The sequence below is a fragment of the Nitrospirota bacterium genome (assembly GCA_040755395.1).
Classification (GTDB): Bacteria; Nitrospirota; Nitrospiria; order Nitrospirales; family Nitrospiraceae; genus DATLZU01.
This window is the reverse complement of record JBFMAX010000003.1, coordinates 1-111794: the sequence shown is the minus strand read 5'-3', so window position 1 is coordinate 111794 and position 111794 is coordinate 1. Positions and strand designations below refer to the sequence as shown.

At 62.5% G+C, this 111794-nt stretch carries 115 protein-coding genes and 6 pseudogenes (1 of these 121 running past the window's edge); 65 read left to right on the top strand and 56 right to left on the bottom strand.

All coding sequences use genetic code 11. From position 1 onward, the window contains the following. From AB1555_06775 to AB1555_06710, 14 genes are all read left to right on the top strand, one after another. A protein-coding gene (locus AB1555_06775; GenBank protein MEW6246398.1) for a glucose-6-phosphate dehydrogenase crosses the window boundary here: on the top strand, positions 1-1373 show its 3' portion. The gene continues 31 nt to the left of window position 1, outside the view; only the last 1373 of its 1404 coding nucleotides appear in the window; its start codon lies beyond the left edge, outside the window; the stop codon is at positions 1371-1373. 48 nt (positions 1374-1421) lie between these two features. Then, complete coding sequence (locus AB1555_06770) at positions 1422-3242, top strand: glycoside hydrolase family 15 protein (GenBank protein ID MEW6246397.1); 1821 nt, start codon at positions 1422-1424, stop codon at positions 3240-3242. A gap of 1 nt (position 3243) precedes the next feature. Next, on the top strand, positions 3244-3915 hold the full coding sequence (locus tag AB1555_06765; GenBank protein MEW6246396.1) for a cyclase family protein: 672 nt from the start codon (positions 3244-3246) through the stop codon (positions 3913-3915). 70 nt (positions 3916-3985) lie between these two features. Next, on the top strand, positions 3986-4327 hold the full coding sequence (locus AB1555_06760; protein MEW6246395.1) for a hypothetical protein: 342 nt from the start codon (positions 3986-3988) through the stop codon (positions 4325-4327). A 35-nt stretch (positions 4328-4362) separates the two neighbouring features. Beyond that, the gene (locus AB1555_06755) at positions 4363-4515 is read left to right on the top strand and encodes a hypothetical protein (protein ID MEW6246394.1); all 153 of its coding nucleotides are present in this window, start codon (positions 4363-4365) and stop codon (positions 4513-4515) included. A gap of 12 nt (positions 4516-4527) precedes the next feature. Next, positions 4528-7224, top strand: coding sequence for a glucosidase (locus AB1555_06750; GenBank protein ID MEW6246393.1), 2697 nt, complete (start codon positions 4528-4530; stop codon positions 7222-7224). 250 nt (positions 7225-7474) lie between these two features. Beyond that, a complete protein-coding gene (gene nhaA / locus AB1555_06745; protein MEW6246392.1) occupies positions 7475-8860 on the top strand; it encodes a Na+/H+ antiporter NhaA in 1386 nt (461 codons plus the stop codon). A 50-nt stretch (positions 8861-8910) separates the two neighbouring features. Then, on the top strand, positions 8911-11802 hold the full coding sequence (locus AB1555_06740) for a cbb3-type cytochrome c oxidase subunit I (GenBank protein ID MEW6246391.1): 2892 nt from the start codon (positions 8911-8913) through the stop codon (positions 11800-11802). Between the two features lie 3 nt (positions 11803-11805). Beyond that, entirely contained in the window at positions 11806-11958 is a 153-nt protein-coding gene (locus AB1555_06735; GenBank protein ID MEW6246390.1) for a cbb3-type cytochrome c oxidase N-terminal domain-containing protein, read from the top strand. A gap of 893 nt (positions 11959-12851) precedes the next feature. Further along, positions 12852-13157 (top strand): LapA family protein, encoded by a 306-nt coding sequence (locus AB1555_06730; protein ID MEW6246389.1) that lies wholly within the window; start codon positions 12852-12854, stop codon positions 13155-13157. A gap of 8 nt (positions 13158-13165) precedes the next feature. After that, positions 13166-13669: a hypothetical protein gene (locus AB1555_06725; GenBank protein MEW6246388.1), complete on the top strand. Its 504-nt coding sequence runs from the start codon at positions 13166-13168 to the stop codon at positions 13667-13669. Continuing rightward, a complete protein-coding gene (locus AB1555_06720; GenBank protein MEW6246387.1) occupies positions 13670-14200 on the top strand; it encodes a hypothetical protein in 531 nt (176 codons plus the stop codon). Next, a complete protein-coding gene (locus AB1555_06715; protein MEW6246386.1) occupies positions 14119-14697 on the top strand; it encodes a hypothetical protein in 579 nt (192 codons plus the stop codon). The genes AB1555_06720 and AB1555_06715 overlap by 82 nt, the downstream gene beginning before the upstream one ends. A 498-nt stretch (positions 14698-15195) precedes the next feature. Next, positions 15196-16323, top strand: coding sequence for a hypothetical protein (locus tag AB1555_06710; protein MEW6246385.1), 1128 nt, complete (start codon positions 15196-15198; stop codon positions 16321-16323). A gap of 126 nt (positions 16324-16449) precedes the next feature. Here the strand turns inward: AB1555_06710 and AB1555_06705 are convergent, their stop codons facing one another. The 4 genes from AB1555_06705 to AB1555_06690 all read right to left on the bottom strand — a co-directional run bounded on the left by AB1555_06705 (position 16450) and on the right by AB1555_06690 (position 20222). Further along, the gene (locus AB1555_06705) at positions 16450-17619 is read right to left on the bottom strand and encodes an alginate export family protein (protein ID MEW6246384.1); all 1170 of its coding nucleotides are present in this window, start codon (positions 17617-17619) and stop codon (positions 16450-16452) included. Positions 17620-17622: 3 nt separating this feature from the next. Further along, positions 17623-18201: a hypothetical protein gene (locus AB1555_06700; protein ID MEW6246383.1), complete on the bottom strand. Its 579-nt coding sequence runs from the start codon at positions 18199-18201 to the stop codon at positions 17623-17625. Positions 18202-18321: 120 nt separating this feature from the next. Further along, entirely contained in the window at positions 18322-19590 is a 1269-nt protein-coding gene (locus tag AB1555_06695; GenBank protein MEW6246382.1) for an amino acid permease, read from the bottom strand. Next, complete coding sequence (locus AB1555_06690; GenBank protein MEW6246381.1) at positions 19578-20222, bottom strand: amino acid permease; 645 nt, start codon at positions 20220-20222, stop codon at positions 19578-19580. Before AB1555_06690 ends, AB1555_06695 begins: the two co-directional genes overlap by 13 nt. Positions 20223-20522: 300 nt before the next feature. On the opposite strand from AB1555_06690, the gene AB1555_06685 reads away from it, so the two are divergent. Next, positions 20523-21443: a mechanosensitive ion channel domain-containing protein gene (locus AB1555_06685; protein MEW6246380.1), complete on the top strand. Its 921-nt coding sequence runs from the start codon at positions 20523-20525 to the stop codon at positions 21441-21443. 17 nt (positions 21444-21460) lie between these two features. Here the strand turns inward: AB1555_06685 and AB1555_06680 are convergent, their stop codons facing one another. The 3 genes from AB1555_06680 to AB1555_06670 all read right to left on the bottom strand — a co-directional run bounded on the left by AB1555_06680 (position 21461) and on the right by AB1555_06670 (position 25264). Beyond that, complete coding sequence (locus tag AB1555_06680) at positions 21461-22618, bottom strand: outer membrane beta-barrel protein (GenBank protein MEW6246379.1); 1158 nt, start codon at positions 22616-22618, stop codon at positions 21461-21463. After that, on the bottom strand, positions 22615-23511 hold the full coding sequence (locus AB1555_06675) for a mechanosensitive ion channel domain-containing protein (protein ID MEW6246378.1): 897 nt from the start codon (positions 23509-23511) through the stop codon (positions 22615-22617). Before AB1555_06675 ends, AB1555_06680 begins: the two co-directional genes overlap by 4 nt. A gap of 64 nt (positions 23512-23575) precedes the next feature. After that, positions 23576-25264 (bottom strand): mechanosensitive ion channel family protein, encoded by a 1689-nt coding sequence (locus tag AB1555_06670; GenBank protein ID MEW6246377.1) that lies wholly within the window; start codon positions 25262-25264, stop codon positions 23576-23578. 13 nt (positions 25265-25277) lie between these two features. On the opposite strand from AB1555_06670, the gene AB1555_06665 reads away from it, so the two are divergent. From AB1555_06665 to AB1555_06645, 5 genes are all read left to right on the top strand, one after another. After that, positions 25278-25418: a hypothetical protein gene (locus AB1555_06665; protein ID MEW6246376.1), complete on the top strand. Its 141-nt coding sequence runs from the start codon at positions 25278-25280 to the stop codon at positions 25416-25418. 102 nt (positions 25419-25520) lie between these two features. Further along, positions 25521-26786 (top strand): cation:proton antiporter, encoded by a 1266-nt coding sequence (locus tag AB1555_06660; protein ID MEW6246375.1) that lies wholly within the window; start codon positions 25521-25523, stop codon positions 26784-26786. Between the two features lie 120 nt (positions 26787-26906). Then, entirely contained in the window at positions 26907-27320 is a 414-nt protein-coding gene (locus AB1555_06655) for a hypothetical protein (protein ID MEW6246374.1), read from the top strand. Between the two features lie 28 nt (positions 27321-27348). Beyond that, complete coding sequence (locus tag AB1555_06650; protein ID MEW6246373.1) at positions 27349-27936, top strand: nicotinamidase; 588 nt, start codon at positions 27349-27351, stop codon at positions 27934-27936. After that, a complete protein-coding gene (locus AB1555_06645) occupies positions 27933-29267 on the top strand; it encodes a nicotinate phosphoribosyltransferase (protein ID MEW6246372.1) in 1335 nt (444 codons plus the stop codon). The genes AB1555_06650 and AB1555_06645 overlap by 4 nt, the downstream gene beginning before the upstream one ends. 96 nt (positions 29268-29363) lie before the next feature. On the opposite strand, the gene AB1555_06640 is transcribed toward AB1555_06645, so the two are convergent. From AB1555_06640 to AB1555_06620, 5 genes are all read right to left on the bottom strand, one after another. Further along, positions 29364-29927, bottom strand: coding sequence for a peptidylprolyl isomerase (locus tag AB1555_06640; GenBank protein ID MEW6246371.1), 564 nt, complete (start codon positions 29925-29927; stop codon positions 29364-29366). A gap of 269 nt (positions 29928-30196) precedes the next feature. Then, positions 30197-30358, bottom strand: a complete 162-nt coding sequence (locus AB1555_06635) for a hypothetical protein (protein MEW6246370.1) — start codon at positions 30356-30358, stop codon at positions 30197-30199. Positions 30359-30586: 228 nt separating this feature from the next. Continuing rightward, positions 30587-31411 (bottom strand): L,D-transpeptidase, encoded by an 825-nt coding sequence (locus AB1555_06630; GenBank protein MEW6246369.1) that lies wholly within the window; start codon positions 31409-31411, stop codon positions 30587-30589. Then, a complete protein-coding gene (locus tag AB1555_06625) occupies positions 31402-31893 on the bottom strand; it encodes a DUF882 domain-containing protein (protein ID MEW6246368.1) in 492 nt (163 codons plus the stop codon). The genes AB1555_06630 and AB1555_06625 overlap by 10 nt, the downstream gene beginning before the upstream one ends. Before the next feature lie 5 nt (positions 31894-31898). Continuing rightward, positions 31899-32336: an NUDIX hydrolase gene (locus tag AB1555_06620; GenBank protein ID MEW6246367.1), complete on the bottom strand. Its 438-nt coding sequence runs from the start codon at positions 32334-32336 to the stop codon at positions 31899-31901. Between the two features lie 215 nt (positions 32337-32551). Here AB1555_06620 and AB1555_06615 point away from each other — a divergent pair, with 215 nt between their 5' ends. Continuing rightward, on the top strand, positions 32552-33496 hold the full coding sequence (locus AB1555_06615; protein MEW6246366.1) for a glutathione S-transferase family protein: 945 nt from the start codon (positions 32552-32554) through the stop codon (positions 33494-33496). A 160-nt stretch (positions 33497-33656) separates the two neighbouring features. Here the strand turns inward: AB1555_06615 and dinB are convergent, their stop codons facing one another. Further along, the gene (dinB, locus tag AB1555_06610) at positions 33657-34850 is read right to left on the bottom strand and encodes a DNA polymerase IV (protein ID MEW6246365.1); all 1194 of its coding nucleotides are present in this window, start codon (positions 34848-34850) and stop codon (positions 33657-33659) included. Positions 34851-35061: 211 nt separating this feature from the next. Between dinB and AB1555_06605 the strand changes: the two genes are divergently transcribed. The 3 genes and pseudogenes from AB1555_06605 to AB1555_06595 all read left to right on the top strand — a co-directional run bounded on the left by AB1555_06605 (position 35062) and on the right by AB1555_06595 (position 36384). Then, entirely contained in the window at positions 35062-35247 is a 186-nt protein-coding gene (locus AB1555_06605; GenBank protein MEW6246364.1) for a hypothetical protein, read from the top strand. Positions 35248-35552: 305 nt separating this feature from the next. Beyond that, entirely contained in the window at positions 35553-36053 is a 501-nt protein-coding gene (locus AB1555_06600) for a hypothetical protein (GenBank protein ID MEW6246363.1), read from the top strand. Positions 36054-36171: 118 nt separating this feature from the next. Then, a pseudogene (locus AB1555_06595) lies at positions 36172-36384 on the top strand (type II toxin-antitoxin system HicB family antitoxin). Positions 36385-36929: 545 nt separating this feature from the next. Here AB1555_06595 and AB1555_06590 read toward each other — a convergent pair. From AB1555_06590 to AB1555_06560, 7 genes are all read right to left on the bottom strand, one after another. After that, positions 36930-37856, bottom strand: coding sequence for a radical SAM protein (locus tag AB1555_06590; GenBank protein ID MEW6246362.1), 927 nt, complete (start codon positions 37854-37856; stop codon positions 36930-36932). 256 nt (positions 37857-38112) lie between these two features. Continuing rightward, positions 38113-38424, bottom strand: a complete 312-nt coding sequence (locus AB1555_06585; GenBank protein ID MEW6246361.1) for a hypothetical protein — start codon at positions 38422-38424, stop codon at positions 38113-38115. A gap of 292 nt (positions 38425-38716) precedes the next feature. Next, positions 38717-39262: a hypothetical protein gene (locus AB1555_06580; protein MEW6246360.1), complete on the bottom strand. Its 546-nt coding sequence runs from the start codon at positions 39260-39262 to the stop codon at positions 38717-38719. 196 nt (positions 39263-39458) lie between these two features. Continuing rightward, the gene (locus AB1555_06575; protein MEW6246359.1) at positions 39459-39977 is read right to left on the bottom strand and encodes an Hsp20/alpha crystallin family protein; all 519 of its coding nucleotides are present in this window, start codon (positions 39975-39977) and stop codon (positions 39459-39461) included. 38 nt (positions 39978-40015) lie between these two features. After that, positions 40016-40174: a hypothetical protein gene (locus AB1555_06570; protein ID MEW6246358.1), complete on the bottom strand. Its 159-nt coding sequence runs from the start codon at positions 40172-40174 to the stop codon at positions 40016-40018. A gap of 10 nt (positions 40175-40184) precedes the next feature. Further along, on the bottom strand, positions 40185-40622 hold the full coding sequence (locus AB1555_06565) for a CBS domain-containing protein (GenBank protein MEW6246357.1): 438 nt from the start codon (positions 40620-40622) through the stop codon (positions 40185-40187). Further along, a complete protein-coding gene (locus AB1555_06560; protein ID MEW6246356.1) occupies positions 40619-41059 on the bottom strand; it encodes a CBS domain-containing protein in 441 nt (146 codons plus the stop codon). The genes AB1555_06565 and AB1555_06560 overlap by 4 nt, the downstream gene beginning before the upstream one ends. 440 nt (positions 41060-41499) lie before the next feature. On the opposite strand from AB1555_06560, the gene AB1555_06555 reads away from it, so the two are divergent. The 12 genes and pseudogenes from AB1555_06555 (at position 41500) to AB1555_06500 (ending at position 50563) form a co-directional block, all read left to right on the top strand. Continuing rightward, positions 41500-42189 carry a LuxR C-terminal-related transcriptional regulator gene (locus tag AB1555_06555; protein ID MEW6246355.1) on the top strand — a complete coding sequence of 230 codons (690 nt, stop codon included), beginning with the start codon at positions 41500-41502 and terminating at the stop codon, positions 42187-42189. A 157-nt stretch (positions 42190-42346) separates the two neighbouring features. Then, positions 42347-42790, top strand: coding sequence for a hypothetical protein (locus AB1555_06550; GenBank protein ID MEW6246354.1), 444 nt, complete (start codon positions 42347-42349; stop codon positions 42788-42790). A gap of 116 nt (positions 42791-42906) precedes the next feature. After that, the gene (locus AB1555_06545; GenBank protein ID MEW6246353.1) at positions 42907-43350 is read left to right on the top strand and encodes a hypothetical protein; all 444 of its coding nucleotides are present in this window, start codon (positions 42907-42909) and stop codon (positions 43348-43350) included. Positions 43351-43434: 84 nt separating this feature from the next. Beyond that, positions 43435-44367 (top strand): hypothetical protein, encoded by a 933-nt coding sequence (locus AB1555_06540; GenBank protein ID MEW6246352.1) that lies wholly within the window; start codon positions 43435-43437, stop codon positions 44365-44367. 166 nt (positions 44368-44533) lie between these two features. Next, the gene (locus AB1555_06535) at positions 44534-44905 is read left to right on the top strand and encodes a hypothetical protein (protein MEW6246351.1); all 372 of its coding nucleotides are present in this window, start codon (positions 44534-44536) and stop codon (positions 44903-44905) included. Between the two features lie 256 nt (positions 44906-45161). Further along, complete coding sequence (locus AB1555_06530) at positions 45162-45599, top strand: CBS domain-containing protein (protein MEW6246350.1); 438 nt, start codon at positions 45162-45164, stop codon at positions 45597-45599. Positions 45600-45923: 324 nt separating this feature from the next. Continuing rightward, positions 45924-46409: a YbaK/EbsC family protein gene (locus AB1555_06525; protein MEW6246349.1), complete on the top strand. Its 486-nt coding sequence runs from the start codon at positions 45924-45926 to the stop codon at positions 46407-46409. A 123-nt stretch (positions 46410-46532) separates the two neighbouring features. Further along, entirely contained in the window at positions 46533-47735 is a 1203-nt protein-coding gene (locus AB1555_06520; GenBank protein MEW6246348.1) for a citrate synthase, read from the top strand. A 214-nt stretch (positions 47736-47949) separates the two neighbouring features. Continuing rightward, on the top strand, positions 47950-48159 hold the full coding sequence (locus AB1555_06515; GenBank protein MEW6246347.1) for a hypothetical protein: 210 nt from the start codon (positions 47950-47952) through the stop codon (positions 48157-48159). A gap of 45 nt (positions 48160-48204) precedes the next feature. Next, on the top strand, positions 48205-49278 hold the full coding sequence (locus AB1555_06510) for an AIR synthase family protein (GenBank protein MEW6246346.1): 1074 nt from the start codon (positions 48205-48207) through the stop codon (positions 49276-49278). A gap of 129 nt (positions 49279-49407) precedes the next feature. Next, positions 49408-49542: pseudogene (locus AB1555_06505) on the top strand (acyl-CoA dehydrogenase family protein). A 43-nt stretch (positions 49543-49585) separates the two neighbouring features. Then, positions 49586-50563 carry an acyl-CoA dehydrogenase family protein gene (locus tag AB1555_06500; GenBank protein MEW6246345.1) on the top strand — a complete coding sequence of 326 codons (978 nt, stop codon included), beginning with the start codon at positions 49586-49588 and terminating at the stop codon, positions 50561-50563. Positions 50564-50640: 77 nt separating this feature from the next. Here the strand turns inward: AB1555_06500 and AB1555_06495 are convergent, their stop codons facing one another. The 7 genes from AB1555_06495 to dnaJ all read right to left on the bottom strand — a co-directional run bounded on the left by AB1555_06495 (position 50641) and on the right by dnaJ (position 56155). Then, complete coding sequence (locus AB1555_06495; GenBank protein ID MEW6246344.1) at positions 50641-51063, bottom strand: PIN domain-containing protein; 423 nt, start codon at positions 51061-51063, stop codon at positions 50641-50643. A 4-nt stretch (positions 51064-51067) separates the two neighbouring features. Then, positions 51068-51307: a CopG family transcriptional regulator gene (locus tag AB1555_06490; protein MEW6246343.1), complete on the bottom strand. Its 240-nt coding sequence runs from the start codon at positions 51305-51307 to the stop codon at positions 51068-51070. Between the two features lie 768 nt (positions 51308-52075). Further along, positions 52076-52582 (bottom strand): hypothetical protein, encoded by a 507-nt coding sequence (locus AB1555_06485; protein ID MEW6246342.1) that lies wholly within the window; start codon positions 52580-52582, stop codon positions 52076-52078. Further along, the gene (locus tag AB1555_06480; protein ID MEW6246341.1) at positions 52515-53615 is read right to left on the bottom strand and encodes an NAD(P)/FAD-dependent oxidoreductase; all 1101 of its coding nucleotides are present in this window, start codon (positions 53613-53615) and stop codon (positions 52515-52517) included. Before AB1555_06480 ends, AB1555_06485 begins: the two co-directional genes overlap by 68 nt. 157 nt (positions 53616-53772) lie before the next feature. Further along, complete coding sequence (locus AB1555_06475) at positions 53773-53976, bottom strand: hypothetical protein (GenBank protein MEW6246340.1); 204 nt, start codon at positions 53974-53976, stop codon at positions 53773-53775. 244 nt (positions 53977-54220) lie between these two features. Beyond that, positions 54221-54943, bottom strand: coding sequence for a BON domain-containing protein (locus tag AB1555_06470; GenBank protein ID MEW6246339.1), 723 nt, complete (start codon positions 54941-54943; stop codon positions 54221-54223). A 102-nt stretch (positions 54944-55045) separates the two neighbouring features. After that, positions 55046-56155 carry a molecular chaperone DnaJ gene (gene dnaJ, locus AB1555_06465; protein ID MEW6246338.1) on the bottom strand — a complete coding sequence of 370 codons (1110 nt, stop codon included), beginning with the start codon at positions 56153-56155 and terminating at the stop codon, positions 55046-55048. Between the two features lie 324 nt (positions 56156-56479). Here dnaJ and AB1555_06460 point away from each other — a divergent pair, with 324 nt between their 5' ends. After that, the gene (locus tag AB1555_06460) at positions 56480-57385 is read left to right on the top strand and encodes a universal stress protein (GenBank protein MEW6246337.1); all 906 of its coding nucleotides are present in this window, start codon (positions 56480-56482) and stop codon (positions 57383-57385) included. Next, the gene (locus tag AB1555_06455; GenBank protein MEW6246336.1) at positions 57378-60203 is read left to right on the top strand and encodes a cation-transporting P-type ATPase; all 2826 of its coding nucleotides are present in this window, start codon (positions 57378-57380) and stop codon (positions 60201-60203) included. The genes AB1555_06460 and AB1555_06455 overlap by 8 nt, the downstream gene beginning before the upstream one ends. Positions 60204-60238: 35 nt before the next feature. Here AB1555_06455 and amrS read toward each other — a convergent pair whose 3' ends face one another. Together amrS and AB1555_06445 are read right to left on the bottom strand one after the other, a co-directional pair. Continuing rightward, positions 60239-61330 carry an AmmeMemoRadiSam system radical SAM enzyme gene (amrS, locus tag AB1555_06450; protein ID MEW6246335.1) on the bottom strand — a complete coding sequence of 364 codons (1092 nt, stop codon included), beginning with the start codon at positions 61328-61330 and terminating at the stop codon, positions 60239-60241. A gap of 314 nt (positions 61331-61644) precedes the next feature. Next, positions 61645-62253 (bottom strand): DUF2459 domain-containing protein, encoded by a 609-nt coding sequence (locus AB1555_06445; GenBank protein MEW6246334.1) that lies wholly within the window; start codon positions 62251-62253, stop codon positions 61645-61647. A 56-nt stretch (positions 62254-62309) separates the two neighbouring features. Here AB1555_06445 and AB1555_06440 point away from each other — a divergent pair, with 56 nt between their 5' ends. After that, entirely contained in the window at positions 62310-62798 is a 489-nt protein-coding gene (locus tag AB1555_06440) for a Mut7-C RNAse domain-containing protein (protein MEW6246333.1), read from the top strand. Continuing rightward, positions 62795-63298 (top strand): GIY-YIG nuclease family protein, encoded by a 504-nt coding sequence (locus AB1555_06435; GenBank protein ID MEW6246332.1) that lies wholly within the window; start codon positions 62795-62797, stop codon positions 63296-63298. Before AB1555_06440 ends, AB1555_06435 begins: the two co-directional genes overlap by 4 nt. On the opposite strand, the gene AB1555_06430 is transcribed toward AB1555_06435, so the two are convergent. Together AB1555_06430 and AB1555_06425 are read right to left on the bottom strand one after the other, a co-directional pair. Continuing rightward, positions 63273-64670: a tryptophanase gene (locus AB1555_06430; GenBank protein MEW6246331.1), complete on the bottom strand. Its 1398-nt coding sequence runs from the start codon at positions 64668-64670 to the stop codon at positions 63273-63275. The genes AB1555_06435 and AB1555_06430 overlap by 26 nt on opposite strands. Positions 64671-64763: 93 nt before the next feature. Beyond that, positions 64764-66044: pseudogene (locus AB1555_06425) on the bottom strand (tryptophanase). 83 nt (positions 66045-66127) lie between these two features. Here AB1555_06425 and AB1555_06420 point away from each other — a divergent pair. Next, positions 66128-66805, top strand: a complete 678-nt coding sequence (locus AB1555_06420; protein MEW6246330.1) for a DUF1614 domain-containing protein — start codon at positions 66128-66130, stop codon at positions 66803-66805. A gap of 184 nt (positions 66806-66989) precedes the next feature. Here AB1555_06420 and rhaD read toward each other — a convergent pair whose 3' ends face one another. Next, complete coding sequence (gene rhaD / locus AB1555_06415; GenBank protein ID MEW6246329.1) at positions 66990-69050, bottom strand: bifunctional rhamnulose-1-phosphate aldolase/short-chain dehydrogenase; 2061 nt, start codon at positions 69048-69050, stop codon at positions 66990-66992. 525 nt (positions 69051-69575) lie between these two features. Here rhaD and AB1555_06410 point away from each other — a divergent pair. After that, positions 69576-69815, top strand: a complete 240-nt coding sequence (locus AB1555_06410) for a hypothetical protein (GenBank protein ID MEW6246328.1) — start codon at positions 69576-69578, stop codon at positions 69813-69815. A gap of 355 nt (positions 69816-70170) precedes the next feature. Here AB1555_06410 and AB1555_06405 read toward each other — a convergent pair whose 3' ends face one another. Beyond that, positions 70171-71160, bottom strand: coding sequence for a CapA family protein (locus tag AB1555_06405; GenBank protein ID MEW6246327.1), 990 nt, complete (start codon positions 71158-71160; stop codon positions 70171-70173). A 13-nt stretch (positions 71161-71173) separates the two neighbouring features. Beyond that, positions 71174-72040 (bottom strand): substrate-binding domain-containing protein, encoded by an 867-nt coding sequence (locus AB1555_06400; GenBank protein MEW6246326.1) that lies wholly within the window; start codon positions 72038-72040, stop codon positions 71174-71176. 450 nt (positions 72041-72490) lie between these two features. Here AB1555_06400 and AB1555_06395 point away from each other — a divergent pair, with 450 nt between their 5' ends. After that, positions 72491-73039, top strand: a complete 549-nt coding sequence (locus AB1555_06395; protein MEW6246325.1) for an ABC transporter substrate-binding protein — start codon at positions 72491-72493, stop codon at positions 73037-73039. Between the two features lie 192 nt (positions 73040-73231). Here AB1555_06395 and AB1555_06390 read toward each other — a convergent pair whose 3' ends face one another. From AB1555_06390 to AB1555_06370, 5 genes are read right to left on the bottom strand one after another with little or no spacing between them, the layout of a single operon-like run. Beyond that, on the bottom strand, positions 73232-73483 hold the full coding sequence (locus AB1555_06390; GenBank protein MEW6246324.1) for a hypothetical protein: 252 nt from the start codon (positions 73481-73483) through the stop codon (positions 73232-73234). A 22-nt stretch (positions 73484-73505) separates the two neighbouring features. Beyond that, positions 73506-74096: a THUMP domain-containing protein gene (locus tag AB1555_06385; protein ID MEW6246323.1), complete on the bottom strand. Its 591-nt coding sequence runs from the start codon at positions 74094-74096 to the stop codon at positions 73506-73508. A gap of 30 nt (positions 74097-74126) precedes the next feature. Then, positions 74127-74657 carry a DNA polymerase ligase N-terminal domain-containing protein gene (locus AB1555_06380; GenBank protein MEW6246322.1) on the bottom strand — a complete coding sequence of 177 codons (531 nt, stop codon included), beginning with the start codon at positions 74655-74657 and terminating at the stop codon, positions 74127-74129. A 9-nt stretch (positions 74658-74666) separates the two neighbouring features. Continuing rightward, positions 74667-75149, bottom strand: coding sequence for an adenosine-specific kinase (locus AB1555_06375; GenBank protein ID MEW6246321.1), 483 nt, complete (start codon positions 75147-75149; stop codon positions 74667-74669). A 19-nt stretch (positions 75150-75168) separates the two neighbouring features. Next, positions 75169-76077, bottom strand: a complete 909-nt coding sequence (locus tag AB1555_06370; protein ID MEW6246320.1) for a universal stress protein — start codon at positions 76075-76077, stop codon at positions 75169-75171. Positions 76078-76117: 40 nt separating this feature from the next. On the opposite strand from AB1555_06370, the gene AB1555_06365 reads away from it, so the two are divergent. Further along, positions 76118-76327 carry a hypothetical protein gene (locus tag AB1555_06365; GenBank protein MEW6246319.1) on the top strand — a complete coding sequence of 70 codons (210 nt, stop codon included), beginning with the start codon at positions 76118-76120 and terminating at the stop codon, positions 76325-76327. Positions 76328-77028: 701 nt separating this feature from the next. On the opposite strand, the gene AB1555_06360 is transcribed toward AB1555_06365, so the two are convergent. The 5 genes from AB1555_06360 to AB1555_06340 all read right to left on the bottom strand — a co-directional run bounded on the left by AB1555_06360 (position 77029) and on the right by AB1555_06340 (position 79331). Beyond that, positions 77029-77283 carry a universal stress protein gene (locus tag AB1555_06360; GenBank protein ID MEW6246318.1) on the bottom strand — a complete coding sequence of 85 codons (255 nt, stop codon included), beginning with the start codon at positions 77281-77283 and terminating at the stop codon, positions 77029-77031. 37 nt (positions 77284-77320) lie between these two features. Further along, on the bottom strand, positions 77321-78433 hold the full coding sequence (gene rtcA, locus AB1555_06355) for an RNA 3'-terminal phosphate cyclase (protein MEW6246317.1): 1113 nt from the start codon (positions 78431-78433) through the stop codon (positions 77321-77323). Continuing rightward, positions 78420-78563 carry a hypothetical protein gene (locus tag AB1555_06350; protein MEW6246316.1) on the bottom strand — a complete coding sequence of 48 codons (144 nt, stop codon included), beginning with the start codon at positions 78561-78563 and terminating at the stop codon, positions 78420-78422. Before AB1555_06350 ends, rtcA begins: the two co-directional genes overlap by 14 nt. 275 nt (positions 78564-78838) lie before the next feature. Continuing rightward, positions 78839-79060 (bottom strand): hypothetical protein, encoded by a 222-nt coding sequence (locus AB1555_06345; protein MEW6246315.1) that lies wholly within the window; start codon positions 79058-79060, stop codon positions 78839-78841. A 121-nt stretch (positions 79061-79181) separates the two neighbouring features. Then, on the bottom strand, positions 79182-79331 hold the full coding sequence (locus tag AB1555_06340; GenBank protein ID MEW6246314.1) for a hypothetical protein: 150 nt from the start codon (positions 79329-79331) through the stop codon (positions 79182-79184). 326 nt (positions 79332-79657) lie between these two features. On the opposite strand from AB1555_06340, the gene acsA reads away from it, so the two are divergent. The 21 genes and pseudogenes from acsA to AB1555_06235 all read left to right on the top strand — a co-directional run bounded on the left by acsA (position 79658) and on the right by AB1555_06235 (position 97840). After that, positions 79658-81418 (top strand): acetate--CoA ligase, encoded by a 1761-nt coding sequence (acsA, locus tag AB1555_06335; GenBank protein MEW6246313.1) that lies wholly within the window; start codon positions 79658-79660, stop codon positions 81416-81418. Between the two features lie 199 nt (positions 81419-81617). Next, the gene (pdhA, locus tag AB1555_06330; GenBank protein ID MEW6246312.1) at positions 81618-82571 is read left to right on the top strand and encodes a pyruvate dehydrogenase (acetyl-transferring) E1 component subunit alpha; all 954 of its coding nucleotides are present in this window, start codon (positions 81618-81620) and stop codon (positions 82569-82571) included. A gap of 131 nt (positions 82572-82702) precedes the next feature. Then, positions 82703-83680 carry an alpha-ketoacid dehydrogenase subunit beta gene (locus AB1555_06325; GenBank protein MEW6246311.1) on the top strand — a complete coding sequence of 326 codons (978 nt, stop codon included), beginning with the start codon at positions 82703-82705 and terminating at the stop codon, positions 83678-83680. A 121-nt stretch (positions 83681-83801) separates the two neighbouring features. After that, on the top strand, positions 83802-84953 hold the full coding sequence (locus AB1555_06320; protein MEW6246310.1) for a dihydrolipoamide acetyltransferase family protein: 1152 nt from the start codon (positions 83802-83804) through the stop codon (positions 84951-84953). Further along, positions 84950-85204: an acyl carrier protein gene (locus AB1555_06315; protein MEW6246309.1), complete on the top strand. Its 255-nt coding sequence runs from the start codon at positions 84950-84952 to the stop codon at positions 85202-85204. Before AB1555_06320 ends, AB1555_06315 begins: the two co-directional genes overlap by 4 nt. Position 85205: 1 nt before the next feature. After that, the gene (locus AB1555_06310; GenBank protein MEW6246308.1) at positions 85206-85883 is read left to right on the top strand and encodes a nucleotidyltransferase domain-containing protein; all 678 of its coding nucleotides are present in this window, start codon (positions 85206-85208) and stop codon (positions 85881-85883) included. Between the two features lie 205 nt (positions 85884-86088). Further along, on the top strand, positions 86089-86319 hold the full coding sequence (locus AB1555_06305; GenBank protein ID MEW6246307.1) for a hypothetical protein: 231 nt from the start codon (positions 86089-86091) through the stop codon (positions 86317-86319). Positions 86320-86373: 54 nt separating this feature from the next. Beyond that, on the top strand, positions 86374-86847 hold the full coding sequence (locus AB1555_06300; GenBank protein ID MEW6246306.1) for an Hsp20/alpha crystallin family protein: 474 nt from the start codon (positions 86374-86376) through the stop codon (positions 86845-86847). Between the two features lie 126 nt (positions 86848-86973). Continuing rightward, positions 86974-87171: a hypothetical protein gene (locus tag AB1555_06295; GenBank protein ID MEW6246305.1), complete on the top strand. Its 198-nt coding sequence runs from the start codon at positions 86974-86976 to the stop codon at positions 87169-87171. Further along, the gene (locus AB1555_06290; GenBank protein ID MEW6246304.1) at positions 87140-87829 is read left to right on the top strand and encodes a phosphoribosyltransferase; all 690 of its coding nucleotides are present in this window, start codon (positions 87140-87142) and stop codon (positions 87827-87829) included. The genes AB1555_06295 and AB1555_06290 overlap by 32 nt, the downstream gene beginning before the upstream one ends. Before the next feature lie 171 nt (positions 87830-88000). Further along, positions 88001-88501, top strand: coding sequence for a BCAM0308 family protein (locus AB1555_06285; GenBank protein ID MEW6246303.1), 501 nt, complete (start codon positions 88001-88003; stop codon positions 88499-88501). Positions 88502-88579: 78 nt separating this feature from the next. Continuing rightward, the gene (locus tag AB1555_06280; protein ID MEW6246302.1) at positions 88580-89047 is read left to right on the top strand and encodes a CBS domain-containing protein; all 468 of its coding nucleotides are present in this window, start codon (positions 88580-88582) and stop codon (positions 89045-89047) included. A 124-nt stretch (positions 89048-89171) separates the two neighbouring features. After that, the gene (locus AB1555_06275; GenBank protein MEW6246301.1) at positions 89172-90899 is read left to right on the top strand and encodes a DUF5752 family protein; all 1728 of its coding nucleotides are present in this window, start codon (positions 89172-89174) and stop codon (positions 90897-90899) included. Between the two features lie 22 nt (positions 90900-90921). Beyond that, positions 90922-91365, top strand: a complete 444-nt coding sequence (locus AB1555_06270) for a cupredoxin domain-containing protein (GenBank protein ID MEW6246300.1) — start codon at positions 90922-90924, stop codon at positions 91363-91365. Positions 91366-91498: 133 nt separating this feature from the next. Further along, positions 91499-91684: pseudogene (locus AB1555_06265) on the top strand (universal stress protein). Positions 91685-91708: 24 nt separating this feature from the next. Beyond that, entirely contained in the window at positions 91709-92074 is a 366-nt protein-coding gene (locus AB1555_06260; GenBank protein ID MEW6246299.1) for a cytochrome c, read from the top strand. Continuing rightward, positions 92061-92519, top strand: a complete 459-nt coding sequence (locus AB1555_06255) for a glutaredoxin (GenBank protein ID MEW6246298.1) — start codon at positions 92061-92063, stop codon at positions 92517-92519. Before AB1555_06260 ends, AB1555_06255 begins: the two co-directional genes overlap by 14 nt. After that, positions 92498-92638, top strand: a complete 141-nt coding sequence (locus tag AB1555_06250) for a hypothetical protein (protein MEW6246297.1) — start codon at positions 92498-92500, stop codon at positions 92636-92638. The genes AB1555_06255 and AB1555_06250 overlap by 22 nt, the downstream gene beginning before the upstream one ends. Before the next feature lie 74 nt (positions 92639-92712). After that, positions 92713-93927, top strand: a complete 1215-nt coding sequence (locus AB1555_06245) for a polymer-forming cytoskeletal protein (protein MEW6246296.1) — start codon at positions 92713-92715, stop codon at positions 93925-93927. A 24-nt stretch (positions 93928-93951) separates the two neighbouring features. After that, positions 93952-95073 carry a hypothetical protein gene (locus AB1555_06240; GenBank protein MEW6246295.1) on the top strand — a complete coding sequence of 374 codons (1122 nt, stop codon included), beginning with the start codon at positions 93952-93954 and terminating at the stop codon, positions 95071-95073. A 31-nt stretch (positions 95074-95104) separates the two neighbouring features. Beyond that, positions 95105-97840 carry a GNAT family N-acetyltransferase gene (locus tag AB1555_06235; GenBank protein MEW6246294.1) on the top strand — a complete coding sequence of 912 codons (2736 nt, stop codon included), beginning with the start codon at positions 95105-95107 and terminating at the stop codon, positions 97838-97840. Between the two features lie 742 nt (positions 97841-98582). Here the strand turns inward: AB1555_06235 and AB1555_06230 are convergent. The 12 genes and pseudogenes from AB1555_06230 to AB1555_06175 all read right to left on the bottom strand — a co-directional run. Next, positions 98583-99026 carry a hypothetical protein gene (locus tag AB1555_06230; protein ID MEW6246293.1) on the bottom strand — a complete coding sequence of 148 codons (444 nt, stop codon included), beginning with the start codon at positions 99024-99026 and terminating at the stop codon, positions 98583-98585. 329 nt (positions 99027-99355) lie between these two features. Continuing rightward, positions 99356-99595 (bottom strand): annotated as a pseudogene (locus AB1555_06225) (hypothetical protein). 436 nt (positions 99596-100031) lie between these two features. Continuing rightward, on the bottom strand, positions 100032-105725 hold the full coding sequence (locus AB1555_06220) for a calcium-binding protein (protein ID MEW6246292.1): 5694 nt from the start codon (positions 105723-105725) through the stop codon (positions 100032-100034). 516 nt (positions 105726-106241) lie between these two features. Beyond that, on the bottom strand, positions 106242-106886 hold the full coding sequence (locus AB1555_06215; GenBank protein MEW6246291.1) for a hypothetical protein: 645 nt from the start codon (positions 106884-106886) through the stop codon (positions 106242-106244). Between the two features lie 63 nt (positions 106887-106949). Further along, complete coding sequence (locus tag AB1555_06210) at positions 106950-107126, bottom strand: hypothetical protein (GenBank protein ID MEW6246290.1); 177 nt, start codon at positions 107124-107126, stop codon at positions 106950-106952. 25 nt (positions 107127-107151) lie between these two features. Next, positions 107152-107565 carry a transposase gene (locus AB1555_06205; protein MEW6246289.1) on the bottom strand — a complete coding sequence of 138 codons (414 nt, stop codon included), beginning with the start codon at positions 107563-107565 and terminating at the stop codon, positions 107152-107154. Continuing rightward, positions 107549-107710 carry a hypothetical protein gene (locus AB1555_06200; GenBank protein ID MEW6246288.1) on the bottom strand — a complete coding sequence of 54 codons (162 nt, stop codon included), beginning with the start codon at positions 107708-107710 and terminating at the stop codon, positions 107549-107551. Before AB1555_06200 ends, AB1555_06205 begins: the two co-directional genes overlap by 17 nt. Then, a complete protein-coding gene (locus AB1555_06195) occupies positions 107656-108672 on the bottom strand; it encodes a hypothetical protein (GenBank protein ID MEW6246287.1) in 1017 nt (338 codons plus the stop codon). Before AB1555_06195 ends, AB1555_06200 begins: the two co-directional genes overlap by 55 nt. A 34-nt stretch (positions 108673-108706) precedes the next feature. After that, positions 108707-109354 carry a hypothetical protein gene (locus tag AB1555_06190; protein MEW6246286.1) on the bottom strand — a complete coding sequence of 216 codons (648 nt, stop codon included), beginning with the start codon at positions 109352-109354 and terminating at the stop codon, positions 108707-108709. Between the two features lie 194 nt (positions 109355-109548). After that, positions 109549-110666 (bottom strand): annotated as a pseudogene (locus AB1555_06185) (IS3 family transposase). A 72-nt stretch (positions 110667-110738) separates the two neighbouring features. Beyond that, entirely contained in the window at positions 110739-111476 is a 738-nt protein-coding gene (locus tag AB1555_06180; GenBank protein ID MEW6246285.1) for a hypothetical protein, read from the bottom strand. A gap of 1 nt (position 111477) precedes the next feature. Beyond that, a partial coding sequence (locus AB1555_06175; protein ID MEW6246284.1) for a hypothetical protein occupies positions 111478-111794 on the bottom strand: 317 nt, incomplete at its 5' end.

Genomic DNA, 111794 nt, shown 5'->3' with positions numbered 1-111794 from the left:
CGGGCGATCTCACGTCCCGCTTCTTGGTCCCCGCGCTGGCGCGGCTGCAGCAGGGCGGCATGTTGCCCGACGGCGTTCACGTCCTCGGCCTGGCGCGGGACGACTGGGACACCGAGGCGTTTCGGCGCCGCATCGAGGAGAAGCTGGAATACACCTCTCCGCCGGTCTATCCCTCGTCGCGCAAGGACATCCTGTCCATCCTGGAATACCGGCGGGCGGACGTGACCGACCGCCGGCAGATCGCGAACGCGCTCGGGTCGGTGACGGAACCCTTCGTGGCCTATCTGGCTCTTCCCCCCGCGCTGTTTCGACCGACGGTCGAGGCGCTGGCGGCGCTCGGCCCGCCGAAGGGCGGCAAGATCGTCCTGGAGAAGCCGTTCGGGCAGAACCTCGAGAGCGCCCAAGCCTTGAACCGCTTGCTGCATGAGTCGTTTCCCGAGGAAGCCGTCTTCCGGCTCGACCATTTCCTGGGCAAACAGACGGTGCAGAACATTCTTGGGCTGCGGTTCGCCAATCGGATCTTCGAGCCCCTGTGGAACTCCCAGCACGTCGAACGGATCGACATCGTCTGGGACGAGACCCTCACGGCGGCGGGCCGGGCGTCGTTCTACGACGGCACCGGGGCCTTGCGCGACATGGTGCAGAACCATTTGCTGCAGTTGCTCGCGCTGATCGCCATGGAGCCGCTCCACACGCTCAACGAACGGATCCTGCGCGACCGCAAAGTGGATGTCCTGCAGGCGGTCCGCCGCCTCTCTCCCGACGAAGTCATCCGGCGGACGGTCCGCGGCCGGTACGGCCGCGGGGCGATCGGCGAGCGCGAAATTCTCGCGTATGTCCAGGAAGAAGGCGTCGATCCTCAGCGCGGGACCGAAACCTTCGCCCAGGTGACGTTGATGGTCGACAACTGGCGGTGGGCGGGAGTCCCCTTCACGCTCCGGACGGGAAAGGCCCTCACGCAAGACCGTCGCGAGATCGCCGTTCACTTCAGACCGGTGCCCCATCTGGCTTTCGGGCAAGAGGACGATCCCAGACCGAACGTGTTGCGCTTGGAGCTCGACCCGGACCGCATCACGCTCGGCGTCAACATCAACAGCCCCGGCGATCTCTTCGGGCTGGAACGCGCGGAATTGGACACCGTGTTGCCTTCTCCGAGCCTTCCGGCGTACGGGCGCCTGTTGCTCGATGTGCTCAAGGGCGATCCCCTGCTGTCGATCCGCGACGACGAGGCGGAAGAGTCCTGGCGCATCGTCGAGCCGATCCTCGACGTCTGGGCCGGAGGAGGCGTTCCGCTGCAGGACTATCCGGCCGGATCGGAGGGGCCCGACGTCACCGCCCGAAGGTTTGGCGATCGAGCCGCGGCGAGAAGATAAGCCCTTGCGCCACACCCACAACTGTACAGCCGAGGGAGGATCGTTCGCATGACGCGGTGGTCGCCGCTCGGTCCGATCGACGGGTATCTGCCGATCGAGGATCACGGCCTGATCGGCGACGGGGCGACCGCCGCGCTGGTCGGCCGCGACGGCGCCGTCTCCTGGCTGTGCGTGCCGCGCTTCGACTCCCCGCCTCTGTTTTGTCGCCTCCTCGACGCCGCCCGCGGCGGCGCCTTCACGGTGGCGCCGGAGGGGGTGCGCGAAGCGCGGCAGTCGTACGAACCGGACAGCGCGGTCCTCGTCACGGAGATGCGCACGGCCACGGGCATGCTCAGGGTCACCGACGCGTTTCCGCTGCGATCCGGCGCTGATCTCGCGGAAGACCAGCCGGCGACCAGGCGCGAACTTCTCCGGAGCGCGACCGTGCTCGAGGGACAGGTACGGCTCCGCGTCGAAATCGTCCCCCGCGGCGGCGCGGAGGCCGAACCGCGCGGCGACGGATTGGCGATCCGCTGCAAAGGCCGGTCCGATCTCGGTCTGCATCTCTCCTCGACGGTTCCGCTCAAGGGGCTGCGCACGGTGCACGCGCTGCAGGCCGGCCGGTCCGTCCACCTGCTGTTGCGCTGGACCGGCGCCCATCATCACCACGCCGTCGATTACGACGAGTTGCTCCGGAACACGCACGACACGTGGCGCCGCTGGATGCGGCATGTGGACTACCAGGGCCCCCAGGAGGCGCTCGTGCGCCGCTCGGCCATCACGCTCAAGCTGCTCGATCACTTCGAAAACGGCGCCATCGTCGCCGCGCCGACCTCGTCGTTGCCGGAAGCGATCGGCGGCCCGCGTAACTGGGATTATCGCTACGCCTGGATCCGGGACGCGGCGTTTTCGGTCTATGCGCTGCATCGTATCGGGCTGTCGCAGGAAGCGGCCGGCTTTCTCGGCTGGGTCCTGGACGCGGTGGACCGGGACGGGCGGCCGAAGGTGCTGTACGGCCTGGACGGCAAGGCCCCACCGCCCGAACGGGTGGATGCGGAGTTGGAAGGCTATCGCCGGTCGCGCCCGGTGCGCTGGGGCAACGCGGCGGCGGACCAACGCCAACACGACGTGTACGGCGAAATCATGGATTGCGCGTATCAGTGGGCGGCCCACCACGGCCGGATCGATCCGGCGCTGTGGGAACGGCTGCGGAAACTCGCCGACGCCGCCCGTCGCGAATGGCGGACGCCCGATCACGGCATCTGGGAAGTCCGGACGAACGGACGCCTGTTCACCTACTCCGCCGCGCTCTGCCAGGTGGCGCTGGACCGCGCCGTCCGGCTGGCGGAGCGCTTTCAGCTTCCCGGCGACGTGAAGGAATGGCGCGCCGCGACCGAGGGCATCGGCCGCGTCATTCTGGAGGAGGCGTGGGACAAGAACATCAAGTCCCTCACCGAACATCTGGGCGGAGGCGGACTGGATGCCAGCTTGCTGACGCTGCCGCTGCGCCGGGTCGTGCCGGCGGATCATCCGAAGATGGTCGCGACCACGGCCGCGATCGCCGAACGTCTGGGGGCCGGTCACGGACTGCTGTACCGCTACCTGCCCGAGGTCTCGCCCGACGGCCTGGCGGGCCATGAGGGCGCGTTTCTCCTCTGCAGTTTCTGGCTGGTGGACAATCTGGCCAAGCAAGGGCGGCTCGATGACGCGATGGACCTCTACGATTCGCTCTGCGCCAGGGCCAACGGGTTGGGGTTGCTGCCGGAAGAAATCGATCCGGCGACCGGAGCGTTTCTCGGCAACTATCCGCAGGCCTTCAGCCACATCGGGGTGATCGCCAGCGGAGTTAACTTGGCCCGGTTGCTGAAGAAAGCCGGAAGGACCGCGTGAAATGGCGTCGGCGTGGATCGACGTGTCGGTGGCGTTTCGGACGGGCATGGCGCATTGGCCCGATAATCCGCCGGTCCGGATCGCGCGCATCCTGGACATAAAACAGGGGGACGAGTGCACGCTCTCGATGATCTTAATGGGGGCCCATAGCGGCACGCACATGGACGCGCCGGTTCATTTCCTCCGCGGCGGGAAAGGATTGGACGAGATGCCGCTGTCGGCCGTGATCGGGCCGGCCCGCGTCATCGCCATCCGCGATCCCGAGTGCATCACCGTGGAGGAATTGTGCCCGCACCGGATTCGTCGCGGCGAGCGCATCCTGTTCAAGACACGCAATTCCGCCCGAGTCTGGAAGACGGACGCCTTCACCAAGGAGTTCGTGTATCTGTCCACGGAAGCCGGCGAGTTCCTCGCCGCGCGCCGGGTGCGGACCGTCGGCGTCGATTACTTGTCCGTCGGCGGCTACGAGAAGAACGGGCCCGAGGTGCACCGTGCGCTGTTGAAGGCCGGCGTCTGGATCATCGAGGGGTTGGACCTGTCGCGCGTCCGTCCGGGCGAGTACGACTTGATCTGTCTGCCGATCAAAATCGCCCAAAGCGACGGCGCGCCGGCCCGGGCGGTGCTGCGCCGGATCCCGGGGGAAAAGCAACACCCCCCTGACTTCCACCTCTAGCGCGCTAGAGGGAAAGAGTACGAAACTTCCCTCTCCCCGGAGGGAGAGGGTTAGGGTGAGGGGGTGCTTCATGCAAAGAGAGACCTTTCAGGAAGCGGCGAAACGCATGAATAACGGGGCGATGGTCGGGGGAAAGGAGGTAGCCATGAGCAGCGTGTATCGAGGTTTCACGGTTCTTTTGGCGTCTGCGGTGCTGTGCGTCGGAATTGGGTGCAAACAGGAAGGGCCGGCGGAGAAAGCCGGCAAGAAGGTCGATGAAGCGGTCGAGAAGGCCGGGCAGACGATGCAGGAAGGCAAGGAGAAGGTGGAGGCGGCGGCGGAGAAAGCGGCCGAAAAGGCACAAGAAGGAGCGGAGCAGGTCAAGGAGACGGCGCAGGAAGCCGTCGAGAAGGCCAAGGAGGCGACGAAATAAATCTCCCTCGTAAAATCCGCGGAAGGAGGACACTCATGGGCAGCCTTATGGATAAAGCCGGCAAGAAAGCCAAAGCCCTGAAGCGCAAGGCTACGAAGAAGGTCAAGAAGACCGCCCGGAAAGCCCGCAAGACGATCACCAAGCGGGCGCAAAAAGCGGTCGCGCGGGCCAGGAGCGCGATGAAGTAGAGCGGGGAGCACATGGCCAAACCGAAATCGCGCGGCGCCGAGTGGAAGCGTCTCGCCGAGGACGCGGAGCGAACACGCTACTGGACACGGTGGGGACCCTATCTCTCGGAACGGCAGTGGGGGACCGTGCGGGAGGACTACTCGGCCGACGGGACCTGTTGGGACTATTTTCCCCACGACCATGCACGCAGCCGCGCGTACCGCTGGGGCGAAGACGGCCTGCTCGGCGTCTGCGACCGGCGTTGCCGATTGTGCTTCGCGCTCGCCCTCTGGAACGGACGCGACCCGATTCTCAAAGAGCGGCTGTTCGGCTTGTCCGGCCCGGAAGGCAATCACGGAGAGGACGTGAAGGAATGCTATTTCTATCTCGACTCGACCCCGACGCATTCCTACATGAAGGCCCTCTACAAGTATCCTCACGCGGAATTTCCCTACACGCGTCTGGTCGAGGAGAACCGCCGCCGTGGAAAGGACGAACCCGAGTTCGAGCTGCCGGACACCGGCATCTTCGACGACAACCGCTACTGGGACGTGTTCGCGGAGTACGCCAAGGCCTCGCCCGACGATCTCCTGATCCGCCTCACGATCGCCAACCGAGGCCCGGAGCCGGCGACGCTCCATCTGCTGCCGACCCTCTGGTTCCGCAATATCTGGGCTTGGGGCCGCTTCGGAGAGGGGTACGGCCCCAAGCCGCAGATCGTCCGCGCGAACGACACGGCGGTCCTGACCGACCACCACGAGCTGGGACGGTTCCGTTTCATCGCCGAATCGGCCGCCGGCCGGCACGGCCCGGAGTTCCTGTTCACCGAGAACGAGACCAACACGGCCCGCTTGTTCGGAACGGCGAATTCTTCGCCGCACGTCAAGGACGCGTTTCACGAGTTTGTCGTTCACAGTCGAACCGGCGCAGTCAATCCGGCCGGCGTCGGGACCAAAGTCGCCGCCCTGTATCGTCTCGATGTGCCGGCGGGACAACAGCAGGTCGTGCGCTTACGGCTTTGCCGAGAGGAAGCCGCGACGGCGTCGCCGTTCGCGCGGGAGTTCGACCGCCTCTTTGACGAGCGGATCCGGGAAGCCGACGAGTTCTACGCCGCCGTGATCCCGCCGGCTCTGTCCGACGAGGAGCGCCGCGTGGCGCGCCAGGCCTACGCCGGCCTCCTGTGGACCAAGCAGTTTTACTTCTATGTCGTCAAAGACTGGCTGGACGGCGATCCGTCCCAGCCTCCCCCGCCCCCCTCGCGGCGCCTGGGCCGGAACAGCGACTGGATGCATCTCTACAACCGCGATGTCATTTCGATGCCGGACAAGTGGGAGTTCCCCTGGTACGCGGTCTGGGACCTGGCCTTCCACATGATCCCGTTCGCGCGGATCGATCCGGAGTTCGCCAAGGTCCAACTCATCTTGTTTTTGCGCGAGTGGTACATGCACCCGAACGGCGAGATGCCGGCCTATGAGTTCGCGTTCGCCGACGCGAACCCGCCCGTCCACGCCTGGGCCTGCTGGCGCGTGTACAAGATCACGGCGCAGCGGGGCAAGCGCGACCGCGTGTTTCTCACCCGGGCGTTCCAGAAGCTGCTCATCAATTTCACCTGGTGGGTCAACCGCAAGGACGTGCGCGGCCGACATCTTTTCTCGGGGGGATTTCTGGGGCTCGACAACATCGGCGTGTTCGACCGCTCCAAGCCGCTCCCCACCGGCGGCCACTTGGAGCAGGCGGACGGCACGGCCTGGATGGCCTTCTACTGTCTCACGATGCTGGCGATGGCCATTGAACTGGCCCAGGAGGACCTGGCGTATGAAGATGTGGCGTCCAAGTTCTTCGAGCACTTCGTGGCGATCGCAGACGCGTTGAACAACCTCGACGGAACCGGCTTGTGGGAGGAAGAAGACGGGTTTTATTACGACCATCTGCATGTGAACGGCGAACCCGTCGCCCTGAAGGTCCGCTCGATCGTCGGGCTGTTGCCGCTGATCGCGGTGGAAGTCCTGGAACGAAATGAACTCGACCGCCTCCCCGGCTTCACCAAACGGATGCGCTGGTTCATCGAGAACCGGCAGGACCTTCACCGCCAAATCTCTTACATGGAGTCGCTGAAAGACGCCTCCCACGATCGGTTGCTGCTGGCCATCCCCTCCCGGGCCCGCCTGGAGCGGGTGTTGAGCTATACACTGGATGAGCATGAGTTCTTGGCGCCCTTCGGCATCCGCTCGCTGTCGCGGGCGCATCTGGAACACCCGTATGTCTTTCAAGCCGAGGGAAACGAGTATCGGGTCGCTTACGTCCCCGGCGAATCCGACAACGACCTGTTCGGCGGGAATTCGAACTGGCGGGGGCCGGTCTGGTTTCCATTGAACTATCTCCTCATCGAAGCGCTCGAGCGTTACCACCATTTCTACGGCGACGGGTTGCTCGTCGACTATCCGACCGGGTCGGGACGGAAGAAGTCCCTTCGAGAGATCGCTCTCCTGCTCGCGGAACGTCTCGCGGCGACCTTTCATCCGGACGATCGGGGCCTGAGCCCATGGCAGGGAGAGGACCGGCGCTTCGCCGATGATCCGCATTGGCGCGCGTTGACGCTGTTCCACGAATACTTCGACGGAGACACGGGACGGGGCTGCGGCGCAAGTCATCAGACCGGCTGGACCGCCCTGGTGATCCGCTGCCTGGAAGACCTTGCTCGAAGCCGACGTCAGAAGGCGAGGGGCTAGGGGCGCGAGGCGAGGGGTAATGGGGTTACGGGGTAAAGGGATAGCGGGGCGCGGGGCACGGGATAGCGGGGTTCGGCACGTCGCGCTTTTCTCGCCTGTCGCGCATGCGAGCTGATAGCTCTCGTCCAACCGGAGGCGACCACGGATCCTTTGGTCTTGCTTGGCGGTGGTCATCGGTTTCATCGGCCTGACGGTGCTGTATCTCAAAAAGAAGAAAGGCCACCGAGGGCCCTGAACCTCTTGCGCAGTCATGTTTCAACGGAACGAAGACGGGACCAGAGAGCCGCTGATCGGGCCGGTCATCGAGCCGTTCCAGAGCTTCATCCACGCGGAGTCGGCGGCCGGCATCCTGCTGCTGATCTCGACGGTCATTGCGCTGGCATGGGCGAACTCGCCCTGGGCGGATGCCTACCCGGCGTTTCGTCGGCTGCCGGTCACGCTCGGAATCGGCGACTTCGCCCTCACGGAGCCGCTGATCCTGTGGATCAACGACGGGCTCATGGCGATGTTCTTCTTCGTCATCGGGCTGGAAATCAAGCGCGAGGTCCTGGTCGGGGAGCTCTCCTCTCTGCGCCAGGCCGCCCTACCCCTCGCCGCCGCGCTGGGGGGGTCGACTCTCCCGGCCCTGATCTACTTCGGCTTCAACGCCGGGACCGAGGGCGCGAGGGGCTGGGGCATCCCGATGGCCACGGACATCGCCTTCTCGCTGGGAATCCTGTCGCTGCTCGGGGCGCGCGTCCCGGTTGCGCTCAAGGTCTTTCTCGTCGCGCTCGCGATCCGGGACGACCTGGCGGCGGTGCTGATCATCGCCTTGTTTTACACGTCCACGATCTCCTGGGCGAGCCTGGCGGTGGGCGCGGCGTTTCTGGTCGGTCTCATCGGCGCGAACCTCCTGGGCATCCGCCATCCGCTGGTCTACGGAATTCTCGGCATCGGCGGGTTGTGGCTAGCGTTCTTCCTGTCCGGCATCCATCCGACAATCGCCGGCGTGCTCGCGGCGCTTACGATCCCGGCGAGGACGAAGCTGTCCGGTGAGGAGTTCGTCGTGCGGGTGCGCGCGCTGCTCGAGAAGTTCCAGAAGGCGACGGACCCGGGCCGTCCCCCGCTGGCGAACCCGGACCGGCAGGCCGTGGCGACACGCCTGCAGCAGGCGGCCCACGAAGTCGGCACCCCGCTGCAGCGTCTGGAGCACGCCCTGCACCCGTGGATCATCGCCGTCGTCCTGCCCGTCTTCGCCCTGGCCAACGCCGGCGTCACGATCGAGGGCGATCCGGCGGCGACCCTGTTGCCTCCGGTGGCGCTCGGCGTGATCGCCGGCCTGCTGATCGGCAAGCCGGTCGGGGTCACGCTGGCTTCTTGGTCGGCGGTGCGCATTGGGGTCGCCGCCCTGCCCGAGGAGATCACATGGCGTCACGTGATCGGCGTGGGATGTCTGGCCGGCATCGGTTTCACGATGTCGCTGTTCATCGACGGGCTCGCGTTCGGCAAGACGCCGCTGGACGCTCCCGCCAAAGTGGGCATCCTGACCGGGTCGGTCCTGGCGGGCGCCGCAGGCTGGTTGATCCTGCGGACTGCGGGTCCGCCGGAGCGGGAGTCGGCCGTACCTCTCCAACCCCTCCTTGGTAAGGAGTGGTGAAGGCGGTCTTTCCCGCGGGGATGTCGAAGCGTCGGAAAGAGGAGAACGTTATGCAGGACGAGTTGGTCAATCGGCCGTTGGTGAAGGCGTGGATCTGGTGGTCGCTCGTGTGGCTGACGGTGTTCCCGATCGTCGGGGTGCTGGTCTCGATCAAATTCCACAATCCGGAATTTCTGGACGGCCTTCCGTGGCTGACCTTCGGCCGTCTGCGGCCCGTCCACGTCAACGGCGTGATCTTCGGCTCATTTTCCACGGTGTTTTTGGGCCTGCTCTATTACGTCGTCCCGCGCCTCTGCGGCGTGCGGATGTACAAGGAGGCATGGGGCTGGTGGCTCCTGCACGCCTGGAACGCGTTTCTGATCTTCGGCTCACTGTCCCTGCTGATGGGCTACAACATGGGCCTGGAGGCCGGCGAGTTCCAGTGGCCGTTGAATATCCTGCGCTTCGCGGTGCTGGGTGTGATCACGTTCCAGGTGCTGGCCACGGTCTTCCACCGGGTGGAAACACGCTTCTATGTAGCCATGTGGTACACCACCGCCGCGCTGATCTGGACGGTCATGAATCTGATCCTCGGCAACGTGCTGCTCCCTTATACGGAGGACATCGCCGGCGTCAACAGCGCCGCCATGCACGGGCTGTATATCCATTATATCGTCGGGCTCTGGATCACCCCGGCCGGGCTCGCCCTCATCTATTACTTCCTGCCGCTGAGCGCCAAGAACGCGCTCTACAGCCACAAACTCTCGCTCTTGGGGTTCTGGTCGCTCGCGTTCTTCTATCCGTTCGTGGGCACGCACCACTATCTCTACAGTCCCATTCCGCATTGGACCCAGACGATCTCGATCGTGACCAGCATGCTGCTGATCATTCCGGTGTGGACGGTGATCGTGAACTTCTTCGGGACGATGCTGGGCCGCTGGGGCGCGGTGGCCGGGGGCGGAGGGAGCGACAATTACGCCGCCAAGTTTCTGATGCTGGGCGCGGTCTATTACCTGCTCGGGTGCTTCCAAGGGTCGGTCGAGGCGCTGCGCCGGCTGCAGGAATTGACCCATTTCAACGACTTCGTCATCGCCCATTCGCACCTGACCGTCTTCGGCACCTTCGTCGTCTGGGCGGTGGGCTCGGCCTACTACGTGTGGCCGCGGGTCACGGGCCGGAAGTTGTGGAGCGATCGGCTGGCGAGCTGGCACCTCTGGCTCACGATCGCCGGCTTTACCGTCATGGCCGTGGGGCTGACCGCGCAGGGCTTCGTCCAGGGTTCGATGTTGGAGTTCGGCGCCAACTTCGTGGACACGGTCAAGGAGATGAAGCCCTGGTGGGTGGCCCGGACGCTGGGCGGCGTCGCGATGGACGTGGCCCTGCTCTTGATGTTCATCAACTTCTACAAGACCGCTCAGGAAGGGACGCCGCTGGAGCGCGAGGTTTCCGACGCCGCGGGACCGGACGAAACACCGGTCCAGGTCGTCGCCAAAGGGAGTTGGATCGAAAGCCCCTCGACGGTGTTTCTCGCCGCCGGGTTCGGCTTCTTCTTCCTCGCGGTCGGCATCCAGGGCGTGACGCCCTGGCTCATGGCCGAAACACGCACGCCGCTCGTCGAGGACGTCGTCACCAAGCTGCCGATCCGGGTGGCCGACTACACGCCGCAGGAACTGCAAGGCCGACAAGTGTATATCCGCGAGGGCTGCTGGTATTGCCACTCCCAATATGTCCGCCCGGTCACCGGCGAGTCGTTCCGGTGGGGACCGGTCTCGCAGGCCGGGGAATACGCCCATGACCGCCCGCATCTCTTCAGCACCAGGCGGATCGGACCCGATCTGACCCGTGTGGGTCTCAAGTACGGCGACGATTGGCATATCGCCCACCACTGGTCGCCGCAGGAGGTGGTGCCGGACTCGATCATGCCCGCGTTCCCGTGGCTGTTCGAGCGTGCCAAGGACGGAGGCCCGCCGCGGCTCAACGAGGAGGGTCAGGCGCTGGTGGCGTATCTGCAGAAGCTGGGCACGGGCATCGGCGACTGGCGCGAAGGCTTCGCCTCGACGCAGAAGGTCGCGGGCCTGGCCCTCGATGCCAGCCCGCAGGCGCACGAGGATCTGCTCAAGTTCGGCCGTGAGGTCTATGTCCGCCGCTGCGTCGGCTGCCACGGGGTGCAAGGAGACGGCAACGGGCCGGCAGCGCGGTTCATGGATCCCCGTCCGCGCGATTTCACGAAGGGCGTGTTCAAGTTCCGCTCGACCCCGGGCAAGGATTCGCTCCCGACCGATGTGGATCTCTTCAGCACGATCACCCACGGGCTGTGGGGCACCGCGATGCCGTCCTGGCAGGAGATTTCCGATCACGAACGCCGCGCCGTGGTCCAGTACATCAAGACGTTCTCGGATCGTTGGTCGAAGGAGCCTGTCGAACGGCCGATCGCGATTCCGAGTGAACCGCCGATCACGACGGCGTCGTTGGAAAAAGGAAAAGGGCTGTTCCTGGCCAACTGCATGATCTGCCACGGTTCGGGCGGGCAGGGAGACGGTCCCATGGTGCCGGTGCTCAAGGACATCTGGGGACAGCCGCTGAAGCCGGCGAATTTCACCTTGCCGGCCGGCGCCGCAGGCGGCGTGAAACTGGGCCACGACAGCGAACATCTCTTCAAGACTGTCGCGACCGGCGTGGGCGGCACGCCCATGCCGGTGTTCAGCGAGCAATTGAAACCTGAAGAAATTTGGGACATCGTTCATTATGCGCAATCGCTGCGCGTCGCGGCGCACGAAGCCGAACTGGTCGCGGCCGGACTCAAGGACGCGGACAAGGAGCAGGCCAGGACCCGCATCTGGGCCGGACTCTCCGCCGCCGCACGGCGGGGCGAGTTGGAGAAAGAGGTGGTGCAGCACGGGCAACGACAGGAGCCTGGAAGCCTGACGGCTCAGGCTTCAGACACCCCGATCAGCGGGAGGTGAACCATGAGCGAGCGCGAGGCGGAGCGGGTCTACCACTACCGGCATGCGGGCATCCGCGAGCGGGACGGAGCCGTTCCCATATGGCTCAAGTTGGTGGTCCTGGGGCTCCTCATCTGGAGCGTCTATTACCTGATCCAGTATTGGAGCCCGGCTTGATCGCCATAGGAGGATGGCGAGCAGCCAGCAGCAGGTGCGGAACGCTGCCGGCTTGCCGCTATCAGCTGCTATCTATTAGCCTTAATCCAAAATAAGGCTCTTTCGGATTCTGTGTGGGTACATCGTTGTCACCAGGGGTTCGTGGCATCTGCTGTTTCTGACAGGGGGCCGGGTCGGCCTGCGCTGCTCAAACGCTCCGGCGCGACCGCACTAAGCGGGCCTCTCCTGGCCTGCGGAACTTGCTGGCTTCGGCGCTGCGCGCGAACCCAGCGGCGAACAGTCATCGGCCTGCGCTTCGCGCACCGTCGCCGCCCGCCAAGTCGCGGTGCCCACACCTCCGCGATTCGCGACGCCGCCCGACCCGGCCCCAGGTTGGACCCACACAATTTCCGGAGGAGCCCAACATAATTTCTGCTAACGAGGCGATCATCCTTGCATCATTCCTGCTTCCTCGCCCTCCAGAGGAGGGAGAGGAGAAAGGTGAGGGTGGGGCCGCGAGGATTTCCCCTCACCCTCCCCCTCTCCCCAGATGCGGCGAGGGCAATGCAGGGTCGGCGGACCGTGTTATTTTCGGATTAGTCTTTATGAGCGTTCGGCTCACCCCGCATCATGAAAATGCGGGTGGCGTCAACCTGGGCGCCCGTCCGCGCGCAGCGGGGTCCCCACACCGGGCGGGGTGCGAGCCTGCACCCGTTGCAAACGGAGAGGAGCAACGGGTACCCGGCTGGTTGGCGACAGGACCCGCATTTTCTACACAGGGTTAGCTGTTCGCTACTTGCTACCTGCCTTCTTGTCAACGCTGTTCGTTGCGCCGACGGATCGTGACCACGCCAGTGCGTATAAGCTGACTTGACACGGCGGCGGAAGGCGATCCTTCCTTAGGCGAGGTTCTGATGGTGACGCTGTTCTTTGCATTCCTCCTGGCTTTGCTGACCGCGGTCTTTGCCCTGCAGAACACGGCCCCCGTGACCGTGCGGTTCCTGATGTGGGAATACGAGAGTTCGCTCGTGATCGTCATCCTCTCGTCGGCGACGTTGGGCGCGGCGCTCGCGTTCCTCCTGTCGCTCGGTCCCCGTTGGCGACGAGCCCGCGAGACGTCGAGGTTGCTGGAGACCATCGAGACCCAGGGAGCGCGCATCCGCGAACTCCAAGATCAACTCAGCGGGACACCCCCGACGTCCTCCCCTCCCGACGGCTGACTGACCGCATGCACGACACCCTGACCGGGATACGTCGATCGGCCGGCGTCGGCCGTGTGCGCCGTCGCGGCGGCATCCGGCTCGAAATAGTGCCGCTCTCGCTTTTTGTGTTGCTGGCCGCCTGCGCGCTGCCGCAGGAAGTGTCCAAGACGCCGCGCAGCGCGGTGGAACAATTGCTCCTCACCCACGCCGTCGAGCGGGCGCTGGCCGACGTAAACGTGCCCCTGCCGGAAGGCGCGACGGTCGCCGTCGAGGTCAGCGGGCTTCAAACCGATCGCGCGCACGTGCACCTGCAGAAGGAAGGGGACTTCGGCGTGATCGATTCCCCCTCCTGGGACCTGCCCTTTGTGCGCGACGCGGTCGCCGCGCGGCTGTATCTGGACATCTACGAGACCGCCACCGGCCGTTTCGTCCGGTCCACGCACTGGACGACGGGTAACGCCTACTACGATCAGTACACGATCCTCTTTTTCTTCACCTTCCGGACCACCGACATCCTGCAGGCGCCGTAAATGCCGGTCGTGCTATCGCTCGGCGGTTCGGCGGTCTCCGCCACCGACGGATCGCTTCGACAAACGCCGAGGATCATCGGGGCCGTGGTCTTGCTCTGCCACTTGGCGGCTCAAGTCGGGCAACTTCGGGCCGAAGTTGTTGGGCCCGAACGCCCGCCGTTGCTCCCGTCGATTTCCTGGACCACGCTTTCGGCGGACGGCCGATTCGCAGCCAGCTTGCCGCCGGCGGACACGTGGTTCGGCGACCTGCCGCGACGATGGACTCTGTCGCTCGAAGAAGAGCGCGAGCCGGAAACCATGGAACGGGTCTCGGGCGAAGAAAAAGGCCCCCGTATTCCGGAGCCGATGGTGTTCGATCTGGTCCGGCCGCTCGGCGCCACGCGGGCGAGGCGGAATTCAATACGCTGGGTCTGGTCCCCCTCTCGCGCAAAACGCGCAGGGTGGACGACGTGCCCGATCCGCTGGGCCTGGTGCGCCGGAGCCCCGATACGCAAGGCTTCGAATGGGCGCCGGAGATCGAGTTCGTGCTGACGGACGGGATCGCGCTCGAACTGGAACTGCCGATGGAAAACGCCCGGGTCGAAGCTTACAAGGCCGCCGGGCAAGTCACCTTCGGCACGGCGTTCCGGAACCGGTACATCCACGGCGCCCAAACCATCCTGCAGTACGATCTCGATCCTCGCATCTGGACGACCACCTGGCTATACCTGGCCGGTTTCCGTTTGGATGACATGAGGAGTCTGTTCGGCATGGTCGGCCCCCGCTTCGAACTCGGCCGCGCAGCCGGTGGAACGACCACCGAGCTGCTCAGCAACATGACGCTCTTCGCGGACATGACCGACCGTCTCGTCGCCGGGGTCGAGACGAACTTCGGGCAGGTCGTGGGCGGCCACGCGGCCTTGCTCGTGATGCCGCAGGTGCATTACGAGGTCGGCAAGTACTGGATGATCCAGGCCGGAGTCGGCGCGCGTTTGACGCATGACTTCACGCTGCCGGAAGTCGGGTTCCGGATCATCCGCGAGTTTTGAATCACACAACGTCGTCGGCAGCCGATAGCGAACAGCCGGTAGCTTCACCCCCACCCGACCCTCCTCATCACCCGTTGTCGAGCACCCATTGCACTTGCGAAGAGGGCACCCATTACATCTTCAGAGCAATGGTTCCCCGGTCCCGGAGCAACGGGTACCCGGGGAGAGGAAAAAACGTGTGTTCCCTCTCCCCTGAGTGGGAGAGGGCGAGGGTGAGGGGAAATTTTCGGGGCAACAGGTCAAACAGGGTAGCCGCCTTGCGGCCATGACAACTATTTTCATCTTGCCATCCGTTTCCCCCTCGATCCCCGCACGTCGGTGAGGCCAGCGGTCCGTTCACAGTGCAGGTGGTACCCGCCGACATGCCGGTCAAGGTCTAATGCGCGCTACTGCTCGCCGCGCCGTCAATACGGTACAATCAGCCCCGCCCGCCGGTCCGTTCAGGCCGGGCGGGTCCGCACTCATCGGACGTTGTCCGCAAGAGAAATGGAGGTCGGCATGCCTACACGTACGTACGGAATCGTGATCGCTTTGTCATTGCTGGCGGGCTTTGTCGGCGGCACGCTTGGAACCCGATTCCTGCTGGGAGACCCCGTCGTCGCTCAGGAACCGGCCCCGCGTCAGCGGGTCGTGACCGCCGAACAGTTCATGCTGGTGGACAAGGAAGGAACTCCCCGCGCGCAGCTTGCCGTCTCGGACAAGGGAGCGCCGCGTCTGGATCTCGTGAACAGAGACGGGATGTCCGTCGCGAGCCTGGCCCTGACGGAGGAGGGGACGCCCGATCTCCGGCTCAACGCCAAAGACGGAAGCCCCCGCATCCGGCTGGCGCTCCTCAGCAAGGGCCAGCCCCGGCTGGACTTGACGATGGACAAGGAGGGCACGCCGGCGGCGGGCTTCGGGCTGAGCGATCAGGGGTGGCCGGACTTGCGCTTGACCGGTAAGGAGGGCAAAGGGGTCGCGACGTTGCTGTATGTGGACGGGAATCCCCGGCTGTTCCTGGAAGATCAAAAGGGGCAGACCAACGCCGTTCTGGCCACCGCTCCGGAGAAAGCGCACCTCATGTTGTACAAGGACGGCAAGGCCCGGACCAGTCTGGCCCTGGATGGGCTGGACCTGATCGACAAAGACAACCACCCGCGACTCCGGGTGGAGCTGGTCGAGGAAGGCGCGCCGCGCATCGCGCTCAAGGACAAAGACGGCCACCGGCTGATGACGATGGCCGTGCAGCCCCTGCCGAAAAAAGAGGAACCGATTTTGGCCTTGTACGACAGGAAGGACACGCTGCGCGCGGGCCTCAGCCTGGACGAGGCCGGCCGTCCCAGTCTGATCCTCCGGGATCGTCCCTTGCTCTCGCTGATCGACAAGAGCGGCGAGGACGGCCTCTTCCTCAGCCTGGAGGGCGAAGACCGTCCCAGCTTCCTCATCAGCAGCAAGAAAGGCAAACACAGCGCTTTCCTCGGCCTCCGGGAGAACAAGGAAATGGCGCTGGACCTGCTGGATGAGAAGCACAAGCACCGGGCCAGCCTGTTCTTGGACCCCGACGGAGCCCCTGTCTTGATGCTGCGTGACAAGGAGGAGAAAGTCGTGTGGACGGCGCCGCCGGCGACGGACAAGAAAGGCGAGTGAGACCGGCATGAGCGACCGCGGGATGGCGGGTTCTCTGCGACTGCACACGACAAGAGACGCTTCCGCGGCCGCCTTGCGACCCCTCCATTGAGGTCTTATCAAAGATCGGCACCCCACTCCGCCGGATCAGAACATGAATTCGGTCGCCACGTATCCGTAGTTCGAGTGTGACGCGCCTGGACTGCCCGGCGCCCGTTGCGGGAACGAGCCGAACGAGAAATGCGCGAATCCGGCCTGAAGAAAGGCATAGTTCGTCATCCCCCATCGGGCGCGCAGCTCCACGATATGTCCCAGGAAGGTTCCGGCTGCGCCGGTCGGATCCTGGAGCCCGGTGCCGGCCCAAGGCCCTCGTCCGTCGGCCAACCAGGCCGGCCGATGTTGCACGAACAGGTAGACTCGCTCGGCCGGCTTCACGAGGACGCGGTAGCCGGGATAGATCACATTGCTGCGCTGAATGGCTCCGAAAATGCCGGTCGGCATCAACTCGAACGAGCGCCGTCCGTAGAGGGTGTCGAACCCGTTGCTGGCGTAATCGAATTTGAACAAAAGTTGGGGCGTCCAAGGCAGGTCGAACGTGTAGCCGAATTCTCCGTGGTGAAAATGACCGAAGCCGGTGGTCGGCGTGATATTGCCGAACTGGTAGTCCGTCTCGACTTCGAACTCGAACCGGCCCACCCCGCCGAGCTTGAAGAACCGGGCGCCGAGCATAGTGAAATCTCTGGCTTCGCCCCGGCTGGCATGCCCGTGATAGGACAATTCGGTGCGGAACCGCTCCATGGGCGGAAGCTGCACGTACGCGCCCCACAGGGTGGTGGGATTTTCGGTGAAGACGGGATCGGCTTTTCTGAGGAACTGCTCGACCGGCCACACGACGAAGCTGTGCAGATGCCATCGGTCTCTCTCGCCCAGGCTCCAGTGCGCGCCGTCATAGGCGTTGGTCGCGTTGCGAAAGTTATTGCGGGCGACCCACCGTCCCCGCCCCAGGTCCATGTTGACCCGCCCGATATTCAGCTCCGTCGGAAGGCCCGTGCCCAGAAAGTTGTCCGAGACGAGATCGATGTGAAGCTGCTGAACATCGGTCTGGTTCACGTGATTATTGTTCACGAAGGACCCTGTGTCGGTGAGATACGCGCGGGAATCCTGCAGCTCCACGGTGAAGGGAACCGGGTCGAAGATGTCTTGAATCTCGAAGAGGATCCTCGTGCGCAAGGTCAGTTGCTGGTCGCTGCCGGCTTCGCCGGCGCGGAATCGTCCGTCCATGGTCTCATAGCGGGTGCGATGCTCCCCGCCCAGCACCAATCACGCCGGACCATTCAACGCGCGATAGAGCGTCCCCGTCCCCGGTTCCGTCTTCTGCAGAATTTCGTCGTAGATGCAGACCACTTCGTCGTACACACCGAGGAGTTGTTTGACCCGGGTTTTGGAGGCCGCCGGTTCCGACGGCTTCGCCGGCGGCAGTTGCGGCGACGCCGCTTCCAGCGGACCCTGCTGCAACTTTTCGAGTTTCCGCTGTTCTCTTTCCACCGGCTCCTTGGGTTGTTTCAGCTCCTGCACCTTCTGACGGGCCCGTTCCTTCGGCCCTTGCTCTTCCAGCTCTTTGGCCCGCTCTTTCTGCCGCTGCCGCTCCAATTGCTTTAGTCGCTCCAGAGCCTTTTCTTTCGGATTCGGTTGAGGGGCTTCGGATGGCTGTGGTTCCGGTTGCGGCCCCTGCTGCTCCAGCTTCCGCAATTTCTCCTCGATCGTCTCCGACTCGGATTCGCCGACGGTCTCCGCCGGTTCCTGCGACTGCGGAACCGGTTGGCCGAATGGCACGCCGGGGATCAACAGTGCGCTGACGCCTATCAGACCGATCTGTGTCACCTGCACCAGACGCTTCATGTCCCGCCGAGCGATTGAACTCCTTGCAATGGATCGTCGCGTCGCCGTGCGAGCAGCACGGTCTTGCTCCCGCCGCCGCATTCGGGCGGCGGGACAGCGGGCCGCCGGTGACGCACCACTCTACATGATCAGGCGGACGCCGCCGAGCTCGCTCAACTTGTGGGGAAACTCGTTGCCGGGCGTGCCGATGAACATGTAATTTTTGGGCACGCCCAGTCGCCGTGAGAGCCGTTCGATCAGCTTTGGACCAAATTCACCTTTGACCAGAACCAGGTCGATGCGGAGCTGCGGATAGATATGATCCAGCGTCTTCAGATGCTCGGCCAACTGCGGCGGGATCTCTTCCTCCCGCTCGTAGCAATGGACGACCTTCAGCCGCGTGGTCTGCTCGTTGTTCAAGACATACAGGGCGGCGGCGTTCAACTCCGTGATATCGCAGCCGCTGGCAAAGAAGATGGCCGCCTGGCTGTTGATCTCGCTGATCCGTCGCACCGTCCAGTCGGTGAGCCGACGATTGAACGCCAGAACCCGTTCGGCGATCGCTTTGGATGCGAGCAGCGCAACTTTCAGAATACGCACCCGCTCAAACATCAGTCCGACGGCGGCCACGGTGACGACGAAATACAGGCTGAACACTTGCAGATATGCCGAATTCAACAGCACGTTGCCCACCAGGCCGACAAGGACCGCGACCAGCGCCGCGGCGACCCCGCCCCATCCGGCCCGCACAGCCCGCGGGAGCTCGGCTCGCTTGGTCTTCAGCAGCATATTGCCGACGGCGAACAGAGCCATGACACCGAGGAAGGACAGCGTGTACACACCGGCCAACGTCTCGATCCGTCCGGACGTCAGCGTAATGATCGAACAGCAGAGGAAAAAGAAGAGGCCGATGATCCAGCGGTTCGTCCGGAACCGCTGATTCTCCAACAGCAGGAATTGTGGGAGGCAACGATCCAGGCTCATCCGGCGGACCAGTCCGGTCACCCCGACGTAACTTGTCACCACGGCGCCGCACAGCACGAGGACCGCGTCGGCGCTCACGCAATGCTGCAACCATGCACCGGCGGACAGCATGCCCATCTCGGCCAACAGGTCCTGTTTGTGGGCCGCCATCTGGTCCAGGGGAATCAACCCTAAGGCCAAGAAACTGATCAGCGGATTGAAGATCGCAACCGCCCACCACATGTTCCGCAGGGTTTTGAGAAATACGCCGTCCTTTTGTTCTTCGACGAAATTGGCCGAGCTTTCGAATACGCTGATCCCCAGCATCGCGACCGCGAAGCCGAAGAAAACGGCCGACCGCATCCCTCCGGGCGGAGGAGTCTGCCAGTTCATGACCAAGCCGGAGGGATCCTTCATCACGGCCAGTCCCGAGGTCACGACCAGCACGGTGAGGGCGTCATATGGGCGGTAAAAATCCCGAGCGCCACCACGGCCGACTCGTTGATGCCGACGACGTTGAGCAGGGCGAACAGCCCCAGCACGGCGACCGTCGCCCAGTACACGTCCAGCTCCTGCCACAGGTTCCCGGCGTAGTGCATGGCCTCGTTCGAGCTGATCACCGCCGTGGCGACGTACGAGAGCAAGGTCAGGCAGGCCGCCACCGAGGCCTTGGCCTTGGTGGTGGTGTTGAGCAACACGTTATAGGCGCCGCCGTTGAGCGGAAGCGCCGTGACCACTTCCCCATAGATCTTCCGGAACAAGTAGAGCACCCCCGCCACGCCCAGGAGGGACAGGGGCGCATAGGGGCCGGCGTAGAGACTACAGAGGGCGGCGACGTAGAGACAGCTCGAGGTGATGTCGTTGCCGCAGATGCCGGTCGCTTTCCATTCGCCCAGCTTGCGGGGAGTCGACGTATCGAGCCGGGTGATCGAGACCGGCCCGCTGCCGAGATCCCGGATGCGCTCCGCCGTGCCCCATCCGGGAAACTCCCAGGAGGTCGTTTCCTTACCGGCCAATTCTTGAGAAACGCCGTCCGCCACAAGCCGCTCAGAGCGGGCCGTCCATCGTCCGGCCGCCAAGACATCGGTCCAGGAGCGTCCAGCCGGAGGACCGTCACCCAGTGCCTCCTGAATCCTTATCGGCCGGAGAGCCCAATGAAATTTCTTCTAAGGGACAAACGGGGAGGCTGTCAACTGCCGGCCGGCGGCGATGATTCACGCGTGACGGCCGAGGCGCTTCCGGCCGGTCCGACGACGCGGTCGTTCTTGCCGGACAAGCGGCCTGATGGCAGAATGCGCCTCCGGTTGAAGAGCGGCCGCGCGAGCCGCGGCGGAAACGGAGACGATTCCGAAACGTCGAAACCTGAAGGAGGCCTGCGTATGGAAGAGATCGTACAGGTTTGGCTGCTGCACCCGATTACCGGCAAACTGGCCGGCGCCGTCACGCTCGTGCTGGCGATCCTGGTGGGCGTCCGATTGATCAAGAAGAGCCTCTCGCGCTACGTGGAGGACTCCGAGCTGCGCTATCGACTGCGGAAAACGGTGAACGTGGTCGGCGCGATCGTCGCGCTGATCGGCCTGACCAGCATCTTCAGCGTGCGTTTCAGCCAATTCACCGTCGCTTTCGGCGTCGCCGGAGCGGGTGTGGCCTTCGCCTTGCAGGAAGTGATCGCCAGCGTGGCCGGGTGGCTGGCCGTTTCCTTCGGTAAATTTTATCGGCCCGGCGATCGCATCCAGCTCGGCGGCATCAAAGGCGACGTGATCGACGTGGGGGTGCTGCGGACGACGCTGATGGAGTGCGGCCAATGGGTCAACGCCGATCTCTACAACGGCCGGATCGTGCGGGTCGCCAACAGCTTCGTCTTCAAAGAACCGGTCTTCAACTATTCGGGAGATTTTCCGTTCCTGTGGGATGAGATCATGGTGCCGATCAAATACGGCAGCGATTACCGGATGGCGCGCCGGATTCTGGAGCGAGTAGGAGAAGAAGTGGTCGGGGATTACGCCAGAGCGGCGGAAGAGGCCTGGCGGCAGGTCGCCTTCAAGTACATGATCGAGCACGCCACCGTCAAACCGACCGTGTCGTTGATAGCCAACCAGAACTGGCTGGAATACACGCTGAGGTATGTCGTGGACTATAAGCTGCGCCGCGCGACCAAGGACACGCTGTTCAGCCGCATTTTGGAAGAGATCGACCAGGTCGCCGACCGGGTCGGCATCGCCGCTGCAACGCTGAACATCGAAAAGCTGGCGCCGCTGGAGGTGAAGCTGACGGGCATGGCGGCCAAGCCGGCGTCCTGATCCGGTCCGAAACATCGTTACGAATCGAACGCCCAGATCAGCGCCGCGATGGCCAGGTGCTGACTGCCCGTCAACCCGATCACGCCCGGCGCGATTTCGCTTCCTTTGAAAAATCCTCCGCCGGGACCGGTGGACTCGTCGAACCGGTACTCGAGTCGCAGCAATGCGGTGTGGGCACCGAGCCGCAGCGTGTGATCCAGCGTCGCAGTCACGGCCTTGATGAATTGCTCGGAGCCCGTGATGCGCCCGTTGCGATCCCAATAGAACTCCGGTCGGACCGCCACGCTCCAGGGCCCGGCGATGTTCCACCGGACGAAAGCCGCGGCGGCGGTCCAAAAGGTCCGCGGGTGACCGGCCGATTCGGCCGCTTCTTCGGTCCCGATGTCGTACGACACGGCCAGCGTGACGCGATCGCGCCTCCATTCGACGATGCTGTCCGAGAAAAACCGCCAAAACCGCAGGTCCGTATTGGATTGGTCCGGCCCGTAGTAGAGATTTTCCGTCACGGTCAGGCTTTCCGCCAGCCGGTATGCCGCCTGAACACCGTAGCTCAGGTGGTCGTTGGGGTGCGAGAGATAGTTGTACCCGTTGATCGCGTAGAGCCCGAGCCGCAGCCGTTCACCGACGGGGTACCGCGCCCCCAATCCGAACATGAAGTAAGGCGCATTGTCGGCCATATAGGACCGGGTGTAGTTGAAATTGTTCTTGGCGTAGATCGACTGATAGCCGATAAAGCTGTTGAAGAGGCCGGCCGTCAGCGTGAGCCCGTTGCCGACCGGCGCGAGATAAGAGACATTGGCTCGAGACAGGTGGCGGAACGTGTCGGCGCCGCCGACGGGCTCGTCCCGCCCCGGCACCGGTCGAGGCACCAGCGCATCGGTGTCGTACCCGCCCTGCACGCCGAATTCGAGTCCCCATCGAGAGTGCGGCGTTGCGTCCTTTTGGACATACCCGAGCGCCATGTTGGGCGCCAGCTCGTTGACGCGCGGCGTCGTGGTCTTGCTGCGCCAGAGGTGATTTTCGGGAAAGTTGAAGTTTACCGCGTAACTCAGATCGACCAAGCCGCCGTAGTGCCAATCGCCCGCCTGCGCCGGAGGCTCGTCGGCGAGACACCAGGCCGGAGCGATCGCCAGCGTCAGCGCCGCGCCCGCCGCCAGGAGCACCACGACTCTCATGAGACGGACGACACCGCCGGCGTCGCCACCGTCAGGCCGCCGCTCTTGATGTGAATATCGCGCTGGGGATACGGGATCTCGATCCCGTGCTCGCGAAACTTCCGGCTGATGGCGTAATTCAGCTCGCTCCGGAGCACGCCGGGACGGTCCGTGTAGTCTCTCGTCCAGACCCGCAGGATGAAATTCAAGGAACTCTCTCCGAACTCCTGAAACAGCACGTCGGGCTTGCGGTCCTTGAGCACTCCGGAGTGCTCATCGGCGACCTCCAGCAGGAGTTTCCGCACGACTTCGGGGTCCTCGCGATAGGACACGCCGATTGGAACATTGAACCGCACGTCCCTGGTCGTATAGCTCCAATTCGTGACTTTCGAGGAGATGAACTCGGAGTTGGGAATGATGATCGCGATGTTGTCGTTGGTGATCACCGTCGTGGCGCGTGCCGAAATGTTCACGACGTTTCCCGTCACGTTACCCACCTCGATGCGGTCTCCGATTTTGATCGGACGCTCGAAGAGGAGGATCAGGCCGCTCACCAGGTTGTTCGTGATCGATTGCAGACCGAAGCCGACCCCGATACCCAGCGCGCCGGCCAGCACCGTCACCGTGCTGAGGTCGATCCCGACCGTCTGCAGAATGACGACGAACCCGATCGCGATCACGACGTAGCGGACGATCGAACCCGTCGCCTGCCGGACGCCGATGTCGATCCGGCTTTTCGCGAGCAGGGTCAGCACGATCCAGTCCTTGAGTTTCTTCGTCAACCACAGCAGCAGGATGACGAGGACGACCACGGAGACAAGCGTCCACAGGGTCACCGGCGTCGCGCCGGCCTTGAACAGCGGAACGTTCAGCCAATCCTTGATCGATTCGAATGCGCGTTGCAGAGCGTCCATCGCATCCCCTCCCCTCTCACTTTCACAAAAGGACGGCAGAAGCGCTCAGGAATGATCCTGCAGGCTACTTCGGATTTCGTTGCACGGAGCTTTCGTCCCGTTTGCCCAGGAACGTCTCGAGCGGCGCGATTCTGAACGCCGGCGCCTCATAGGTTTTCGGCAGGTACTCTTCCGGAATGGTCGTTTTGTTCCCGTCCCGGATCTGGGAATAATGGGGCGACATGATCTCGACGCCGGCTTCGTTGAACTTGTCCTGAATGTTCTGATGCAGCTCCGCGTAAATCTCGGCCATCTTGTTCGGCTGGTCGGTATAGGCGTTGATTTCATAGGTGACGTAGAAATCGTTCAGACTGGTCTGCAGCACGAACGGCTCCGGCTTCTGCAGAATATGGGTGGTCGCCTTGGCCGCGTCGATCAACAGCTTGTGGACCGTCCGCCACGGCGCGTCGTAGCCGATGGTGACGCTGGTGTGCAGGATCAGCCCGCGGTCCTTGGCCGAGGAGCTGAAATTGATAATGTGGCTGCCGAGCACCATCGCGTTCGGAATCGTGATGTCCACGTTTTTGATCGTCCGGACGCGCGTCACCAGCAGTTCGCGGGCGGTCACGTCGCCGATCGTATCGGCGATCTTGACCCGGTCGCCGATTTGAAAGGGGCGCATGTACGTGAGCACCAGCCCGGAAATGATATTGCTGATCGCGCCGGTCGAGCCCAAAGAAAAGAGGACGCCCAGGAAAATCGAAATCGCCCGGAAGGCTTCAGATCGGGAGCCGGGAATGTAAGGAAAGACCGCGATCGCGCCGAAGACGATGACCAGGAACCGTACGATCTTGTAGGTGGGCCACGCCCAATCCCGGTGAAACCCCGCGAAGGTAATGGCTCCGCGCTCGATTCCGCTGAAGATCAGATAAATCAGCTTGATGATGTAGCGGGTCACGACGACGATCACGATGATCGAAATGACGTCGGGCACGTAGGTCACGAACGCCTGGCCGATCGCGCGCAGCGTCGAGAACACCGCGCCGAAGAGTTGCGCCGAGACGCCTTTCGTCCAGGGGAACACCCCCAACACGGTCGAAATGTAGAAATACAAGAGCAGCAGCGTGGCAATGACGCGGACGGCCTTGGCCAAGCCGATGAGCAGTTCGGCGATTTGCCGAGCGGAAAAGAGTTCGACACGCTGCACCTTGATGGATCGGATATACGTGCCGCGCCAGGCGTCGATTGTGGCGTACACCTTGGGAAAGCCCTTCCGGAAGCCGATCAGAAGGGCTACAAGCACCAGCGTATCGAGCAGGGCAAACAGGCTGTCGATCAGGAGCGATTTCACGCTGGTCTCTTCTCTCTGTTTGCTGAGGGCGTTGCGGATCTTGAACGCGTACTCCTTGGCCAGAACCTGGGGCGTTTTGCCGAGCGGTTGAGCGTCGGCATCCGTCACCGCGACGAGGATCGTCTCGCCCAGCACGATGTCGGTCGACTGCTCCCGATCGACGGTGGTGATGCGCTGCACATCGGTACCGGGATCGTTCGCCAGCCGGGTCAGTCGCTGGGCAATGACCCGAGCGCGATCCTGAGGCGTGAACGGACCGAAGCTCGCGTAGATGGAAAACAGGTCCTCCTCTCCGAATCGCACGGGTGCTCCCGCCGGCTTCTCGGCGGGCGGCGCCGCGGGAGCCTGCGCCAAGGCGGGCGAAACAGTCAGGGCAACCAGCAGGGTCAGGATCGGAATCGCCTGTTTCGTCATCATTCGCATGGGATATCCTCCGATGTCGTTCGGAAGCCTGACTCCGCACCGGCCGGCGGCCCGTGCGGGGCCGCCGGCCAGGCGCATTGTCCCACACTCGTCGACGATTCTCCAGACCGGCGAGGCGGCGAGCGAGGCGCCGGCGCTGAGCATCACCACTTAAGCACGGATGCTGCTCGGACGGCCTTGCTCGATTGCTATCGTTCGGCGTTCCCTGCATAATGGACGCCGGCGGCGCACCGGCTCTTTGCGGAGTCTCCGGCCTATGGACGAAGTCGCGGTCAGCATTACCTCCGTCGGCATCCTGGTCTTTCTGGCCCATCTGTTCACGGGCATCTTCCGGCAGACCAAGTTGCCCGACGTTCTGTTGCTGATCATCATCGGCCTGGTCATCGGCCCCGGGCTCGGACTGGTGACTCCCGAGCATTTCGGCGCGGTGGGGCACGTCTTTACCACCGTCACCCTGATCGTGCTGCTGTTCGAGGAAGGATCGGGCATCCCGCTGCCGACGCTCCGGAAGGCAGTACTGGGCACCTCTTCCTTGAGCCTTATGAGCTTTCTCGTGACCATGGGCGCGATTGCGGGGGTGGCCCTGTACATGACGGATCTCACCCCGATCCTTGCCTTGATGTTCGGGGCGATCGTCGGCTCCACTTCTCCGGCGGTGGTTGTGCCGCTGGTCAAACAGCTCGACATGCAGGACAAGAGCCGAACGATCCTGTTTCTCGAATCGGCGGTCAGCGACGTGTTCAGCATCGTGGTGGCCCTCGCTTTCCTGGAACTGTACCGCCTGGGCGAGATCCGGATCGGGCTCATGGCCGGGCACATTCTGGCGTCGTTCCTCATGGCGAGTATCCTGGGCGTCGGGAGCGGCCTGCTCTGGTCGGTGCTGCTCAACAAGATCCGGACGCTGCAGAACGCGATCTTCACGACGCCGGCCTTCGTCTTCGTGATTTTCGGGGTCGCGGAGTTCTTCGGATTCAGCGGCTACATCGCGGCGTTGGCCTTCGGCATCACGCTCGGCAACATCCGGTCGTTTCAACTGTCCGCCTGGAAGCGGATTCTCCCGCAGGACACGATCACGCTGAACGAGACCGAAAAGATCTTCTTCTCCGAGGTGGCGTTTCTGCTGAAGACGTTTTTCTTCGTGTACGTCGGGCTGTCCGAGCGTCTGACGGACCCATGGGTGGTCTCGATCGGCTTCCTTCTGACCGTGGTGATCTTTCTGGTCCGCATTCCGGTGGTCCGCCTCTCCGTGGACAGGGAGACCCGCGTGTCGGACGCCTCGCTGATGGCCGCCATAGCTCCCAAGGGATTGGCGACGGTCGTGCTGGCGTCGATTCCGCTCCAGCAGGGTCTTCCCGGCGGGGAGCTGATCCAGGACCTCGCCTATGCGGTTGTGCTCTTCAGCATCGTCTTCACCGCGCTGCTCGTGTTCCTGCTGGAGCGCACCACGCTGGCGAAGGCGTACGGGCGGCTGTTCACCGGATTCGGCGCGAAAGCGGCGAGCCCCGACGCGTCGGCGGGCTGAGCGGTCCGGCGGCCCCCGGGCGACGTTGTCCGGCGCGCCTCTGGCCTCATCCCCTGAACGTGGTCTACAATTCCGGCACCGCTGGCTCATTTTTCGTGGTGTCCAACAAGGGAGGGTCCCATGGCTGATACAATCCGCACCGCGCAGTATTTCAAAGTCGAGGTCCCGGACAAGCCGGGCATCGGCGCCGGCGCGCTCACCATGTTGCGGGACGCCGGCGTCAACTTGTTGGCGTTCTCCGCATTTCCCCGGGGGCGACGATCCCAAATGGATTTCGTCCCGTCCGACCCCGAAGCGTTCAAAACGGCCGCCAAGCGCGCCAAGTGGAAGCTCAAAGCGCCCAAGACCTGTTTCCTGATCGAGGGAGACGATCGGCCCGGCGCGTTGGTCGACGCCCTGGCGCAACTGGCCGGCGCGAAGATCAACGTCACGGCGTTGGACGCGGTGGTGGCCGGTTCCGGCCGTTACGGGGCGATCTTTTGGGTCAAACCCCGGGATGTGAAGAAGGCATCCAAGTTGCTGGGAGCCTTGTAGGCCAGGCGCAGGTCTCGCGGCCACAGCTATGGGCACAGAGACGCTTCAACCGGGCGATGCTCTGATCGTCGTGGACGTCCAGAACGACTTTCTCCCCGGCGGGGCGTTGGGCGTGCCGGGCGGCGATCGGATCGTACCCATCCTGATGCGCTACATGGCCCGCTTTCAATCGCGTGGGTTGCCGATCTTCCTCTCCCGCGACTGGCATCCGTCGAATCACTGTTCCTTCCGCGAACGGGGGGGTCCGTGGCCCGTCCACTGCGTCGCCGGCTCGCCCGGTTCCTTGCCGCCGCCGGGCTTCCAGACGCCCCCGTCTGCCGTCGTCATTCACAAGGCGACCGAGCCGGACCAGGACGCCTACTCCGCGTTCCAGGGCACGCCGCTCGACGAGCGGCTTCGAGCCGCCGGCGTGCGACGCCTGTTCGTCGGCGGCCTGGCGACCGACTACTGCGTGCTCAACACGGTGAAGGACGCCAGGAAACTCGGCTATGACGTCTGTCTCCTGACGGACGGCATCAGAGCCGTCAACGTGCAACCGGACGACGGGCGCAAGGCGGAGGAGGAGATGGTCCGCCTGGGCGCCGTGCCGATCCGCCTGGAGAATCTCGCGGCATGAACCAGCCCCCGAGCGCGCTCCTCACCGATCTCTACCAACTCACCATGCTCCAGGCCTACGTGGAGCAGGGGATGGAGGAGACGGCGGTCTTCGAGTTCTTCGTCCGCAAGCTGCCGCCCGCCCGCAACTTTCTGATCGCGGCCGGCCTGGAGCAGGTGCTGGACTATCTGGAAACGTTCCGCTTCAGCCCGGCGGATCTGGAGTGGCTCGCGCGCTGCGGGCGCTTCGGCCGGTCGTTCGTCGACTACCTGGAACACCTGCGTTTTACCGGCGACGCGCACGCCATGCCGGAAGGCACGGTCTGTTTCCCGAACGAGCCGATCCTCCGCGTGACCGCCCCGCTCCCTCAGGCCCAGTTCGTCGAAACCCGGGTCATGAACCTCCTCAACTTCCAGACCATGATCGCATCCAAGGCGGCGAGGTCGGTGTTGGTCGCGGGCGGCAAGCCGCTGATCGATTTCGGGTTGCGGCGCGCTCATGGCGCGGAGGCGGGGCTGCTCGCGGCCCGGGCGAGCCACCTGGTCGGCTTTACCGGCACGGCGACGGTGCTCGCCGGCGTGAGATTCGGGATTCCGGTCTACGGCACGATGGCCCACGCGTTCGTGCAGGCGCACGAAGACGAAGCCCGCGCGTTCGAGCACTTCGCCTACGCCCAGCCCGACAACGTCGTGTTGCTGATCGACACCTACGACACGGAGGCGGCCGCCCGCAAGGTGGTGGCGCTCGCGCCCCGGCTGAAGGAGAAAGGCATTACCGTCAAGGGCGTGCGGCTGGATAGCGGGGATCTGGCGGATCACGCCCGGAAGGTCCGACGGATCCTTGACGACGGCGGGCTTCCGCACGTGCAGATTCTGGCGAGCGGCAATTTGGACGAGTACCGGCTGGAGGCCCTCATGGCGAGCGGCGCGCCTATCGACAGTTTCGCGGTCGGCACGGCCATGACGACGTCGGCCGACGCCCCGTCGCTCGACTGCGCGTACAAGCTGCAGGAATACGCCGGACGGGCCTGCCGAAAACGGTCGGAGGGAAAAGCCACGTGGCCGGGCCGGAAACAGGTATACCGGCACTATGAGGCGGACGGCCCATTCGCCGAGGACATCGTCACCCTGGCGGATGACGCGCAGACAGGCGACGCGCTCCTCCGGCCGGTCCTGCGGGCCGGCCGCCGTCTCGCCCCCCCTCCTTCCCTCACCGAAGCGCGCGCGCACGCCGCTTCCCAACTCGCCCGCCTACCCGATTTCTTGCGGCGACTGGACCCCGCTCCGCCCTACCCGGTCAAGATCGCCCAAGCGCTCCGCGATCTCGCCAAGTCCGTCGATGAGCGGGGTTAATGAACACCAGCGAGCAGCTAGGTGGTCCGGGCTCTTCGCTGCTAGCTACCAGCTATTCGCTGCCTCCCTGGCACAGTCGAAGGCCCATGGGGCTGATCAGTGAGGTCGCTTCGGATTGGACGGGACGGCGCCGTCCTTGATGTCCAACACCTTCACGTCGAAGGTGAGCGTCTTGCCGGCGAGCGGATGATTGAAATCCAGCACGACCGTCTCATCCTTGACTTCCGACACCCGTGGATAGAGCACCCGGCCGTCAGGCCCTCGGCCCTGGAGCTGCGCCCCGACCTTCAACGCGTCCGGTGGAATCAGTTTCTTGCTCACTTCCTGAAAGGCTTTGGGATCGACAACCCCGTAGCCGTCCGCCGGAGGAACGGTCACCGTCTTCTTGTCGCCCACCGCCATGCCCTCCAGCGCCTTCTCCAACCCGACGATCAGCTCGTGCGCGCCTTGGGTGTACTTCAAGGGATCGCCGCCCACGTTGCTCTCGACGACCGTCTTGTCGTCCAACCGGAGCGTGTATTCGAGGGACACCAGTTTACCTTCTGACACCGTCATCTTCGACGCTCCTTTCTGTGCCTGCGCCTGCGCGCAGGCGACGTTGACGGACAGGACCACGACGAACGCGAGCAAGCCCCCACCCGTAAGCCGGTACATGTTCATAGGCTAGACCTCCGTGGAAGAGGGTGAAACCTCTAAATAGGCTGGAAAAGGTCGCAGGATGGTCGGACCAGGCAGGCGATCGGTTCCAGACTATTCATGTGACGTTGCGAGCAGCCTACCACATTTTCCCGTGACACGACAATTGCGGGAAGAGCGGAGGGATAAAGGGCACACACGATGGGCGTGACAATTCCGCCATGCCCGGGCGAAGGCCGGCCACAGTCCTGGAGCGGGACGCTCGCGTCGGAGAGGGATCGGGCTGAGGACCGTCAGGTTTCGTAATAGATGACGACCGTGGACTTCCCGCACTTGCTGCAAGCGCCTTGTTTCGTCATCGGGGTCTTGCCGGCTCGTTCAGCGGTCTGAAGTTGCGCGTCTTCTTTCGAGGACTTGTTATAGCAGTCGCTGCAGTAGGTCGAGGTCATACCCATGGTTGCACCTCCGTGTGTGGGATGAACATGCACCGATGCCGTTAAGTGCCAAAGAAACCCGCAAGGTCAACACCTTGTTCCTGGCAGAACCGGTTCCACAATTTCAGTATAGCGTCATTCCTGGAACTTGCCAGGGAAAGTTGCGTAGGGAAGAAGGTACAAGGATTGAAGCCGATTTGAGGAGAAGGACCGCGTGGATTCGCGCGGCCCCCCAGCGGCGTCACGGTCTTAGCGCGGCGCGGCGCCCCGAATCAGGATCTTGGGGCCGTCTTCGACCAGAAGCACCTTGCCATCATCCCTCCGGTTCCCGAGCACCCATTCATACAGCCTCTTGGCGTCATCCAACTCCGGATCCTGCGGCACCCCGTAGTATTCCTTCTGCATCGCCTCATCATACAGGCCGACGCAGCCGTGCGAAGCGGGATAGCCGGGCACATCCCGCCCGTGAATCCAATAGGACACCCCTTCGCGAGTGACGAAGAAGTGAAGCGCGTAATTCATCGGATAAGGCGTGTCGGTACCCTCGATCGTGTACAGGCAGGACTTATGCTGGCGGTGAAGCGCCGTGATCCGGAATAAGCCAGTCGGCGTCTCGTTTCCTGCTTCACCCGTCGTCACCGGCATCGAAAAGCGGAGCGAACCATATTCGTAGGCGCCAAGAAATTGCTCGGCGAGATCAATCAGGATGAATTGCTCGTCGGTCTTCGCTGGTGGATATTCGGGCGGCAGAGGTGTGAAATTCGCGATCTCCTCAAGACGTCTCGGCACCTTAATCCGGACTCCGTGATAGGCATGACGCCGGTCAACGCGATTAAACCGCGCCACGTCCACCCAGCGCTTCCCGAATAACCGTTCGAGCGTCTCCCCTTTTCCGATCTGCCGACACTCCCAGGCAATGTCGGCATCGCTGGGATGGATGACGGCGCAGAGAGAAGACGGATGCTTGAGCTTGGCGTCGGGACTGGGCCGGGACTGGCCAAGGGTTGGCTCGCAGGAAGCGGCAACACAGAAAGCGAGAAGGATGAAGCCGGAAGTTCTGCGGCCTACCACCATCGGAACGGGCCGGAATCAAGATGAACAAACCTCTTGCGAGGATAGTAGCCGACCCCACCGCACTTGAGCTTCAGCGCCGTCTCACGGACCGTACGGAGGTTGACCCCGGGAATAAAGAAATCAATAGCCTGGCCCTGCACATGCAGGCTGTGGCGAGCCACCCGTCTACCCATACGGATCAACAGAGCCTGATACTCCGGCGAACGATACCCCGAAACCACGCGGATTTCCCGATCGCTGCCGACTTGCTTCTGCACTAGGTTCACGAATTCAATGACCCGCACATCCATGGCGGCCATTTCATTGGTGTGGTGGCATCGAAGGAGATAGTTCACATCGTCCAGGGCTTCGTAGTCGTAGCGGCCCTCCTCGTCGCGGTAGGTGACCGTCAAGCGTTCGTCGGTGTGGAGGTTATAGAACGTGAGCCGGCCCCCGGGCCATCGGCCCGCAAACAGGTCCGATGGGCTGTGAGGCGTCCGCAAAGCGGTCAACCCGATTGTTCGCTCTCGGGTGCCGACCCTTCCGCTAGGGCCTGCGCGAGCAGGCGCCGGTCGGATTCATATGTCAGGCGGGACCCGGCTTCGGCGATGGGCAGCCAGACCGCTTCTTCGACTTCACGATCCGGCTCCCCGACGCGTTCGATCGCGGTCATCTTGAACCACCGGACGGTCTTGTGGATGCGTCGCCCGTCCTGCTGAAACCAGTATTCGGACCGGGGCAGTTCCCGTTCGATCCGGCAACGCCAACCCGTCTCCTCCTCCACTTCGCGCAGCGCCGCCTCCGGGCTCCGCTCGCCCTCGTTGAGCCGGCCCTTGGGAAACGTCCACACCTCCCGGCCTTTGAGACTTCGCACGCGGATGAGGAGGACGGTGTCGTCCTTGACCACCACCCCGCCGGCGGAAAATTCAAAGCTTGGCTTGGTCACGGTTCGCTCGCCATCCTTGCACCAGACCCCCACGTCGTGCGCGACCGTTTTAGATCCTGATCCATGGCCCGGCTTCCGCCGATCTCTCCGCCACAGACTACCATGCCGGACCGCAGCCTCGCACCACATGAAGTTAGCGGTTGATTGCGGCTCCGACTCCAAGGTACTGTTCACGACCGGCCGGCGGAGACAGAACAGAAGCGGCAACCCGTGGCATGACGGTGAAAGCGCAATTTCCGGACGAGCAAACCGCCGAGGGCGAATTCAAACGGCAAGAGGACGCGTTTCGCGGTTGGGTGACGGCGGACGGCAGTTCCGGCTACCCGGCGGTTCGCGGGCGCTACCATCTCTATGTGTCGTGGGCCTGCCCCTGGGCGCACCGCACGATCATCGTGCGGAAGCTCAAGAAACTGGAAGACGTGATCGGGATGACCGCGGTGGACCCGATCCGCGACGACCGCGGATGGGCGTTTCGGGACGGGCCGGGCCATTCGACCGACCCGGTCAACGGGTTCCGCTTTCTGAGCGAGGCCTACCTGGCGACCGACCCGAATTATCGCGGACGGGTCACGGTGCCCGTGCTGTGGGATAACGAGACCAAGCGCATTGTCAGCAACTCCGACGACGACCTCATGCGCATGTTCAACAGCGAGTTCGACCGGTTCACCGACAGCACGATCGACTTGTATCCGAAAGGGTTACGGAAGGACATCGACGATCTCAACGCCTTCATCTATGAGAACGTGAACGACGGAGTCTATCGCGCGGGGTTCGCCACGTCGCAGCGAGTCTACGAGCGGGCCGTACGGCGCCTGTTCGACGCGCTCGATCAGCTCGAGGCGCGCTTGCGGGATCGGCGTTATCTCTTCGGATCGCGGTTCGTCGAGACGGACTGGCGCTTGTTCGTCACGCTCGTCCGGTTCGACGCGGTGTACCACGGACACTTCAAGTGCAACATCCGGCGGATCATGGATTACCCTAACCTATTGGGCTACCTGAAAGACCTGTACCACCACGACGGGATCGCCGAGACGGTGAACTTCGATCACATCAAGCGGCACTACTACGTCACCCACGACGACATCAACCCCACGCGCATCGTGCCCCTCGGTCCCGACCAGGACCTTCACGCCCCGCACGGGCGGGAGCGGCTCGGATAAGCAGAGCGCACCTCACAACAGTCACCATGAGCCTTCGGCTCACCCTGCTGGATGAAAATGCGGGTGGCGCCGACCTGGGTGCCCGGCCGCGCGCAGCGGGGTCCCTACACCGGGCGGGGTGCGAGCACGGACGGGCTGGTCGGTGACAGGACCCGCATTTTCAAACCAACCCTCCGACACTCTCCCCGCCGGACGACCGGTCCAATTTCTCCACCCGGACCCCGAGGAGCCGGATGAGCTTGCCTTTGGGATTCTCGCGCGCATCCAAGAACGGCAGGAGAAGCTTCAACGCCTCCAGCTCGAGGACCTTGGCGGAGCCGGTCGGCTCCCGCAGGGTGTGGGAGCGCGACACCGTCTCGAAATCGGCAAAGCGCACGGTGAGGACGACTGTCCGAAATCGCACGTCCCCTTCCTCCGCCAGACGGGCCGCCACACCTTGGCACATCGCCTTGAGCCGGTCGCCCAGGACCGTGGGGTCGAACGTGTCCCGCTCGAACGTTTCCTGCTCCCCAATCGACTTGGGCTCATAGAACTCCTCGATCGGCGAGTCATCCCGCCCTCGCGCCTTCTCATAGAGATCGATCCCACGCTTGCCGAACAGCTCGTGGAGGTCCTCCGGCGAGTAGCGCCTGAGATCCTTCACCAACCTGATACCCCGTTTGGCCAACCACTCTTCCGTCTTCGGACCGATGCCCGGAATCGCGCGCACAGGTAACGGAGCCAAAAACTTTTCGGCTTCATCCTCTCTCACGATGGTCAACCCGTCCGGCTTCCTGAGGCCTGACGCGATCTTGGCAACCAGCTTATTCGGCCCGATGCCAATCGAAGCGGTGAGCCCCTCCTCGACCCGAATGGCCTCTTTGATCCGGCGGCACAGGGCTTCGGCTTGTTCATACGAGCCCGTGAAACTCAGATCCAGATAGGCTTCATCGATGCTGGCCTGTTCGAGGTGTGTCACAAACCGCCGGAGGATTTCCATAATCCGATGGGACACCTGCGCATACTTCCGCATATCGACCCGCAGGAACACGACAGCCGGCTCTCCCCGCTTTCTGGCTGCTTCGGACAACCGCCAGGCGCGGGAGATCGGGAGCGCGGAATGGATCCCATACTCGCGGGCCTTATAGTTCGCGGTCGAGACCACGCCGCGTCCCTGGCCCTGCTTCGGATCGGCGCCGACAACCAATGGCACCCCGCGCAGGGCGGGATTGTCCCGCTCTTCAATCGCTGCGAAGAATGCGTCCATATCCAAGTGAGCCACGATTCTCGGCATGGTCAGCCCCCACTGTTGCCCCAGCGTACCATCCAAGGTCTTACCGCGGCCACCGAAGCCGGACAGCATGGCCGTCAGCATTCTGGGGCATTTTGCCATTTCACTGTCGGCTGCATGTGGCCTGTTTCCCCCCTCTCCGTCTCTTTGAAACCATGTTGGATCGCAACTCCTTGATGGTTCAGGAAGAGCGCTCCGCCATCAGAATTCGCTCTCACAGTGGCAAAGGAGTTGCTTATCGGATAGGATGGGTACAGACAGAACACTGCCGATAGGGTCACGAGGAACAGGGAACATGGCGCCGAATCAGAACCGCACACTCAGTTTTGACGAGAAGAAAGCCGCCGAAGCCGCCTTTCGAGGCCTGCCGATCGACTCGAGCTGGTCGGAGAGCGCCCAGGCGATCTACTACGGCATTGTCGCACACACCCAGGGCCGAAATATCGTAGACGAGGCGGAGCTCGAAGGCGTCCTGTCATAAGCCGATACCTGCGATCGACATCGTCTCAAACCCTCCATCACAGACCGCCGCCACGTCCGCTCTTTCCAACACAAAGCTTTCGGCCGTAACCCCGTCGCATTGTTGGCACAACCGGTCACACCTCTACCTCCCCTTGCCGCTCCTTGCGAAGGAGGGGTTAAGCTGACAGCTATTTGCTATTCGCTACTCGTTATTAGCTCCTCTCAATGCAATGGAGGGGCCTGTTCTAGCACCCGGACGCGTGGTACGTTATAGATGAGCCGGCAAGAAGGGAGGAACCTACGGAACGTCCCACGAGGACTCTTATGGAATCCTCTCAGAATGGGCGACGGCGCTGGGCTGTCTTGCTTGCGTGGGGAGTGGGGACAGGGGTTCTCCTCTCCGCATTCCCGGCAGGGGCGACCGACGCGGAAGTGCCCTGGGAATGCTCAGGGTACACGGGAGAGGCGCAGGCGCGCTGCGTCCGAACCTTGATCGAAATCCAGGGCGAGAAGATTGCGAAGCTGGAAGGCCAACTGAAGGCGCAACAAGACACGGTCGCCCAACTGAAAGAACAGGTTGACCGTCAAACGGCGGCCGCCAGCCAGGAACGCCAATCCGCGCCCCCTCCCGTGACCGTCGCACCGGTCATCCCATATGCCTACCCATATTGGTATGCATACTCCTATGGGTATCCCTCGGTAGGCTTCTCGCTGTACTTGGGCAGCCCGTGGATCTACGGCCCACCGTACTTCGGCCCCAGCTTCAACTTCTACCGGGGTCCACGGTTGTTCGGGCATCGCGGCTACTGGGACCACCGCTGGTAACTTTCCCCCGCGTGAGGCGTTCCTCGTGAAGCGTGAAGCGATTGACAAGTGTGGGGAGCACGGGGAGCGTCTGGCTGTATCTTCGAGCAAGCTGGATGGAAGAAGTGAGGGAAAGACTATCCGCTACAACGTCGTGATCGAAAAGGCACGATCAAACTATGCCGCGTACGTGTCCGATTTGCCCGGTTGCGTGGCGACAGGCGCCACCGTCGAGGAAACCGAGAAACTCATTCGCAAGGCCATTGACTTTCACCTGGAAGGATGACGAGCCGACGGTTTATCAATTCCCCCACCCAGCAGTCGGGTCGAAGACATCGACGTCTCTGCCTAGCGCCGCATCGTCAAAGTTCGTCTACGTCAGGAGGTCTTGCCCTATCCCCAACAATCGCATCAATGTTCCCGGCCCCGTTTGATTCCATCACTGGTGTGGCTGGCATGCGCGCCCGGCGGAGGATGTTGCAAAGTCAGGGACGGAACCGCAGAAATGTGCCGGGGCTCATTCCCGTATACGCTTCACAAGGGAGGCGGCTTCGCGCAACGCTTCCGCGAGCGTTGGACCGGAAGATGCACGGAGATCATCGCGAACGTGCTTGTGATGGCGTGAAAAGGGGTCGCGTGAAAAGGGGTCGATGGCGTGAAAAGGGGTCGGGAGTCTTTGTTCGTGCGTGCATCCTCGGATACAGGGACTGCAGCGGAAGAGCGTAATCGCTGGAACAAGAGAGCGTAGTTCTTTGGTTCCCCCGACAATGTCTCCTGTTCCACTGAGTCGGAACGTGAGGGCCAAGAAAGACTCCCGACCCCTTTTCTCCGGCACGACCCCTTTTCTCCGGCACGCCTCCCTTAATTCCGGAGCAGGCCGAGTTCACCATCCCGTCTTTATTCCTCGTGCAGCCGCCACAGGCCGGCTTCGCGCGCCAGGCGCATGGCTTCGTCCACTTCGCTGTACATGACCACGCGGTTCAACTGCGGATGGCGGGTCGCTTTGGCGGCCGGGTGGTACTGGTCCATGACGTTGACGTACGTGTCCCGGGAGATCTCCTCGGCCAGGAACCGCATCACTTCGGCCGTCCCGGCGAGATTGTTCGGCAGCACGAGATGGCGGACCAGGAGACCCCGCACCGCCAGTCCTTCGTCGTCCAACACTAGGTCGCCGACCTGCCGATGCATCTCCTTGATTGCGGCCTGCGCCGCCTGCGGGTAGTCAGGCACCTTGGACAATCGGCGGCCGACGTCGACGTCGGCATATTTCAGATCGGGCATGTAGATGTCCACGATACCGTCCAGCAGTCTGAGCATGTCCACGTCGTCGTAGGCGCTGGTGTTGTACACGACAGGGAGTCGCAGGCCGCGCTGGGCCGCGACGAGCAAGCCTTCCAGAATCTGCGGGACCTGATGCGAGGGGCTGACGAGGTTGATGTTGTGGCAGCCTTGCTCCTGCAAGTCGAGCATAAGGCCGGCCAACGCCTCCGGTTCCAGCTCTTCCCCGTTCGGTTGGTGGCTGATGTCGAAGTTCTGGCAATAGACGCAGCGGAGATTGCAGCTCGCGAAAAAGATCGTGCCCGAGCCGTACCAGCCGCGAATCGGAAATTCCTCGCCATGGTGCGGTCCTGCGCTCGCGACCAGCGCTTTGGCCCCGACCAGGCAGGTTCCCAATTCCCCCTCGAACCGGTTGACCTCGCAATGGCGCGGACACACCCGGCAGGACGCGAGCCGCGCCCTTGCCTGCTCGACGCGATCGTACAGTCCGCCGCTCCGCAACAGCGCTCGATAGCCGGCTTGCTGTCTGGTTCCTACATAGGGCATGGGAGCTTCACCCTCACCTTGCCTCTCCCACCAATCTTGCGGAGAGAGGACGGGGATGACGGAGGTCAATCGAAGATGAAGACAAGCTACTGTGCAACAGGAATGGTGTCAACTCGGTCTTGCCGGTGTCGGCGGGTGGGCTTTTCTCGTAACAACGAGCCTTATCTCTGCTGATAAGTCACAGGTGGCCTCTGGAGGTCGGGACGAGTGAGCACCCGGCAGCTATTCGCTGTTGGCTGTTTGCCATTCGCTCTTCTTACGGGAGCGTCTGCCAGCCGCCGTCGGCCCAGATGTACGTGGCTTTCTCGGGATCTTGAGCCGGACGCTGGGCCGGCACGAAACGGCATCCGGTCTGCCTATAGAGTTGCTCGGCCTTGTGGGCCATCAACAGGGCGAGAGACATATCGGGGTGAGCCGCTTGAACGATGACCGGCACCACAATCTCTCCGTTCAACCTGCGGAACACGCGCGGCTCATCAATTATCGGCGCCGTTCCGTTCTTTTCTTCTTTGATCAACTGAGCCAAGCGATCCAGCGCCGCTCGCTCAATGCCATCCAAGTCAATCATCGCAACGTTCCTCGTCGGTTCGGCGTTCATCGCCGGATCGGTTGAACGCACTTAACCGGCATTATTCCTGAACGCTTCTGCTGCAAACGCGGATACGTTGTTCCGACAGGCGTGCTCGCCACTCAGTCAGTCAACATACTGTTGCAAGTATGCTTCCCTCCTTCGCGGCTGCGCTTGGGGGTACCCATTGCTCTTCTTGCTGCAATGGGTCTAGCACAACGCGTCTGCCGGGTACCCGTTGCTCTTTCGGTGCAACGGGTGCAGCGCGACGAACCGTCATGAATAATGCGGGTTAAAACAGCGGATGTGGCGCGTGGCCGAAGCGCGGTGTCTCCGGCCCAGCGCCGGCGTTGCCGATGATCCGCCACACGCCGTCTTCCTTCACCAGGTAATGGGTTTCCTCAAACCAGCTGTCGACGGTGACCTTTTGGCCGGTCTCGTTCGACAGGCCCCAGAGGACCCCGGTACATTTGACCTCGGCCCGTATCTCGCCGTCCATATGCACGGTCTTGATTTCCGTGAAGAGATGCCGCGAATGGAGCTTATGATGGTATTCGAAGATCTCTTCCCAGATACGACGCGCATCCGACTTCCGCAGCCCATGATAGTTGTACCGTTTCGAGTACAGCGCCATCACGCCGTCGAGATCGCGCGCTTGAACCGCCGCCTCGGCCTTATCGAACACTGCCACTAGGTCCTTCACAACCTGCTCCTCCGCCTGAGCCTCGGACCCGAGCATGAGATCCACCTCGGCCGCCGCCTGTCCGGCGATCATCAGAGCCAGGCCACATGCCAGCCCGGCGCCCCGTCGCAGCATCCAAGGCCCGCTTCCGATCATGCTATTCCTCCTCCACTTCACGCGCTTCCTTCAGTGACTTGGTGATCGTCTTGAAACGATCCCACGGCATGGCAAGCCAGGTTTCCGCCGTCACATGCCCGAGGGATCGGACGAGTCATGCGACCGTGGTGGCCGCTTCGTTGTCCGTGGCCTCGAAAATGTCGAAAGCGTCCAGGGCCCGAGAACCGTAGACGGTTCAATCGATCTTTACGGTGATCGCCTTTCTCTTGGCCTCTTCCGTCTTGGGCAGGTGAATCTCCAGCACCCCTTCCTTGAGCGACGCCTTGATCTCCTCGGGTTTCACCTCGCACGGCAACGCCACGCTCCGGACGAAGGCTCCGTAAGACCGTTCCCGGCGGCGATAATCCTGTTCCTTGACTTCTTTCTCCTCTTTCTTTTCTCCCTTGATGGTCAAGGTTTCGCCCGAGAGTGTGACTTCAATGTCCTCCTTGACCATGCCCGGCACATCGGCCTTGACCACGACCTCATCCTTCCCCTCATAGACATCGATCGAGGGCGCTCGCAGCGGGACCAGCGATTCGGGCCACCAGCGCTCCGGCCTGAATAGACTCGGGAACGGGTGTCGCCAGAACTCTTCAGCCATGCGATCGAACCACCGGTCGATGTCTTCCCATCTGGGGACAAGCTCGGCCGGCCGCTTGGGAACCAGCGCCTTCGACTCCTTCTCTTTCTTCGCCATTTCTTTCTTTGCCATCGCGATCCCTCCTTCTCTCTCCTCGGGTGAACAGACGATCACCCGTTTCGACCTTGATCCTCGGCTTGTCTCGCTTCTTCCCGCAGCAGCGCTTTTGCTTCCGTGCGACTGTAGCCTCGTGCGCCTTTTTTGGTGCTGTGCGGCTTTGTCGGCTTGGCCTTGAGCCTGATCGGGAGTTTTATCCGACGTTTCTTCATGAGCTTCGAGTCAGGACCAGTACTGGCAGGCCTTCGCATAACCGAACAGCAGGTCCCGCCTGGCCACGAGCCCCACGAGTTTTTTGTCCCGTACCACCGGGAGCCGAGTGACATACCGATCCTGGAAAAGATTGGCGATCTGGACCAAATTCATGTCCTCGGTCACGGAGAGGACCTGCCGAGTCATAATGTCCGCCGCCGAGATTTTCCGCAAATCCCTCCCCTCGATCACCGCCTGGAGCACGTCATACTCGCTCACCAACCCGACCAGCGTCCGGTCTTCTTCTACAACGGGCAGGCTGCCGAAGTTCCACTTGGTCATGATGCGGACGATCGACAGGACATCCGTACGGGGCGTGCAGGTGAATAGCGCGTCCTGCATGAGTTGCGCCGCCGTTAGGGTTGCCGGATCGCACGCCCAATCGATGAATTCGCTCTTGCGCATCATGCCCCCTTTGCCGAAGCGCGCGTGGCGGACCCGTCGCTCAGATAGGCGCGCAGCACGTCCCGCCGGGCCACGATGCCGATCAGCTTGTCGTGGACATCGACGACCGGCACGCGGATCAGGCCGCTGGCGCGCAGCACGTGGACCAACGTCGCGATGTCCATCTCCGGACGAACCGAGTACGGATTGCGCGCCATCACGTCCTGCGCCGTCACCTCGCTCCACTTCTGCTTCCGGTCGAGCGAAACCAGCAGGTCGTGCTCGCTCACGATGCCGATCAACCGCTTTTGGTCATCCACGACCGGCACGGCGCCGAACCCTTCGATCATCATCGAGGCGATGACATCGGCTTTCGTCTGCGGGTGCGCCACTTGGACCTGCGTCTCCATGACTTGGGCAACCATGAGCCGGTGAAACCCCGAGGGTTTGTCGTCCTGCATCTCATTCCTCCATCGATGACCACGGCTCTAGGAACGGCTCCAGCCTGCTTGATCGCGAGCCGGTGCCCTCCCCTTCTTCACGACCGATCTGACTACAAGATACATGCCGTCGGGTGTCGCTCTGCTATCCCTTTGCCGATTTCCAAGAGTTCGGCTTTCTCGCAGGCGTTCGGGATCCCAGCGACAGGTTTGCTTTCCCAACATCCACTTATTCTTTGTCGCGTTCCGCCACAGAGTCCGTTCGATCGCCTGTCCCAGGACTCCCCATCCTCGCCAAACGCCAATAGCTGGTAGCCAACACCGAACAGCCGTCCGGGCTTGGTTCAGGCAATGAGGACCGAAGAAATTAAGGGAATTATGGGCCAGCGAGTCGCGAGACCCGTCATCTTCTTGAGGTGGCACTATCCTTGCTCACCCACAGCTAGTGGTGAGGGCTGCCCATGAAGCTGCTTACCGCCATGCTCGAACGGGCGGCCGATGCGGCGATGGTGGTCGATGAGCGTGGCACGATCATCTATTGGAATCGAGCCGCCGAGCGTCTGCTGGGGTTCCGCGCCCGGGACGTCGTCGGGCGCCCGTGCCATGAAGTCCTCTGCGGCACGGCACCGGGCGGTCATCCCCTCTGCTCGCCCACCTGCGCGATCGGCGCCCAACTGGCCCGGGGCGGCGCAGTCCGCCATTTCGATATGCGGACCCAGACCAAAGCCGGCCGCCGCGTGTGGATCAACGTCAGTTCGTTTCCGGTGCCGACTCGCAAAAGGTCACGCTTCCTGCGCGCACATCTGTTCCGCGACATCACCGCCCTTGCCAAGGTGCGCCGGCTCGTGAACGAGCTCCACATGGTCGTGTCTGCTCCGGTGGAACAGGCGCGCCATGAGCTCAACCCGGCCGCCGCCTCGCCGCGGTCCGAGTCCGCGGAGATTCCACAGACGCTGTCCTTGAGCGAACGCGAGAGAGAGGTGCTGCGGCATCTGGCGGCCGGCCACACCACTCGGCAGATCGCCGATGTGCTGTGTATCAGCACGGCGACCGTGCGGAACCACATCCAGCATATCCTCGCCAAGCTCGGCGCCCACACCCGTCTGGAGGCCCTCGCGATCGCCTACCATCCCGGATCACCGCCCGCCTGAGACTCGACGGCGAACCACTCACCGTTTACTGACTTCATGGTGCAACTGCTCCGGCCGGCAAAATGATGCACCCGGCTCATTGTTCGCCGGATGCCCGCGCGCTAACTTTTAAATAGAAATGGGGATCGTGGAAACCAGAGAAGCTGGAGCAAAATCCATGTTCCGACAACGCTCATACCTGCCGCTCCTCGCCGTGTCAGCCGTGGGCGCAGTTGTGTTCGTCGCGCTGCTCCTGCTGCCGAAATCGATCCATGTGACGCCTGAAGCCGACGCATGGGTCGTTCTTCTTAGGAGTTTTGTGCTGAACGAAAAGGCGCTGAAGCAGCCGGCCGACGCCTTTGAGCCGTACCTGGGCCAACTGGAGCTCGTGCGCAACCTCGTCCGATCAGGCGATCGACTTGGAGCTTACACGGCCATGAACCGATTCATGGACATGTTGGAAGCGCGGGAGGGCGGGATCAGCGACGAAGCGGCGGAGGCGATCTGGGATTATTGCTACCAGGTGACGCCGGCCAACTACCACGATGTGAGCCGGCATCAGCGGGCCGATTGGAAGCGGTTGGAGAAACTTCAATCTTACGGCGAACCTCCGATGTCGTAAGCCTACGGAGCGGCCGCCAGGGGCGACGGATCAAGAGAGGGTTCTTCCGGCTTCGTCCGGTTCCTGTGCACCGACAGAGGTTCTCAAGAAGACCGCAGGAAAGGAGGTGAATGACGATGACACACAGACTCAATCATAAGTGGTTCACTGTCGCCTTGGCATGCGCGTTGGCGTTTATACCGCTGATCGCGGAGGCCGCATCGGACACGTGGATCGACGAGATCACGGCGCTGGTGCGCGACCATCAGGAGCTGGCGAAATTCGAAGCCCGGGAGCGGGCGTATGACCCCTATCTCGGCCAACTCGCCCTGGTGCGGATGGCCTTCAACCGAGGCGACGAGAAAGGCACGTACGCGGCCATGAACACGCTCATGGACATGCTGGATAAGGATCCCAAAGGGATTGGGATTCCCACCTGGTCCGCGAAAGAGATCTTCGACTTCTGCGGGAAGGTGACGCCAAACAAGTTCCATGATTATGCGCGGCACAACCCGGAACTGTCGAAGGGCGGGTTTGACTATTGGAACGACAACGTCATCGACTTCGGCGGCGGCGGATGAGGCTGCCCGGCAGAAGCCGCAACGGCTCGCACCCTTGAACCGGACGAAGCCGCAGAAGGAAGAGAGAGAAAGTGAGGTGTGGCGATGAGATGTTGGGATCACATCGACATGGCCGTGATGGCGGGAGCGATCACGACCGTCGGCAGCGCCGTCGTCCTGATGGCCTACCTGGGACTTGATCGAGGTCCGCTGACGCAGCCCGCGCCTCCGGTCCAGGATCGATGGCTTGAAGAGACACTGAGTCAGGCGATCAACGAGGCCGTGGTCACCCCGGCACGGGTCACGGAAGAACGCGAACGGACCCAGGTGGCCCTTGGGGATGCGATCAAGAGGCTGACCCAGGTCAAGGTGGCCACTGAAACGTTCGTGCCGAACCTGGCCAAAGACGTGGCTCGGGGTGCTCTGGCCCGGCGGGAGTTCCTGGAGAGTGTGTTCAAGCTCCCGTCGGATTGGAAAAGCCAGGAGTTCTTCGCGATGAGGAGCGCAAGTGATGCGATGGCGCAGGAAGCGCTTGGGCGTCGGATTGTGAGCGGGGCGCGGACTCTGTTCGACGACATGGCGAAGGCGGAGGTGAACTACGGGCAGGCTGTGGTGGCTGCAGTGCTCGCGATGGATCGGGCGGCCAAGGAACCGGCTGCGTCTACCGCGACCTTGCTCGCGGCCTCGACCGTGATGAGCGAACTGGCCAAGCGGGTCCCGGCCGTACCTGAGCCCATCGTGACGCGGGAGCCGGGCTGGGGCTTCGGCTCAATCGGTGACGGCACGGTCCTGCCGATTCTGATGGCTGCTGCGGCGCTCTGTGTGTTGGCCGCGGCTGGCATGGGCCTGCGAGAGCGCGGCCCGTCCGTCCGAACGATCACGATGCTGTGCGACGAACACAAGCGGGACGTGACGGTGGAGATGCTGGTCAGCGACGACACGCCGTACGAGGTCGTCCGGTGCTCCGCCTTCAACGGAGGCCCCGTGACCTGCGACAAGCATTGCGTGCTGTGGCCGACCGCGCGGGCGGTGGCATGACGACCTTTCCCGCCAGGAACCGAGGCGGCCGGCAGTGATGTTCTCTCCCACCTGCAGCGCCGGCCGTCTCGGTGACCGAACTGACGGTTTTCGGGGGAACGCGAGGTGACGGATGAGACAAGATCTTTCGAGGCACGTTGCCGGGTCAGTTACCGCTCTTCTTCTCGTGGCGGTGGTGGTATGGGCTCTCGCCGTCGAGCGCGCGTTCGGCGGTTCTCCCGTAGGCGTCGAGCATGCGTGGATCGCGACGATGGCCCGCGCGGTTTTGATGGCGCAGGCCACCGAGGGCGAGAGCGGCGCGTCGAAGTATGCCCCGTACTTGAAGAAACTTCAGGCCGTCATGGGCGCATTGGAGCGAGGTGACGATCGAGCTGCCTATGCCGCCATGAATCGGTTCATGGATATGCTGGAGGCCCGTGAGCACGGCATCGCCCCTGACCTGGCCGATTGGCTGCTCGACTATTGCTATCTGGTGACGCCGGCCAAGTACCACGACGTGTCGCGCCACACTCGGAAGATCGCGCGGCCCTCTCCCTGATCTGAAGTTCGGGACCCTCGTTCCCGTGGCATTTTAGGGCAGCGCATCATGGGCCGCCTGCCCCTTTTTGCTACGACGCGAAGCCGGCCGGCCGACGCGCTCTCGTCTCCTCCCACTCTAAGCCGCGCAGAAGTCAGGCTGTTTCTTCTCTCTTCAACGTAGGTTCGAAGCAGGTATCCCCTTTGCCTCAAGAAGAGGTGTGGAGGTCTGAGGATCAGACGTAACGTCGCAGAGAAGGCCGGGGAAGGGAGGCGTTATGAGAGGGGTGGAATTTATGGCAAGGGCCTGCGATCCTAAGACGTTGACCGTCCGGCAGCTCATGGAAGATGCGGTCGTGACCGTGAGTCCCCAAACCACAGGACTGGCCATCGCCGAGATTCTGAGCGAGCGGAATTTCGGGAGCGTCCCCGTCGTCGAGCAAGACCGGACCCTGGTGGGCCTGGTGAGCGAGTTTGACCTCCTGCGGGTCATGGATGAGGACCGGGATCTGCGGCAGGTCACGGCGGCTGACATCATGACCCGCAAGGTGGTGAGCGTCGCGGAAGACATGCCGGTCAAGGAACTGATCCAACTGCTGCAAGACCGGTTCTTGATCCGGGTGCCGGTCGTGAACGGCAATAAGCTGGTAGGGATCGTGGCGCGGCGGGATATCGTCTTCGGATACGTCAAGGCGTTGGCCCATTACTGGCCGTAACACACATGCTGAGAGCCAATAGCAAATAGCGAGTAGCCCATAACCAGACGAAGAGGGCCTGCGCCTTGAATCATTGGCTATTAGCCCTGATCCGAAAATATTTGTCTCGGCAAAAATGCCTTTCTCCGCTTCCCGAAAGGCTCCTCTGCCTCCCGCGGGAGGGAGAGGAGCCAGGTGAGGGTGGTGTCCGAGAAGAACCCCCTCACCGCAGCCTCTCCCCCAATAGGGGCGAGGAGAATAGAAGGCTCAAGGTCGGAAAGAATTTCGGATCAGGGTTAGCTATTCGCCATAGGTTCCTCCAAGCAATGCAGAAGGGAGGTCGTCATGACTATCCTACCCAGATTGAAAGAGTTTCTGGACAAGAACCAGGTTCGCTACGACGTGTTGGGCCATCAGGAAGCCTATACTGCGCCGGAGATCGCGCACGCGTTGCACGTGTCGGGAAAGATGCTCGCCAAGGTCGTGATCGTCAAAGCGGACGAGCGGTTCGTGATGACGGTGCTTCCGTCTCACTGGAGAATTGATTTCGATCGCCTCAAAGCAGCGCTGGGAGCCAGTGACGTGCGCTTGGCCACCGAGGATGAATTCAAAGGGCTGTTCCCCGACTGTGAAATCGGGACGATGCCGCCGTTCGGCAACCTGTACGACATCAAGGTGTACGTCGACCGGTCGCTCACCGAGGATGAAAAAATCGTCTTTCAGGCCGGTACTCACTTCGGAGCGGTCAAGCTCCGGTACCAGGACTTCGCCGACTTGGTTCAACCCACGGTCGCGGAGTTCCATCAAGCGCCGACGAAGATCGCGAGTTAGGTCGGATTAGTCTATCTGGTCGGGCCGGCCAACCAGATGAACCCAATAAACCAGATAGACCGAATAGACCAGACTGACGCGAAGGAGCGGTGCGCAAGAACAAGAAGAGGAGGCGATCTTGCGATGAGCAGCCTCACCGGCCATGAGTTTTCTCCCGGGCTGGCCGGCGTGCCTGCCGCCAAGTCCTCGATCAGTTTCGTGGACGGTCAGGCCGGCGTGCTGGAATACCGCGGAATCCCGATTGAAGAGCTGGCCGAACAGAGTTCGTTCCTGGAGACCAGCTACCTGCTGCTCTACGATCGGTTGCCGACGAAGACGGAATTGGACCGGTTCACAACCGACATTGCCCATCATCGCCGGATCAAGTATCGCATCACGGATCTGATCAAATGTCTGCCGGAGCACGGCCATCCGATGGACGCCCTTCAGGCCGCCGTGGCCGCGCTCGGCATGTTCTATCCGGCCAGGGACGTGTCGGATCCTGAAGTCCAATACTGGTCGGCTGTCAGACTGATCGCCAAGGTTCCGACCATCATCGCCGCGTACTACCGGCTCAGAAGGGGCGATGAACAAGTCCAGCCCCGAGATGATTTGGATCACGCCGGCAATTTTCTGTACATGCTGACGGAAAAGCCGCCGAGCCCGCTGATCGGGAAGGCCTTGGATACCTGCCTCATTCTCCATGCCGAGCACACCATGAACGCGTCCACATTCAGCGGCCTGGTCACCGCCTCCACGCTCGCTGATCCCTACACGGTCGTCTCCTCGGCGATCGGGACGCTCAAGGGACCATTGCATGGGGGAGCGGCTCAGGAGGTGGCGGAGATGCTGGAGGCGATCGGCACTCTGGATAATGTCCGATCGTACCTGGAACAGAAGCTTGCGGCCAAAGAGAAGCTCATGGGGTTCGGTCATCGGATTTACAAGGTGAAGGACCCGCGGGCGACGATTCTGCAAAAGCTGGCGAAAACGCTCTTCGCGCAATTAGAACGTCATGGGCACTCCTCCCTTTACGAATTGGCCGAAGAGGTGGAACGCATCGGAGAAGAACTGTTGCGAGACAAAGGCGTCCACGCCAACGTCGACTTCTACTCAGGTGTGCTGTACAAAGCCATGGGCCTCGATAAGGATTTCTTCCCATGTGTGTTCGCCATGGCACGAGTGAGCGGCTGGCTCGCTCACTGGCTGGAACAGATCAAGGATAACAAGCTCTTCCGGCCGGACCAGATCTACGAAGGCCGACACGGCCGAGCATATGTCCCGATCGACCGTCGTCTTGAGGATCTGCCGCAAGAACCCGTCGAGGCCCGAACGGTGAAGGCGTAACTCGTGAAACTCGTGCCGAGACAGTCGGCACGTCGTCACCTTCCGAACCAGTCATCATAGTCCTTTGGATCACCTTTGAAGGATGAACATCATCTCCCCTCCCCGAGTCCCTCCCCCCGGGTACCCGTTGCCTTCCGGTGCAACGGGTGATGGGGAAGGGGCGGGGTGGGGGTGAAGCTATTGGCTACTGGCTTTTTATAAAGGGGAGGACATCATGGCGAAGCCAGAAGACATGCCCAAACAGGCCGCAGAGGAGAACCCGCCGGTGGAAAAAGTCAGCCACTGTCTCCTTTGCGGACTGGCAGGTCCGGCTCTGCTGTATGGGCACTGGATCTGCGACCACTGCAAGAACGTGGTGCAGGCGGAAGCGGTGTCCCAAAAGCGGAAGATCGTCAAAGAGGGCGGCGGACCGTTGTCTCGATGAGCCAGCGGGGTCAGGCCTGATTCGCCGACCATGCGGAACCGTGACGTGCGCCTCCCAAGCAGAGCGCGGATCGGCCACGGGCTTCCGATGGGAAAGCTCCCGTCGGCCCTGCTGCGGACGCTCCTGGCCCGCTATGTCGGCAGCCCCGATTCCCGCCTCGTCGTCGGCCCCGGACTCGGCCTCGATGCCGCCGCCATCGATTTCGGAGACCGGTACGTCATTGCGACCACCGACCCGATCACGTTCGTCACGGGGGAGATCGGTTCCTACGCGCTGGCCATCAATGCGAATGATGTGGCGGCGATGGGTGCCGTACCGCGGTGGTTTCTGGCGGCGTTGCTGCTGCCGTCGCGAGGCACGACGCCTCGGGCCGTGTCGCGATTATTTTCGGAGATCAGCCGGGCCTGTCGGGAGATTCACGTCTCGTTGTGCGGAGGGCATACGGAGATCACGGACGCCGTAACCCGGCCGGTGGCGGTCGGTTGCCTCCTCGGGGAGTGTCCGAAGAATCGGCTGGTCACCTCGGCGGGCGCCCGCGTCAGAGATGCGGTGCTGCTGACGAAAGGGATCCCCATCGAAGCGGTGTCAATTCTCGCGCGCGAACGACACGACGAACTGCGACGCCGGTATCCGGCTCGCTTTGTCGCCCGCTGCCGTCGCTATTTCAGGAATCCCGGCGTCAGCGTTGTGCGGGACGCCCGACTCGCGCTCGCTGCCGGCGGCGTGCACGCGATGCATGATCCGACCGAGGGAGGCCTGAGCGCCGCGATCTACGAGCTAGCCGAGGCTGCGCACGTCGGCGTGCGCATCGATGAACGGGCGATTCCGATCCTGCCGGAGGGCCGGCGGCTGTGCGAAGACTTCGGCCTCCATCCGCTAGGTGCCATCGCCTCTGGCGCGCTGCTCATATGCGCGGACCCGACACGCGCGCCCGCCATCATTCGGCGTTTGGCGCGCGCCGGGATCAGAGCCGCGCGGATCGGCACGGTCGTCCCTGTCCGGGAAGGGGTCCGCATGGTGGCGCGAGACAGGCGGGTTCGCTCGGTTCCGCGCTTTGCGGTCGATGAAATCGCGCGTGTCCTTGAACGGAAGCCCGCGTCCCCCGTGCGGCGATCATGAGCCGATTGGACGCGGCCGGTGTCGGCATGCCCGGCGGAGGCGCTGTCGGGTCCGCCGTTGTCCCGTGCGCGGCACGGACCAGAAACGCATGGCCCGTGATGTTGAGGCATCACCAAGAACAGGAGACCCATGAACTTCGACCTGACTGTGGAACAGCAGCTTATCCGTGAAATCGTGCGCCGGTTCGCCGATCAGGAAATCGCGCCGGCGGCCGCGGAGAACGACCGCGCCGGACGCTTTCCCCGCGAACTGGTCGGCCGCATGGCGGCGATAGGCCTCCTCGGCGGGCCGATTCCCAAGGAATACGGTGGGCTCAGGGCTGGATTACATCGGCCACGCCCTGATCACGGAAGAAATAGGCCGGGCGGACTCCTCGCTGCGCACGACATTATCGGTGCAGGTCTCCCTGGTGGCGCTGAGTCTCCTGCGCTGGGGGACGGAGGAGCAGAAAAGGCGCTATGTGCCCGATCTCTGCACCGGCCGGCTGCTTGGCTGCTTTGGGCTGACCGAGCCCAATGCGGGCAGTGACCCCGCGGGTATGGAGACCATGGCAGTCAAACGGGGTGATCGCTGGGTGCTCAACGGAACGAAAACCTGGATCTCGAACGCCACGGTCGCGGATCTCGCCTTGATCTTCGCCCAGACCGACCCAACCAAAGGGTATCACGGGATTGCCGCCTTTCTGGTCGAAAAGGGAACACCGGGCTTCTCAACCCGGGTCATCACGGACAAGCTGGGGCTGCGGACATCGGATACTGGCGAGCTGATCTTTGACAACTGCGCCATCCCGGAGACCGCCGTATTGGGAGAGGTCGGCCAAGGCTTCAAGGTTGCCATGACCGCATTGGACAATGGTCGTTACAGCGTCGCGGCCGGTTGCGTGGGCATCATCCAAGGATGCCTTGATGCCTGTACGGACTATGCCAAAAAGCGCAGGCAGTTCGGCAAGCCGATCGGCAGTTTCCAATTGGTTCAAGACATGATCGCCCGCATGAAGGTGGACCTCGATGCCGCCCGCCTCCTGGTATATCGTGCCGGCCATCTCAAAAACCGCGGGCTCCCCGACACCGTCGAGACGTCCATCGCAAAGTACTTCGCGTCTGAGGCGGCGGTACAAGCGGCAACGGATGCGCTCCAGATGTTCGGTGGTTATGGCTATTCCGAAGAGACGCCGGTGGCGCGTTATTACCGCGACGCCAAGGTCGCCACGATCAACGAAGGCATGTCGCAGATCCAGAAATTGATCATCGGCTCGCATCTGTTGGGGATACGAGCGTTTGTATGAAGAACGGTCAGCGATCAGCTAAACTCTCACCATTGTCGGTCCTGAACCGAGACTCATACAGCAAGCCGGTTCTCCAGCTATCGACCCTGCGGCATCGTAGTCGGAATGACCTGGCGGCCATGCCTGCGGTAGATGCGAAAGTCTCCGTCCACGGTCAGCACCCGACTCTTGCGGTGGCGCTCCGCCATCCGCACAAGGCAGGCGTCGGCCAGCGACATGGGTACATTGCCGTACCGCCCCAGGAGTGCAGCGACCGATTCTGCCTCGTCTTCCAGGTGAAACGCGACCTGCAACACGCCTCGGTCCAGGAGTTGAAGGATAGCCTGGCCGCCGCCGGGATGAGTCCGGAGAAGAAAGCAGGCCTCCGCAAGCACGGCCTCGCAGGTAAGGAGTGGGGGGCGCAACCGCTCCCACTGGGCCATGGCCCACTCGTGATACCGATCGGTCCGGTTCAGAAATGCGACAAGTGGTCCTGTGTCCAGCAGCACAATCTCGCGCATCCGCTTATCGCCCGAACCCGCGCAGGTGCGTCTTGTTGGTCGAGAGATCGGGAGGGCCAGCCACGCACCCGGCAAGATCCTTGGCGAGGTCTAGCGCGGACCCGGCAAGCTTTCCCCGCATCGGCTCAAGGTGGGTGAGAATCGCGTCACGCACCACGTCGGACTGCGTGGCCCCGCGCTGCTTCGCCACGGCGAGGATCCGCGCGCAAAGTGCCTCATCGAGCTTGATGGAGAGCGTTTTCATGGCTTGTGTCCTCTTCCGGTCGTTTGAGTATGACGGTACTGCCTGAATTGTATGACCACGACGAGACCCTGTCAAGCAAGCGCGCGACAAAGGGATCGGAGGCTTTTCTTGTCGGACAAGGAGTCATTGCTTGACTTCACACGTTCCTGCGGATCGAGAGGCTCCGATTCGCCATGGTCGGCCAGTTCGCCTTCTCTTGCCCGTGTGTCAGGAGCCAGTCTCTCCGTGAGGAGAAAAAACTCCCGGTACATTGCCTTTCTTTTCGCACGCCCCTCCGCTGCGACTCAGCGCCCAAGCAATGACTCCCGTGCCCATAGTTTCCCACCAGGCCATACCGCTATGTTCCGGCATCAAAGTCGCTTAGAACCGGAGTCTCGCCGGAATGCGCGATCACGATCCGTTGAAGTGGTGGCACGAACTTGCCCTGATTGTTGTAAGTCAGAATGCGACGCCCTTGCCAGATGAGCTCATCCTCGACAGCCTTGCAGAGGTCCGTCTCCACAGGAGAAACGAAAATGAGAGTGCCGGACTCATGCATGGCTGCGTCTATGGCATACCCGTTCCCGCCGTGATATCGCCCATCGAGTCCTTTGGAGGCCTTTCCGACCCGCAGCGGGCGCCCACGCCTGTCGGCCTGTACGTACACACAAGCCTGATGTGGGAAGGCTGCCCGTGCGTCCGTCAGCTTCGAGAACTTCGACCACCGCAGTTCGACTCGATCCCTCACACTAGCTAGCCCTCACTTGTGGAGCGCGTACGTGACCCCGGCTATTTGCGATGCGCATGTCCCAGCTCTGGACTTCGGCACCAAATAATGACTCCCGACCCCTTTGTTTCCTCGACCCCTTTGTTTCCTCCTTGGGAAGGCTGGTCCTCCCGGTGTTGCGTCCCGGAACGATACACATTGGTCAGTTTGTCGACCACCACACCGGCATCGTATCGGCTCGGCTCACGTCCCCACCGTCCGCTCCGTGCTTCGCTCAGGGGACTGAGCGCTTGAAAATCATGGCGAGCCGGGCGCGGCTTCCCCGGCCCCCATCCGGTCCACGCCGTCAGGCCGCCGAGCACGAAGCCAGAAAGGCGCCCATAGCAGAACGCTCGCCGGAAATGCCGAACTCGATACAGCTCGCGCATGACATAGGAATCGGCCAGTCGCGCTTCGTACGCCGAGAGTCGGGCAGCGGACGTATCTCCGTCCACCAACGCCTCACAAATCGTCTCGGCCGCCAGCATCCCGCTCTTCATCGCATAGTGGATGCCCTTCAGATACGGCACGTTCAGCAATCCGGCCGAGTCGCCGACAAGCATCGCCCCGTCCACGAAGAGGCGGGGCACCGGCGAAATAGCCGCCCTCGGGCAGCGTCTTGGCGCCGTACGCCACGACCGTTCCGCCTTTGATGAACCGCTGAATGTAGGGGTGCTTCTTGAGTCGCTGGAGCTGGGCCTGAACATCCATTTGCGGATCGTCCCAATCCAGCCCGCAGACCATGCCCACCGCAACGTGATGGTCGTCGAGGCCATAGCAGAACCCGCCGCCGAAGACTCGTGGGCCGAGCGGATAGCCGATCGTATGGATCGCCACGCCCGGAGCCCCGGCGTGCTCGACCCGGATCAGCTCCTTGACACCCAACGCATAGGATTGAGGAGGACGGCCGTCGCGCAGCTCGAACCGATGAATCAGGTCTTCGCTTAGTGTTCCATAAGGGCCTTCGCCGAAGACCGTGACCTTGGCGCAAATGTCGGTGCCCGGTTCATAGTTGGCTTTCTTCCCGCCGCCGGCTTCCACTCCTTTGTCGCCCGTGCGCACTCCGCACATGCGAGCCTTGTCGTAGAGGATCTCAACGCCGCAGGTCTCGTTGAAGACATACACTCCCGCCGCTTCCACCTGCTCAGCCAGCCACAGGTTTAGTTTTTGAAGAGATCCGAGATAACAGCGACCTTGCCGGCGGGCCCAGGGCAGCAGAACGTGCGGGATCCGGACACCGCCTTCGGTTGTGAGATAGCGGAAGTCGTGGCGGCTGACGCGCTGAGAGAGGGGGAACCCGCGATTCTGATAGTCCGGCAGCAATTCTTCGAGCGCGACCGGGTCGAACATCGCACCCGAAACGGCATGGGCGCCGACGTCGCGCCCTTTCTCGATCAACGCGATCTGCAGCTCAAGCATCCGGCCAGCCCCACCTCCTCTGGAAACCCCCTGATTGTGGTGAGCCACGAGCGGCGTCAAACGCAACGCCCCTGCGAGGTTGGCGGGCCCTCCTCCGACGAAGAGCACATCCACTTCCAGAGCCTGTCGAGGATCCTCACCCACAGACCATTTCTCCGCCTACATGCTCTCCATTGGGGATGCCAACACGCCATCAACCGGCAGGACGACGGACAGAGTCGAACAGAGCCAACGTCGGCGCTCATGCCGCCTGGCCGACGGTGTCGAGGCAACGTTTCCCGCAGTGGATTTCGAACGCTCCCTAGACCGAACACTCGGCGACGTCATAGGGCACGCCTCCGCTCGCCCGAAACCCAACCTCAGCCTCTCGCTCCATAACGGCGCACCAGATCTTTCTCCTGATCAGCCTGGCACCCGGGAGACCGATCGTGCCGAGGCTATAACCCGTGGTTGCCAGCCAGAGGATGCTGATCCCCACAATGGCGGTCCACGCACCAGTTACCATGCCTCATCCCCCCTTTCCTGCAGCCTGATCCGTCGATCCGGTCTATCAGGTCTGTCTCGTCTATCTGATCGATCTGGTCTGCACACAGTCAGTCTTCACGAGTCTTCGGCTCAGCCGGCAGAATGAAAATCGCCCCCTTTGCGAGACCCTCCCCCTCGATGGGGGAGGGATGGGTGGGGGTGAAACTACTGGCTGATAGCTGATCGTTGATGGCTATTGGAGCCCCCAGGAAACCCACCGGCTTTCAACGCACTTCGATTTTGTTCACGACCTTGTCCACTCCGAACACATACCAGGCATCGAACTCCGCCATCTCCTTCTGCGTCGGCATCGGAACGCTGCCCTCCAGCGTCACCGTCCCTCGCTCGGCCGTCACCCTGATGCGGTCCACATTGACGAAGGGATCTTTTTTGAGGGCCAAGCGAATGGCCTTGGCCAACTCTTCATCGGAATCCTCTTGCGGCGGTTCGACCGCCATCCCGTTGATGACATCGCGGGTGCCCGGCACCCACCAAGCGAGGACCCCGGCCATTCGTTTCTGCGTCAGGCTCGTGACATGATCGTCCAGCAGCACGACGCCATTGTCGACTGAGACCTGGATCACGCCACCTGGCTTGACGTTCGTTTCCCTCATGGTTTCAAACCGACCCTTCCGCTTCACCTTGATCGCACAGTTCTGGAGCGTTGGCTCCTGAAGCAGGGCATCGCGGACGGCATCGAGGATGGCCCCGTCGCCCATGCGCGTGGAGGGCGCGACGCGCAGACGATCAACGATACCGGTCACGCCAGACATCGCCGCGGCCAGTTCCATGCAGAGCTTTTTGGCCGCGATGTGTTCGGCCTCGCCCTCCAAGGTCAGCACGCCGCCGGCGAACTCCACCTCGATCGGATACTTGTGCAGATTGATCCGCGGCTCGCGCTCGAACGCCGCGCGGACCGCCTTGATGACGCGCTCTCGGTCGCTCATAAGTCTCCTCGTCAGGGTCGTGTTTGTCCATCTGGTCTATCTGGTTTGTCTGGTCACCGGCGAGATAGACGAGACAGACCAAATAGACCGGACAGACCGCTTTTAGGTCCTCTGTTTCTCCTTCTCCAGTTTGGCGAACTCCTCGATCAGCTCCCGCTGGCGAGGCGTGAGCTGGGTCGGGGTCTTTACCTCGACGACGACGAAGAGATCGCCCTTGCCTCTGCCGCCCAGTCGCGGCATCCCCTTGCCGCTGAGGCGCAGCGCCGTTCCGCTCTGCGTGCCGGCGGGAACCGCCACATGGATGGACTCCCCGCCTAATCCGGTGAGTGGAATCTTCGTGCTCAAGGCGGCCTCCGGGAAGCTGATGGCCTTTGCCACGTACAGATCGGCACCTTGACGCTGGAAGACCGGATGCGGCTGAATGCGCGGCTGGATCAGCAGGTCACCCGGCGGCCCTCCGTCCGCATTGGCTTCTCCCTGTCCCGCCAGCCGGATCAGCATCCCGTCGTCAATGCCGGGCGGAATCCGCACCTTCAGCGTGTGCGCCACGAACCGGATGCCTTTCCCTCCGCACTCCTGGCAGGGCGATTCGATCACCTGGCCTGTCCCGCGGCAGCGCGGACAGGTGGTGAGTGTCACCATGCGCACCCGTCGCTCGGTCCGCACCTGCTGCTTGTGACCGGTACCATCACATTCGCCGCAAGGCTTCGGTTTGGTTCCTGGCTTCGCGCCGCTTCCGGCACAAAGCGCGCACGCCTCGGAGCGGGTGATCTGAATCTCCCGCTCGCCGCCTTTGGCCGCCTCTTCCAACGTCAAATCCAGGTCGTAACGCAGATCCACGCCTCGCATCGCACCGGGACCTGGTCTGGCACGCCGGCCGAAAAAGTCCCCGAAGATGCCGGACAGATCGTCGAAGCGGCCGCCGAAGAAATCTCCGAACTGGAACTCCCGCATAAGATCCTCCGGCGTCCAGCGCTCGCTGATCCCGGCATGACCGGCGGCGTCATACTCGCGTCGCTTGGTATCGTCGGAGAGAACGGCGTACGCTTCGGCGATCTCCCTGAACTTGGCGGTCGCATCAGGGCTTTTATTCCGATCGGGATGGTACTGAAGCGCCAAGCGGCGGTAAGCACGCTTGATCTCGTCCCTCGTGGCCGAGCGATCCACCCCCAGCACTTCATAGTAGTCGCGTTTCGTTTCCGTTACGGGCATGAACCGTATCCCCTTCTCGGTTGACGCTTGACGTTTGACGGCATGTTCTGCCCGCTACCCCATCCGCCCCCCTCGCGCACACTCCAGTGATGGCAAACCGGAGACCCGCCTCTTGATCTCAACCTCATGCTCTGGCGACAATCACCACAGTGTCCCGCTAGCGCCTGCTGCAAAACGCCGCACAAGCCGGTCGTATCGAAAGCCGGAACTGTCTGCAACGTGTCGGAAACATTGGTTGAGCTGCGAAGACAGAATCTTCGGCTGTGGCATCATGAATGCAGGTTATGTTCCAGGGCCGTACACCACCGACCGCGAGGCGGCACCATGCACGTGATCTGCGCAGTGGATGGTTCCGAATTTTCCGACTGGAGCGTGGACGCGCTGGGTGCGCTCACCGGACGGCTGCCGGACCGTGTGAGCCTGTTGCACGTGGTGGATACGCCCGCGATCAAGGCGTCGGGAGGTAAGAATGAAGGGAATTCGAAACGGGTTTTGGCTGCGATGGATCGCGCCGGAACCGAATTGCTTCGTCGTTCGTCCCATCGCGCGACCGTGGCGCTTAGTCAGGCCGCCACCGCTCCTCACACGAAGATTCGCACAGTCCTGGCGCATGGGCCTGTCGCTCGGACGATCGTGAGGACCGCCGACCGACATAAGGCGGGTCTGATCGTGCTCGGGTCGCGCGGACTGAGCGACGTCCGCGGATTCCTGTTGGGAAGCGTTTCTCGCAGGGTGACAGCAATGGCTCATTGCCCCGTATTGGTCGCCAAACGCCGGTTCACCGACCTGAAGCACGTGGTGCTGGCTGTGGATGAGTCACCGGAAGCCCTGGCCGCCGGCCGCTTCTTGTGGAGCGGGTTTTTGCCCGCATCGGCCCGTGTCACGGTGTTGTCGATCGCGCAGCCCGTGGTGACCGAACTGGCCGCTTCCGTGCTGGCACCGTCGGCATTGGAACAACTGACGCAACCGGCGATCGAGAGAGCCGTCCGGATCGTCGCGCGGTTTCGCGATCAGTTTGTCCGAGAAGGGTACGAGGCGGCGACCGCCGTCAGGACCGGACATTTGAGCGGAACTATTCTCAACGAACTCGAGAAGGCGCAGCCTGACCTCCTCGTCGTGGGCGCCAGAGGCTTGACTGGGACCGAACGCCTTTCCCTCGGCAGCGTGTCCGAGGCCCTGCTCAAGTATGCGCCGTGCTCGGTCCTGATCGTTCGGAGATCCCGTGCGTGACCTGCGCGCCCCGGAGATTCATCGACTGTCGGCCGACGAGGTGATGAAGGCGCTGACAACCGGCCCCGGCGGCTTGTCCCGCGAAGAGGCGCGGCGGCGTCTGGCGCAGTACGGCCCGAACACGCTCGAAGAACCGCCCCGCTTTTCGTTCGTTCGTAAGTTCGCCCGGCAATTCACCCACTTCCTGGCCGTTCTCCTGTGGATCGCCGCCGGCCTCGCGTTTCTGGCCGAGTGGATGAAGCCCGGCGAGGGCATGGCGACGCTGGGGTGGGCGATCGTGGGCGTGATCGCCATCAACGCGGCCTTTGCTTTCTTCCAGGAATACAAAGCGGAGCGGGCGGTCCAGGCGCTGCACCGGTTGCTCCCCGCCAAGGCATGGATCGCGCGCGCCGGCCAGCCCTTCGAGGCGCCACGCCGCGAGATCGTTCCCGGCGACATCCTTCTGCTCGAAGAGGGCGAACAGGTCCCCGCCGACGCGCGCCTCATCGAAGAGACCGCGATGCGGATCGACCTGTCGTCGCTCAGCGGCGAATCGCAACCGAAGCGCCGCACGGCGGACCCGGTGACGGACGGGCACCTGCTCGACCTGCCCAATCTGGTCTTCGCGGGCACCACGATTCTCTCGGGCCGCGGCCGCGCCGTCGTCTATGCCACCGGCATGCGCACGGAATTCGGGAAGATCGCCCGTCTCTCCACACGCGTCGAAGCCGGACTCAGCCCGCTGCAGCAAGAGATCGCCACGATCACCCACGTCATCGCGCTGCTGGCGCTCGCGATGGGCGCGTTGTTTTTCGGGATCGGATTGTCGATGGGGCTGGGTTTCTGGGTCAGCGCGATCTTCGGGATCGGCATCATCGTCGCCAATGTGCCGGAAGGGCTCTTGCCGACCGTCACGCTGGCACTCGCGATGGGCAGCCAGCGGATGGCCAAACGCCACGCCCTCATCAAACAGCTCACGTCCGTCGAGACGCTCGGCTGCACCACGGTTATCTGCACCGACAAGACCGGCACGCTGACCGAGAACCGCATGCGCGTGGACCGCTTTTTCATGGACGGCCTGGAGGTCGAGTCGCAGGAAGGTTGTCTGCTCGTCCGCGGCCGCCTGGTCAGTCCGATCGCAGCCGACGAATGGAAGCCGCTGTTCGATGCGATGGTCCTCTGCAACAACGCCAAGCGCACCCGACGATCCGACGGACGCACGGCCGTCACCGGAGACCCGACCGAAGTCGCCCTGCTCGAATTCGCCCTCGAGCATGGGCTCCTGCACGGGCGCCCCCTGCCACGCATGGGAGAACTGCCGTTTGACGCGGATCGCAAGCGGATGACGACCCTCCATTGGTCCGAGGGGCGACTGGTCGCTTATCTCAAGGGAGCGCCGGAGTCCGTCATCCCTCTGTGCACCACGATGCTGAGCCACGGCCGGATCACACCGATGACGCCCGACCAGCGACAGAAAATCCTCTCGCACAGCCGGTCGTTCGCCCAGCGGGCCTACCGGGTGCTGGCGATCGCCATGCGGGACATCGAGCAGGGACCGAAGAAACTCGACATCGACACGGTGGAACGCGATTTGACGTTCCTCGGCCTGGTCGCCATGATGGACCCGCCGCACCGGGAAGTGCCGGACGCGATCGCGCGCTGCCGGAAAGCCGGCGTGCGGGTCATCATGATCACCGGCGACCATCCGCTGACCGCCTTAGCCGTCGCGCGCAAGATCGGCCTTGCTCCCCCGGAAGCCGATCCTCGAGTCGCGCCCTTCGCGCCCGTCATCGAAGGCGTCCAGGTAGACACGATGAGCGATGAGGCGCTCCGCCGACTCTTGACTCCTTCTCGCCCGGGGGAGCCGGAGCCGATCTTCGCGCGGATGGCCCCTCGTCACAAGATGCGCATCGTGTCGATCCTGAAAGACATGGGAGAAGTGGTGGCCGTCACTGGCGACGGGGTCAACGATGCGCCCGCGCTCAAGAAGGCGGATATCGGCATTGCGATGGGCATGGCGGGCACCGACGTGGCGAAAGAGACGGCGCACATGGTGTTGCTGAACGACAATTTCGCCACCATCGTGAACGCGATCGAAGAAGGGCGGGCCGTCTATGCGAATATCCGCAAATTCGTCACCTATGTCTTGTCGAGCAACGTCCCGGAAATCGTGCCCTATCTGGCCTTCGGCTTCTTTCACACCCCTCTCGCGCTGACCATTCCGCAGATTCTGGCGGTAGACCTCGGTACCGACATGCTGCCGGCCCTGGCGCTCGGCGCCGAGCAGCCGCATCCCGGGATCATGGACATGCCGCCGCGCCGGCGCAGCGAACGTCTCCTCAGCCGCGCGCTCTTGCTGCGCGCCTACGGCTTCCTGGGGCTCATCGAAGCCGCCATCGCCATGACCGGTTTTTTCGTGTACCTCATCACCCACGGCTGGACATGGGGCAGCCCGTTAAGCTGGACGGATTCCCTCTATCGGGAGGCCACCACCGTCACCTTGGCCGCGATCGTCGTCGCTCAGATCGCGAATGTTTTCGCCTGCCGGTCGAGGCGGGTGTCGGTCTTCCGGCTGGGCTTCTTCAGCAACCCGCTGATTCTGTTGGGAGTCGCGGTCGAAACGGCGCTGCTCGCCATGCTGGTCTACTCCCCGTTCGGCCACCTGATCCTCGGCACGGCCCCGCTGCCGCTGTGGATCTGGCCGCTGCTCGCGCTCGGCGCGCTCGGTCTCTTGTCGGCCGAAGAAGCGCGGAAGCTGGTCGTTGGGCGATTCTTCACCCCCACCTCTTCCAATCGCCCGATCGGGGTCACGCCTATGGGGAGTCAAGCCTCCGCCTGAGCGCGACCGCTCTTCAGCATCCCGACGAGGAAGGGTCAGCGGAGAGGCTCGGTGAAATCTCTGAGCCTCACGGGGAGACGGCGGGCGCCCCAAGAGCCGGGCCAACCTTCAAAAACTCCGGTGCAGGATCGGCTGCAGAATCGGCAGGAGCCCTCCGCGGTGAGATTCCATTCCGTCAGCTCGTACCAATCGCGCCCGATCAGCCGGCGGCCGCACCGATGGCAGTAGGTGCTGCCGCCGTCCTCATCGTGGACGTTCCCGGTGAAGGCGTAGCGAAGGCCGTTCTTGATCGCGATGCGCCTAGCTTTCGTCAATGTGGCCGCCGGAGTCGGAGGTCGGTCGAGCATTTTCCAGTCCGGATGGAATGCCGTGAAGTGGATCGGCACCTCCGGCCCCAATCGCTCCACGATCCATTCCGTAAGGGCTTCCAGCTCCTGTTCCGAATCGTTCTCTCCGGGGATCAGCAGCGCGGTGATTTCGAACCACACAGTCGTATGATGTTTGAGATTGAGCAGCGTGTCCAGCACAGGCTGCAAGCTGCCGGCGCAAATCTGCTTATAGAACCGTTCGGTGAAGCCCTTGAGATCCACGTTGGCCGCATCCATGTTCCGGTAGAACTCCTCGCGCGGCTTTTCGCACACATAGCCTGCTGTCACCGCGACGGATTTGACGCCGCGCGCGCGACAGGCTTGGGCCACGTCGATGGCGTATTCGTGGAAAATCACCGGATCATTGTAGGTGAAGGCGACGCTGCGACAGCCGAGTCGCTCGGCGGTCCGTGCGATGGTCTCCGGCGAAGCCTGATCGGCAAGCCGGTCCATCTCCCGGGACTTGCTCATGTCCCAGTTTTGGCAAAACTTGCAGGAGAGGTTGCACCCGGCCGTCCCGAACGACAACACGGACGTACCGGGGAGAAAGTGATTCAACGGTTTCTTCTCGATCGGATCCACACAGAACCCGCTCGACCGGCCATAGGTGGTCAATACGATGCGATCCTCCTGCCGAGCCCGCACGAAACATAAGCCCTGCTGGCCCTCGTGCAACTTGCAGAAGCGCGGGCAGAGGTCGCACTGAATACGCCCGTCATCGAGGCGATGCCAGTATTTCGTCGGGACGACCGTGGTCATATCCGTCACTCGTCAAGCGTCATTCGTCAACCGTCAATGGTCACCGGTCAATGGTCAACAGAGACTCGTTACTCGTTAACCGTTATTCGTTCATCGTGGGCTGCACAGGTCACGATCCACGGTTCACGTTTAACGATTCACGGATCACGCATCACGTTTTTTGGCTACCAGCTATTCGCTACCGGCTGTTCTGATAATGCCCCCTCCCCCCCATGTTGGGGGGGGAGAAGGTGAGCGGACTCATCGTACACGGGTGGGCGCCTCGCGCTCATGACAACTATTTTCGGAACTGTGTCCACCGGATTATACCAACCTCAGCGCGGAGGCGGCAGCCGCGCGCTATCCGGCCTCCCCGCCGCGCGCCGCAGTTGCACGGCGAAGGCGCCCCGGCTGAACGCCAGGAACGGGGCGATCGGCAGACCGGCTTCCCTTAACGCGTGAGCAGCGTACTGATGGCAGGTATGGAAGGCCTGATACGAGTGAACCGCGGGATAGAACGTTGTGGTCCCGACTGTGGCGACCGGCTCCTGGGACGCAATCGTCGCGCTCAGGTGGGCGCGGAGCCATCGAAGCCCTTCCTCGCTCAGGTGAAACGTGAACAGCTCGGCCGGCGGCTGCGGCGTACGATCCGCCCAGACCTTGTCGTGATGTCCCACTTCCACCACCCCCTCGGTCGGCCAAGAGAGCGCGCGGAGGACCCCGCCGATCCCCTGCCGGCCTTCCAGATACCACGCGCGCTCGGCATAGCCCCATTCCTCATACGCGTGAGGGGTGTCACCGGGGAACGCGATCATCGCATGCCAGGTGTCGAGCGAGACATGAATCATGTGCGAAGGGGCGCCCGCCGCTGGCGGCCACAGGCCCTCAACCGGCGAGGCGCAACCTCCGAGTAGCAGGGGGATGAGCAGCGATCGAACATTCATTCGGTGAACTCCCCATCGCTGCCGAGGCCAGGCGCAAGGTAGAATAAGCCTACGCCATGAAGTCGCCGCATTCCCCGTTCTACCGCTTCTTCGCCGACGCCATGCTAGGCAAGCTGGCCCGCTGGTTGCGCATCCTCGGCTATGACACGGCTTACGAGAAGGTCATTGCCGACGATGTGCTGATCCAGCGTGTGCTCCACGAGAACCGTTGGCTGCTGACCCGCGACACGTACCTCGCCCAACGCAGGATCCTCCGCGGCCGGCACACCCTGATCGCCGGCGACCGCGTGCACGACCAACTTCGACAACTTAACCGGGAGTTAGGCTTGTGCTTGGACCCGAACGGGCAAGCGGCGTACCGCTGCGCCGACTGTAACGCGCTCTTGGAGCCCATTGCGAAGGAGCAGGCGGCACCCCTCGTTCCGCCATTCGTCGCGGCCCAGTATCGTGAATTCATCCGGTGCCCGCAATGCGGCCGTGTGTACTGGCCGGGCACGCATTGGACCAACCTGTGTCGCGAGTTGCAACGACTTCGCACGGCATGACCGCGCGCCTCGCGCCGCTCGCTCCGCCTCTCGACCGTCTCCTGCGTCAATGGGGACTCAGACCGGTTCTCACGTTGGATCGCCTCTCGGGCTTAAGAGGTTGCTACCTCTTGGCGATTGCCATGACACCCAGCATCATGCGCGTGGGAGGGTTGGGGCGGATTCGGTTCATCAGAGGATTGTATGGCTACGTCGGATCGGCCCGTGGCCGCTCGGTGACCTTGGCCCACCGTCTCGCGCGCCATCTGCGCCGCGACAAGATCCGCCGGTGGCACATCGACTTTCTCACCTCCCACGCGAACGCCCAGCCCGTCGCGGCCTACGTTTCCTTGGCATCGCCTATTACAGAAGGGACCCTGGCCCGGCTCTGCGCGAGCCGCTTTCCGGCGATCGCCGGATTCGGCAACAGCGACCGACGCGATGAAGCGGCCGGCCACCTGTTCCTTCTGCAACCCGCCGCGCGGAGAGAGTCGTTCACATCGGCTCGAATCGGGCGGTGAAGAAGCGCAGCGTCGGGGGTTCGTAGACCATGCGGAGTCCTGTGAGCCGCTCCCGTTGCCGGAACACCTCAATGACGCCGTCGGCGACGACGTCCATGTGGCTGTACGTGTAGACGCGCCGGGGAATGGTCAATCGCACCAGCTCCAGTTTGGACCCTCTGTGCCGCCCGGTGGCCGGATCGCGCCCGGCGGAGACAATGCCCCGCTCCATCCCGCGCACCCCCGAGGTCTCGTACAGAGCTGCAGCCAGGCGCTGCGCCGGAAACGCTTCCTGCGCGATGTGGGGAAGAAACGCCTGCGCGTCCAGAAAGACGGCGTGGCCGCCCGGCGGCTCGACCACCGGCACCCCGGCCTCCTGCACGCGCGTCCATAAATAATGAACCTGCTCGACGCGCGAGCTGATGTAGTCGAAGTCGGTCATCTCTTCCAACCCCACCGCCATGGCGGCCAGATCCCGACTGGCCAGCCCTCCGGACCAGGGCGTTCCTTCGAACGTCGCACACAAGGCGGCGCAACGCTCGTACAGCTTCGGATCGTTCACCCCGAGAATGCCGCCGATGTTCACCAACACATCCTTCTTCGCGGAAATCGTGCACCCGTCTCCCTGCGCCATGAGTTCCCGGATAATCTCCTTGATCGTCCAGCCCGCATAGGCCGCTTCCCGCTGCTTGATCAAGTAGGCGTTCTCCGCCACCCGCGTCGCATCGAAGATGACCGGGATGCGATGGTAGCGGCAGATGGCCGAGATCTCTTTCGTCGTCCCCAGCGAGACCGGCTGGCCGCCGGCCATGTTCACGTTGGTCTCAATGCACACATACGCGATGCGTTCCGCGCCGTGTTTCGCGATGAAGTCCGCGAGCTTCTTCGGGTCGAGGTCCCCTTTGAAGGGATACGCCGAACGAGGGTCGTAGGCCTCGTCCACGATCAGATCGACGAAGACGCCGCCCGCCCGCTCCTGGTGCTCCCGCGTCGTCGTGAAGTACATGTTGTTGATCACGTATTGGCCGGGGCGGATCATGGCTTGGGAGAGGAGGTGCTCGGCGGCGCGCCCCTGGTGCGTCGGCAGGATGTGCCGGAAGCCCAGCACCTCCCGGCACCGCTCGACGAAGAGGCGCGAGGCTTCGCTCCCGAGTTCCGATTCCTGGACTTCGAGCATCATGGCCCACTGCCGGTTGCTCATTGCGGCGGTGCCGGAATCGGTGAGCAGATCGATGTAAATATCCTCGGACCGGAGCAGAAAGGTGTTGAACCCCGCTTTCCTGATGGCGCGCGTCCGCTCCGCCGCGGACTTGAGCCGGAAGGGCTCGACGACCTTGATGAAGTAGGGTTCCGGCGTGTGGGTCGGCGCGAAGTCATTGTGATACTCGGTGATGAACGGGCCGTCGACCGCGAAGCGCGTCAATTCAGGAGCCGGCGCCTCGGCCTCGCGGACCCGGAGCGGATGGGCGATACGGTACCGCGCGAGGTGCTCGAAGCTTTCGATCAGGTAGTCGATCTGCCGTTCGGTGTAGCAGCGGCGCGGGACATAGACGCCCAGCAGATCGCCCTGTCGCCCGAAGGCCCTTCCGTCCAACGGGCGGGTGCGGATGCCGGAGACGAGATAGAACAAGGCGGCCAGGTTGGCGGAGCGCCACGTGTGATCGCCCAGATCCGTGAGACCGCAGGCTGAGACGCTCGGCGTGTCGATCACCACACCCGAAAAACCGAGCGGTCGATGCACCGGAAAGCCGGCCTCCTCCAGATACCCGGCCAGGTACTCCAGCTTGCGCCGGCGGAAGGCCAAGTAGCTTTCGTCCAGCATGTCCCGGAGCCCCTGAGCCAGAACCTGCATGTCGCGACCGGCTTGGCCGCCGTAGGTGTGCAACCCTTCATAGACCACGACCGAACTGCGGAACGCGACGTGCCACTGCTCGTCGTTCGTGGCGATGAGGCCGCCCGTATGGCAGCCGGCGTCTTCGCGCCCGCTCAGGTACAGAATGTCGCAGGCGTCGGCATAGCGCCGGATGAGATCGGGCACCCCGCCGGCCGCCGCCCGGTTGACCTTGTAGAGAAAGGCGGCGGACGCCAGCATCGACGCGTCCAACACCACCGGAGCCCCGTAGCGGCGGGCGAGCGAGGCGCAGGCCTGGAGGTTGTCTAACGAGAGAGGCTGGCCGCCGAACTGCGGGACGCTCGCGCCGACGAGCAGGAGACGGACTCCGCCGGCCTTCAGCCGCCCCTCCAAACGATCGACCGGGAGGTCGGCCTTAAACGCCTCCTTCGCGCGCGGATCGTACGCTTCCTCCGTCAGGAGCGTCTCGACGCGAAGGCCCGCCTGCGTCGCGAGCGCGGTGAGCGTACAGAGGTTGCCGTTGGTGACGACGGTCTCGCCGGCTCGAAGGAGCCCGCGAAGGATCAAATGCTCGGCCCCTCGCCCTTGATGGGTCGGGACGGTGAACCGTTTCCCGAAGACCTGGCGGCATGTCTCTTCGAGCGCGTAAAAGTTCGCGCTCCCGGCGTAGGCCTCGTCCCCGATCATCAAGGCGGACAGTTGCTTGTCGGTGAGACCCGCATTCCCGCGGGCGGTGCCGAAGTCCAGATACACGCGGTCGCGCGGCAGGCGCAGCACGTTGTAATCCGCCTCCTTGAGCGCCGCCACCCGGACGTCGTAGGGTACCTTCCGGAGAGTCTGCACCATCTTGATGCGGAAGGATTCGCCGACCGCGCCCGACGGCGCCGGCTCACGACGGGTTCGAGATGACGACATCGCGACGTACCCCCTTCATTCATTGACTCGGCTCCCTATGATGGTTGAGGATGGGGAGCAGATCAAGAGATCGTCCGCCGTCCATGAAGCCCTGGGGTTGCTTCCCGCTCATCCTGTTTCTGCTCCTGCTCGTCCTGCTTCCGGTCGTCTTCGGCCATCTCTTCACGGCGGCGCTCCTCAAACTGAAGCTGGAACCCGCCACCGCTGCGCTGCTGGTGCTGGCGATCTTTATCGGCGGTGCGGTCAACGTCCCGGTGAAGCGGATCGCCCGGACGGAGACCCTTCTCGCGGATCCGTTCGCGGTGTTCGGAATTCCCGGATGGTGGCCTAGATTCCGGCGGATCCGCCGGGAGACCGTGATCGCGGTGAATGTCGGCGGATGCGTCGTCCCGGTCGGCCTGGCCGCTTATGAGACGGCCTACCTTCTTGGAGAGGGCCCGGAGAGCGTCTCAGGGTTGGTCGTGGCCGCCGCGATCACCGCGGCGGTGTGTTACTGGACGGCCAAACCGATCGAAGGGATCGGCATCGCGTTGCCGGGGTTCGTTCCGCCGTTCACGGCGGCGATCAGCGCCTTGGTACTCGCACCGGAGCAGGCGACACCCGTGGCCTTCATCGCCGGTGTGCTCGGCCCGCTCATCGGCGCCGATCTGTTGCACCTTCGCGATGTCGAGCGAATCGCGACCGGCATGGCCAGCATCGGCGGGGCGGGCACGTTCGATGGGATCGTGCTCTCCGGCATCGTCGCAGCCTACTTAGCCTGAGGCAGTCAGCTCCAGCAGGATGTTGAAACAGTCCGCCGGCCGGGTACCCGCGCTTGGCGGGTGCGGCGGCCCATTCATCGTTGGATGTTATGCGTTAATCGCCTCAAGACGTTTCACGTTGAACGGTTAACGCTTAACCTTTAACGAAACGCGGCTGCACAAGACGGCCCCGTTGCCGTCGCTCTCAGCGGGGAAACGCCTCCTTCACGCCGCCGTCGACAGGAAGGATGGCGCCGGTGGTCTTTGCAGACCGGTCGGACGCCAGGAACAAGACGGCTTCGGCCACATCCTGGGGTAGGACTTTGACCTTCAAGAGGCTGCGCGACACGCAATAGGCTTCGATGCTCTCGACGGGAATTCCATACGCCGTCGCGCGGGCCCGCCGGAGTTCGGCGGACCACAGACCGGACCCTTCGAACACGGCATCGGGATTGACGACGTTGACCCGCACGCCATACTCCGCTCCTTCGAGGGCGAGGATGCGAGCCAATTGGACTTGCGCCGCCTTCGAGGCGGAGTAGGGACCAAAATGTTTGCCCGGCGCCAACGCGTTCTTGCTCGCCACCACGACGATATTCCCGCCGAGCCCCTGCCGCTTGAAGACCTGCATGGCCTCCCGACAGACCAGGAAATGCCCGGTCGCGTTCACCGCCAGGGTCTCATTCCAATCCTTCAGCGTGAGCCGATCGACCGGAGCGCTCCGCGCAATCCCCGCATTGGACACCAGGATATCCAGCCCGCCGTAGGCTAGGACCGCCTTGCTGAATCCCTCGACCACACCGGCCTCACGGGTGACATCCATCGCGATCGCGACGGTGTTCTCTTCGCCGGACTGTGCATTGAGTTCCTCGGACAGAGTCCGCGCTCTGTCCCGATCCAGATCGGCCAGGATTACCGAAGCCCCCTCCCGGACCAACAGGCCCGCAATCGCCCGACCGATCCCGCCGGCCGCGCCGGTCACCAGCGCGATTCGCCGGGACAATTGTTTTTCCGGCGGCAGCAGCGTCAGCTTGAAGTTCTCGAGCGGCCAGTATTCGAACTCGTGCAGGTCCTTCGGCGACAGGGATCGGTATGTATCGATGGCGGAAGCCTCGCGGATCACGCGCATGGTATGCCGGTACAGATCGTGCGTGATGCGGGCCGCCCGGCGGTCCTTGCCTGTGGTGAACATGCCCACGCCGGGCACCAGGATGACCCGCGGGTGGGGATCGAGCATGGTGAGGCCCGGCGAGCGATAACGCTCGAAGTGCCGGACATAATCACGGCGGTAGCGTTCGACCGCTTGACCCACTATCTGCCTGAGCGATTCCTGATCCCACGAGGGTGAAAGTCTCAGGAAAAGCGGTTTGGCCTTGGTATGGAGAAGGTGATCCGGCGTGAACGGTCCGACCTGCGAGAGCGTCTGTGCGCGAGGGTCGTTGACGAACTCCAGCACCGATCTGCTGTCGTCAAAGTTCAGCACGACGCGACGGTCTCGGCTTAACGCGCCGCGCAGGATCGGCGCGAGGAGAGCGGCCAGGCATCGGCGCTCGGCCGGCGCCGGCGTCACGAGCGGCGAATCCGGCCGGCGGTCACGGCCCGCTCCGGCGCGGCGGATGAATCGTTCGGCCCGCGAGACGATCTCGATCGTGCGCAGATAGGCTTCCTTCGGAGTGTCGCCCCACGCCACCAAGCCATGCTTATCGAGGATGGCGGCGTCCGTATCCGGCCTGCGCCGATAGGCTTCTGCGACCAGCTTGGCCAGCCGGAATCCGGGCCTGACGTAGGGGATCAATACGACATCATCGCCGTAGACGGTCCGGATCAGTTTTGCGCTGTCCGACGTATCCGTGAGCGCGCAGACGGAATCGGCGTGCGTATGATAGACATGCGGCGCAGGGAGAAAGGCGTGCAGCAATGTCTCGATGGACGGCTTGGGCGCATGGGGGTCCAACACGCAGCGGCCGAGATAGGCGACCATCTCTTCATCCGACATCGCCTCCCGTTGCATGAGGAGCTGCAGGTCGTCAAGGCGAAGCGGGGTGAACTGACTCGGCGTGATCGTCCGCATATCCGAGCCGCTGCCCTTGATCCACAAGACCCGGATATCCCGCCCGCAATGGTCCGCTGTTTCGACCTTGGCGGATGAATTGCCTCCGCCCCAGAGTACCAATTGCGGTTCCTGTCCGATCGTCCGCGTGGCATATACCAGCGCCTCAAGCCCTTCCAGATGGGCGGCCTTTTCGTCACACCATCGGCTTTGCATGGCGTGAGTCTCCGGCGTTTCACATGGCCGCTGGAGTCTCCTTTGTGCCTACGGGCGGCGCAAGCCGGAACCGGCCGCCATTCCGCCCTCGGCGAGCGATCAATAAACCATAACAATCTACTCCCGCCGGGCCTTCCTGCGACAGGTAGGGAAATTGCCAGGGTAAGATGACGCGAGTCAGGGCTGCGCGGTCAAACCTGACAGTCGGATGTCTTGCACCAGTCTCTGCCCGCCGAGGCGACATGCACCGGACTGGGCGGTGACGGGACGCGAATATTCCATGTATTACATGACCCCATATACGGGCGCAGCAGGAACACGAGACGCCAGTATGTAGTGGCTTGTATAGGATCATAAAGCGGAGTATGGGTATCATTGATTCACCCGTTATTCAGAGTCAATTCACAAGAAGCGAACCGAAAATTCACTTCCTCGTTTTCGTTGCGCAAGCCCGACCGATTTCAACCGGACTGAACCGAAGGGTCTTCACTACAAGACCGTTGGTCTCACACAGGGAGGTGCGGAATGTTGCGCATCCATGTCCTTACCTATGACACATCCCTCTTCATCATTTGCGCGGCGTGCGGGCAGCGAACCCAGAATCGGTATCTGGGAGGCTATACGTTGGCCATCTCTTGCCCACGCTGCCAGAAGGAGGCCGAGTGGAAACTCGAAGAGGTCTATTGGAGCGGACTCCCGCAGCAAACAGAGAAGGACATCGTCGCGACGCCCGGCTTCGTTAACCTGGCGAACACCGGTGGGTAGTGCCGTCACCTCAAACGAAGCACCTCTTTGCGGTGCGGGCGGGAGGAACTTATGAATCAGACCAAGCAGGCCGGAAACGACGCTCTGCCTAAAGCGCGGAGAGCCCCACATCAGTGCGTTCACGGTCGTCTGGTTGACGAGTACCGAACACCGGATGGGAACAAGACCGGAAAGTTGATTTGCAAGGAATGTGGAACGATTTTTGAGGCGGGATCGTTGGACAGAGGAAAGAACCAGGCAGTTTGAAGAGATAGACGGATATCCGGCCTACCTCGCCGTGATCAGGCATGAAGGTTTCCCTCCGCGCGAACGCGCCGGTCATGAGCGGAATCCTGAACAAGAATGATACAGATTGTCAGCCCACCGCGATCGTTCCGACGCCGTTCTGAAACTCGACTCCCGTGCCGAACGCGGCGCACTTGGCTCGCATGCGGCCGCTCACGAGATCCGCTTCTTCCCCCCGCGCGAGCCGGACGCCGAAGTCCTCGATCCGAACTGGGTGCAGCCGGATACGTGCGGCCCGGCCGCGTTCCACATCGACCGTGAACAGAAAGGACAGGTCGTTGCGTTCCTTCGGATCCACTGCGTAGTCATCGATGAAATCCCCGGCCGAATAAAGAATCACACGGCCGCGGAACAGCTCGATCCCTTGCGGCGTGTGGTTGGAATGGCCCCAATAGAAGTCCGCACCGAGTGAGACGACCTCCTGAGCCATGGCGCGCATCGCCGGGGAGGGAAAACCCCAATTCGGCCCCACATGGGCGCTGACGATCACGAAGTCGGCCTGTTCGCGGGCCCGTGCGAGCACGTCGGCCACGCGGGACCGATGGGGTTCGAGCAGACCGCGCCGATCGTAGGCGATGTAGTGGACGCCGGGTTTCTCAGCACCGGCCTCCCAGTCCGGTTCATTGTCCGTCACCGCGACTACCGCCAACCGACCTTGCGGCGAGTGCAGCCGCGCCGGGGCCGACGCTTCGTTCAGGTTCCGGCCGGCCCCGGTCCGCGCGATCCCCGCCCGGTCCAACAACGCCAGACAGTCCAGCAACGCGTCGGATCCGTAGTCCAGGACATGGTTGTTCGCCAGGGTGACGCAATCGATTCCGGCGGCTTGGAGAAACTCGATCGCGCGCGGATGGGCGCGAAAGTGGAACGCCTTCGTGAAGGGGCGCCAGGGCCGGCCGCGGGCGCTGATGACGCATTCGAGGTTGATGAGCCGGCGGTCGGCCGCCAGCATCACGGGCAGGACGTCGCCCCAGATCGCCGCGGGGGAACTGGCCGGATTTCGGATGACCGACTCATCCACCAACCTGCCCAGCATCACGTCGCCAGCCAGCGCAATCCGCATGCCGGCTCACTCCTCAGCCGGGGCTCGAGGATTGGACGCGCTGAGGCGCAGGAGGTGTGTAGGGCACGAACATCTTCTTCACGATCTTCTGGCCTTCCGGCGAGCGCGCGAACGTCACGAACGCGTCCGTCAATGGATCCGGGTGTTCGGCGGTCAGAAACAGGACCGGACGCCGGATGGGATAGCGCCCATCTTTCACGGTCGGTTCGCCGGGCTCGACCTTGTCGACGAGCAGGATCCGAATCGGCACCCCATCTTCCAATGCCTTGAGCGCCTCGCTCAAGGAGACATACGTCACGGCATTGTCCTGGCCCGACACGGTGCTCAGCGCTTTCTGATCCGACCGTGCGATCGTCCCGGCCGCAGCTTGACCTCCCTGGATCCCCAATGACGACTCAAACCCACGCCGCACGTTCCGGTCCGGTGGTCGATGGATCACGTCGACCTTTTTATCCGCGCCCTCCAGTTCGGACCAGCGCCTGATCTTCCCGGTGAACAGATCCCGAATCTGGTCTTTACTCGTTTCCTTGACCGGGTTGGAAAAATTCACCACCACGGCGATCCCGTCCCACGCGATCGCCGTAGCCTTCAGACCCGGCTCCTCGTGATCCGTCACGGCAATCTTCGCGTCGCCGGACCTGACCATCTCCGCCGCCTTGAGATTCCTGTCCCACTCGAACTCGATCGCGGTGCCGGGGTGAGCCTTCTCGAACGCCAGGCCCAGTTCCTCGACCACCGGCAGCTCCGGTCCATAGCCGGCGACCAGAATCCGGCCGGTGAGGCCGGCGCCTGCCCGGGGAGCCCCTGCCAGCAGCAAAACTCCCGCAACAAAGACGGCCAACGCCGCCTTTTCCATCATCTTTCCGTTCTCACATCTCATCGGTTTCCCGCTCCCTTCGTCCCGCCGACTTGCACGCATGTCCCGTTTATCCGAACCCGCGCAAGGCATGTCCGCTTACATTATATAAGAGCCTGTGAATGTCCATAAGATTCGCCGTAGAAGCTCGCAGCGACGGTTCTCATCGGCTGTCGACTCGCGAGCACCTTGAAAATGCGGGCGGCGTCAACCTGGGCCCCCCAACCAGGTGCCGAAACCGACTGCATCCCAGAGCGTGGCAAGTGTCCCCGAGCAGCAGGCCCACTCGCAGCGGGGTTCTCCGGATCCCCGCCCGTCCGGTGTGAGCGCGATGGTCGGACCGGCACGCTTCGCCGCATCGGCGGGAGAGGGTACAATACCCGTATGCTTAAGATAAGGACATGCATTCTCAAATCAACAGGCCTGGCTGTCGCGTTTTTCGCCGGCGCCTCACTCGCGGACGCGCGCGCGGCCATGACCGAATCCCCGACAGAGGTGGTGCGGGCGACGATCAACGAGGTGATCCGCATTCTTGAAGACAAGCGCCTGCAAGCCGCCGATCAACGCGCACACCGCCGTCGCCTGCTGGAGGATGCGATCGGCAGGCGATTCGATTACACGGAGATGGCGAAGCGGGTCCTGGCCGCCGCCTGGAACACCTTGAACGAAGCCGAACGGGCGGAGTTTGTCGGGCTGTTCAGGTCGTTTCTCTCGGACCGGTACGCGAGCAAGATCGAAGGGTATTCCGGCGAACAGGTCGCGTATCTGGCCGAGCGGCGGGAAGGTTCCTTTGCGGAGGTGCGGACGAAGCTCATCTCGAGCAAGGTCGAGGTCCCGGTGGACTATCGTCTCATGGCAAAGGACGGGAAATGGTACGCCTACGACATCGTGGTCGACGGTGTGAGCCTGGTCAGGAACTATCGCAGTCAATTCGCCAACATCATCCGCACGTCCTCATATCAAGAGCTGGTCAGGAAACTGCGCGAGCGGGATATCCGCGAAGAACGGAACCCGGCCGGATAGCCTGGGAATTTCCCGCCTTTCACGGACACTGTTCTCAGTCAGCCGTTGAAAATAGGCGCGAGGCTAGCGGCCCGCGGCTCTTCCCCCTTGCCCCGAGCCCCTTGCTTCTTGCCCGCTCATGATTTTCATCATGCGCGGGCCTGCCTGTGCGTCGCACGCGGACAGGTGAGCCATCGCTCATGATGACTGTGTTCAACTCCTGGATCGACCCGACCCGGGAAACTTTCTGAGCCCCATCCGCCCGGCCAGCTCATGCAGTTTCTCGTGCACCGACTCGTTGTTGTACGTCTGGATATCGGATAAGGCGATACAGAAATCGCTCAAGGCCTCCAGCCAGGCTTTCTGGTTTTCGGCGGTGAACGGCAGATCGCGGACCTGTGAGATCCGCGACGAGGCATCCTTCAATCTGGCCGCCGCTTCTTCGAGATGTTTGGGCACCGCCATACCTCATGTCCCCCTTGCCCGGTTACGGGACCCGGATGAACGGAAATCGCGAGCGCAGCGCCCGCGTGAGCGCGCCGACGCCGCACTCGTCCCCGACCGTTTCCACCGCAAGGATCACGTCGGGGTCGTCGAAGCTGACGACGGGGGCCTCGCCCCGGACCGTCAACGACTCGGCGACGGCTCGATCCAGTCCCTGCTCCAGTTCCCGGCTGTGAAACGCTCCTGCGTGGCCGCGCCGTTCCACCCGCACGTAGAAGGTCCCGCTATCGATCACATCGACATAATCCGCCATCATCTGCTTCAGTACGGTCGGCAGGTTTTCCACGGTGAAGGTGAAAAGCCGATCAATGGGAACCATCTTCGCCAGCGGACGCAGAAAACCCGGTTCGTTCTCTTCGCAGCGCCGGAGCTGTTCGAAAAACGCCTGCTGATCCTCGACGCGCCCGACCAGCACTCCGCGAAACTGCGTCCAACGGAAATCGCCGAATCGACCAAGCCGCCTCGCCAATTGGCGCTGCTCCTTGTCCTTGGCCGTAGCGAGCACGTTCCAGGGAAGATCGGCCTCCTTCACCGACGTCGCCGATGAGAGCGGTTGCGCCTGTTGAGCGATCATCGTGATCCTTCCCGACCGCCGCCGAGCCGATCACCCGCAACGGTAGGTCTTCAACGCACCGGCGGCAACCTCCCGCTCCAGATCTTCGATCGAGCGGCCGGACAGCACCGAGGTCGTCCATTCCTCGGTCACCTGGAAGCCGGGCCGAGCTTCTCCATCCCGCTGCTTCATGAGCAGCCATTGCCGCGGGCGCCCTTTCATCCTGACGAGCGAGAACCGCCCGCGCAGCCTGTGCCCGTGCAAGCTGATATCCAGCGTTCCCGCCTTCCACATGGCCTCGGCCGACTGCGCGCCCTTTCCTTGACCTGCCGGCTCGAACCATCCGGTGTCCCATACCAGCACCGGCCCGGCTCCATAACGTCCTTCTTCGATGACGCCCTCGAAGTCGGCGTAGGCCAGGTCATGATCTTCGACTTCCACCGCCAGTCGCTTGACCGCCGGATCGAGCGACGGTCCTTTCGGGATCGCCCAGGATTTGAGCGCGCCGCCGATTTCGAGGCGAAAATCATAATGCAGACGCGATGCGCGATGCTTCTGCACGTTGAAGATCGGCCGTCTCATCACTCGCAACTACAGCTTATACCCGAACCGCCGGAGCAACGCTTTTCGTGCGACGATATCGGCTTCCTGTTCGATCCCTTTCGGCTTCATGCCGTCCACCACACCGAGAATGCCCCGTCCCTGCGGGGTCTCTGCGAGGATGACCTCCACCGGATTCGCCGTCGCGCAATAGATGTGACAGACCTCCGGCACCTGACGGATCACCGGGAGGACGTTGATGGGATAGCAATTTCGCAGCAGGATCAGAAAGCTGTGTCCCGCCCCCACTGCCTGAGCATTGGTCTTCGCCAACTCGATCAACTCCTGATCCGTCCCGCTCCACCGAACAAGACACGACCCTGACGATTCGCAAAACGCGAGGCCGAATGCGATACCGGGCACCGCGGTGACGAGCGCTTCGTGCAGGTCTTCGACGGTCTTGATGAAATGGGCCTGTCCCAGAATCAGATTGACCGCCTCCGGCTTTTGAACGGCGACTGAAATGAGAGCCACCGCCATCGCGCTTCCCTCCTCAGCGTGACGACTGCGTCGTGTGATCGGACGGTTTGACGACGAGAACCGGGCAAGGGGCCGATTGCGCCACGGCCGTGGAAACGCTGCCCATCGCGATGGCGGTCATGCCCGTCAGCCCGCGGGAGCCGACGACCAGCAGATCATACCGGCCTCGCTTGGCTTCCCTGGGGATCGCTTCCGCAGGATGGCCGGAGACCAGGCGTGTCTTGACGATCGCACCGGCCCTCTGCATGATCTCCGCCGTTTCCTCGATCGCTCGGCGCGCCGTTGCGCGCCGGTTTTGGATGATCTCGGTGCGGACTTTTCGTGACTCGGCCGCAGCCAACCCCTGCCTCGCCGAGTCGCCGTGATCGAACGGCCGTACCGCGCTGAGCACCGTGACCTGTTTGACATCCGGCAATCCCGCCACCAACCCGGCCGCCTCCTTCGCGCCGGGAGATCCGTCGGTCGCCAACAGAAGCTTGAACCTCTTGCCAGGCTCGACTTTGGCGGGAACCAGCAGCACCGAACACGGGGCATAGTGCAGAAGTCGCTGGGACACGCTGCCCAGCATGAAACCCTTGGCCGCCAATAATCCGCGCGTGCCGGCCACAACCAGACTAGGCTGTGTATCGCGCACGCACTTCAGCAGTTCATAAATCGGCAGCCCTTCCCGGACGACGGCCGCGACGGGTTGGTACGATGTCTCCAAGAATCTCATGCCTTTTTCAAGGAACGCCTCTGCCGACGCCAGACGATGCTTCCTGAGAAGATCCTGGCCGTAGCTTCCGACCGCCTCAGGAACGTCAAACGGCTCAAGGACATGAACCAGGGTCAGCCGAGTCCCGGACGCATGGGGAAACACGTTCATCCAGCGAATGATCGTTTCGGCATAGCGGGATTCATCCAGAGCGACCAGAATATGCATGCCTCTGCCCCTTCTCCCTTTAAGCCGACGATTAAGCATCATGCATGCCAACTCATTCCCGGTCGCGCAGGAACTGGAAGCCGCGCTCGGCACCGTGCTGATCGCCCGGCAACGCGACTTGCCTGCGGGCCGTCCGTTTTTCCTCTCGGAGCGAACTGCGCTGTTGGTCCTAAAACGCCACAGATGCAGAAAGGCGACTGTGGCAACAGGCCCCTTGATCAACGGGCAACCGTCCTTACCTTATAATTGAGCGGAGGCCTCGGTGAGAGGAACACTCCGAAGCATGAGATCGAGCGCAGAGGCGGTGCGCAGGCCCGGCAGGCCGGGAAGCCTAAACCCTCTCCAAGATCTCCACCATGTGACCCAGCTCTCTGGACCCGCCTCCGCTCCGTCTGGTCTCCCAGCCTGAGTCGTCCTGATGAGATTGTCTCCCCGGACGAGCGTATCCTCCAGCTTCGCTCTTGTGTGTGTTACAACGGGCGAGGGCTACAATCCCTACAATCCAGTAGGTCACACGAAGATCGCAGCAGCAGGTGTATGGTAAGCGCGGTCGAAGACATTTCGAAGTGGGGAAGAAAAGGGATGGTTCGAGCGAACAAGTGAAACAAAAAGGCTCACTCTTGTGGGAGCACCGGGTCCGTCGACTGGCCGGAATCCGATCCGGTAACCCTCCTGCGCCCGATCGGCTGGTTACCCCGCGCCTCCATCTTCTAAGGGCTCGGTTTTACGGCCGTGCCTAACGGCACCGGGAGTGGATAGCGCGTACCCTGGACCTTGATCCCGCTACTGGCCCGGAAGCGATGCTCTTTTGCACGTTGGCTGCACAAGAGCGAGTCACCAGACCACCTTGGTTGCCGGCCATGTCAAGCTCCCGCCACCTCCTTCCATTCTAAAGATAATCACGCTCGACGCCGAATCAACCGAGCGATCTCGTGTGTCAGGTTGCCGGGTCTATCGGACGATCGGCACCGAACAGGCGGAATACACCAGGACCTTCTGCGACACGCTCCCCAGCAAGAAACGCTTGATGGCCTTCATTCCGCGCGAGCCGACGACGACCATCTGCACCTCGTGACCGACAACGACCCGCCGCAGGGCTCGCCGATTCCGAACGACACGGAATCCGTATCGATGAACTGCGTCCGGCCGCGCAAGCTGCCGGTGAGGTGATACAGCATCATTCTCCTCATGGCGGTCTCGAAACATAGACGTGCGCGGGCGGCGCACGGTTCGGAGCTATCAGCTATTCGCTACGCTCCGCCGGTTGTTGATCGCTGCGAAGCCCCGTGAACCCGACTCCGGACACGCACACGAGACGCCCGTCGATCTTCACCCTCGCGCCGAGAAATTGTTCGACCAACCACGCGCCGGTCGCCAGGTGGTCCGTTATAACCGGCGCCAAGAGCCGACTCTCTCCCTCCGCCAGCGCCGCAAACGGCACCACTTGATCCGCGGCGAACCGGTCAAGCGCGGCTCCTGTTTTCAAATCCTCCAGAAGCTGCGTCGCCGCGTGTCTTCCGATCGACTCGGCGGTCCGTCTGAGGGCCCCGGCTCGATCCGCCCCCAGACAGACCCCGCCTTCCTCGTCGGCAAAGAGGGCGAGCGCCGCTCCCGGTTGGAGCGCCGTGGTGTCGTCCCGCTCTTCAATCTCCGCGTCATACCCGGCGCGCGCCAACACCTGCTTGGCCGCCCCGGCCATCCGCCGGCTGACCTTCCGCTCAACCAAATGCGAGGCGAGCGCGATCCCCCACATTCGCCTCACGGCGCCGGCATGTTCCAGCGTCAGGCTCCGAAGAGGCGTCCGCGGCGGCGTGACGGTCAGGCGCAGAACGCCCTCTCCTCTCGGCACATAGCCCGGCCGCTCCATCATCACCTCGACCTTCAGCCCCATCTTCTTCAGCAGCGGCGCTACGACGTATTGAAGGTGGAAGACCGAGGGGGCAAAATCCTGGAACAGCCCGCCCCGCAACTCGACCGACACCGTCGAGGAAGCAAACGCCAACACCGGTATGAGAGCCAGGCCCAGCATTGTGGTCGAGCCGGCTGTCCCGATATCCCACACATACCGCGGCTGCGCCTTCAGCGGCCCCGGACGGAACCACAGTTCTTGCGACCCCGCCGTCAGGCCTTCGGCTGTCCCGCCGACCAACTCCCGGATCGCCTCCACGACGCGGATGTGCTGCGGCCGGAGACCGGGGTTGGGCCGGCGGACGCGTGCGTTGACGATGTGAATGGGCCGCCCGGTGAGCGCCGCAAAGGCCACCGCCTGGCGGACAATCGTGCCGCTGCCGGAATAGCGGGAACCATCGATTTGGATCATGGCCTGAGCCTGGCTGGTCTGCTCAACGTCTTTCATCCGTGGGTCTGGCGCCATGCAGCCGGGTGGCTTGCTTCTTGATTTGTTGCTGGACGTTCTTGACCTTGAGTTTGGCGAACTTCCTCGCCTGCCTCTTGGGCATGTTCTTGAAGCCGCCTTTCGGTTTCATACCTCCTCCCGGTAGGGGGAAGTGCCAGGCCTGCACACCAATCCATCTGGATAATTAAGCAATCAACGGGCCCGGCCTTGCCAGACAGGATGAATGCATAGAAATGCCGTGAATTGACAGACGCGAAGAGAGGGCCTAGCCGCCCTCTTCAGGGGTCTTTGTCGCGTTCCTCCACAGTCGGAACCCGATCACTGTTGCGGAACGCCTCTCGCAAGCGAGGTTCGGGGGAGTGACGGTTCGGTAGGCCAGGAACCGGATGGGCTGAGGCGCTGACGTTAGTTCAACTGGCCGGCGCTGCCGGCAAACAGCTTCTCGGCCTCATCCCGCGCCGCTCGTTGTCGGCGGTGGGCCAGAATTACCGGATCGATCCACTCGCCGCAGATCACGCACCGCAGTCCGGACGTCAGCGGGTCGCCGGTGGACTCCTGAACCATCAGCCCGCCGCACCTCCGGCATTGATCGAGATCGACTGTCGTGTTTGCCATTGCTTTGACCATCTTGCTTCGTCCGTTTCACAGTCCATGTTGTCGAATGCTCAATTACCCCATCGAGCCGAGAGGGCCGGGATCGCCCGCCTTTCACTCACCCGGAACCCCCTTCGGCTTATAGGGATCTTTCTTAAGCGGCTCGGTTCACCGCCGTCCGCTTCTCTCCGGCAACCTGCTTGGCCTCGACTCTGTCGTTGACCAAGAGGCTCCACACCATCGTGACAACCGTGGCGAAGAGGCCGGCGACCGCCAAGAATCCGTCGATCATCGAACTCGTCATATGGATTCACCTCCGATCACGTCGCAGGTCGCCTTCGAAAGGCCCTGCGTACGATTCGCTCGTTAGAGTCGGCGGCGGGCGAAAGGATTCGAACGGTCGGCGGCTGAGAGTTGCTTTCAAGACAGCTACTCGCTACTGGCTATCTTTTCTAGGCGCGAATGTCCACGTGCGCCGGCCTCTCGGTGATGAATAATGCCACAGAGCGAACAGGGGCCCTTTGAAGCGGTCGGTCCAAGACCGTCGGAATCTCAACGGCTTCGTCGTATCGACGACGACCGCCTGATGGCCTACAGCTTGCAGAACTTGCGCGTGGGATAAGAATCTCCATGGCCTGGCAACCGATCATCAAGTCTCGTCGTGACTGGGAGGTCGTGCCTCATCTCCATGACTACCACGCGGTCCGGTCGGCTTTTTCCTGGGAGCAAGCCCGGCGTGAACTGGACGGCCTTCCGGACAATCGGGGCCTGAACATCGCGCACGAAGCGGTGACCCGCCACGCCGGCGGCCCTCGGGCCGACCATCTGGCCTTGCGCTGGCTCGGCAAGAACGGCGCGATGAAGGACTATTCGTATCGTCTGCTCGACGAGCTGACGAATCGTTTTGCCAACGCCCTTCGGCGCCTGGGTGTCGGGAAAGGCGACCGTGTCTTTGTGCTGGCCGGACGCATTCCGGAACTGTATATCGCCGCGCTCGGCGCTCTGAAGAATCGGAGCGTCTTCTGTCCGCTGTTTTCGGCCTTCGGACCGGAGCCCATCCGCGCGCGGATGACGATCGGGCAGGCCAAGGTACTGATTACGACCGAGACCTTGTACCAGCGCAAGGTAGCCGGCATCCGCGCCTCGCTCCCCGATCTCGAACATGTGCTGCTGATCGGCGACGACGGGTCCCCGACCGGTGTTCCGGGCACAGAGGACTATCGCCGGCTGCTCGAGCAAGCCGGCCCGGAGTTCACTGTCGGCCCGACCGATCCCGAAGACATGGCCCTCCTGCATTTCACCAGCGGGACCACGGGCACCCCCAAAGGCGCGGTCCACGTCCATCAGGCGGTCGTCGCCCATCACATCACCGGGAAGTATGCCTTGGACCTGCATAAGCACGACATCTTCTGGTGCACGGCCGATCCGGGTTGGGTCACCGGCACATCCTACGGCATCATTGCGCCGCTGACGAACGGTGTGACGAGCATCGTCGACGAGGGCGATTTTGACGCGGAACGCTGGTATCGTCTGCTTCAGGATCAACGGGTCTCCGTCTGGTATACCGCGCCCACCGCGATCCGCATGATGATGAAGGCCGGCGTCGATCTCATCCGCAAGTACAACCTCACTTCTCTCCGCTTTCTCGCCAGCGTCGGCGAACCCCTCAACGCAGAGGCGGTCGTCTGGGGACAACAGGCGTTCGGGCGGCCGTTCCACGACAACTGGTGGCAGACCGAGACGGGCGGCATCATGATCGCCAACTTCGCGGCGATGGACATCAGGCCGGGGTCGATGGGTCGTCCCCTGCCCGGCATCGAGGCCGCGATCGTCAGCCGGACCGACAGCGGCGAAGTCGAGGTGATCGACGAACCCGGCGTGCAAGGGGAGCTCGCGCTGCGACCGGGTTGGCCCTCCATGTTCCGATCGTACTGGCACGAACCCGAGCGTTATAAAAAATGCTTCGCCGGCGGCTGGTATCTCACCGGCGACCTGGCGAAGCGGGACAAGGACGGCTACTTCTGGTTCGTGGGGCGCGCGGACGATGTGATCAAGACCTCCGGGCACCTGATCGGCCCGTTCGAGGTCGAGAGTGTCCTGATCGAGCACAAGGCCGTAGCGGAGGCCGGCGTCATCGGGAAACCGGATCCGGTCGCGATGGAAGTGGTCAAGGCGTTCGTCTCGTTGAAGGACGGATATGAGCCGAGCGAGGCGCTCCGTCGCGAGCTGCTGGGGTTCACTCGCGCGCGGCTCGGCGCAATCGTCGCTCCGAAGGAAATCGAGTTCCTGCCGAGCCTACCGAAAACGCGCAGCGGGAAGATCATGCGCCGGTTGCTGAAAGCGAGAGAGTTGGGACTGCCGGAGGGAGACACATCGACGCTCGAAAGCTGAGCGTGAAACGCTCAGCGCGGGACTCGCGAGAAACGCGCGAATGGCGAGATGCGCATAATCCGAGTTATTGGATTCGTCGTTTCGCGCGAGTCGCGCAAGTCTCGCTCGTCTCGCGAACGCATCGTCAGGCCGCGCATCGGAGCAATTAGACGTGACACTCGATCCTGGCCGTCTGCATGGACTCGAACTGCTCCGCCAGATGCTGCGCATCCGGCGGTTCGAGGAAAAGTCGGCGGAATTGTACAGTCTCGGGAAGATCCGCGGGTTTCTCCATCTGTACATCGGCGAGGAAGCGGTGGCCGCCGGAGCCCTGCCGGCATTCACAGCGGAAGACGCCGTCGTGGCGACGTATCGCGAGCACGGACATGCGCTGGTGCGCGGCACGCCGATGGGCCCCCTGATGGCGGAGCTGTACGGCAAAGCCAACGGCTGCGCGCGCGGCCGCGGCGGTTCCATGCATTTTTTTGACGCCTCCCGGCGGTTTTACGGCGGCCTTGCGATCGTCGGCGGCGGGCTCCCCATCGCGGTCGGGCTCGCCCTTGCGCAGAAGCTCTCCACCCCGTCTCCCTCCCTGGACGAAGGGGAACGCCAAGGAAGGGTCACCGCCTGCTTTTTCGGCGACGGCGCCGTCGCCGAAGGCGAGTTCCACGAGTCGCTCAATCTCGCGGCGCTCTGGAAGTTGCCGGTGCTGTTCCTCTGCGAAAACAACTTCTACGCCATGGGCACCGCCCTGGCCCGGCACCAGTCCCAAACCGACATCGCGTTCAAGGCTCACGCCTATGCCGTTCCGTCAGCGGTTGTGGACGGCATGGACGTGCTGGCCGTTGGAGAGGCCACGCGGCAAGCCGTGAACTCGGTTCGTCAAGGCTCCGGTCCTTATCTTCTCGAATACCGCACCTACCGCTTCCGCGCCCATTCGATGTACGATGCCGAGCTGTACCGCACCAAAGAGGAAGTCGCGAAGTGGAAGCAGCGGGATCCGATCACCACGTTCGAAACACGGCTGCGTGAACTGGGATGGCTCACCGATGCCGATCTTCAGGAGATGGAGGATACCATCGCCGCCGAGATTGAAGACGCAGTCGCCTTCGCCGAAGCGGGTCCTTGGGAACCGGTCGAGGACCTGGAGAAGGATGTGTACACGCGGACGTAAAGGCGAGAGCGGCGAGACGGGCGGGAAAGCGCGACAGGAGAAACATCTCTTCCAGGATTTCTCGCGAGCCGCGCCTGTCTCGCAAGTCCCGCTGCGAGGCTGCTGATCGCCGATGGCTCCATGGCTATTCCATGACGAAGATCACCTATCGAGAAGCCGTCCGCGCCGGCCTGCGTGAGGCCTTGCAGAGCGACCCGCGGGTCCTCTTGATGGGGGAGGACATCGGACGCTACGGAGGGACTTACGCCTGCAGCAAAGGCCTGCTCGAGGAGTTCGGCCCTGAGCGCATCCGCGACACGCCGCTGTCGGAGAACACGTTCGTCGGCGCTGGCATCGGCGCGGCGCTCGGCGGGATGAAACCGATCGTAGAAGTCATGACGGTCAATTTCAGCCTGTTGGCCTTGGATCAGATCGTCAACAACGCGGCGACGATCCGTCACATGTCGGGCGGCCAGTTCAACATTCCGCTCGTCGTGCGCATGGCGACCGGAGCCGGACGCCAGGTGGCCGCCCAACATTCGCACAGCTTCGAAGGCTGGTATGCGCACATCCCCGGCATCAAGGTTCTGACCCCGGCCACCGTGACGGACGCGAAAGGCATGTTGTTGAGCGCGTTAAAGGAACCTGACCCGGTCTTCATCTTCGAACACGCCTACCTGTACCCGATGGAAGGAGAGCTGGACGAGCAAGCCTTCCCGGTCGATATTTCCAAGGCGGCGGTGCGACGACCCGGACGGGACGTGTCGATCATCACGTTCGGGGGGTCGTTGTGGAAGGCTCTGGAAGCCGCCGACCGCCTGGCGACCGAGGGCATCGACGCCGAAGTCATCGACCTCCGCGTGTTGCGCCCGCTCGATGCGGCGACGATCCTGACATCGGTCCGAAAAACGCATCGCGCCGTGGTGGTCGACGAAGCCTGGCGGACGGGCAGTTTCGCGGCGGAAATCAGCGCGCAGATCATGGAAGGCGCCTTCTACGATCTCGACGGACCGGTGGCGCGCGTCTGCAGCGCCGAGGTGCCGATCCCCTATCCCAAGCACCTGGAGGACGCGGCGCTGCCGCAGCCGGACACGATCGTTCGGGCGGTCCGCGAGTTATTGGCCCGGTGAGATCATTTGAACGTCAGTGGGCAGTTGAGGACATATTGTTAACCGTTACTCGTTAATCGGCAGGATGCGTCCTGCTTCACGTTTCACGCTTCACGGGGTTATAGATTTGGCTGAATTCCTCATGCCGTCGCTGGGCGCCGACATGAGCGCCGGTACGCTCATCGAATGGCGCAAGAAGGTCGGCGACCGGGTGACCAAGGGCGAAATCATCGCCGAGGTCGATACCGACAAGGCCGCCATCGAAATCGAAGCCTTCACGACCGGCATCATCGAACAACTGCTCGTCCAGCCGGGCGCCAAGGTTCCCGTAGGCACAGTGATGGCGATCATTCGGGAGGAAGGGACGGCGCGAGGCGAGCGGCCGATGGCACGGGGCAAAGAGGGTGCCGAAGCGGCCCAGGCTCCTCCGGCTACCGAACCGGTCCGCCTCCGGATCTCCCCCGCGGCCAAGCAACTCGCGGCCGACCTCGGCATCGACCCGTCTACCGTGCAGGGAACCGGCCCTGGAGGCGCGATCGGCCGCGACGACATTCTGCGGGTCGCGGAGGCGCAGGGCACAAGGATCGAGGCTGGAGAGACAGCGCCGCAAGCCGGCGAAGCCGGCGATCGCCAAGCCCGCATGCGGCAGGCCATCGCGGCTGCGATGACCCGCTCGAAGCGGGAGATCCCTCATTACTACTTGAGCACGACGATCGACATGGGCCGGGCTCTGACGTGGTTAAGAGAAGAGAATCTCAAACGGCCGGTCACGGACCGGCTCCTGTACGGTGTGCTCCTTCTCAAGGCCGTGGCGCTGGCCCTCCGCCACGTCCCGGAGCTCAATGCCGTCTGGAAGGGGAGCACAGCCGTTCAAAGCCAGGACATCCATGTCGGCGTCGCGATCGCCTTGAGGCAAGGCGGTCTCGTGGCGCCGGCCCTTCATCACACCGACCGGCAGAGCCTGAGCGAGCTGATGCGGAACTTCCAAGACCTCGTCAAACGCGCCCGTGCCGGGACGTTGCGGGGGTCGGAGCTGTCCGATCCCACGATCACGGTGACCAGCCTCGGGGAGCAGGGCGTCGAGACCGTCTTCGGGGTCATTTACCCGCCGCAGGTCGCGCTGGTCGGCTTCGGGAAAGTCGTCGAACGGCCCTGGATTGTGAACAGCCAAGTCGTGGCGAGGCCGGTCGTCACCGCCACCCTCTCCGCCGACCATCGCGTGACGGACGGCCATCGCGGCGGGCTGTTCCTCGCCGCGGTCGACCGGCTGTTGCAGGAGCCCGATCACCTATGAGCGCCGCATTGACCGCCGAAGAAGTCAAAAGCGCCGTCCTCCGCGTTCTCGGCGACATTGCGCCGGAGGCCGACCTGACGTCGCTGAACCCGGACGCGAGCTTTCGCGATCAGTTGGACCTCGACTCGATGGATTTTTTGAACTTCGTGATCGCGCTGCACAAAGAACTCAATGTTGAGATTCCGGAAGCGGACTATCCCAAGTACGCGTCGTTGAACGGGTGCATTGAGCAACTGACGGCCCGGAGTTGAGATGGCAACGGAAAGAGCGGGCGCCGACCGGACGATTCTCAAAGTCCTCGTCGGATCCCAGGCCCACGGGCTGGCCGCGCCGGGCAGCGATGCCGACTATCGGAGCGTGTTCGTGATGCCGACCGCGGAGATGTTCCGCCTGGGATTCAAGTACCAGGGCGCGCGCATGAGGAAGGAGGAGGCCGACGAAACGGCCTGGGAGGTGGGCCAGTTCCTGCTCCTCGGCACGCAATGCCATCCGCTGATCCTCGAGACCTTCGTGGCTCCGGTCGTGGCGATGGATGACTGGGGGACGGAACTCCGGCGGCTCTTTCCCCACGTCTGGTCTCCGCAGGCCGCCTACGACGCGTTTACCGGTTACTGCGAGAATCAACGCAAGAAGATGCTGGACAAAAAGGACGAGCGGCCGGAGAAATACGCCGCCGCCTACCTCCGTGTCTTGTTCAACCTCTGCGAACTGCTGGAGCGGGAGACGTTCAGCGTGCGCATCGCCGAAACCCCGATCGGCGAAACCATCCGGAAGATCAAAGCGGGCAACTACCGCGTCGGAGAGGTCATTGACCTGGGCGAGTACTGGACCCAGGAGGCTCGGCGCCGGCTGGCGCACTGTACACACCGATCCGATCTGAGCCTCGTCGACGAGTTCCTGGTTCGGCTGCGGAAAGCCTTTCTGACTTAGCGCCTGAGGTAATAGGCAACAGCGGTAGTCCCGTCGCTGGCCCGAAACGCCACAATAGGTCTTCGTCCCGCTGATCGGTTTCCCGTCAGATCTCCATAAGTGCCCGTTGCCGTGAGAGTCTTGTCCGCTGTCCGGGCCATCGGGCACTGGCACTGCGGATGCACTGTCTGCCGCTTGAGGAGGCCGACAAGCGAAGGGGGGCACAATGTCCACAGAGTTCTCATCCGCCGGCCAGGTCATGGAGGTCATCATTCGTTCGCCAGGGAGTCTGTTGGAAGATGTGGTGCTTCAGTGTCCGGGTCTCACCTGGAACCAGGTGTTTCTCGAGCTGGACCGTTTGAGTCGCAACGGACAAGTGCAATTGCGCCTGAAGAGCCCCGGGGTCTACGTTGTGAGTCCCGCCGTAGCGCACACGAAGAGGATCGGGCATGACTGACTTTGCCGAGTATTAACCCAATAACCTTTCGTCATTCAGCAAGGAGGGTGCTCTATGAACGCCATTACACGTTGGGAACCGTTTAAGACGCGCTGGGATCCGTTCAAGGAGTTGGAAGAAATGGAGAAACGCCTGGCGACGTTCTTCGGCCGGGTGCCGGTGCGATCCGAGGGCGAGAAGGAAGCCATGACGGTGGCGGAATGGTCGCCGCTCGTGGACATCACGGAGGACGAGAAGGAGTACGTGATCAAAGCGGAGCTTCCGGAAGTGAAAAAAGAGGACGTGAAGTTGACCATTCAAGACAACGTCCTGTCGATCTCGGGAGAACGCAAGTACGAAAAGGAAGAAAAGGGCAAGAAGTATCATCGGGTGGAGCGGGCCTACGGGAGCTTCATGCGGAGCTTTACCCTGCCGGAGGACGCCGACGGATCCAAAGTCAGCGCCGAGTACAAGGACGGCGTGCTGAAGGTGCATTTGCCCAAGTCCGAGAAGGCGAAGCCCAAGGCCATCGAGGTGAAGGTCGCCTGAGAGCCGGGCCAACGAACGGACGGAAACTGAGAAAGCCGGTTGGTCGCAGACGCTCTCCGCTTCGCGCCAAATGCGATAAAGCGATAACGAGCGAGCGGCTCAGCAAGCTCGGAGAGGAGAATCGCCATGTCACGTCGCCCGCACTACCTGGAGTTACCCTGGTCGATGCATCGGGACCATACCCGGGAGCCGTTCAGTCCGACCCGTCGCCTGTGGTGGCTGATCGCGGCGCTGGCGTTTCTGGCGATCTTCCTGATCGGCGTCACCAGCAGCCTGATAGAGGACGCCGTCTATGGAGATCAGGATCGACACCATGTTCCATGATCGCGAAGAAGCCGGTCGTCTCCTGGCGGCCCGGCTCACGTCGTACCGAGACGACCCCACAGCCCTGATTCTCGCTCTGCCTCGGGGCGGAGTGGCGGTCGGCTACCAGATGAGCCTCGCGCTCCGCCTCCCCCTGGACGTCTTCATCACCAGGAAAATCGGGGCACCGGACAATCCCGAGTTCGCCCTCGGCGCGATCAGCGAGACCGGCTCGTTGTATCTCAACCGGGAGGCGGTCGCGCTGTCCGCGCTCAAGCAGGAGGAGCTGGAGAAGCTGATCCGGGCGCAGCAGGAAGAGATCGCCAGACGGCAGGCGCTCTACCGGCAAGGACGGAAACAGCCGACGCTCACCGATCGGACGGTGTTGCTCGTGGACGACGGCATTGCGACCGGCGCGACGTTCTTCGCCTCGCTGGATGCGATACGAGACCTGAAACCGCGCCGGTTGATCGCAGCCGTTCCGGTCGGGCCGCGCGAGACGCTCCAGGAAGTCAGACGATTGGTCGACGAGTTGGTCGTCTTGCAGGCGCCGGAGCCGTTTTTCGCGGTCGGAAGCCATTATGCCGACTTCGCCCAAGTCGACGATGCGGACGTCATTCGATACCTGGACTTGGCGGAAGAGGCACTGCGCACACACCGGCAGGGGCCGCCTCCGTGAACGAAACCCGGCTCAATGTCGGAAGGTAGCTGGTCGCGAGCAGCGAACAGCCAATAGCTCTGAGCCATTGGTTATGGCCTCTCGGACGAGCTGTTCGCCACGTACTGTTGGCTATCGGCTATTCGCTGTTTGCTGTCGGCAACTATTTTCAAAACGGGAAAGGACAATTTTATGTCGCCGAAGACCAAGACCCCCGCGGGACTGGGAGTGCGGCGCGATCGGACCGTCCAGGAATACCAGCACGACACATATAAGTTGCCGGGCAAGCTCAAGGAACCTACCGTGTGTCCCGAGTGCGGCGCGGTGTTCCACAGGGGCCGGTGGACATGGGTCCCGCGACCTGTAGGAGCGCACGAGGCCCTGTGCCCGGCCTGCCATCGCATTCGCGACAAGTACCCGAAGGGGCTGCTCACCGTCGCCGGTCCGTTTCTGGCCGACCATCGGGAGGAGATCCTCGGAGTCGTCCACAACACCGAGGCGAAGGAAAAGGCCGAGCATCCCCTCTCGCGCATCATGGCGATCGAACAGCAGAACGATACGCTGGTCGTCTCGACCACCGACACCCACCTGCCGCGGCGCATCGGGGAGATGCTGCACCATGCCTATCAAGGCGAGTTCTGGGTCCATTACGATGAAGGCGAGCAGTTCGTTCGCGTGAAGTGGGAACGATGACGCCGGCGCAAGGAAGAGAACCGAAAAGCCGGATGGTTGCGGGCGAGCGGCTCGGCAAGCTCGGAGAGGAGGCATGCCATGAAAGTTCAAGACATCATGACTCGCGACGTGCAGTGCTGCGGCCCCAATACGAATCTGGCCGAGGCCGCCAAGATGATGTGGGACAGCGATTGCGGCATCTTGCCGGTTCTCAATGTCGAAGGGAAGGTCCTTGGGGTCATCACCGACCGTGACATTTGCATGGCCGTGGCGACCAGAAACAAACCGGCCTCCGACATCACGGTGTGGGAGACGGTCTCCGGAAAGGCGTTCACCTGCCGCGCCACCGACGATGTCCATACCGCGCTCGATCTCATGAAACGGGAGAAAGTCCGCCGGCTGCCGGTGGTCGATGAGGACGGTGTCCTCCAGGGTATGCTGGCGATGAATGATCTGGTGTTGAATGCGGAGGAAACGAAGGGCAAGAAGGTGCCCGAGCTGTCCTACGAGGACGTGATGCGGACCCTGCGAGCCATCAGCGCGCACCGGGTGCTGGTGGGAATCTGATGAAATGAGGAATTCGAAATGAGGAATGAGGAATTGGAATGAGGAATGCTCACATGTCGGAAGGGCCGGCTCTTCAACATTTCTCATTTCGCATTCCACATTCCACATTCACCCCTTGGGTGCCATGTATCGCCGCGTGATGGCTTTCGACTTCGACGGGACGCTCGCCATAGACGGGGTCGTCCCTCCCGAGTTGGTGACGGCGCTCGAACGCTGCCGCGCCATGGGGCATGCGCTGTTCTTGGTCACCGGCCGGCGCTTCGAGACGGTTGCGTTGGGCCGTTTCGGCGAGTTGTTCATGGGCATCGTCTGGGAGAACGGCGCGGTGCTGACTCACACCGGCAGCGGCGAAACGTATCTGCCGTTCGGTCAACTGGATGCGAACCTTGTGAAGGCCTTGGAGGAGCGCGGCATTCCGTTTGAGCGGGGATTGGCCATCGCCGCCACCTGGACGCCGCACGATCAGACGCTCTGGCAGGTGGCCGGCGCCTACGGCGGCAGCGCCTCCATCGAATACAACAAGGGCGCCGTCATGGTCTTGCCGCCCGGCGCCACCAAAGGGTCCGGGCTGGAACGTCTGCTCGCGCTGTGCGGCTTTTCGCCCCGCAACCTGGCGGCTTTCGGCGACGCGGAAAACGACCTGTCCATGCTGACCCTGGCCGAAGTCGCGGTCGCCGTCGCGGACGCGGTTCCCGCGGTGCGGGAACTGGCGGATGTGGTCGCCGAGGCGCCGGGCCCTCAAGGCGTGCGGGAAATCCTGGATCGCTATCCGCTGGCCGGCCAGTTCCTGGACATTCCGCTCAAGCGGGAACGCCCGATCCTGCTCGGCCAGACCGAGGCCGGATCAACCGTGACCCTTCCGGCCTCCCGTCTGGCCGGACGGAATCTCGGGGTGTTCGGCGACTCAGGAACCGGGAAGTCCTGGATGGTCGGCCTGATCGCCGAGGGCTTGCACCATGAGGAGTACCAGGTCCTGCTGATCGATCCCGAGGGCGACTTCCGCGGGCTGCGGGTCTTGCCGCGCTTCGTATCCGTGAGCGGGGACCGCGCCAGTCTGCCGCCTCCCTCGGCCGTCGTCTCGTTGCTTGACGAGGGCGGGGTCTCCCTGACGTTGGATCTCAGCCAGTATCCGGTCCCCTTGCGAAGCGGCTACGTCACCGAGTTGCTCCGCGCGCTCCGCCCGGTCCGCGAGCGACGGTACCGCCCGCATTGGATCGTGTTGGACGAAGCGCAACAATTCGCCTTCAGCGGCGGCGAGGTGACTGCGGCCGTCCTCCCGCTGCTGGCGGCCGGAGGGTGGGCCTTCGTCTCCTACAGGCCGGATCGTCTCAGCGCCCCTGTGCTGGAGGCCTTACACCACTGCCTGTTCACCCGCGTGTCGGACCCGGAGGCGGCCCACGGCCTCCGCAAGCATTGCCGCATCTGCGGGCTGACGGAGACCCGCCTCGACGAGATTCCGATGGGGCACGCGCTCCTGTGCGGCGGCCAGATGGTCCGGATGCGTCCCGCGATCCGGCGGGTCCCCCATATCCGCCACCTCTACAAGTATCTGGATACGCCGCTGCCCGCGGGCAAGCGCTTCTGGTTCCGGGACGAACAGGGAGCGATCGGCCAAGAAGCCGCCAGTCTCTATGAACTTCTGCAGCTCATCCCGAGCCTTCCGATCGGCAGCCTGGAGTACCATGACCGCCGGCAGGATTTCGTCCGCTGGGCGGAAGGGACGCTCGGAGACGGCACGCTGGCCGCGCGACTGCGAAAAGTGGCCAATCGCCAATACCGGGGCGAGGAATTGCGGCAGGCGCTCCTTCGCGTCGTGGCGTCGCACTATGAGGAACTGACCGCTCTGCGTTGAACGGAGAGACCGGGAGGACACGATGGCAGGTCGAATGAGTCCCTGGCTTCGCGGCACCGTTTCAATTGCGCTCATGATGCTCGCCTCCGGAGTCGGATTCGCCGGCGACCAGCCGGAGCGCCGCACCGCCCAAGAGCAACGCATCGATCTGACGATTCGCAATTATGAGTTTCTCCTGACCCAGCCGGCGCCGGTCCGTCACGGCATCCCCACGGTGATCATCCTTCGCAATCAGGATATCGTCCGGCACGGGTTTACGGCGCCGGTGCTCGCGCAACTGGCGCTGCACGTGGAGGGCGAAGGCATCGCCGCATACGGGAGAGGGATGGAAGGGGTCTACGTGGATCCGGGGAAGACCCTGGTGATCCGCTTCACGCCCGATCGCGCCGGCAACTATTCGTTCCGCTGCGATCTGCATCCGGGGATGAAGGGTGAACTGTATCTCCTCGAAATTCCGGCGGCATAGCGCAGCTCTTGGCTACTCGCTATTCGCTATTCGCTGTCGGCTATCAGCCATTCGCTGTCGGCTACCAGCTATCAGCTATTAGCTATCAGCTAAAAAGCCGGAGCCGGGTGACGACGTCGAGGAAGAAAGGACATCCATTATGGTCAGCACGCAGATTCTGAACGGAGACCCGGCCGGCATGCTCGCCGAACACGGCAATGCGTGCGATCTGCTGATCGTCGGGTCTCACGGGCGAACGGGGGCCGACCGTTTCCTCTTGGGAAGCGTCTCGCACTCCGCCACCCACCGTTCGATCCGTTCCGTCCTCGTCGTGCGTTAACCGAAAGCAAGGAGGCTCTCCGCCATGCATGTCGCACGTGTCGTCGTCGCCGCCGTCTTGGCCGTGATCTTCTGCAGTTCCTGGGTGACCGCGCAAGGACTGCGGGGCAACCCTCGGAACGGGGAGGGAATTTACGCGCAACATTGTCTTCGCTGTCACGGCAAGAATCTGGATGGGACCGGACCGGAAGGACGCTACCTGATCGTCCCCCCGGCAAACCTGCAGTCCATTCGGTCTCGGTCGAAAACCGACTGGGAGGTGTTGATCACCATCTCGCACGGCGTGTTGTTCACTCCGATGCACGGGTTTCGCGAGCGCTTGACGGACGAACAGATCCGCGACGTGCTGTCCTACATCAGGATGATGGCGCCGTTCGATGCGACCGGTTAGCGGGAGCCCGACGGTCGGACGGCGGGGCATCGTTCTCCGAGCCCGGTTCATCCTCGGGCCGTGTCTGATCTGCTTCGTCTTCCTCGTCGGGGCACCGGTCAGTCGGGCCGAGTCGCCGGCCGACATTGAAGTCTTCACCCGCGCAGGCTGCCCCCATTGCGCCGCGGCAAAACGATTCCTGAATGAGCTCCAACGGGAGCGGCCCTCTCTCCGCATCGCCGTTCAAGACATCGGACAGGATCCGAAGGCTCTGGCGAGACTCAAGGACCTGGCCGCTCGATTCGACGTGCGCACGCTCGGCGTGCCGGCGTTCTATCTGCGGGGCCGATTGATCATCGGCTTCGTCGACGGTCGGACGACGGGCGCCAGGCTGAAGGCCCTGGAGGGCTTTACAATCTGGCCTATATCCTCGACGATAGTCTCATGGTGGCGATCGCCGTCATGACGTTGGGACGCCGAAAGCTCCAGGAACAGGAAGGGCGCTGGTTGAAGCTCGTGAGCGGGGCCGTCATGCTCGGGCTGGGGGTCATCCTCATCTTGAAGCCGGAGTGGCTCGCGAATTAACCCGCGTAAACCTCCGCGTCGCGCGACTCGCGCGAGGAGCGGGACTCGCGGTTGCGAGAACACGAAAGCCTCTCATGAACACTCGGACCTCCCAGCCGCTACAGTCCGGAATCAGCCGCCGGCCGGTGACTGCGGCGCTCATGGTCGTCCTGCTCGCCTTGTCTTCGGGAAGTCCCGACGCGGCGGAGGACATAGACCGGCGGGAGACCGACGGGGACGACCTCGCGGTGTTGCCGGCCGGCGTCGTCGTCGACCATGATTATTTCGCCGTCGGTAAGATCGTTGAAATCTCCGGGACGGTGAACGGGGATGTCTATGCGGCCGGCCGGCAGATCCTGGTCGATGGAATCATCAACGGAGACCTGCTGGCGGCAGGCGGAACCGTGACCGTCTCCGGCACGGTGTCTCAGGATGTTCGCGCGGTCGGGGGCAAGCTGACCTTCAATGGAGACATCGGTCGGAACGCCACGATCGCCGGGGGCAGCATCGACGTGACGCCCTCGGCGCTCTTTCGCGGCAACATCATCGCGGCCGGCGGTCAGGTTGAACTCGGCGGCTTGATCCACCGGGATGCGCGCATCGCCGCGGGGAACCTCAGCGTCTCCAACCGCATCGGCGGCGACTTGACCGCCGCGGTCGGCGCCTTGCGCCTCTCGTCCAAGGCGGCGGTGGCCGGGAATCTGATGTACTGGAGCCGCCTTCCCGCCTCGATCGATCCCCAAGCCGTGGTCTCGGGACAGACCATCAGACGGATGGTGCCCAAAGAGCTGCTGCCGACGCTCAAGGACGTCCTCGCCTTGCTCGTCGGCTTCAAGCTCGTGGCGGCCGCGGCCAGCTTCGTGTCGACGCTCGTGATCGGGTTGCTGCTCATGCGCCTGTACCCGACGTCCACCCAGCACACGCTGATCCACCTGTCGCAGCAGCCGCTGGTGTCCCTGGGCGTGGGCTTGCTCGGCCTGACCGCCATCCCGCTGGCGGCCGGGCTGCTGGCCGTGACCGTGCTCGGGATTCCGCTCGCCGTCCTGCTTCTGGCCTGGTACGCCATCGTGTTGTACGTCTCCCGCGTGTTCACCATCGCGCTGCTGGGACGTTTCGTCTTCGACCGGCTCGGCGTCCCCGACCGCGATCGATGGGCCTTCGTGTTCGGGTTGTGCCTGTACTTCTTTTTGACCGCCGTTCCCTTCCTCGGCGTGTTTGCGACGCTCCTGGCCGTGCTCTTCGGGTTGGGGTCCGTCCTGTTGACGAAAAAAGATCTGTACCTTGAAGCCAAGGCCCAGCGGCTGATCTAACGCCGGAGACGCTCGGAAAGCGACATGGGTTCCTTGCCGCCGATCCTGCAGATAGAGAAAGGGACGGCCTACGCGATGTTCGCCTACGACATCGGACAATCGGTCGACCTGAACGAGGCCGAACGCCGGATCACGACGATCAAGGAGCGGAGCCGGATCAAACACAAGCGCCGGGCGCCCGCCTATTTCGACTACAGCCCTGCGCCGCTGAGGATCGGAGCGGACACCGAGCCGCTCACGATCGGACGGTTTCGCACCGACCCGGGCGTGGATGTGCTGCTGTATGACTTCGGCGCCGTGTCCCTCACCCATACCATCCCGCTGAACGGCACCTTTTCCGACCTGCTGTCGCTCAGCCAAGACTTGTACGACCATGAGCCGCTTCGGGCCGAGTCGCGCCGGCGGGTGGAAGAGCTGCTGGCCGCCGTCGGCGAGGCCGTAGAGCGTCCCCATGTTGTCGACTCCGTGGAAGACTACGTGATTTATCACATCGAAGCGTCGGCTCCCTCGCTCAACGGTTCGGACCTCGTCAAGGACCACGCTCAGGCCGTCGCGCAGGTTCTGCGCTCGGAATCGCAGAGTCTGGCGGAACAGGAGATCCAGGACGCGATCGGATATCGCCTGTCGTTCGGTCCCGACGATATCGCCGTCATCGACTGGAATGCGGCTCTCCTGCTGGGGCAGGATATGGAGGACGTGCTGGCCGTGCTCGAGTTCGCCAACGTCGAGTTGCTGGAGATGCGCCTGCTGGATCGCCAGCTCGACCGGGCGCTGGATGAAGCCTATGAGGCCCTGCCCAAGCGCGGATGGATCAGGTTGCATCTGCCGGGATCGGTCCGCACGGAACTGGAGCCGATCGCGCAACTGCAGGTGGACAGCGCCATTCTCTTCGAGCGGGTCACCAATACTTTGAAGCTGTTCGGGGACCAATACCTGGCCCGCATCCACCGCCTCGCCTCCCAGCGGTTTCACTTGGAATCGTGGGACGCCAGCATCACCAGGAAACTCCATACGCTCGAGAGCATCTATGAGAAACTGGCGGCGCAGGCGGCGGCCAGGCGCATGGAGGTGCTCGAGTGGATTATTATCGTGCTGATCGGGTTGTCCATCCTCGTTTCCCTGATACCCGTCGCAGGCGGCCGCTGAACCCGGCCGACTCGGGCAGAGGAGCCCTCCGATGAAGCCTGTCCGACCCTTGTTTATTTCGTCGCCCACCCAGGAGGCGCCGGAGCACGGCCGTTTGATCCTCCGCGACGGGACGACAGCCGCCGTCCGCCTCGCCCGGCCGGAAGACGCGCCGGCTCTCCGTGATTTCGTGGACCGGCTGTCACCGGAAGCCAGGCGCCACCGGTTCTTCTCCGAAACGACGCCGCCGGAGGACGTCATCGCCGCACTCTGCGACGCCGCACATCCCACATCCCAATTGACCCTGATCGTGACCCGTGTCTGGGAAGGCGCGTTACGCATCATCGCCGCCGGCTCCTACCTGGCCAGGGACGAGCGCACCGCCGAGGTCGCCCTGGCCGTCGACGACGCCTTTCACGGCAAGGGTCTCGGCACGCTGCTGCTGGAACGGTTGGCCTTACTCGCGATTCGCCACGGCTTCGGCCGGCTGTGGGCCGTCACCCACGCCGACAACCTGGCCATGCGGGAAGTGTTCCGCGAATCAGGCTTCGAGGTCCACGAAAGTTTGGCGGGCGGCGACATCGAGGTCGAACTCTCGCTCGTTCCGACGGAGGCCAGCGTGAACCGCTCCGAGATGCGGGATCGCCTCGCCACGGTCGCATCGCTCCGGCCGTTCTTCCGGCCGCAGGCCGTGGCGGTCGTCGGCGCCTCGCGCGATCCTCGGAGCGTCGGATTCCGGTTGCTGGAAGCGCTGCGCACGAGCGGCTTCACTGGCCGCATCTATCCCGTCAATCCGCATGCGACCGAACTGGCCGGGTTGCGCGTGTATCCGTCGGTCCGGGCGATTCCCGAACCGGTCGATCTGGCCGTGATCGTGGTGCCGCGCGACGCGGTGCTGCCCGTCGTGGACGACTGCGCCGCGCGTGGGGTGCGGGCGCTGGTCGTGATCACGGCCGGCTTCGCCGAAGTCAACGACGAGGGCCGTGAGCTGCAACGGCGTCTGGTGGAGAAGGTCCGCCATTACGGGATGCGCATGGTCGGGCCGAACTGTTTCGGCCTGGTGAATGCCGATCCGGCCGTGCGGCTCAATGCGACGTTCACCGCATTGTTCCCGCCGCCCGGGCGGATCGCCATGTCCTCGCAAAGCGGCGCCCTGGGGCTAGCCCTTCTCGGCGCCGCGCACCGGCTTCAGATAGGCATCTCCACCTTCGTCAGCGTCGGCAACAAGGCGGACGTGTCAGGCAACGACCTCCTGCAATATTGGGAGGAGGACCCGGCGACGGACGTGATCTTGTTGTATCTGGAGTCCTTCGGCAACCCGCGCCGCTTCGCACGCATCGCGCGCCGCGTCAGCCGGCGCAAACCGATCGTGGCCGTGAAGGCCGGGCGAACCCCCTCGGGCCGGCGGGCCGCCGGTTCGCACACCGCCGCGCTGGCGGCCAGCGACACGGCCGTCGAGGCGCTGTTCCGCCAGACCGGCGTGATCCGGGCCGAGACGCTGGAGGAGCTGTTTGCGCTGGCCGCCGGCCTGTCCGCTCAGCCGCTCCCGCCGGGACGGCGCGTGGGTCTCATCACCAACGCGGGCGGTCCGGCCATTCTTTGCACCGACGCCTGCGAAGCCGCCGGCCTGCTCGTGCCGGAACTGTCCGCTCAAACAAAGGCCGCGCTCGCATCGTTCCTCCCGCCCGCCGCAGCCATCAAAAATCCGGTCGATCTCATCGCCTCCGCCACGCCGGCGCAATATGCCAAGGCCATCGAGACGGTCATGCAGGCGGAGGAGGTCGATGCGTTGATCGTGCTGTACATTTCCGTCACGGCGACCGACACGTCCGGGATCGCGGAGGGCATCCGATCGGGCATCGAAGCCGGCCGGACCGCCGGAGCCGCAGCGAAGCCGGTCCTGATTTGCTGGATGGCGGAAGGCGACCAGGATCGGACCTTCGCCCTTCCCGGCGAACGGATTCCGACGTACCCCCTGCCGGAGATGCCGGCCCGGGTGTTGAGCAAGATGGCCGCCTACGCCGACTGGCGCGCGCAGCCGCTCGGGATGGTTCCGGATTTCGACGACCTCGATCTGACGACGGCCAAAGAGACCTGCAAAAAGGCCCTGGCTCAGCGTGGACCCGGGTGGCTGACCGTCGAGGAAACCAGAGCCGTCCTCACGGCGGCGGGACTTCCCCTTCCCGACGGCGGCCTGGCTCGGACCGCGGACGAGGCGGCCGCTCTGGCCCGCCGGGTCGGATTTCCCGTCGCGGTGAAGCTCGCATCGCACCGGATTGTCCATAAGACGGAAGCCGGCGGAGTCCGCTTGAACCTTGCGTCCGAGACACAGGTCCGCGAGGCGTTCGAGGCGATCCGGTCCCGGCTCGCGCAGATGCGGCAGCTAGGTGCGATGGACGGAGTCGTGGTGCAACCGATGATCGCGGGCGGCGTCGAGGTGATGATCGGGGTCACCCATGATCCCTCGTTCGGTCCGCTCGTCGCGTTCGGGTTGGGGGGCGTATATGTCGAAATCCTGAGCGACGTCCGTTTCCGGGTGACACCGCTGACGGACCGCGACGCCGCCGACATGATCCGGGAGATCAAAGGCTATCGGCTCCTGACCGGCTACCGCGGCCATCCTCCCGCCGACGTGCCGGCCCTCGAAGAGACGCTGCTGCGCGTCTCCAGGCTGGCGGAAGAGGTGCCGGAGATCGTCGAACTCGACCTGAACCCCGTGTTCGCGCTATCGCCGGGCCAAGGCTGCCGCATCGTGGACGCGAGAATCGGCGTGGGACAGAGTCGTTGACCGGAACGCCGGAGAACAAAGGAGGGAAACGCGAGACTACCGGACAGTCCCGCTCCTCAGAAAAGAAAAGGGTCAAAGAAAAGGGGTCGCAAAGAAAAGGGGTCGGGAGTCTTAAATGCGATCATCGTGCGCAAGTTTGGCGGTGGTGGCGGTGTGTTGAACTGGAGGCACATGCGATCGCAATGTCTTCGAGATGGCCGAGCCCTTATCGCCAACAAAGACTCCCGACCCCTTTTCTGCTGGACCTTTTCTGTTGACCCCTCAACGAGCCTACTCCCATCGAATGCGAGCGAAATCAACACGGGATAGGCAATCACGGCGATGAGGAATGCGGAAGGCTGGATGCGAGCGACCAGTTTCAGTTCAACTTCGGTAAGCAACCCCAGAACCAACCCTACAAGCAGAAACAGGAAATAAGTCTGCACGGTCCGGTTTCCAATCAACTGTCGCGTCCGCTTATCTTGGGCGCGCTGTTCAGTGTTCCGGGCGGTACATTCACGCCAGGATTCCCCGGCTTGCCGCAGACGTGCGAATTCATCGGACGACGAATGCGCAGTTTTTGGCGGTCCGCCGGAACGCCCTGTTGGGCATCAGACAAGACAGGGAACAAGAAAAGGGGCCGGGAGTCGTTCGACGACTCTTGACAGCCACCGTGACCTTGCAGCCGGTCATCCGCTAGCCTGCCTCAGTCTGCTTCCTCCATCATTCTTTGGGGAAGAAGCACGTAGTCGCAGTCTCCTCGTTAGCCCTTGCTCCTCCTTATTGCCAGTTTGCTTGCCCACGAACCGATCACGAACTGGGGGACGGAAAAAACCGTCATAGCGAGAAGCGAAAGCGGCCACAGCGACAGCGAATTTCCCGCCATCACGAGTGCGAGCGCCTGGCCCACCGCCATACTCATGACCCAGCGCCAGGGGCGATCGGGAAAACGATAGCCGATGACAAAGATCACGGCGCACATGATCGGAATTCCAACAGAGAAGTAAGCTCCGGAATCCCAGGCTTCCCTTCGTCCCGTGGCCATGGAAATTGCCAGGCAGACCAGGAGACCGCCTAAGACGGATACGCCGAAAGGAACATATTCGTGAGTACCCCGGGTGGTCATCGTACATTCAGCACGGAAATCGGTCGGTCCAGCATTGCATACCCTGGGCGAACGCGCAATCAAGACGGCATTTCTGATCATCTTCGTCTGGTTGTAGGATCAGGAGTCTATCGGACGACCCACAAGGCGAAGCAATGACATAGACCTCTGTCAAAGCGCTCCCCTGCATACCCCGCTTTTTCAAGAACCACACGAAACTGTTCTTGCCAAGGTCTCAAGGGATGGCTCGGTCTCGCTGCTCGTCAATCGCCAGGCGTGTGCAAACTCACCCGCAGAGGTGCGAGAGTGCCAACCGTCTTGCTCGCTCCCGAAATGCTCACAGTCAAGAATGGTGCGGAGGTAACCACTGCCAGAAAAGATTGGCGGGACATTGAGCTTGTCTCAAGCTGAGACGAGCGGTCGCTGCTCGATCACTCTTTCGCCACGACGGTGTCGTACAGCCCGTAGTGCGTCAACCCGGGATGGCTCTCGATCCCCGTATAGCGCAGCGAGGCGTCCTCATAGCGGCGGAACGCGAACACGGCCGCATTCGTCTGTTCCGTGTTGAACACCTTCAGGCGCACGAGCAGGTCAAAGTCTTTCACCGTCAGGCCGGTGACGGCCAGAAACAGGCCCGGCTCGAGTTTGGTGATGACATCCTGGAGCGTGTCTCTCGGAAATCGGTGAGATCGATAAAGGCGGCATGGGGCGGGGCTAGGGAACAAGAACAAGGGCCGGGGCGCGTCTTATGACTGAGCACGATCAGGACGCCCGACCCTTCTTCCTCTTCGCATCACACATTTCGGGTCAGGTCTTGAATCATGCCTCCGCGGTCTTCGCACGAGGTCCGCAGCATCGGCGACTGGGCTTACGCAGGGTGGTGCCGGCCACCCAGACAGCACTGCAGGCCGTGGCCCGAATGACGGTCAGACGCCCAGCAGACGATTGATTCTCCTCTCTGTTGCCTGACATCCAAGGACAACGTTCGTCGGCGAAGCTCGAGCGGGTTCCTGCCTCGTGTGGCGCGCCCGATTCGTTGCGATACACCGATCACGATACGACCCAACTGATGACCCCACATTTACGATTGTACGGGGGAGTCAGCGGTTAACGCGAATCTTGACGCAGGTCGGCCTGGCTAGTGCAGAATGAAAAGAAAAGGGGTCGGTGAAAAGAAAAGGGGTCGGGAGTCTTAAATGCGATCATCGTGCGCAAGTTTGGCGGTGGTGGCGGTGTGTTGAACTGGAGGCACATGCGATCGCAATGTCTTCGAGATGGCTGAGCCCTTATCGCCAACAAAGACTCCCGACCCCTTTTCTGTTGACCGACCCCTTTTCTGTTGACCAGCGTATTTTGCCCGGCCGGCATGGTGAATTTCTGGCGCATCTGATCGCGGATCGCCTCTTCATCCCACTGCGTCCCGTCCGAGAAGGAGACCCGTTCAACCCGGTACGCCGGATCGAGGAAAAACGACTGAACCGTCAACTGATCCGTGGTGCCGTCAAGGCGCAACACCAGATCGTCAACATTGCGGGACACGAACACTGCGCTGGGTAGCACACCGGCCGCCATCTGGATAAGATCCAGATTCCCTGCCGTCACGTCATAGTCCAGCAGGGTGTCCTCGCCGGCACCCGGGCCGAACAGGTAAGTATCGTTGCCGTCATAGCCGTACAGGTTGTCGTTCCCTGCCATTCCATCGAGCACATCCGAACTACCTCCGCCATACAGCGTGTCCTGACCGGCCGTTCCCGTGAGTGTTTTCGGCAATCGGTCAGTCACTGCCGCCACATCCCAGACAGTCCCGTCGGCGAACGTGAAGAATTCAACCTGATTGGCCGACGCCAGGAAGAACGACTGGATGGTGAGTTGATCGGTCGTGCCGTTGATGCTCAGCACCAGATCATCGCCGCTGCGCGAGACGGCCACATCTGTTGGAGCCACATCCTCGCCGAACTCGATAGCATCGAAATTTCCGGCCGTGGCATCATTGTCGATGACCGTGTCGCTGCCAGACCCTCGCCCAAACACATACGTGTCGTTGCCGGCTCCGCCAGTGAGGACGTTCTCACCACTGTTGCCCGTGAGCACGTTATCCAGGGCGTTGCCGGTGCCGTCGAGGTTGGCCGTGCCTGTGAGGGTCAGATTCTCGACGTTGGCACCCAGGGTGTAGCTCTGATCTGTCACGACCGTGTCACTGCCTTCGTCCGCCTGCTCAACCACCGTGTCGCCCGTCCCAATCACATAGGTGTCGTTCCCCACACCCCCGGTGAGCACGTTCGCCCCGCTGTTGCCCGCCAGCACGTTGTCCAGTTCGTTCCCGGCTCCATCAATGTCTGCCGTGCCGGTCAGTGTCAGGTGCTCGACATTGGCACCCAAGATGTAACTGATCGAACTCTGGGCTGTGTCCGTTCCTTCATCGGCGGCCTCGATCACCGTGTCGCCGGCCTGGTCGATGATATAGGTGTCATCTCCCGCGCCACCGGCCAGCGTATCGGCACCCAGGCCGCCATCCAGCACATTTGCTCCGCTATTGCCGGTCAGGACGTTGTCGAGCTCATTCCCGGTTCCATCGACGGCGGCACTGCCGGTCAAGGTCAGGTTCTCCATGTTGGCCCCGAGGCTGTAGCTCAGATCCGTCTGGACCGTGTCGGTTCCCTCGCCGGGATTCTCCACCACCGTGTCGCCGGCGCCGATGACATAGGTATCGTTGCCCAGTCCGCCGGTCAGCACGTTCGCCGCGCTATTGCCGACGAGCACATTGTCATGTAAGTTGCCGGTGCCGTCGATGGCCGCATTGCCCGTCAGAATCAGACGCTCCAGATTGACCCCGAGCGTGTAGCTCACATCCGTTTGCACCGTGTCGATCCCTTCGTTGACGAGCTCGACCACGGTATCTTCGGCGCCGATGACATAGGTATCGTTGCCGGCCCCGCCGGTCAGGAGGTTCGCGGCACTGTTCCCCGTCAGCACGTTGTCGAGTACGTTGCCGGTGCCGGCTGTCGCCCCGCTCCCTGTCAAGGTCAAGTTCTCGACGTTGGCGCCTAACGTGTAACTCAGGTCCGTCTGCACCGTGTCGATGCCCTCGCCCGCCGCCTCGACCACGGTGTCCCCGAGCCCGACCACATAGGTGTCGTTACCCTGTCCACCGGCCAGCACATTCAGGCCGCTGTTGCCGACCAGGACGTTGTCCAACGCGTTTCCGGTCCCGTTGATGTCCGCCGTGCCGGTCAGCGTGAGATGCTCGACGTGCCCGCCGAGCGTGTAGCTGATCGAACTCTGCACGGTGTCTGTGCCCTCGCCTTCCGCCTCCAACGCCCGGTCGGACGGATCGCTCACGATGTAGGTATCGTCGCCCGCGCCGCCAGCCAGAAACCGAGCGGCCGGGGTGGCCGTCAGCGTGTCATCCCCGTCGGTTCCGACCAGCAGTTCCCCGCTGACCTGTGCCAGCAAGGCGGCGGTATCCCAGACCGTGCCACCGGCAAACTCCACCTGCTCCACTTGGTAGGCCGGATCGAGAGAGAAGTACCGGAGGGTCAACCGATCACCCGTGCTCAGGAGATTCAGGGTGAGATGATTCCCGCTCCGCAATACGGTGACGTCCCCGGGCGCGATGCCGGTCGCCAGGCTGACACGGTCTTGCCCCCCGGTCCGGTCAAACACGGTGTCCTGCCCGCTGCCCGCCGCGAAGACATAGCCGTCATCGCCCCCACCGCCGTAAAGCCGATCCTTGCCCGTGCCCCCGTCGAGCGTGTCATTGCCGGCTCCGGCCAGCAGTACGTCGCCTCCGCCCAACCCGGCCAACACATCGTCCGTGTCCGAAAAGTCGCGGAGTGTCGTGGCGGCGTCCGTGCCAGTCACCTGCCGGGCCTTGTCTTGCAGCGTGTTCGCGTCCCAGACCGTGCCGTCGGCAAACGTCACCCGGAAGAACGGGGCGGCGAAGAGGCCTTCCACCGCTTTGATCGTGAGCTGGTCGCCGGTGCCGGTGATCGTCAGCACCAGATCATCCACGTTCGGGAAGTCAGTCTTGTCTTGGCGCCGCGTGACGGTGACGTCGCCGGGTAGGATGCCGACGGCCATCTGCACCGTGTTCACATTGCCGTCGGCAATGTCCTCGATCGTGTCCTGCCCGTACCCCAATCCAAAGACATACGTGTCGCTGCCTCCGGACCCTCGGAGGCGGTCGCGGTCGGAGCCGCCATCGAGCACATCAGCGCCTTCCCCTCCGAAAAGGTCATCGAGGCCAGCGCCTCCCAGCAAGATGTCATCCCCCACGCCAAACCCGAATCCACCGCCGTCGCCACTCAGAACGTCATTTCCATCTCCCCCTTCAAGCTGGTCGTTGCCGGCTCCGCCGAGAAGCGTGTCATTGCCGACATCTCCAAGCAGCACATCAGCCCCGACCCCGCCATCGAGCGTATCGTGGCCTTCGCCACCGTCCAGGGTATCGTTCCCACCGACCAACAGATCATCCGGGTTGACGTTGCCTGGCAGGATGCCGCGGTCCCCTACCAGGCTATCGTTACCCAAGCCGCCTGCGAGCACATCATCCCCTGCTCCGCCGTAGAGTTGGTCTTCGCCCTCGCCGCCGTCGAGGGTATCGTTCCCGCTTTGGGTGGAGTAAATGAACTCGTCCCCATCAATGAAGTCATCGCCGACCAAGACATCATCATCGGCTCCACCGGTCAATTCATCGTCCAAGCCCCCGCCATAGAGCCGGTCTTCGCCGACCCCGCCGTCCAATTGGTCATTGCCCGGAGCCATAGAGACTGTAAAGACGTTGGTGAAGCCGTTGAAGAAATACAGATCATCCCCGGACAGGACATCATTACCCTCGCCGCCGTCGAGCACATCGTTTCCACCACCGCCATACAGTTCGTCCGCGCCGGCTTCCCCCTGTAGCCTATCGTTGCCTGTCAAGAACGCGTTCGTAGCATCCTCCCCATACAACTTGTCGTTCTCAGACCCGCCCATGAGGACATCGTCGCCCTCATCTCCGAAAAGCTGATCCGCTCCGGCGCCGCCATCCAGAACGTCATCGCCGAATGCCGTGGTGATCCCGAAGAAATCCTCTCCGTGGAGTTGATCGTCGCCAGCCCCGCCCAGCAGCACGTCGTCACCGACCCCACCCGCCAACTGATCGTTGCCGGCATCGCCGGTGAGGAAATCGTTCCCACCGATCGTGGCCCGGGCTTCGATGGGCAGAGTCGAATCCAGCACCGGGTAATCGCCGATCAGAAAATCGTCGTCTTCCCCACCCATGAGAAGGTCGCTACCAGGTCCGCCCGCGAGCGCATCCACGCCCGCACCACCGTCGAGCGTATCATTGCCGCCTTGACTCAGGAGCGCGAGCGTGAACCCACCATAAATGTTGAGGATTCCGCCATAGTCGCCCCAGAGCGTGTCGCTGCCGCTGCCGCCGGTCAGGACATCGCTCCCCCCATCGCCCGTCAGGATGTCTGTCCCATCCCCGCCATCCAGGAAATCGTTGCCGGCCTGGGCAGGATTCCATGACGAGTCCGTCACCGCATCGCCGGTCAGGAGGTCATCCCCGGCTCCACCGATAAGCACATCCGCCCCGTGGTTACCTTGCACTTCATCCGGGCCCTCTCCGCCTTCCAGCGTATCGTCCCCGTCTTGCCCGTAGAGCGTGTCCTGGCCCAGCCCGCCATAGAGCCGATCATGGCCGCCCTTGCCCTGCAGCGTATCGTTGCCATCGTCGCCATACAGTTCGTCGTTGCCGACATCGCTGATTACCGTGTCGTGGCCGCCGAGCGCATGGACGACGTTGTTCGTCGCGCCAGTGATCGTATAGCTGTTATTGTTGTCGTCGAAGATCGGCACGGTAATCGTTTGACCAGGATTCTCCGGATCGGGGACTTCTTGCGTGAACTCTGTACGGATCGGCAGGCCGTTCACGTAGGAGACTTCATTCGTGAGCGCGATGCCGAGCTGACCATTGGTGAACGCCTTCACGGTCAACGTGCCACCGGGACCAGTGATCGTGAGGTCGTGACCTGCGGTGCCATCCCAGGAATAGGTGAATTGGTTATCGAGACTTTTGTAGACCGACTGCCCTTGTTTCTTCACTCCCCCCTGGAGCTGCCGGCCATCGTACAGCACGCTCCCAAACCCATCGCTATCGGTAATCGTGTCTTGTCCATCCCCGCTGCTGTAGACGTACGTGTCATAGCCCTGGCCGCCCAGTAACAGATCATCGCCAGTGCCGCCGATGAGCTGGTCGGTGCCCTCTTCGCCGTAGAGCACGTCATCGCCACTACCCCCTTTTAATTCATCATGACCCTGCTGTCCGAAGATCAGATCGTTATTGTCCGTTCCCGCAAGCCGATCGCCGGGGATGAGGGCGTTTTCTCCGACCAGGACCTCGCCGTCGCTGGAATATCCTTCTCCAAAGCTGGCGATCAGATGCTCCCGGGCTTGAAGAATCTGGAAATCGATCCCTTGGCTTCCTGCTATGGGATTGCTTGGCCGAAAGCGGGCCTCGTAAGCCCGGATGCCCCCTTCCTCAAACGACAAGTCCCGGTACCTTGTGAACATCTCCAGAACTTCCTTGGCCTCCAAATCGGAGATCGGTCCCGAGCCATACAATCCAAATACATCGGCTTCCCGATAACGCCGGTTTGCATGCACGCCATCGGCGTTTGATTGGTAACGGACTTGGTACCACGCTTCCGCGCGGTCGTCAGCTTCTAAGGCAGCCAAAAGCTTCGGCCCCAGCAAGTTGTTTTTGACTTCGACGTTGTTCTGGAACGTCCCACGACTGTTGAAATACAAGGACATTAACGCAATGCGTTCCTGAGACTGCGCAAGCGTTAATCCATTCTGTGACAGGAAAGCATCGAACCTAACTTCTCGATCATCGAGGTCCAGCTTTAAGATTTCCTCGGCCTTTGGCTCATTAGGCAACTTAAGATTGAACTGCTTGGCGATTGTATTGAGAGCCTGGATATCTTGGGGCGGCAACGGGGTATTTTTAGGAGTCCTTGCAACGATTGCACGGGCAACAGTAATCAAACCAATGTCATGTTGACTGAGTTGAAGTTGCGGAAGCCCTGCCCGAACCAAGAGGTCATTGATTGTTGCGATGGAGTTGGTCAGCAAATCCAATCCATACCCGATAGCAATGCTCCTTTGACCGTCATAATGAGGACTTAATTGGGAAACCAATTTTCTCACTGCTAACGGTTCATTTTCTTGGCGCTTGATAAAGCTGTCACGATCCTGCTGATAGGATCCAAACTGAAAAGTTGTGTGTAGGTTTGTAAGCATTGGGCCCCCTCTTTAATCCTCGGACTTCTATCTGGAAGACTGCTCAAAGTAGCAAATGTCTTCTAACGTCGATCCACCTCGATATTTCGCGATGGCTGCTATGTACCCGTAATTGCGATCGGTCATACTGACATAAGCCGTGCCATTCAAAACCATTAACTCTAATACCCATGGATCGCTAAGGGTCGGACGCAGTTCCCCTTTTTTTGATTGTGGCCATAGCACTAGTTCATAAGGTCCAGCACCTATCACCCCGGAATGACCAGAAAGAAGTTCTCCCATGTTTCTCCAAGACAGCCTGGCAGGAACTTCACTCGTCTTGGAAAAGATAAAAAGACTGTCAGTTAATACACTGTGCCAGCAGAGGCTCGTTCTCAGAACAATTTCGTCTTGTCCATTATTGTCAATGTCAAGCACAGCCTTTCTGATTTCACCGCAGTGACTACCGGGCGCAGTTTCATCCGGAAGACTCATCGGCTGCCATGACACAAAAATGTTGTGATAGTCGTACTGAATGGCGCCGTGCTTTCTCAGATCGTCATTAAAGAGAGCTAAAATGGCAGAACAGACTTCTGTGTCTTTGCTCATCACCAGCCTGTAAGCTTCTTTCCCAGCCCAAGCGATTCCGCTCATGGCCAGAAGGACTGTTATCGCTAAGACGAACTGTTTCATGCGCATGAAAGCCTTCCTCCTAATCAATTAAGGTCAATGAGATGATCGAGACAGAAAAAGGTGTCAGGAACCGTTTTCGGCCGTCTTTGTCTTCTTGGGCCGACCTCGGCCTCGCAATGTGATGCCCAAATTCCACTGCGCCACCATGCGCTCCACCCAGGACTCGCTGCCATATGGTTGCCCTTTGACGACACAGCGCCGGACCGCCTCGATCTGCTCGCGCGTCTCGTCTTCGTTCACCCACTGCACCCACTGGGTCGGATGCTCAACCGGCCACGCACTGAGGTGGCACGCCGTTGCTGCCTTGGACGCGCGACCCAGTGCTGCTCCAACGCCACTGCTCGGCTCGCTCGACAAGCCCTGCGCGGACTGGATTGCGTTCCACGTACCGACAGACCGTGAGGAGATACTCGCTGGTTTCTACCAGAAACGATTTGAACCGGCCTTGATAGACATGGCCTTCCCCCACGCTGTGACGATGCTGGTGCCAGCGTTGCGTATGCGTCAGGGTGAGCCAATTCATGAAACGCGAGAGAGCGCCATCATGTCGCGGCCACACCACGAGGTGCCAGTGATTCGGCATGACACAGTACGCAAGTAAGCCCATCGACACACGGTCACAGGCCTGCGCCAACACGCGCTCGAAGGCCGCATAGTCTCCATCATCCTCGAAGAGCATCATGCGGGCATTCGCCCGATTCAACACGTGGTAGACGATGTCGCCACATGCGGCCTCCGCCACGGAGCACATCGTCGCCCCCATCCCCAATCAGAATATCGTTCCCTTTTTCTCCAAAGAGCAGATCGTTGTTGTCGGTCCCCAATAAGGTCTCACCGCCGTTCGGGTCATCGAGCCCAACCAGACATCTCCATCGATTGTCTGTCCTTCACTGAAATTGGCGATCAGATGCTCCCGGGCTTGAAGAATCTGAAAATCGATCCCCTGGCTGCCAGCGCTTGGGTCGCTCGGGCGGTAGCGCGCCTCATAAGCCCGGATACCGCCTTCCTCAAACGGCAGGTCACGATACCTGGTGAACATCTTCAGGATGTCTTTCGATTCGATATCAGATATTGGGCCAGCCCCATACAGGCCGAAGAGATCTGACTCGACATAGCGTCGATTGGCGATCCCATGAGCAACTGCTTGCTTTTGAGGATCCTGTGATCTGCTTTCTGCGTTTGTCCCATAACGGATCTCGTACCAGGCTTCGGCACGATTGTCTGTTTCTAAAGCGTCGAGTAGCTTGGATGTTGTAAGTGAGCCAAAAACGCCTAGTCCTCCGCTATAAACCATTGACACGAGGGCCAGTCTTTCTTTGGAATCTGGAATCTGGAAGCCTCGACTGAAGAGTGCCTCATCCAACTTCGTTTCCGCATCTGCCGCCGCAGCGTTAAGGAGCTCTGTGGCTTTTGCTTCCGTGGGAAGATGAAAGAATAGCTTGCTAGCTCGGTTGTTCCATTCCTGGCCTGACACCCCGCTTCGGGTCTGGCGATAGATATCCAAGAGGTTCAGGTCGTGCGCCTTCTGAGATGGACTTGTCCACCCTACGTCCGCATCCGTTAACCCTATAGCTTGCAGAGATGCCAGAATCTGCGCGTTGCTATGGGCCAATAAATCAAATCCATATCCAAGCGCTAGGCTGTCCTTATTATCAAAGTGTGGACCGAGCAGTGCAGGGTTGTTAGGAGAGAAAAATAGAGCTTGATTTTCTCGAAACTTCAGCAGCCGAGTCCGATCGGCAAGATAACTTCCATACTGATAATCCGTATGAAGATTGGTCAACATGGCCAGGCTCCTTTAGTACGGACGTGAAGTGCGCCTAGAAGATTTTCCTGCCTCGGAAGTAGCACACATCCTGAAACTTCTGCTGTTCAAGATACCTCGCTATTACGATCCATTCGGGATCGAAATCGGTCATGCTCACATAGGCCTTATTCTTCCACAGAAATGGATGAAGAACGGTGCCGCCAATACCCTGAGGCAATCCCTGCGATTCAGCAAAAGAGAGCCCTTCAAGGGAGTGACCGGCATTGATCTCAAAAAACCTATTCTTCGTCTGGTCAAGCGCTTCTCCGCCTCCAGGCCCCGCGTGGATACGCGAGAGCACATCGCTGTCCTGGGGAAAAACGAACAGTTTATCGACTAGGATATCCCTAAGGCAGGATCTCTGCTTAATAACGAGATCCTCTCTTCCATCATTGTTGATATCGAACATTGCATGTGAGAGGAAATAGCATCCGTAGGTTTGTTCTCCCAGATCTACAGATTTCCAGCTGATGGCCCGGAAGATGTCGTCGTCATAGCGGATCTCTTTGTAACGCTTCATATCTGCGTTAAAGAGGGTGAGGACCGTCTGGCACAGCTCTTTATCTTTACTCATTACCAGCCGGTACGCTTCTGCTCCCGCCATCGCGGCCCCATATACGGTGAACACTACGAAAAAGCCTAGAAGTACTCGTTTCATCATTGATGCTCCTTGTCAGTGATGAATTCAGATATCCTGGTCATTCAGCATGTACTGCACTACTTTTCCCTTTCGTTTGCATTTCTAGGCACTCAGCAATGATGGAGAAAAGCGTTGCCCGTGCCGGCTTGGAGCAAGTCGTTGCCGACATCGCTGATTACCGTGTCGTGGCCGCCGAGCGCACGTAAGCTCCCCCGTCAAGGCGACACTCCCAATGGAGAACTTCTGGCTTCTAATCGGGCTCGATACAGCGTCGGCGGGAGCCCCGCCAGCGCATCATGGGGCCGCTCCTCGTTGTAACTCTGTAACCATTCCGCGGTGATCTCCCGGACCTGTTCGAGCGACTCACACACAGAGGCATTGAGGACTTCGGTGCGATAGGTGCGATTGAATCGCTCGATGAACGCATTCTGATCCGGCTTGCCGGGCTGGATGTACCGCAGTTCGATCCCGCGTTCCGCACACCAGGTCATGAAGCGCTCTGCGATGAGCTCAGGGCCGTTATCGAGCCGAATCGCCTGTGGTCGTCCTCGCCAGGCCACCACTTGCTCCAACACCCGGATCACGCGCTCGGCGGGCAGCGACGTATCGATTTCAATGGCCCGCGCTTCCCGCACCCCTTCATCGAGGATGTTGAGCGTCCGGAACCGACGGCCGCCATAGAGGGTGTCGCTCATGAAGTCCACGGCCCACGTGGTATTGGGCTGGGGCACCACGACCAACGGTTGGCGCAGCCGAACCGGCAGCCGCTTCTTGGTCCGCCGTGGCAAATTCAGCCGCAACTGACAGTACACCCGCCACAGCCGCTTATGGTTCCAGGGATGACCGAGGTTCCGGAGCCGATCGCAACACTTCCAGAATCCCCACCGACTCTTGGTCGCCACCAGCGTGGTTCATGCCGCGATCACTGGCGCATCCCGCCGGGCCCAATCCACGAGCGGCCGATAGTACGTGGCCCGATTCACTCCCACTGCCCGACAGGCCCGCTGAATCGGAAGACCGTTCACCGTCACGAAATGCGTGACGACCTCCCGCCGTTCAGCAGGCCCTAGAGCTTTTTTGCGATGACATCCTTCAGAGCCAGATTCTCCAACGACAAGTCGGCATACATCCGTTTGAGCCGGCTGTTCTCGTGCTCCAGTTCTTTGAGGCGCTTCACATCCGACGCCTCCAACCCCCCGTACTTGGCCTTCCACTTGTAGTACGTGGCCGAGCTGATGCCGTAGTGCCGCCAGATCTCATTGACCGGGCGGCCGGCATCGGCCTCTTTCAAGATCGACACGATTTGGGTCTCGGTGAACTTCGACTGGCGCATAGGAACCTCCTGGCTAGGGTGACTATTGTGCCAGAAAGTTCTCCTCATGAACTGTCTCAAATTAGGGGGAGCTTACGTCTGCACATCCTGCACGATCAATTCCCCGCCAGCTATACCCAACTCCCGATCGTGCGGTCGCCTGATACCGCGCCATGTATAACCGTATCGGCTTTTCAGGCTAGATGCATGTTCAACCATCATGCTCTTCAGGTCTCGTGCGTCATAGCCCAAATATCTGGTGTATCTAGCCTCCGAGTTATCAGCCTTTCTAGTAGCCGCGTTTTCCAAAAATTTGAACCGGGATGGATTTACAAAGCTGTACCTCACATCTATCGCCGCACCTTCTGTTACATATCCATAAGGATCTTCCATCGCGTGGAGATGTTGGAGCTCATAATCCGTTGCTGACTCTCGCGGTCTCATCTGGTAGACACCTTCCACATGCTCCACCGTCTTGTAGATAAACTCCCCCGCTTCGGTCTTGCACAGATGCTCGAAGTATTCCTGCGGCGTCATCCCCGGCTTGTAGCCACTGTGCTCGGGCACCGGATTCGGAATCTTGATCGAGTGGGCGAATCGGCCTTCTTCCGTCGCCAGCGGATCGGCGGGCTTGAGCTTTAGGATGTCACAGGCCGTGTCGTTCGGCTTCAGCTTCGCCTTGGCACAGTTGGCCGCAAACTCCTTCATGGCGCGGTCAAAGCGTTCTCCAGGCGTTTCGGCCTTCTTAAGGACCGACGCCGCACAGCCAGCGATGAGCATCAAGATCAATCCAAGGACGATGGCTCCTCGCCGCAATTGCAGTTGGTCCATCTCAGGCGGCCTCCTTTCGCATGACGCGCTCAGGCTGGTGGCGTGCTCTTTTCCCCGACACATGCCCGTGCCCAGCCTCGCTGAAAATGTAGGTGTGGCTAACGTCGGCCTCGTGCAGTTCGGTAAACACCGTGGCCAGATGCCCGCCCAGCGAGTAGCCGGTGACGTTGAGGACCGCATTCTGCGGCAACAGCCCTGAGGTCTTCAGGTCCCGGTAGTAGCGTTCCATACTCACGAGCTGCGCGAGCGCAAAGCCGGTCCCGGCAATTTCCCCGGCGGCGCCGGGCAACCCGTCCCGCTCCCAGTCCCCGCCCTCGG

What these genes read in the sequence shown, in the direction of transcription:
- AB1555_06770 (MEW6246397.1), top strand. Translation starts at nt 1,422, where the DNA reads ATGACGCGGTGGTCGCCGCTCGGTCCGATCGACGGGTATCTGCCGATC.
- AB1555_06765 (MEW6246396.1), top strand. Translation starts at nt 3,244, where the DNA reads ATGGCGTCGGCGTGGATCGACGTGTCGGTGGCGTTTCGGACGGGCATG.
- AB1555_06760 (MEW6246395.1), top strand. Translation starts at nt 3,986, where the DNA reads ATGCAAAGAGAGACCTTTCAGGAAGCGGCGAAACGCATGAATAACGGG.
- AB1555_06755 (MEW6246394.1), top strand. Translation starts at nt 4,363, where the DNA reads ATGGGCAGCCTTATGGATAAAGCCGGCAAGAAAGCCAAAGCCCTGAAG.
- AB1555_06750 (MEW6246393.1), top strand. Translation starts at nt 4,528, where the DNA reads ATGGCCAAACCGAAATCGCGCGGCGCCGAGTGGAAGCGTCTCGCCGAG.
- nhaA (MEW6246392.1), top strand. Translation starts at nt 7,475, where the DNA reads ATGTTTCAACGGAACGAAGACGGGACCAGAGAGCCGCTGATCGGGCCG.
- AB1555_06740 (MEW6246391.1), top strand. Translation starts at nt 8,911, where the DNA reads ATGCAGGACGAGTTGGTCAATCGGCCGTTGGTGAAGGCGTGGATCTGG.
- AB1555_06735 (MEW6246390.1), top strand. Translation starts at nt 11,806, where the DNA reads ATGAGCGAGCGCGAGGCGGAGCGGGTCTACCACTACCGGCATGCGGGC.
- AB1555_06730 (MEW6246389.1), top strand. Translation starts at nt 12,852, where the DNA reads ATGGTGACGCTGTTCTTTGCATTCCTCCTGGCTTTGCTGACCGCGGTC.
- AB1555_06725 (MEW6246388.1), top strand. Translation starts at nt 13,166, where the DNA reads ATGCACGACACCCTGACCGGGATACGTCGATCGGCCGGCGTCGGCCGT.
- AB1555_06720 (MEW6246387.1), top strand. Translation starts at nt 13,670, where the DNA reads ATGCCGGTCGTGCTATCGCTCGGCGGTTCGGCGGTCTCCGCCACCGAC.
- AB1555_06710 (MEW6246385.1), top strand. Translation starts at nt 15,196, where the DNA reads ATGCCTACACGTACGTACGGAATCGTGATCGCTTTGTCATTGCTGGCG.
- AB1555_06700 (MEW6246383.1), bottom strand. Translation starts at nt 18,201, where the DNA reads ATGAAGCGTCTGGTGCAGGTGACACAGATCGGTCTGATAGGCGTCAGC.
- AB1555_06685 (MEW6246380.1), top strand. Translation starts at nt 20,523, where the DNA reads ATGGAAGAGATCGTACAGGTTTGGCTGCTGCACCCGATTACCGGCAAA.
- AB1555_06680 (MEW6246379.1), bottom strand. Translation starts at nt 22,618, where the DNA reads ATGAGAGTCGTGGTGCTCCTGGCGGCGGGCGCGGCGCTGACGCTGGCG.
- AB1555_06675 (MEW6246378.1), bottom strand. Translation starts at nt 23,511, where the DNA reads ATGGACGCTCTGCAACGCGCATTCGAATCGATCAAGGATTGGCTGAAC.
- AB1555_06670 (MEW6246377.1), bottom strand. Translation starts at nt 25,264, where the DNA reads ATGCGAATGATGACGAAACAGGCGATTCCGATCCTGACCCTGCTGGTT.
- AB1555_06665 (MEW6246376.1), top strand. Translation starts at nt 25,278, where the DNA reads ATGTCGTTCGGAAGCCTGACTCCGCACCGGCCGGCGGCCCGTGCGGGG.
- AB1555_06660 (MEW6246375.1), top strand. Translation starts at nt 25,521, where the DNA reads ATGGACGAAGTCGCGGTCAGCATTACCTCCGTCGGCATCCTGGTCTTT.
- AB1555_06655 (MEW6246374.1), top strand. Translation starts at nt 26,907, where the DNA reads ATGGCTGATACAATCCGCACCGCGCAGTATTTCAAAGTCGAGGTCCCG.
- AB1555_06650 (MEW6246373.1), top strand. Translation starts at nt 27,349, where the DNA reads ATGGGCACAGAGACGCTTCAACCGGGCGATGCTCTGATCGTCGTGGAC.
- AB1555_06645 (MEW6246372.1), top strand. Translation starts at nt 27,933, where the DNA reads ATGAACCAGCCCCCGAGCGCGCTCCTCACCGATCTCTACCAACTCACC.
- AB1555_06640 (MEW6246371.1), bottom strand. Translation starts at nt 29,927, where the DNA reads ATGAACATGTACCGGCTTACGGGTGGGGGCTTGCTCGCGTTCGTCGTG.
- AB1555_06635 (MEW6246370.1), bottom strand. Translation starts at nt 30,358, where the DNA reads ATGGGTATGACCTCGACCTACTGCAGCGACTGCTATAACAAGTCCTCG.
- AB1555_06630 (MEW6246369.1), bottom strand. Translation starts at nt 31,411, where the DNA reads ATGGTGGTAGGCCGCAGAACTTCCGGCTTCATCCTTCTCGCTTTCTGT.
- AB1555_06615 (MEW6246366.1), top strand. Translation starts at nt 32,552, where the DNA reads ATGACGGTGAAAGCGCAATTTCCGGACGAGCAAACCGCCGAGGGCGAA.
- dinB (MEW6246365.1), bottom strand. Translation starts at nt 34,850, where the DNA reads ATGCTGACGGCCATGCTGTCCGGCTTCGGTGGCCGCGGTAAGACCTTG.
- AB1555_06605 (MEW6246364.1), top strand. Translation starts at nt 35,062, where the DNA reads ATGGCGCCGAATCAGAACCGCACACTCAGTTTTGACGAGAAGAAAGCC.
- AB1555_06600 (MEW6246363.1), top strand. Translation starts at nt 35,553, where the DNA reads ATGGAATCCTCTCAGAATGGGCGACGGCGCTGGGCTGTCTTGCTTGCG.
- AB1555_06590 (MEW6246362.1), bottom strand. Translation starts at nt 37,856, where the DNA reads ATGCCCTATGTAGGAACCAGACAGCAAGCCGGCTATCGAGCGCTGTTG.
- AB1555_06585 (MEW6246361.1), bottom strand. Translation starts at nt 38,424, where the DNA reads ATGATTGACTTGGATGGCATTGAGCGAGCGGCGCTGGATCGCTTGGCT.
- AB1555_06580 (MEW6246360.1), bottom strand. Translation starts at nt 39,262, where the DNA reads ATGATCGGAAGCGGGCCTTGGATGCTGCGACGGGGCGCCGGGCTGGCA.
- AB1555_06575 (MEW6246359.1), bottom strand. Translation starts at nt 39,977, where the DNA reads ATGGCAAAGAAAGAAATGGCGAAGAAAGAGAAGGAGTCGAAGGCGCTG.
- AB1555_06570 (MEW6246358.1), bottom strand. Translation starts at nt 40,174, where the DNA reads ATGAAGAAACGTCGGATAAAACTCCCGATCAGGCTCAAGGCCAAGCCG.
- AB1555_06565 (MEW6246357.1), bottom strand. Translation starts at nt 40,622, where the DNA reads ATGATGCGCAAGAGCGAATTCATCGATTGGGCGTGCGATCCGGCAACC.
- AB1555_06560 (MEW6246356.1), bottom strand. Translation starts at nt 41,059, where the DNA reads ATGCAGGACGACAAACCCTCGGGGTTTCACCGGCTCATGGTTGCCCAA.
- AB1555_06555 (MEW6246355.1), top strand. Translation starts at nt 41,500, where the DNA reads ATGAAGCTGCTTACCGCCATGCTCGAACGGGCGGCCGATGCGGCGATG.
- AB1555_06550 (MEW6246354.1), top strand. Translation starts at nt 42,347, where the DNA reads ATGTTCCGACAACGCTCATACCTGCCGCTCCTCGCCGTGTCAGCCGTG.
- AB1555_06545 (MEW6246353.1), top strand. Translation starts at nt 42,907, where the DNA reads ATGACACACAGACTCAATCATAAGTGGTTCACTGTCGCCTTGGCATGC.
- AB1555_06540 (MEW6246352.1), top strand. Translation starts at nt 43,435, where the DNA reads ATGAGATGTTGGGATCACATCGACATGGCCGTGATGGCGGGAGCGATC.
- AB1555_06530 (MEW6246350.1), top strand. Translation starts at nt 45,162, where the DNA reads ATGAGAGGGGTGGAATTTATGGCAAGGGCCTGCGATCCTAAGACGTTG.
- AB1555_06525 (MEW6246349.1), top strand. Translation starts at nt 45,924, where the DNA reads ATGACTATCCTACCCAGATTGAAAGAGTTTCTGGACAAGAACCAGGTT.
- AB1555_06520 (MEW6246348.1), top strand. Translation starts at nt 46,533, where the DNA reads ATGAGCAGCCTCACCGGCCATGAGTTTTCTCCCGGGCTGGCCGGCGTG.
- AB1555_06515 (MEW6246347.1), top strand. Translation starts at nt 47,950, where the DNA reads ATGGCGAAGCCAGAAGACATGCCCAAACAGGCCGCAGAGGAGAACCCG.
- AB1555_06495 (MEW6246344.1), bottom strand. Translation starts at nt 51,063, where the DNA reads ATGCGCGAGATTGTGCTGCTGGACACAGGACCACTTGTCGCATTTCTG.
- AB1555_06490 (MEW6246343.1), bottom strand. Translation starts at nt 51,307, where the DNA reads ATGAAAACGCTCTCCATCAAGCTCGATGAGGCACTTTGCGCGCGGATC.
- AB1555_06475 (MEW6246340.1), bottom strand. Translation starts at nt 53,976, where the DNA reads ATGGTAACTGGTGCGTGGACCGCCATTGTGGGGATCAGCATCCTCTGG.
- AB1555_06470 (MEW6246339.1), bottom strand. Translation starts at nt 54,943, where the DNA reads ATGAGCGACCGAGAGCGCGTCATCAAGGCGGTCCGCGCGGCGTTCGAG.
- dnaJ (MEW6246338.1), bottom strand. Translation starts at nt 56,155, where the DNA reads ATGCCCGTAACGGAAACGAAACGCGACTACTATGAAGTGCTGGGGGTG.
- AB1555_06460 (MEW6246337.1), top strand. Translation starts at nt 56,480, where the DNA reads ATGCACGTGATCTGCGCAGTGGATGGTTCCGAATTTTCCGACTGGAGC.
- amrS (MEW6246335.1), bottom strand. Translation starts at nt 61,330, where the DNA reads ATGACCACGGTCGTCCCGACGAAATACTGGCATCGCCTCGATGACGGG.
- AB1555_06445 (MEW6246334.1), bottom strand. Translation starts at nt 62,253, where the DNA reads ATGAATGTTCGATCGCTGCTCATCCCCCTGCTACTCGGAGGTTGCGCC.
- AB1555_06440 (MEW6246333.1), top strand. Translation starts at nt 62,310, where the DNA reads ATGAAGTCGCCGCATTCCCCGTTCTACCGCTTCTTCGCCGACGCCATG.
- AB1555_06435 (MEW6246332.1), top strand. Translation starts at nt 62,795, where the DNA reads ATGACCGCGCGCCTCGCGCCGCTCGCTCCGCCTCTCGACCGTCTCCTG.
- AB1555_06420 (MEW6246330.1), top strand. Translation starts at nt 66,128, where the DNA reads ATGAAGCCCTGGGGTTGCTTCCCGCTCATCCTGTTTCTGCTCCTGCTC.
- rhaD (MEW6246329.1), bottom strand. Translation starts at nt 69,050, where the DNA reads ATGCAAAGCCGATGGTGTGACGAAAAGGCCGCCCATCTGGAAGGGCTT.
- AB1555_06410 (MEW6246328.1), top strand. Translation starts at nt 69,576, where the DNA reads ATGTTGCGCATCCATGTCCTTACCTATGACACATCCCTCTTCATCATT.
- AB1555_06405 (MEW6246327.1), bottom strand. Translation starts at nt 71,160, where the DNA reads ATGCGGATTGCGCTGGCTGGCGACGTGATGCTGGGCAGGTTGGTGGAT.
- AB1555_06400 (MEW6246326.1), bottom strand. Translation starts at nt 72,040, where the DNA reads ATGAGATGTGAGAACGGAAAGATGATGGAAAAGGCGGCGTTGGCCGTC.
- AB1555_06395 (MEW6246325.1), top strand. Translation starts at nt 72,491, where the DNA reads ATGACCGAATCCCCGACAGAGGTGGTGCGGGCGACGATCAACGAGGTG.
- AB1555_06390 (MEW6246324.1), bottom strand. Translation starts at nt 73,483, where the DNA reads ATGGCGGTGCCCAAACATCTCGAAGAAGCGGCGGCCAGATTGAAGGAT.
- AB1555_06385 (MEW6246323.1), bottom strand. Translation starts at nt 74,096, where the DNA reads ATGATCGCTCAACAGGCGCAACCGCTCTCATCGGCGACGTCGGTGAAG.
- AB1555_06380 (MEW6246322.1), bottom strand. Translation starts at nt 74,657, where the DNA reads ATGAGACGGCCGATCTTCAACGTGCAGAAGCATCGCGCATCGCGTCTG.
- AB1555_06370 (MEW6246320.1), bottom strand. Translation starts at nt 76,077, where the DNA reads ATGCATATTCTGGTCGCTCTGGATGAATCCCGCTATGCCGAAACGATC.
- AB1555_06365 (MEW6246319.1), top strand. Translation starts at nt 76,118, where the DNA reads ATGCATGCCAACTCATTCCCGGTCGCGCAGGAACTGGAAGCCGCGCTC.
- AB1555_06360 (MEW6246318.1), bottom strand. Translation starts at nt 77,283, where the DNA reads ATGTTTCGAGACCGCCATGAGGAGAATGATGCTGTATCACCTCACCGG.
- rtcA (MEW6246317.1), bottom strand. Translation starts at nt 78,433, where the DNA reads ATGAAAGACGTTGAGCAGACCAGCCAGGCTCAGGCCATGATCCAAATC.
- AB1555_06350 (MEW6246316.1), bottom strand. Translation starts at nt 78,563, where the DNA reads ATGAAACCGAAAGGCGGCTTCAAGAACATGCCCAAGAGGCAGGCGAGG.
- AB1555_06345 (MEW6246315.1), bottom strand. Translation starts at nt 79,060, where the DNA reads ATGGTCAAAGCAATGGCAAACACGACAGTCGATCTCGATCAATGCCGG.
- AB1555_06340 (MEW6246314.1), bottom strand. Translation starts at nt 79,331, where the DNA reads ATGACGAGTTCGATGATCGACGGATTCTTGGCGGTCGCCGGCCTCTTC.
- acsA (MEW6246313.1), top strand. Translation starts at nt 79,658, where the DNA reads ATGGCCTGGCAACCGATCATCAAGTCTCGTCGTGACTGGGAGGTCGTG.
- pdhA (MEW6246312.1), top strand. Translation starts at nt 81,618, where the DNA reads ATGCTGCGCATCCGGCGGTTCGAGGAAAAGTCGGCGGAATTGTACAGT.
- AB1555_06325 (MEW6246311.1), top strand. Translation starts at nt 82,703, where the DNA reads ATGACGAAGATCACCTATCGAGAAGCCGTCCGCGCCGGCCTGCGTGAG.
- AB1555_06320 (MEW6246310.1), top strand. Translation starts at nt 83,802, where the DNA reads ATGCCGTCGCTGGGCGCCGACATGAGCGCCGGTACGCTCATCGAATGG.
- AB1555_06315 (MEW6246309.1), top strand. Translation starts at nt 84,950, where the DNA reads ATGAGCGCCGCATTGACCGCCGAAGAAGTCAAAAGCGCCGTCCTCCGC.
- AB1555_06310 (MEW6246308.1), top strand. Translation starts at nt 85,206, where the DNA reads ATGGCAACGGAAAGAGCGGGCGCCGACCGGACGATTCTCAAAGTCCTC.
- AB1555_06305 (MEW6246307.1), top strand. Translation starts at nt 86,089, where the DNA reads ATGTCCACAGAGTTCTCATCCGCCGGCCAGGTCATGGAGGTCATCATT.
- AB1555_06300 (MEW6246306.1), top strand. Translation starts at nt 86,374, where the DNA reads ATGAACGCCATTACACGTTGGGAACCGTTTAAGACGCGCTGGGATCCG.
- AB1555_06295 (MEW6246305.1), top strand. Translation starts at nt 86,974, where the DNA reads ATGTCACGTCGCCCGCACTACCTGGAGTTACCCTGGTCGATGCATCGG.
- AB1555_06290 (MEW6246304.1), top strand. Translation starts at nt 87,140, where the DNA reads ATGGAGATCAGGATCGACACCATGTTCCATGATCGCGAAGAAGCCGGT.
- AB1555_06285 (MEW6246303.1), top strand. Translation starts at nt 88,001, where the DNA reads ATGTCGCCGAAGACCAAGACCCCCGCGGGACTGGGAGTGCGGCGCGAT.
- AB1555_06280 (MEW6246302.1), top strand. Translation starts at nt 88,580, where the DNA reads ATGAAAGTTCAAGACATCATGACTCGCGACGTGCAGTGCTGCGGCCCC.
- AB1555_06275 (MEW6246301.1), top strand. Translation starts at nt 89,172, where the DNA reads ATGTATCGCCGCGTGATGGCTTTCGACTTCGACGGGACGCTCGCCATA.
- AB1555_06270 (MEW6246300.1), top strand. Translation starts at nt 90,922, where the DNA reads ATGGCAGGTCGAATGAGTCCCTGGCTTCGCGGCACCGTTTCAATTGCG.
- AB1555_06260 (MEW6246299.1), top strand. Translation starts at nt 91,709, where the DNA reads ATGCATGTCGCACGTGTCGTCGTCGCCGCCGTCTTGGCCGTGATCTTC.
- AB1555_06255 (MEW6246298.1), top strand. Translation starts at nt 92,061, where the DNA reads ATGCGACCGGTTAGCGGGAGCCCGACGGTCGGACGGCGGGGCATCGTT.
- AB1555_06250 (MEW6246297.1), top strand. Translation starts at nt 92,498, where the DNA reads ATGGTGGCGATCGCCGTCATGACGTTGGGACGCCGAAAGCTCCAGGAA.
- AB1555_06245 (MEW6246296.1), top strand. Translation starts at nt 92,713, where the DNA reads ATGAACACTCGGACCTCCCAGCCGCTACAGTCCGGAATCAGCCGCCGG.
- AB1555_06240 (MEW6246295.1), top strand. Translation starts at nt 93,952, where the DNA reads ATGGGTTCCTTGCCGCCGATCCTGCAGATAGAGAAAGGGACGGCCTAC.
- AB1555_06235 (MEW6246294.1), top strand. Translation starts at nt 95,105, where the DNA reads ATGAAGCCTGTCCGACCCTTGTTTATTTCGTCGCCCACCCAGGAGGCG.
- AB1555_06230 (MEW6246293.1), bottom strand. Translation starts at nt 99,026, where the DNA reads ATGATCAGAAATGCCGTCTTGATTGCGCGTTCGCCCAGGGTATGCAAT.
- AB1555_06220 (MEW6246292.1), bottom strand. Translation starts at nt 105,725, where the DNA reads ATGTCCTTGTATTTCAACAGTCGTGGGACGTTCCAGAACAACGTCGAA.
- AB1555_06215 (MEW6246291.1), bottom strand. Translation starts at nt 106,886, where the DNA reads ATGAAACAGTTCGTCTTAGCGATAACAGTCCTTCTGGCCATGAGCGGA.
- AB1555_06205 (MEW6246289.1), bottom strand. Translation starts at nt 107,565, where the DNA reads ATGCTCTTCGAGGATGATGGAGACTATGCGGCCTTCGAGCGCGTGTTG.
- AB1555_06195 (MEW6246287.1), bottom strand. Translation starts at nt 108,672, where the DNA reads ATGTTGACCAATCTTCATACGGATTATCAGTATGGAAGTTATCTTGCC.
- AB1555_06190 (MEW6246286.1), bottom strand. Translation starts at nt 109,354, where the DNA reads ATGATGAAACGAGTACTTCTAGGCTTTTTCGTAGTGTTCACCGTATAT.
- AB1555_06180 (MEW6246285.1), bottom strand. Translation starts at nt 111,476, where the DNA reads ATGGACCAACTGCAATTGCGGCGAGGAGCCATCGTCCTTGGATTGATC.